The sequence below is a fragment of the Streptomyces caelestis genome, from assembly GCF_001279005.1.
Lineage (GTDB): Bacteria > Actinomycetota > Actinomycetes > Streptomycetales > Streptomycetaceae > Streptomyces > Streptomyces heliomycini.
In genome coordinates this window covers 1-112722 of sequence record NZ_LGCN01000029.1, presented here as the reverse complement: position 1 = coordinate 112722, position 112722 = coordinate 1, and the positions used below count along the sequence as shown (strand labels likewise).

Sequence of the window (112722 nt, the reverse complement as noted above, 5' to 3'; positions counted from 1 at the left end):
CCGCCAAGAACCGCCTCCACTTCGACCTCAGGCCGACCGGCCGCACCCGCGCGCAGGAGGTCGTCCGCGCCATCGAACTCGGCGCCCGCCCCCTGGCCGACCACACCCGCCCCGACGGCGGAGGCTGGGTCACCCTGCTCGACCCCGAGGGCAACGAGTTCTGCGTCGAGCGCGGCGACCTGGACTGAACCGCACACACGACGACCGAAGGGTACGTTCGTACGCTCCAGGGCGTACGATCGTGGCCATGCCGACGGACGACCACTTCGCGAACGACCCGCGCACCAACCTGGAGCGCATGCTCGCGGGCGACCTGTACATCGCCGACGACCCGGAGATCGCCCGCCGCCAGCAGCGCGCGATGCGACTCGCGGCCCGCTACCAGGCTGCCTACCCCGAGAACCCCGCCGAGGCGAGGCCGATCCTGACCGAGCTCCTCGCCTCGGTGGGCGAGGACGTCGAGGTGCGCCCGCCCCTGTACGTCGACTACGGCAGCAACATCAGCATCGGCGCCCGCACCTTCGTCAACTACCACCTGACCGCCCTGGACGTCGCCCGGATCACCATCGGCGAGGACTGCCAGATCGGCCCGAACGTCCAGCTCCTCACCCCCACCCACCCCGTGGAGCCGGGGCCCCGCCGCGACAAGCTCGAGGCCGCGCTGCCCATCACCATCGGCGACAACGTCTGGCTCGGCGGCGGCGCGATCGTCTGCCCCGGCGTGACCATCGGCGACAACTCCGTCATCGGCGCCGGCGCGGTGGTCACCAAGGACATCCCCGCGAACGTCGTGGCCGTCGGCAACCCGGCCCGCCCGGTCCGCACGATCTGACCCGCCCGTATGGCCACCGGACACACCGACCCCCACCGCCGCGAGCGCATCCTCGCGGCGGCGCTCGACCTGATCGCCGAGGAGGGCGTCGCCGGCGTCTCCCACCGCAAGATCGCCGCACGGGCCCGGGTCCCCCTGGGCTCGATGACGTACCACTTCACCGGCATCGACGACCTGCTGCTCCAGGCCTTCACCGGCTACGCCGACCACGTGGTGACCCTCTTCGAGGACCACCTCGCCGGCGCCACCACCGTCGACGAGGCCCGCGAGGCGGTCACCGACCTCATCCACACCCTCTCCGAGAACCCCCGCCGCGACCTGATCCTCACCCAGGAGCTCTACACCCTGGCCGCCCGCCACGAGCCCTACCGCGCCCTGTGCGTCCGCTGGATGCGCCGCAGCCGCACCCTCCTGGAACACCACTTCCCCGCGCCCACGGCCCGCCAACTGGACGCCCTCATCGAGGGCCTGACCCTCCACCGCGCCCTGGACGACCCCCCGTCCGACCGCGCCCTGACCCGCGAGGCGGTCGCCCGCATCACCGCCGCGCCGTGACCCGTGAAAGACCGGGGACCCTTCACAACCGGACCGCGTTGTCGCGGAATTCGGGAAATTACCTGGCTTTCAAAGCAGTTGACCACGTCATGACCCATCGACCCGCACCCCGCGCCCTGTCCGACGAAGCCCTCTCCGCCCTGCTCGGCACGCAGCGGTTCGGCACGCTCGCCACCGTCAAGCGCAGTGGCCACCCCCACCTGACCACGATGGTGTACAGCTGGGACCCCGAGGCCCGCATCGCCCGCTTCTCGACCACGGCCGACCGCGTCAAGCTCAAGCACCTGCGGCACGACCCGCGTGCGGCACTGCACGTGCAGGGCGGCGACGTGTGGTCGTTCGCCGTCGCCGAGGGCGAGGCGGAGGTCTCCGCCATCACGACGGTCCCCGGCGACGAGGTCGGCCGCGAACTCCTCGGCATGCTCCCGGAGTCCGCGAAGCCGGAGGACGAGGACGCGTTCCTGGAGCAGCTGGTCGCCGAACGCCGCGTGGTCATCCGCCTGAAGGCGGACCGGCTGTACGGAACGGCACTCGACATCGAGGGCCAGGCCCGGCCGGCCGTCCTTCCCGCGGGTGAGCGACGCGCGCCGTGAGCACGTCGCGCCCGCACTCGTCCGGGTGAACGCGCGCTCTCCGAGCCGGTGCTCGGCGCGGCTCCCCGCAGGGGCCGTGGGCAGCCCGGTCGCGGGGCCGCGGAACGTCCGGCGGGCACGCGGAGGTGCGGATGACGTGCCGGACCCTTCGTCCGGCATCACTACGATCTGCGCTGCTGTGGGCCGATGCATCCGCACTTACCGCCATGGGCGCAATTGACCTGCCGTTATGCAGCGATGCAGGCGGCGTGGAAGCCCGGCCGTTCCGCGAGACGACGGGGAGGAACGCATGGCGCACGGACCGGAGGCCCAGGAGCGCGGGCAACGGCCGGGGGAGCGGCTGGCGCGGCTGCTGCGCCGCTGGTGGGAGGAGGCCGGGAGCACCTCAGGCGGCACGCGGCCCACTCAGCAGGCACTGGCCTCGAAACTGGGCGTCGACCAGACGACGCTCTCCCGCTACCTCAACCCGGAGCACGCGTCGACCGCTCCGCCGAGGGTGGTGGAGGCGCTGCACGCCCACCTGCGCGCCCCGGCGGCGGAGCTGGAACGGGCACGGGAGCTGTGCCGGGCGGTACGGGAGAAGAACAGCGGCCACGCACCCGTCGGCGACGGCCCGCGGCCCACCGGACCGGCCGACGCCCCGGGCGGCACGGGCGCCCTGGCCGGCACGGGCGCCACGGGCGGGCGCGACGCCCCGGGCCGGCCGGGGCGGTCCCGGTGGGTGCGGCCGACGATGGTGGCCGCGGCGGTGGTACTGGCCTTCGTCGCCGGGGCGGTCGTGCGCGACCAGTACGCCCCCCCGCCCCCGGACCGCGGCCGACGGTGTGGCGGCCGACGCCGTCCCGGCGAGCGGCGCACCGCTGAAGTGGCCGCTGCTGAAGAAGCAGAAGGAGGACCAGTTCACACCCGGCCGCGCCCTGCAGCACCTGCTGCGGGCACACGGCTACGAGGTGAGGGCGGACGGGTTCTTCGGGGACGAGACCGAGGACGCCGTCATGGACTTCCAGCGCAGGAACAACCTGCCGTCCGACGGCAAGGTCGGCGAGGACACGTGGCCCGAACTGGTGGTGCCCCTCGGACGCGGAGCCGACGGGCACGCGGTCCTGGCCCTCCAGGAGCTCCTGCACAACACGGGCCAGGGCGGCACGGAGGTGTCGGGGGAGTTCACCGCGGCGACCGCCGGGGACCTGAGGTACTTCCAGAGGCGCCACGGCCTGCGGCCGAACGGCAGGGCGGACGTCGACACCTGGCTGGCCCTGCTGGTGTTCCAGCGCCCGTCGGCCGGCGCCCCCGTCCACCAGGGGCCCACGAGTCCGCAGCCCTCCACGCCGGCGTGAGCGGGCCACGTCGGCCGTCCGTACGGGAGGAACGGCCCGCATGCACGCCCTCCGCCCCGTGCCGCATGATGCGCGGCCCCCTCTCCCGGCAGGCATGACCGCAGGTCGGAGCTCCTCCCCACGGGATGCACGGAGCCTGCATGGATGCGCCTGTGCAGACCCCCCGGAACGTTTTCCCGCACCCCGCCCCCGCGGTCAGTCTGGTGGCAGCGCCCGGCGCTCCCCGGCCGACGCACCCCGCCCTCGTCGGCGGACGGCGTGCCCGGGGCGTGGCGCCGGTTCGCTTCCCGACAACTATCCACCTGAAGGGGTACCTCCATGTCCGCTGTCCGCAAGACCGTCATGTCCACGCTGTCGACGATCGTCCTCGCCGGAGGGCTGGCCTTCGGCGCCGCCGGCACGGCGAGCGCCGCCACCTGCCCGTCCACGGCGTCCCCGAAGATCGACGGCGCGATCGCCGGCTGGTCCCTGAGCTGCTCGGGCGGCGCCGTGCGGGTGTCCGGCTGGCTCGAGGACACCCGCATGGACGGCAAGTGCGCCGTGGTCCGCGTCGTCGGCGGCAACGGCGAGTACCGCACGAAGCAGGCCTGCGGCTCCGGGGTCCGCGAGCAGTTCGGCTTCACCTTCGCCGGGACGAACTCGGCCCAGGTGCGCCTGGCCATCGCCTGAACCCCGCTCCGGGGCGGGCCGCGACCGCCCGCCCCGGAACGTCCGGGTGCGTACCCGCCCGGCGGGGGAGCCCGAGCGGGTGCGCACCCCGCGCCGGCATGCCCTTCACCCGCCCAGGCGGACGGGCCTGTGCGAGCGGCCGGTCAGTCGACGAGGGCGGTGGCCTCGACTTCGACGAGGACGCCCGGCTCGAAGAGACAGACGACGCCGATGAGCGACGACGGGGGAAAGGGCTGCGGCAGCCCGATCTCGTCAGCGACGCTCTCGACGCCCGCCATGAAGGCGGCCATCTTCTCCGGCTCCCACTGGGTGACGTAGAACGTCAGCCGCACCACGTCGTCGAACGTCGCGCCGGCCCCGGCGAGACCGCGTGCGGTGTTCCGCAGCGCCTGCGCGACCTGTCCGGAGAGATCTCCTGGCGCGACGGGTGTCCCGTCCGCGAGGCTGGAAATCTGTCCACTGACGTGGACATGCTTACTTCCGGTGCCGACGGCGACGTGATGGTAGGGCGTGGGCTGCAACAAGCCTTCAGGGGTGAAACGGCGAACGGACATGATGGTCTCTCCTTCGGATGACGGACCTGGTATAGCTTTGATATCTAGGAGACGAAGGACACTTCAACGAGACCAGGTTTCATGACCGATACCGCGCCTTCCCGTGACGACGAGCTGAGCATCCCGGCGCCGCACCGCGAACTGCTCGACCAAGTGCTGGACAAGTGGTCGTTGAGCGTGCTCAGTGAGCTGTGCGAGGGGCCGCGCCGGTTCAATGAACTGCGCCGCGCGATCCCCTCGGTCACACAGAAGTCACTGACCGCCACCCTGCGCAGGCTGGAGCGCAACGGCATCGTCGAGCGCGAGGTCGTGAGCTCCAGGCCCGTCGCGGTGGAGTACCGGATCACTCCCCTGGGGAAGACCATGCGCCCTCCCGTCGACGGCCTCCTGGACTGGGCGCGGACGTACATGCCCCAGATCGAGAAGGCACGAGAGGCCTTCGACGCCGAGTGAGAAGCGGAACGGGAAACCCGCCCGCGCTCCACCCCGCGCCTCGGCCGTCACCGACAAGGCGACATGCTGCTCCGCCCCTCCCCGGGCGAACCCGCCGGGCCCGTCACCGGTTCCTCGGAACCGGCCCGGCCGGCCCGGGCGCCGAAACCCTCCCTGCCCGCCCCGCGCCACGACGTGCACACGGTCCGCGAACCGGACGCCGGGAACCAGCGAACGAAGAAGCCGGCGAACCCACGCCCCCGCCGCACCGGCCGAAGACCGAGCCGTATCCCGCCCGGCGGGTCACGGGGGGCGTACGCCGTAGGCTCCCGGCCATGCACAGCACCCTGACGGAGCACGCCCGGTGCCTGTACGGCGACGAGTACCGCCCCGCACCGGAGTGCGGCCTCGACCACGACGAGCACCACTTCCTCGAGGAGCTGACCTTCGCCGACGCGGACGCGATCCTCACCATGTTGCGCGCCCTCTGCCCCCACCTCGTCGACGGCCACCTGCCCGTCCGGATCCGCAACCTCGCCTACCGGCTGGTGCTGCTGCAACGTCCCGACGACGTACCCCTGATGCGCGAGGCCGCCGAGAGCCTGTGGCTCCACGGCCCGGACTGGGATCACATCGCGGCGGACCTGACGAGACGGGCGGACGCCCTGCAAGCGGGCTGCCCGGGCCCCGACGCGTAGGCGGGCCTCAGTGCTCGTGCCGGTCGGCGGAAACGCGTCGAGTCGGCTTCGAACCGGCCAGGGAAGGCCGAAAAGTGATGCTTGACGATTCAACATCTCTGTTGTGAGCATGCGTATGACGTCCTGAGATCGGAGCCCCCCCATGCGTCTGAAGTCCCTCGCCCTCGCGGCGATACCCGCAGCTTTCCTCGGTGTCATGGCATCCGCGCCCAGCGCGTCGGCGTGGTCCACCGGGAACTGTCAGACGGGTACGTTCTGCGTCTGGCCCGAGTACTGGTACGGCGACACGGACATGACGCCGTCGCTGGTGACCGAGGGGGAATGGTCGGGCAGGGCTCTCGGCCACATCTTCTACAACAGGACGTCCCAGGACGTCACGATGACGTACGTCATCGCCGGACACGAGGAGCAGGGCCCCGAGACGGCGTGCGTCTCCAGCAACAGCGGCAGCTACTTCACGATGCCCATGTACGTCACGGACGTCGCCTGGCGTGAGGACGACGGCAGCCCCTGCTGGTGACCGCCCCGAGGCGCCGTTCCCAGCGGCGTCGGAGCGCGTCGAGTGTTCTCAACCCCTTGATCAAGGAAGGCCGTTGAGGTCACGGGCGGTGCGCAGGTGGAGAGCGACTCCTGGCAGGGCGGGCGAGCGTCGAGCCCGAGCCGCCCTGCCAGGAGCTTCCGCGTGTCCGTCCACCTGGCCGGCGCAGACCTCCCCACCACCTCGGCCCCGTACTTCCCCGCCACCGAACCGGCGCCCCGCCGCCGTGAACAAGGCGCGCTACGTGACGATCCACCTACGCTTCACGGGCTCCGTCATCCGGTGTCACAGCGACGATCGCCACGGTCGGGGGCGGCGGAGACGGTGTGTACACATACGCCACGGCCAATCCCGGCACGCTGTCCCGGGGCTCGATCCTCGTCTTGCGCACCTCTGTACCGTCATGACGGGGAGGCCCGAGCCGCACACCGAGGCGCGGAGCCTGCTCGAGCTCCTGCCGTAGCGCTTCCAGGTCCTGCTCGGCTCCCAGTTCCTTCGCTCGCTGGGCAGCCCGTACGGTGACGGCCGCCATCACACCGCTCACGCGCGTGGATCCTCCTGCTTCAACTGTGCCGCCAGATCGAGGCCCTCCTGTATGGCGATGTCGAAGTCCGGGTCCTGGTAGAGGCGGATCCGCCCCCGGTAGTCGACGATCACCGCGGCGACCGCATTGAGGTCCGTCTCCGAGGAGGCCTCCAGCGCACGCTGGAGATCCGCTTCGAAGGTCTCCTGGTCGCCGGGGAAGCCGTGCCCGGACCGCAGAGCGGCCCGGATGTCGCCGATGGTCCTCAACGGCAACGGCGCAGGGATGGGTGTTTCTGCGTGCTCTGCGCTCACGATCTCTCGCTCCTTGATCTCCCCGCCCTACGAAGAGTGTCCTACATGTCCGCATCCTGTGCAGGCATCGCCCGGAACTGAGGGTGGGATTCTCGTCGGGGGAGGCGGCCGGCCGTCGTAGCCGTTCCGACGAGCTTGGATCCGGGCCCCGGGAGGCGGATCGGGTGCTCTCGACCCGGCGGACAGCGCACCCGCCTTCTCACGTGCCGCCGAGCTGCGCGGGCGATGATGTACAGGTGTTCTACGAGGACCTCAGCGCGTACGACTACCTGGACGACGACACCCTCACGGACCCGGAATCGGGCTTCTACGGGCTCTGGTACCGCCCCGCGTACACCCCGCCTGAACATCGGCCGGCTGGAGGCCGGTGAGCCGTACGCGACGGGCCCGGTCCCCGAGGCGTTCGTGGAGAAGCTGAAGGCTCTCCAGCGGGTCCAGTGGATGAACGTCTGCCTGGGCGTCCACGAGTGCGACCTGTGCCCGGCGGGGGACGAGCCGGCCCCGCAGGGCAACGGTGAGCTACGCATCCCGGGCGCCCCCGGCACCGCCTACGCCGCCCCGTTCCTCATCACGCACTACGTCACCGCCCACGGCTACCGCCCGCCGGACGCCTTCGTCGAGGCCGTCCTCGCGGTCGACGTCGACGCGTGGGCCTCCGTGCACTGGCCCGACGTGCCCTTCCCTTGGGTTCCGGAGGACGCGGAACGCATGGTGGAGTAGGTGGCTCGGGAGTATCAGGCGGACACGACCGGTCGCTCGCGTCTCAACCCCGCCACGAAGAAACGCCATGCATCGGCTTCGACAGAGACGACGGAACCGTCCACGTCCTTGGAGTCGCGTATGAGCACGCCGTACGGGACATGGGCGCATTCCACACACTCGGTGCCGCTGCCGCCGCTATAGGAGGACTTGAACCAGGTGGGCTGTGACGGTGCCGTCATCAGGGCTCCTTGCTGATCCGGTCGATGAGATCGCTGGAGGACTCAAAATCGAGTCCCTGTGCGCTGAGGTACTCGAACGCCAACCTATAACGCTCCAGTTCCTCCGGCTTCTCCATGAACAACCCACCGCCGAGGAGGTCTACGTACACCACATCCAGTTCGGGAGCCTGGCCGCGTAGGAAGGCGAAGCTACCGACGGCCGCTGCGTGAGCGCCGCGGGCGAACGGGAGAACCTGCACGTTGATATGTGGGCGTTGAGTCAGCGCGAGCAGGTGTCTCAGTTGCTTCCGCATGACTTCAGAACCGCCCACCTGCCGCCGGAGCGCTGCCTCGTCGATCACCGCCCAGATGCGTGGCGGCTCTTGGCGGTCCAGCAACTCCTGCCGCTTCATGCGGATGTCGACCATGTGTTGGACCTCGCGCTCCTCACACCGCACCTCCGAAGCCCGGTGTACAGCTTCGGCGTACGCACGGGTTTGGAGCAGGCCGGGGATATACATGCAGGCGTAATGGTCTTCGCGTACGACCTCGTCTTCGAGGGTGAGCATGAGGTTCATGGACTCGGGGATGGGGTCGGCGAGGGAGCGCCACCAGCCTTGGATCTTGGCGCCCTTGGCTAGCTCGACCAGTGCGAGGCGTTCCTCGTCCGTCGCGTCGTACTCGCGGCACAGGGCGTCGACGGCTGGCCACTTGACCGTGCCTTCCTTGGTTTCGTAGCGGCTGAGGGTTGCCTTCGAGATGCCGACTCGGGCACCCGCCTCCTCTAGCGTCAACCCCTTCAACTCGCGGAGTCGTCGCAGATCGGCGCCCAGTTGACGCCTTCGTGTGGTGGGTCCAACTGCCATGGTTCAGGCCCTTCTCGTCCGTCAAGTGATCATTGCCGCCTGCCGGGAAGAACGGCAAGACGGTGTGCGCCGGGGGCGTGTACGGCAGTAGCGCGCTCCAGTTGATCTCTGATGAGAGTTCCATTTTGAGAGTTTCACTGCAACTCTCAGTGTGGGACAGCTTCCATGGCGTAATCATCGTGTCCCAGGCAGGAGTAGAACCGTGGCTGAATCCGCCAACATCCCCCTGGCGTCCTGGGGGTTCCCGTTCCTTGCTGAGCCAGAGGAGGTCGCAGCCCTACGCGGTCTCGTACGGACCCGGCTAAGTGACTGGGGTCTGCAAGAGCTCAGCGACTCGGCTCAACTGTGTGTCAGCGAGCTCGTGTCCAACGTGATCACGCACGTCGGTCGCGGTACCCCCGCCAGCCTCAGCCTCTCCTTGAGAGGTGCCCGCCTCCGCATCGAGCTGCGAGACCCGGACGCTCGCGCCCTTCCCACCCTCGTAGAGGCAAGTGATGAGGCGGAAAGCGGACGAGGTATGGCGCTCGTTGACGCCCTGACGGAACGCTGGGGCGTCGAACTGCACGACGGCAGCAAGGTGACATGGTGCGAGCTCGTCGCTATCCCTGCAGCACCCGATGAGCAAGCTGGCGCACGCGCCACAAGAGCCGCCAAGGTTCTCAGTTCCTATGGTGACGGCGAGCTGTTCAGCACTTCCCGGCGCAGCCGGCTGGGTGCGATGGCGGCAGAAGCAGCCGCCATCGACATCATCGCCGACCTGCTGCACTGGCTCCAGACGCACGGCCATGACACAGACGAGATCCTGGACCGTGCCCAGATGCACTTCGAGGCAGAGTTGGAGGCGACCCGCGTCTCCCGCTGACAGTCAGCCCGCCGCTACTGCCTTGGCGTACGACAGCACATCTGCCGGAATCCCATGCTTCAGCTTCCAGGTGATGGCCATCGGCTTGCTGCCCTCATGGCTCTGGTACTCAGCAGGTCCCAGAAGCATCCAGGGCTGAGCACCACCTATATCGGTGGTCTTGTAGCGGCGGACGAAGAGCAGTACCTGACTGCCTTGGGCGGCGTGATGCTGGTACCTCAACCCGGTCGGGGACGTTTCGGAGGTCTGGTTCTGGGACTCCCAGTGGAACCGCGTCTCGCTCAGTGCGAAGTCGTGGTAGCGGGTCTGAGGGGAGAAGTCCTTCTCGTCCTTCTCCAAGGTGATGAGGAGCGCGTCTGTCGCGATTGACTCGCACCACTTCACGCCCTCGCGGAAGTCACCGGGCATGAAGCCTCCGATGTCCGCCTGGCCGAGTGCAGGAAGGATCTCTTCTCGGCTGTAGGAGGCATGCACGGTCAGTGGGATACCCCGGTCGCCAGTCACACCGAGGAGGGGAATCGGTACGTGCTCGGTATGGGCGAGGTTGTACGCCAGCACCTGGCGTAGCTCGCTACGGAAGGCTTGTTGCTTTCGAAGGGCGGCAAATCCCGCTTCGTAGCTCGCAAATCCCTTCCTGGTAACGCCACCCAGCGGCCACAGCTGGAAGAACAGCATGCGGGCGTAGGCCTTCCCCTGTTCATCGAGGTCGCTGTAGGGGGTGGCATCGTCTTCGAGTATGCGTGTGTAGGCGTCCACCCGCAGAGGGTCGTCGACATGCAGGAACGCAGGCACCCGCTTGAGGAGAGCGGCCTCCCCCTCAGGGGCCCTGCGGTCCATCAGGCCGGAGCGGCGGAGCAGCCCCGTCCAGGAGTTCTCGACCCCTCGGTACACCTCCTTGATGTCTCGGCCGCTTTCCTCCAGGTAGCGACTGAGGAAGGGCTCTCCGTAGTCGGCCACTTCACGTGCCAGCGTGGTCACATTGACGCTGAGCTGCTCCTTGATGTTGGCGATGATGGTGTGCTTCGCCTTCTCCTCCAGTACGATCTCGCAGCCGGAGGGGAGCTTCGGGAAGTCATGCTCAATGTGGTCCAGCAACCGCTTACGCGTCAGGTTCGTGAGGGCCCGGAACTGGTTCTCGAAACGGAACTCCTTGCGGTGCTGGCCGATGAAGTCCAGCACGGTCAGGACAGCTTTGTTGCCGGAGCGCCGAAGTCCGCGGCCGAGCTGCTGAAGGAACACGGTCGCGCTCGACGTCGGGCGGAGGAGAAGCAGGGTGTCCACATCCGGGACATCGACACCTTCGTTGAAGAGGTCGACCGAGAAGACCACTTGGAGCGCTCCGGACCTCAGGTCCGCGAGTGCTTGCCGTCGCTGATCAGCCGGCGTCTCCCCGGACACCGCTATGGCATTGAAACCAGCCGAGCGGAAGGACTCCGCCATGAAGTGCGCATGAGCAACAGAGACGCAGAACCCCAGGGCCCGCATACGGCTCGGGTCGGCGATCTTCTCCTTGACGGCCTTGACGACGAGGCCAGCGCGGACCTTGTTACCTGTCAGGACGTTGCTGAGCGAGCTCATGTCATACGCTCCGCGCTTCCACTCCACGGCGCTCAAGTCGGTGGTGTCACTGATGCCGAAGTAGTGGAAGGGGCACAAAAGCTTGTTGTCCAGTGCTTCCCACAGCCGCATCTCGGCGGCGATGCGACCGTCGAAGAACTCGTCCTGGATGTTCTTGCCGTCCATGCGTTCCGGCGTAGCAGTCAGGCCCAGCAGCTCCATCGGCTTGAAGTGATCGACGATCTTCCGGTAGGTCGGTGAGGTTCCGTGGTGGAACTCGTCGATCACAATGACGTCGAAGTGATCGGGGGCAAGACGGTCAAGCGCCCGTGCGTTGAGTGACTGAACGCTCGCGAAGACATGCGTCCAGCGCTCCGGAATCTCGCCGCTGTGCAGGGACTCTCCGAAGTTCGCATCGAGCAAGATGTCCTGGTAGGTCCGCAAGGACTGCTGCAAAATCTCCTTGCGGTGAGCGATGAACAGCAGGCGCAGGTCGCGATCATGTCTCTCGCGGAGCTGCTTGTAGTCAAGCGCAGCCATGACGGTCTTACCCGTACCAGTCGCCGCTACCAAGAGGTTCCGGTGCCGATCGTGGACCTCACGCTCGACGCCCAGACGCTCGAGCATGTCCCGCTGATAGGGGTACGGCCGTACTTCGAGGCCGGACAGTGTGATGGCCCTGTCCGCCGAGGGTGCACCACCAGCCATCGCCAGCGCTTTTTGCAGGTGATCACCGTCGGTGTGAGGGTCGTACGTCTCGAAGGACGGGTCATTCCAGTACGACTCGAACGTCGCTTCAAACTTCCGCATCACGTCGGGTGTGGCCACGGAGGACAAGCGGACGTTCCACTCCAAACCGTCAAGGAGGGCGGCCTTCGACAGGTTCGAGCTACCGACGTACGCGGTGTCGTAACCGCTGTTCCGTCGAAACAGCCATGCCTTGGCGTGGAGCCGCGTGGAACGGGTCTCGTAGTTGACCTTGACTTCGGCTCCGAAGTCTTCGACCAAGCGGTCCAACGCTCGCCGCTCGGTGGCGCCGATGTACGTCGTGGTCAACACCCTCACCGGCACCCCCCGCTCATGGGCTGCCCGCAAGGACCGCTCAATGACCCGTAGCCCGTGCCACTTGACGAAGGCGCACAGGAGATCCACACGATCGGCAGTGGCAAGCTCGGCGCGCAGTTCGAACCCCAGGCTGGGATCCTCGGGCGAGTTGGTCAGCAGGGCGGTGTCTGAGAGCGGGATGCCAGGACGTACGGCGAAGACCCCTGGTGCCTCCTGCCGCGTGATGGCTAGGAGTTGCTGCGGGCCGTCTGCGATGAGATCAACCCACTCTTGGGCACCCTTCAGTGTGCCGATGGACTCCAGGATGTGGTTGGCCGCGTGCACGCGGTCTTCGGCGGGCAGATTCTGCAGAACACGGCGCACGGTGCGGGAGACATGCCGCGCAAGCACGTGAGGGACCGACTCCGAGCCCACCGCTCCGCTCATCGGATGCCAGCCAAGCTGGGAGAGCTGCTGAAGCTTCTGCTCGAAACGGAGCGTAATCAGTTGCTCGTACAGACCCGCGGCGGGTTGGGAAAGATCCTCCAGCTCAGACACGCGGACTCCTTTGATCGCGCCGGATGGCTCGGGTCATGTGTAACAGAGGGCTCTGACAGTCCGAGGCGAGGTGGTCCGATGTGGCTCGCTTACTGATCTCAACTTGGCTTCAATGGAGAAAAGTTGAAAGAAATTGATCATGATCGATCCAGTATGGGTGGATGGGAATCGAACGAACCGTCGGGCACATAGAAGGCGTGCCCGTGGGCAGGGTCTTCCACAGGCGGTTGGACGTGCAGCGTGCACAACTGCACCAGACGAACCAGCGCGGCATCTCCTGGCTGTGGGACGAGGACGGCCAAAGAGTCGGGGACGCCATCGTCCTGCACGGCGGCTACGTGGACGATGAGGACCACTGGGAGTGGATCCGATACACAGGAGCTTCGGAAGGCAAGGACAAGGACTCCACGGGCAGGCTCCTTCGCAGCCAGTCGTGGTCCTACACGGACAACGCTGCGCTCCGGCTCAGCTATGAGCGTGGTTATCCCATCCGCGTGATCCGAGGCTACGAGGGGGATCCGCGGTACTCGCCTTCCAACTCCTATAGGTACGACGGCCTGTACGAGATCACGGAGGTGCGCACGGCGATCTCCAAGTATCCGGCTCCTGACGGAACGCCGATTGATGTCTGTCAGTTTGACCTGCGGCGCTTGCCTGACCAGGAGCAGGTACAAACCGCGGTCGAACGGCACGTCATCGACGTATTGGAAGAGCTCGGTGACGAGCAAGGCCACGGACAGCAAGAAGACGAGGGAACGCCTGGCGAGCAGTGGGACGTGGAGAAGTTCCCGCGTTCACGCAGCATGCAGGTGCGTCGCCTGATCAGGGACACGGCTGCCGCGCAACGGATCAAGCGCCTCTACGAGGGGGAGTGCCAGCTGTGTGGTCTACGCCTGACGGGCCCGGACGGTAGCTCATACAGCCAAGGCGCCCACATACGGCCTCTGGGGAAGCCCCACCACGGACCTGACGTCGAGCCCAACATCCTGTGCCTCTGCCCCAACTGTCATGTGCGGCTCGACATCGGGGCGATCGCAGTGGACGACGATGGGTCCGTCATCGTCCGATCAGATCTCTCAGGCGTGAGGCTCTTGCCGAAGCTCACCGTGCGGGACAGCCACCGAGTCCACCCGGAGTACCTCCGCTATCACCGTAAGTACTGGGAGCAGAAGGCTTCTGGTCAGGGTTCCTGAATTCCGGACGGCTGCGCCAGGGGGCGACTGCCTGGCCAGCAGGACGAGAAGTGCGATAGATACACCCCTCGTGGATCAGGGATTAGCGGCATTACTTGGAGCGACAGTTGGCGTGGGAGGCACTGTTCTGGCCTCGGCGATCACCGGGTGGTCGGCGCGGCAGCAGGTGCAGGCCCAGGCGAGGGCCGAGCATGCGCACTGGCGCAGACAGGTGCGTCGGGACGCCTACAGTGCCTTCCTCGCTCCGGCGACCGAGTGCCAGCACGCCCTCAAGATGGCCGGCCGCGCCTTCGTGGGGGAACGGGACACCGAGGAAGTTGATCGCAGGATGCAGCAGGCGCAAGGGCAGCTGGCGCTCGCGCAGGCCGCGTGGGCCAATCTTGCCGTCGAGGGGCCGGAGACGGTGGAGCAGGCCGCCCGGAGCGTCTACACCACCCTCAAGTCGACGCAGACGACCCTGCTCGCCTTCCGTGACTCGCCGGCGGACGCCCCGGACGGCAACGTCCGCTTCGTGGAGCGTCACGCCGTCGAAGTGGCCCGGCTCTCCGAACGCATCGGCGAGTTCACCGCGACGGCACGGTCGGCCCTGGACGACATCGGAGACTGAGTTCCTGCATCGTCGGTTCATGGGGATGACGAGGCATCCCATTGCCCCGCTGCTACGTTCTTCCCCATGACGCTCTCGGTCTCCACCGGTCAGTCCGTTGACCTACGGGTGCAGTCGGTCGACGAAATCCTTGACCGCGTCGCACGGTCCCTCCGGGTGCGCTTGCTCCTGGACACGGTGGTGCGCAAGCGCCGGTCCGTGGGGGCCCGGACGGACCGCGGTACCTGGGTCCGCATCGAGCGGCGCCCGCTCGACAAGATCACCGATCAGGGGTGGAACGGCACCGAATGCGCCGCCCGCCTGGAAGGTGTTGCCCAGCCGGTCTGGCAGGGATGTGTGGTCTGGCGGGATGCGGACGGGCCGGTGATGTGGCGGGCCGACGAAACCGGCCTCCTGTCGGCCGCCCCCGTCGGAAGCGCCGTCCTGAGTGAGGCACCGGAACTACCGGAGGCGTGGTGGGAGGATTTGAGCACCTCGCTGGACGCGCTGGCAGCTCATAGGACGAGGCGGGTCGCCACGCCGGACACCGACACCATCACCCAGGAGCTGGTCACTGAGTCCATCCGCGGTGTCTTCCCCGGCGACTTCGACACGACCGTCCGGCGATGGGTGCCGGCCCACGCGGACCTGAACTGGGCCAATGTGACCGCTCCGGTGTTCAGCCTCTTCGACTGGGAGGACTGGGGGAATGCGCCACAGGGGCTGGACTCCGCCTCACTGTGGGCGAGCTCGCTCGCCGTCCCCGCTCTGGCCGATCGCGTACGGCGGGAGCGTCGGCGCGACTTCGAGAGCCGGGACGGCAAGCTGATGACGCTGTTCGTCTGCGCGAAGATCCTCGGGCCGTACGCGCACCCGGAGGACCCCCGGCTGGAGCCCGCGCGGCGCACGGCCGAGCAGGTCGTCGAGGAACTTCAGACGGGCTGATCACGCGAGCGGTCGCGGAGGAGTCCTCGGTACTCGCGGATGGTCCGCTCTTCGAACTCGCCGACCAAGGCGTCGACGAGTTCGCCCAGGTGGGCGGGGTCGTCGGTGCCCACAGCGACAGAGTCGACCCGCGGGAGGTGGTAGGCGGTCCGGAAGGCCGCCTGTACGCGAGAGAACCGGCTGCCGTCCCGCAGGAAGACGCGCGGGTCGATCCTGGCCCACACCGGGGCACCGGCGCTGCCTCCGAAAGGGCTCATTCCCCACACCGTGCGGTTGCCGAGGTCCCATGCCTTGATGAGGGCGTCGGCGGCGTCGAGTGTTCCGATCCCGACCAGCAGGCCGGCTCGGACCATGAGAACTGACGGCCTCGGTGTGGTCGGGTCGATCAGGTCCAGCAGCGGCGACGGGTCCCAGGACGCGACGCCCCAGGCGGCGCACAGCCCTTTCGCCACTGAGTTGTCGAGGGCAGCACACGCCTGCGCCAGCATGTCCCGGCCATGTGAAGTGGTCTCGCGGAGCGAATGTTCCGGGTTGTGCAGGAATACCAGGTCGGGCTCCCGGCCGAGGTCATCGGCCGCCCGTTCCACAGCCGCGCGTAGTCGTACGGGGTTCAGGCAGTGCTCCCCGCCGTCCCGTCCCGGGAAGTATCCGACCTTCGTGGAGAGCGTGAACTTCGGCAGCAGGTCACCGGCCGTCCGTGCCAGGACCTGGTGCGAGCGGAAGCCGAGATAGTTGGTGCTGGTGTCGAGCGCGGTGACGCCGAGATCGAGCGCTCCGGTCAGGAGACGGCGTTCGTGACGAGACCGGTGTAGCCCGAGGACAATTCGGGGGTCACTACCGCGCACAGTTCCTCCTCCACCAGGATTTCGGCGAGCTCCTTCACTTCCGTCCCGGCGACGGCCGCCGCTCGTTCCAGTGGGACCGGCCGGCCGCTCAACAGCAGCCGCAGCGCGGGCAGGGCCTTAGCCGTGAGAGTCAGTTTCTTCCCCGCGGCCACGACGTCGACGGTCTCTCCGTTCTCCTCGATCCGGGGCGGGAAGTGGGTGGTGCACACGACGGCGTCGAGCGGTCCGAGAATGCCGAGGAACGGTACGTGGCGGGGTAGGGCCGTCTCCTGCTCGTACGCGATCAGGAAGTCGGCCGGGGAACGTTCGCCGATCAGGGTGGTGGCGGCCGCGGTCAGTGCCTTGTCATCGAGGTCCCGACCGCGGTCCAGGTCGTGCCGGAAGATCTCTCGCTCGCGGCACCAGTCGGCCAGCCAGGCGAGCCAGCTCGCCCCGGTGCGCTTGGTGATGCCGAACGTGACGTGGAGGCTCTTTCCCGAGCCGCTGCCGGTTCGGGTCGCCTGGTGCCAGTGCCCTCGGGGGATGTGCATGACGTCTCCGGTCTTCAAGAGGCCTGACCAGACGATCTCGTCGCTCGGCGTGTTGTTGGGGTCGGAGTCCCGGTACATGGGGACCTTGCGGGAGGTCGAGCGCACCTCCCACTCCTTCTCACCTGCGAGCTGCACGATCACGACGTCGTGATCGTCCCAGTGCAGGGGGAAGCCGGCGGCGTCGTTCGTCGTCAGGTAGGCGTTGACCTGCACGCGCTCGCGGGACCACCACTGCAGCGCCCGGCACGCGACCTCCATCGTCGGATCGAAGACGTTGGCCTGATCGAGGATGAGCGTCGCACCCTCCCGCAGGAGCCGCCCAAGGCTGCGCATGTCGACCATGGGGATGCTCTGTCCCCGAGGGCTGACGCTGTCGGTGCAGTAGACGGCCGGGTGCACTTCCACACCCTTCTGGAAACACCGGAACTGCGGGCGGTTCAGGCTCCTGCGCATCGCGATGTCGAGCAGGCGGTTCGGGGTCAGGAGGCGGGAGACGAGTGAGGGGTCCTCCAAGCTCCCCCGTGCGAAGTCCTTGCCCAGCTCCTCCGCTCCGTTCCACCCGAGTGCCGTCTCGATCGCGCTGATCAAGCGATGTTCCCTCACTGCGTCCTCCATGGGTTCGACCACGTGGTGCGGACGCGGTGGGACGGCACGGCCGGTCGCGCCGCCCCACCGCTCGGTGCCTATTCGCTGTCGTGCAGGTTGCCGTCGCCGCCCGGCCATGGCGCGTCGCCGGAACTTCCGGCGTTGTCGGACCGGAGGCTGTCGTACCGGTTGTGGACGGCGGTCAGTTCCTCCACCGCCACCAGGAGGCCGTTCCGGGCCGGAAGCGGCGTCGTAAGCTCTTCCACCTCGTACTCCCTTCTCTGTGTTTCTCCCGCCAGGGCTCTGGCAGGGGGTCGTAGCCCTCACGGCAGTGGAAGCTGTGGATCTTCCCGTGGGGCGGCGGTCGACGAGCGCGCAATGAGCCGCAGCGCTGTGCAGACGGCCGAATGCGGCAGACGCGTCGGAAGAGTTGGAGAGCGGCTCCGCCCCGACGGAGCACGGGGACGGAACCGCCGATCCGGAAGCCGTCTCGGGAACGAGCGCTCTGGGCGCTCCCCGTGGACGGCTTGTGCTCAGTCAACGGCGTCGGTGCGTACGCCGGAACGTTTCCAGGGGGTTTCTCCTGAGGGCGCCCTCCTTACGGAAACGGGCACGAGGGGTAGCCTCCCGACTACGCTGCGATGGGATGACGGGAGTGGTGACGTGCACGGTGAGCCGTTAGCGGTCCATCCGCTGAGCTTCGTCCTCCAGATGCGCGGGTGGGGGAAGGCGGAATTCGCCCGGCGCATGCAGAAGCACGGGAGGTCGCTCGGCATCTCGCTGGCGACCAATCGCACGACTGTATGGAAGTGGGAGCACGGACAGGAGCCTGACGCGGATGCACAGCTTGTCCTCGCGGACCTGCTGCACGTCCCGCATGAACAGCTGTACGCGGAAGAATGGCCCCGATGGCTGCCGGTCTGGGAGGTGACGGGGCTTACGGCCCCGTGGACCGAGGCCGGTACGGTCGCGACGTTGTCCGATCTCGTGGGGAGCGGCCGTATGGACCGCCGGGGCTTCCTCACCATTACCGGTACTGCCTTGACCGGGATCGCAGCGAGCTGGGTGGACGCGCCCTCGGCCTACGCCTCGGCGCTCAACGGCGATCGGGTCACGGACAAGATGGTCTCGACGCTTGAGCAGCGCATCAGCACCCTCCGTACACTCGACGACCAGCTCGGAGGTGCTCGGCTGCTGGAGCAGGCACGGGGCGACTTCGCTCTGGTCACCGGCCTCCTCAGCACCGGTCGGTACACCGACTCCATCCACGTTCGCCTGTACGCGCTTGCGGCCCGGGTGTCGCACCTGACTGGGTGGATGGCCTATGACGCCGGTCTGCGCTCCGCCGGCCAGCGTTACTACGTCGGTGCCTTACGCAGTGCCCGTACCGCTGGGGACGACGCCTTCGGCGCTTTCATCCTCGCGGAGATGGGAGTGCATGTCTCCGAGGCCGGCCGCACCGCCGAGCGGGTCGACCTCATCACGACCGCCATCAGCAACGCCCCCTGCTCCCTGTCGCCACGCACCCAGTCCTTCCTCTACCTGCACAAGGCCGAGGCGCTGTCGCGGGACGGTGACCACCGCACGGCAGGAACGGCACTGAACCGCGCAGCTTCGCTTTGGGAGCGTGACGTGGCGGGAGAGAACCCGGATTGGCTCGACTGGTTCGGTGAGGCGCAGTTGAAGTCGACCGAGGGCAAGGTCCTGTTGCGCTCTGGACAGGTGGAGCGCGCGACGAGTTCTCTGGAGACCTCAGTGGCGAGCGCGGCTCCCCGGGACAAGGCCGTACGGTCCAGCCGCCTGGCCGAGGCGCGGCTTGCCGGGGGTGACCTGGAGGGAGCGTTGGATGCTGCGAACCGCGGTGCCGGGCTTCTGGAGGACGCTGTCAGCTCCATACGGGCTCTGGACCGTCTGAAGGAGTTCTCCGCGCGGCTCGAACCGCACAAACACGTGTCGTCTGTCCGCGAGTTCCGCGAGCGCCTGCAGGAACTGTTCGTCACCGTCTGACGATCACCGCCTGGATGATCGGGCGGCCCGTCCCGTCGGAGAGGACGGCCGGGCTGTCAGGATGAGGGCATGACGACGATCGGCGGTGAGACGGCGTCCGGATTCGAACCGGTCCGTGAGGCGTTCGAGGCGAACTTCGCCCGGCATGGGGACATCGGGGCGGCGGTGTGCGTCTACCAGCATGGCCGCCCGGTTGTTGATCTGTGGGGAGGCATCGCCGATCCGCGAACCGGTCGTTCATGGACACGGGACACACTGCAACTGGTCTACTCGGCGACCAAGGGAGCGACAGCGACCGCAGTGCACATGCTGGTCGAGCGTGGCGCATTGGACCTGGACGCACCAGTGGCGAAGTACTGGCCGGAGTTCGCCGAGAACGGCAAGGCGGACATCCCCGTGCGGTGGCTCCTGTCGCATCAGGCCGGCCTGGTAGCGCTGGATCGACCAGTGCCGTTGAAGGACGCCCTGGCCTGGCATCCGATGGTGGCAGCACTGGCCGCCCAACGTCCTCTGTGGGAACCGGGCGCGGCGCACGGGTACCACGGCCGGACCTGGGGCTGGCTGGTCGGTGAGGTGATCCGTCGAGTCTCCGGCCGCATGCCGGGCCGTTTCTTCGCCGACGAGATCGCGGTGCCGCTCGGGCTGGACTTTTTCATCGGACTGCCGACGACAGAGCGCGATCGGGTCAGTCGTATGGCGTACCAGCCGCCGGACGTCGACCTCACCACCGTGCCCGCCGAGTCAGTACCCGTGGAACTGCGCGAGCAAGTCGCCGCCTGGCGCGACCCTGGATCATTCAGCAACAGGGCGTACGCGGTCACCGACCCGGCTGCGATCGACTTCGACTCGCCGGAAGTGCAGGCCGCGGAACTCCCGGCTTCCAACGGCATCGGCACCGCACACGCCCTTGCGCGCATGTACGCCGCGCTGATCGGCGAAGTGGACGGCGTTCGCTTGCTCACCCCGGAAACCCTGAAGTCCGCCACCGGGGAACAAGCTGCCGGCAAGGATCAAGTGATGCTGATCGCAAGCCGTTTCAGCACCGGATACATGCTGCCCACCAGGGCCGTCCCCATGACCGGTTCCGCGGCTTTCGGGCACACGGGCAGAGGCGGCTCGCTCGGCTTTGCCGATCCGGAGCACGGCATCACCTTCGGTTACGCGATGAACCACATCATCGGAGGAGCCGACGATGTGCGTGCGGTGTCGCTGGTGGATGCACTGCGAAGATCACTTGGCTTGGAACGGCTTCCGAACGCCAACTGAGTGTGCCGTGGTGTGCTCCGGCGGGAGTCGGCCAGTCCAGGGCCTGGACGCCTCAGCTCCGGAGCTGCTACAGAAACGCCCTTACCTCCATAGCGGTGGACAGGGTTCCAGTGGGCCGACGGGACTGCCGCACCCGGGCTCGGGATTTCCGCCACCGGCGCGGGTGTAGAACCGCCCCCACCGCTCACCCGGCCCCCGTACGGAACCCGCGTACGACGGAGGGAGCCGGCCGTGCGGCAGCATCCGCCCGAGGGCACCGCGGAGGTCCTCTTCATCGGCAACGCCACCCTGCTGATCCGGTACGGGGAGCTGACGCTGCTGACCGATCCGAACTTCCTGCACCGGGGGCAGTTCGCGCACCTCGGCTACGGGCTGGTCTCGCGCCGGCTGACCGAGCCCGCCCTGGACGTGGCGGACCTGCCCCACGAGGACCTGGACGCCGTCGTGCTCTCGCACCTGCACGGCGACCACTTCGACCGGGTGGCCCGGCGCGGCCTGGACCGGGGGCTGCCGTTCGTCACCACCCCGCACGCCGCCCGCCTGCTGAAGGGCCTGCACGGCTTCCGGCACGCCACCGGCCTGCGCACCTGGCAGAGCCGCACCCTGCGGCACGGGGACTCCTCCGTGCGCGTCACCTCGCTGCCCGGCCGCCACGCGCCCGGCCCGCTGCGGGTCCTGCTGCCGCCCGTGATGGGCAGCCTGCTGGAGTTCGGCGACCGCTCGGGGGAGGTCCGGCTGGTCCTCTACCTCTCCGGCGACACCCTGATGTACGACGGACTGCGCGAGATCGCCGCACGCTGTCCGGACATCCACCTGGCGGTCCTGCACCTCGGCGGCACGACCCTGCCCGGCGGCCTGGTGGTCACCATGGACGCCGGGCAGGGCGCCGACCTGCTCGACCTGCTGCGTCCGCGGCGCGCGCTGCCCGTGCACCACAGCGACTACACGGTCTTCCGCTCCCCGCTGGAGGACTTCCTCACGGAGGCGGGGCGCCGGGGCCACGGGGCGCGCCTGGTGCGGTGCGCACCCGGCGAGCGGGTGACCGTCGGGGCCCAGGCCACGGCCTGACGCCTGACCGGCACGCACGTGTCCCCGGGGAGCGTCGTCACACGTCCGCGCCGTGGCACTCCCCGTACGCCCGCCCCGAACCGCACCAGCACGCCGCCGACCGCTCCGGGGGCCACGCCACCGCCCGGCCGCGGGCCGCCAGCGTCGTGGCGTACTGGGGCAGCAGGGCCGGGTCGGCGGGGGAGGCGAGTTCCGAGGCGGCGAAGGCCTCGTACGACGGGACCGTGCCCGTGACGACGCCCAGGTTCGGCGTGCCCGACGCCGCCAGCTCCCGCAGGGCCGCCTCTATGGCCGCGAGGTGCCCCTCGTAGGAGGGGTACTCCTCCGCCAGGGGCGGGTACGCCTCCGTCAGCTCCGCCAGTTCGCCGGCCGGCCAGTGCAGCACCGCCACCGGGAACGGGCGGGACAACGCCTCCCGGTACGCGCCCACTTCGGCGCGCAGGCGGATGATCTCCGCCTCCAGCTCCACCGGGTTCTCCGAGCCCAGCGACCACACCCGCTTGGGGTCGTGGAGTTCGTCCAGGCCGATCGGGAGGGTGTGGACGGTGTCCGCCAGGGCGTCCCACTCGTCGTGGGCCGCGCCGAGCATCCTGCGCACGCGGTGGCGGCCGAAGAGGAGCGGGTGGGTGGCGCGCGGGGGCTTCTCGACGCCGGTCAGGAGGAGGAGCACCGCCTGGGTGAACGTCTCGTGCGCCTGTTCCAGCTCGTCGTGCGACTCCAGGGACTCCGCGACGATCACCCAGGGGGCGGGGTCGCGCGGGGCCGCCGTGCGGATGCCGGTGATGATCGCGCGGGCCTCCGCCTCGTGGCCGTACTCCCAGAGGTTCGACGCCTTGAGGGCCCGGACCAGGTACGGGTCGTCCAGCTCCCGGGAGGAGGTCAGCAGGCGGTCGTAGAGGGTGGTCGCGGCGGGGCGGTCGCCGGAGAGCTCCCGGTGGGCGGCGGCCCGCAGGAGCAGGGCCTCGGCGTCCTCGGGGTACAGCTCGGCGGTCCGCTCCAGGCGGTCGGCTTCGGCGGTGTGGTCGACGTTTTCGGCAGGCGTGTCGGGGCGCATGGGTGACACCGTACTGCCGGTGGGTGACAAAGGGGGGACAACCGCAGGCCGGAGCGGGGGCCCGGGCCCGCCCTCCCCGGGGGCACGCGCCGGCCGCGGTGCCGGGACCCGCCCGTACGACGGATGTCGGGTCCGCGGAACCGTGGTGCGGCGCCGGACGTTGGGGTGGTGCGGGGTGCGGGTGGAGTCGAGGACAGTGCTGAGGGAGGGGACGGGGATGAGCGGTCGGCCGGTGCGGTCCGTCGCCGTGCTCCTGCCCCTCGCTCTCCTCTTCCAGGTCCTCCTGCTCCTGCTGCCCGCCGCCGGCGGATCCTCCCTGGCCGACGTCGCCCTCGCCGCGACCGCCGCCGCCGGCAGCGCGCTCGCCGTCTGCGCGCTCGTCGCCGCCCGCTGCGCGCCCGCCGTGCCGCCCACCCGGGTGCGCACGGCGATACGCGACCGCGACCGGCGTACGGCCTTCCTGCCCCAGCGCGACCCCGACGCCAAGGGGCGCACCAGACCCCGAGCGCCCGGACACGCCCTCCTGGCGACCGCCGCGTAGGGCACTCCCTGCCGTACGTCCCTTTCGTACGTCCACCACGCCCCGCTGCGGGTCGTCATGCCGCCGTTTCCCGTACATCCGGCACGACGAGACCCCCGGAGGGCTCACCCATGTCCGTCTTCGCCAGCCTGGTCGAGCACCTGGCCGACCTGCTCCAGCCGCTGTTCGGCGCCTTCGCGGCCGCCGCGGCGATCGTCCTGTTCACCGCGCTCGTACGACTCCTCGTCCACCCCCTGTCCCGCGCCGCCGCACGCGGACAGAAGGCCCGCGCGGCGCTCCAACCGCGCATCGCCGAGCTGCGCCGCAAGCACGGCCGCGACCCCGAGAAGCTGCAGCGGGCCGTGCTGGAACTGCACACGCGGGAGAAGGTGTCGCCGCTCTCCGGGTGCCTGCCCAGCCTGCTCCAGCTGCCCGCCTTCTTCCTGCTGTACCACCTCTTCTCCAGCGAGACGATCGGCGGACGGGCCAACGAACTGCTCGGGCACCGGCTGTTCGAGGCGCCGCTCGGCGGCAGGTGGGCGGACGCGCTCGGGAACGGCGGGGTGTTCGGCGGGCCCGGACTCGTGTACGTCGGGCTGTTCGCGGTCGTCGCCGTCGTCGCCTGGTGCGGCTACCGGCTCTCCCGGCGGATGACGGCCGCGGACCCCGCGATGCCCGCGGCCGGCGAGGGGGAGCAGCTGCCGGGACTGGGGGCGGTGACCAAGGTGATGCCGTTCATGTCCTTCTTCACGCTCGTCACCGTCGCCGTCCTGCCGCTGGCCGCCGCGCTGTACATGGTGACCAGCACGACGTGGAGCGTGGCGGAGCGGGCCGTGCTGTACCGCTGAGCGCGGGGCGGGCCGGGGCGGGGGCGCCGTCGGCTGACGGTTGTGGGGCGGTGAGGGCTCGGGGGGCGCGGTTCCCCGCGCCCCCGGGGAGTCGGGGTCGCCGTTGGCCGGCAGCTGTGGGCCGCCCTCGCGGTCCAGTACGTGAACGGGGTCTTGCGGAGTGGAACGCCGGACCGGAGGATCGACCAGTCCTCCGATGACTGTGCCCCGCCGCATCCGGGCCGGGATCATCGGGCGGGCCCGCGATCGAGGGAGACGGGAAACATGAAGCTGCTGCGAGTCGGCACGGCGGGACAGGAGCGGCCCGCGCTGCTCGACGACGAGGGGACCCTGCGCGACCTGTCGGGGCTCGTCCCCGACATCGACGGGGCGCTGCTCGCCGACGAGGCCGCGCTCGGCCGGATCAGGGCCGCCGCCGGCACCGGCGAGCTGCCCGCGCTGGACGGGACCGGGCTGCGGACCGGGCCGCCGGTGGCGCGGATCGGGAAGATCGTCTGCATCGGGCTGAACTACCACGACCACGCCCGCGAGACGGGAGCCGAACCGCCCGCCGAGCCGGTCGTCTTCTTCAAGGCGGCGGACACGGTCGTCGGCCCCGACGACACGGTGCTGGTGCCGCGCGGCTCGGTGAAGACCGACTGGGAGGTCGAACTGGCGGTCGTCATCGGGCGTACGGCGCGCTACCTGGAGTCGGCGGAGGAAGGGCTCGCGCACGTCGCCGGGTACGCCGTCGCGCACGACGTCTCCGAGCGGGAGTTCCAGCTCGAGCGGGGCGGGACCTGGGACAAGGGGAAGAACTGCGAGACGTTCAACCCGCTGGGTCCCTGGCTGGTGACCGCCGACGAGGTCGGCGACCCGCAGGACCTGTCGCTGCGGCTGTGGGTCAACGGGGAGCTGAAGCAGGACGGTACGACCGCCGAGCAGATCTTCCCGGTGGGCGAGGTCGTGCGGTACGTCAGCCGGTTCATGACGCTGTACCCCGGTGACGTCATCAACACCGGGACGCCGGCGGGGGTGGCGATGGGGGAGCCGGAGCCGAAGCCGTACCTTCGCGCCGGGGACGTGGTCGAGCTGGAGATCTCCGGACTCGGCCGGCAGCGGCAGGAGTTCAAGCAGGCGTAGGGCTCCGCGGGGGAGGCGGGGGCGCGGTGTTGGGTTGCGGGCACGTCGTGGTTCGTCGCGCAGTTCCTCGCGCCCCGAGCGGTTCCGTCCGTCCGGCGGCGCTCAGCCGGACGGGAGCAGACGGCTCGGCCGGATCTCGTGCAGGTGCACCACCACGTCCGCCGACCTCAGCAGGTTGACCGGGTCCGGGTCCCGGGGCCACTGCGTGCCGATCTCCCGTTTGGGCCGGGTGACGTCCAGCCAGGCGCGGACGGAGGGTGGCGCGGTGCGCAGGTCGAGGTACCAGTCGCGGTGGCTCACCCGGGCCAGGGTCTGCTCGGCCGAACCGGCCGCGACCGGCCCCGAGCGGAACACCTTCACGTCCTCGTCACGGGGGTCGGAGACGCCCTCGTCGGTGGCGTGGAAGGAGCCGTGGTCGAAGGCCAGGCCCACGACCCGGTAGGCGTCCCCGAGCGCGCGGCGGAGCAGGCCGCCCTGGATGACCGGATAGTCCGGGGTGAAACCCTCCAGGTACACGTGGCCGTTGTGGGCGGCCAGCACCGTCCGGGTGCCCGTCTGCCGGAGCCACCAGAGGGTGTTCTCCGCCATCACGGTGTCGCGGTAGGCCAGGGCCTCGCGTTCTTCGGCCGGGTCGTCGTAGTCGAAGGCGTTCTGGCGTGCGACCTGGTGGACGGCCTCCGCGTTCCGCACCGCCCGGGCGTGGTCGTCCCCGGCCACGGTGCGCCCGGCGGAGCTCCGGGCGCGCAGCAGTTCCAGGACGCGTCCGGTGCGTTCGGCCTTCTCCCGCCGCACGGCCAGGGGCTCCTTGACAGCGGCCACCATGTGCTCGCCGGCGGGCAGGGTGGGGCGCAGCCCCCGGTACAGCTCGGTGACGGCGGGCAGCAGGTCGGGGTGGGCGCGCCGGACGTGGTCGACGACCCGGTCGTACAGCTCGGGGCCCGCGTGACTGCTGTCGTTGCCGGCGAACCTGAGCGGGTCGTCGGGGTGGGCGACGTTGTACGCGCGCATCCAGCGGATCAGGTCCAGCACCTCGCGGGTCCGCATGAACAGGTAGGCGTTCTGGAACTCCTCGGCCATGATCCGGGCGGGGTCGCCGCGCCCGGTGAGCAGGTGGTCGTCCAGCCGGAGCCCCGCGCTCCAGGGGCCTTCGAGGACGAAGGAGCGGAAGCCCTTCTCCTCGACCAGGTACCGGAACACCCGGTGCTGGAGGGCGAGGAAGTCGCGGGAGCCGTGGACGGCCTGCCCGACGCCGACCAGCCGGGCGTCACCCACCGCCTCCCCCAGGGGGCGCAGGTCATCGAGGGGACCGGTGGGTTCGACGGTGCGCAGCGGACGGGCCGCCTCCTCCAGGGCGGGCAGCAGGCCGGTGGGCGTCCCCGGCACGGGGGGCCGCCGCTCGGCCACTTCACGGGCGAGTCTCCGGCTCGGCCGGATCTCGTGCAGGTGCACCACCACGTCCGCCGACCTCAGCAGGTCGACCCGGTCACCGGGCGGCGGGTAGTCCGTGCCGATCTCCCGCTTGGGCCGGGTGACGCCCAGCAGGGCGCGGGCGGCGGGCGGCGCGGTGCGCAGGTCGGCGTACCAGTCCCGGGGGCCCGCCCGGTCCAGGACGTGCTCCGCCGAGCCGGGAGCGGCGGGCTCCACCTCGACCCGGCCGACGTCGTCGTCGGCCGGGTTCTGCAGGCCCTGTGCGGTGGCGTGCACGGCGCCCCGGTCGAAGGAGAGCCCCACCGCCAGATAGCCGTCGCCCAGCCGCCGCCGGAGCACCGCGCCCTGGGTGAGGGGGAGGGCGGGGGTGGAACCGCTGGTGTACAGGTGGCTGTTGTGCCCGCCGAGCACGAGGCGGTGGCCGGTGCGGCGGTGCCACCACAGGGTGTTCTCCGCCATGGCGGTGTCGCGGTGGGCCATGGCCTGCGACACGGCCGCGGGGTCGGTGAGGTCGAAGGCGTACAGGCGCGCCACCTGGTCGATCACGGTGGCGTGTTGGACCGCCCAGGCGTGGTCCCCGTCCGTCCCGGCGGGCTCGTGGGCGCGGAGCAGTTCCAGGACGCGTCCGGTGCGTTCGGCCCGTGCGCGGCGCTCGTCCAGGGGCTCGGTCACGGCGGCGCGCATCCACGCGTCGACGGGCAGGTCGGGGCGCAGCCCCTCGTACAGCCCGGTGACGGCGGGCAGCAGGTCGGGGTGGGTGCGCCGGACGTGGTCGACGACCCGGTCGTACAGCTCCGGGCCGGCGTAGCCGTTGTCGTCGCCGGCGAACCTGAGCGGGTCGTCGGGGTGGGCGACGTTGTACGCGCGCATCCAGCGGATCATGTCCAGGTACTCCTGGCTGTGCAGCAGCAGGAAGGCGTCCCGGAACTCCTCGGACATGATCCGGGCGGGGTCGCCGCGCCCGGTGAGCAGGTAGTCGTCGAGGCGGAGCCCCGCGCTCCAGTTGGCCTCCAGGACGAAGGAGCGGAAGCCCTTCTCCTCGACCAGGTACCGCAGGACCCGGTGCCGGAAGGCGACGAAGTCGTGGGAGCCGTGGGCGGCCTCGCCGACGCCGACCACCACGGCGTCACCGACCGCCTCCCCGAAGGGGCGCAGATCCTCGAAGGGTCCCGAGGGCTCGACGGTGCGCAACGGACGGGCCGCCTCCGCCAGCGGCGACAGCACGTCGCCGGCGGCCGTGGGAGGCCTCTTTGCGACCCCGGGGTCCCCGCCGGCCGGGGCCGCCGCGGCCGTCCCGGACACGACGGCGAGCCAGACGAGCAGCGCGGCGGCCGGCCGCCTTGGTATGAGGGGTGTCATGACGCCAGCGTCGCCGCCGCGCGGCCGGACCGCGCTCCGAGTGTCACCCGGCCGGAGCAGTGCCGCGCCGGCGGGGCGGCGGCCGGGCCGCGGTCGGGCACGAGGAACGCGTCCTCGCCTTCCGCCGTGCCGGCGGGAGCCGGAGGGACCCGGAGGGAGCGCCCCGCGCCGGCGAGGACGGCCTGGTGGCGCGGGGCGCGGGGCGCCGGGCCCGGCGTGGAGGTCGGCCCGTGAGGGGTCCGGGAGGCGGCCCGGCCGTGCCTACGAGCGGGACAGGAAGCGCTCCAGGGCCTCCACCACCATCTGGTGGTCCTGGAGCTGGGGGAGGCCCGAGACCGTCACCGCGCCGATGACGCCCACGCCCTCCACCGTGATCGGGAAGGAACCGCCGTGGGCCGCGTAGGTGTCGGGGTCCAGACGGGAGGACGCCTCGAACGTCGTGCCCTTGGCACGGTAGCGGGAGCCCACCAGATAGGAGGCGCAGCCGTAGCGCTCCACCACCCGGCGCTTGCGGGCGATCCAGGCGTCGTTGTCGGGGGCGGAGCCGGGCAGGGCGGCGTGGAAGAGCTGCTGGCCCGCCCGGTGGATGTCGATGGCGACGGGAGCCCGGCGCTCGCGCGCCATCTCCACCAGCAGGGAGCCGAGAGCCCACGCGTCGTCGTGCGTGAACCGGCGGAGGACCAGGCGGCGTTCCTGCTCCTCCAACTCCTCCACGCTCGGCGTCAGTTCGGGAGACTGCTTCACAGTGGTCACAGTGTCACCGTAACCCTTTCCAGGGCCGAACGGCGGGCGGCCTCCAGCACGTCCAGGGCGGCGGCGGCCTCCCGCGCGGTCACCGGGTTGGGGGCGCCGGCCAGCAGGGCCCGCGCCACGGCCGCGTAGTAGGCGGGGTAGTCGCCCGGGAGGGTCGGCACGGGGTGTCCGCCGCCGGTCACCGGGGACTCCCCGGCGCCGATGCGGCCCCACAGCTCCTCGGGTTCCATGCCCCAGCCGGCACCGGGACGCTGGCCGTCGCGCAGGGCGGCCTCCTGGGGGTCGAGGCCGTGCTTGACGTAACCGGACTTCGAGCCCAGGACGCGGAAACGCGGGCCGAGCTGGGCCGTGGTCGCCGAGACGTGGAGGTGGGAGCGGACGCCGTTCGCATGCGTCAGCGCGATGAACGTGTCGTCGTCGGCCTGCGCGCCGTCGCGCCGGATGTCCGCCTCGGCGTAGACGGCGGTCACCGGGCCGAAGAGGACCAGCGCCTGGTCGACGACGTGACTGCCGAGGTCGTAGAGCAGACCTCCGATCTCTGCGGGGTCCCCGGACTCCCGCCAGCCGCCCTTGAGCTGCGGGCGCCAGCGCTCGAAGCGGGACTCGAAGCGGTACACGTCGCCGAGTTCGCCCTCCTCGACCAGCTTGCGCAGGGTGAGGAAGTCGTTGTCCCAGCGGCGGTTCTGGAAGACGGAGAGGAGCAGGCCGCGCTCCTCCGCCAGCGCCGCCAGCTCGCGCGCCTCGGCCGCCGTGCCGGAGAGCGGCTTGTCGACGACGACCGGCAGACCGGCCTCGAGGGCGGTCCTGGCGAGCGGGACGTGCGTCCTGTTCGGGGACGCGACGACGATCAGGTCCAGTTCGCCGGCGCGGGCGAACAGCTCGTCCGGGGTCGCGGCGACGCGGACGTCCGGGAACCCGTCGCGGGCCTGTCGCTGCCGCTCGGGGTTCGAGGTGACCACCGTGTCGAGCGCGAGGCCCTCGGTCGCGGCGATCAGCGGGGCGTGGAACACGGAGCCCGCGAGGCCGTAGCCGACGAGTCCGACGCGCAGGGGAGTGCCAGTCATGGTCCCTACTTTCGCAACGCTGTTGCCAAAGTGCAAGCAGCGGAGAGAATGGCCGGGTGAACAGGACGAACGACGGCATCGGCGGGGCGCACGGCACGCACGGGGCCCCGCTGGGGGTGAACCTGCCCGCCCTGCGCAGCCACAACACCGCGCTCGTGCTCGACCTGCTGCGGACCGCGGGGGCGGAGGGGATCAGCCGGCTGGAACTCGCCGAGCGGACCGGGCTCACCCCGCAGGCGGTCAGCAAGATCACGGCCCGGCTGCGGGCGGACGGGCTCGCGGCCGAGGCGGGGCGCCGGGCCTCCACGGGCGGCAAGCCGCGCACGGTGCTGCGGCTGGTCCCGGAGGCGGGACACGCGGTGGGCGTCCACCTGGACCGGGACGAGGTGCGGGCGGTCCTGGTCGACCTCGACGGGGCGGTGGTGGACCGGCGACGGGCCCCGCTGGACCTGGGCGCGGGGGCGGACGCGGTCCTGGCGCGGGTGGCCGGGGTCGTCGAGGCGCTTCGGGTGCCGGCGCCGGCCGGGGCGGACCGGTCCCCGCTCGGGGTGGGGGTCGCGCTGCCCGGGCCGCTCGACCACCACAGGGGCGTACTGCACCGGGTCACCGGTTTCCCCGAGTGGGACGGCTTCCCGCTCCGGGACGCGCTGGCCCGGCGGCTCGGCGTGCCCGTGGTCGTCGACAAGGACACCAACGCGGCGGCGCTGGGCCTGGCGGTCGGCGGCGAGGGCGGCTCCTTCGCCTACCTGCACCTCGGTACGGGGCTGGGGGCGGGGCTGGTGATCGGCGGGAGCGTGCACCGGGGGACGAGGACCGGGGCGGGGGAGTTCGGGCACCAGGTGATCCAGCTGGACGGACGGCCGTGCACCTGCGGGGCTCGTGGGTGCGTCGAGGCCCTGTGCCTGGACGCCGTCGCCCGCGGCGACGTCGCCGAGGCGGCCAGGGTGCTGGGGGCGGGGGCGGCGAACCTCGTCGGGCTGCTCGACATCGACCTGGTCCTCCTCGGCGGGCGTACCGTGGCCGCCGCGCCCGAGGCGTTCGTGCGGGGGGTCGGGGCGGTTCTCGCCGCGCGGGCTCGGCGGGAGGGCGGGGGCGACGGGGCCGTACCGGGGCGGGTCGCGCCCGGGGGGGGGCAGGGGGGCGCGGAGGGGGCGGCCCAGTTGGTGCTGGCGCCGTTGTTCGGGCGGGGGGACGCCTGACCGGAGAGGGCCTCGGCCCTCTCCGGTGTCAGACCGGGTGCGGCCTTGATGCGACCGACGGGCGGGGGTTTCCCTCACCGGCGTTCGCCGGGTGCCTCCCTCACCCCCGGCTCCTCCCTCACCCCGGCTCCTCCCTCACTCTCGGCTTCGCTCGAGCGGGGGGACCCCCATGAGCGGGAGGACCCCCGTCACCCACCCGTGCCGCCCTGGAGTACCTCCCAGGCCCTCGGGGCACTGGGGGAGGCCCGACCGCCCGCAGCTGCGCAGGCCGACCGCCCGCGGTTGTGCGGGCGCGGTTGCCCGCGGCCGCGGCCGGTCGTGCGTCCCGTCCGCGGCCGGGACGATGACGGCCTGTCAGCGGCCCACCGCGCAGGCGTCGCCGTTCAGCGTGAAGCGCGGGGGCGGTGTCGTGTCGCCCGTGTGTTCCGCCAGGTAGCCCAGGGTGATGCTCGCGCCCGGCGCGATCGTGGCGTTGTGGGTGGCGTCGGATGCCTTGATCACGTTGCTCAGCTGGGTGAGGTCCGTGTTCCAGTCGGAGACGATCGTCTGGTCGAGGGTCAGGGGGAACTCCAGTGTCCAGCCGTTCACCGGGGCGTCGCCGGTGTTGGTGACGGTGAGGTCGACCGTCATGCCGGTGCCCCAGGCCCTCACCGTGCGGTCCACCCGGCAGGTGGGTTCCTCCCGCGAGAAGGACACCTTGTGCAGGCCGCCGGGCAGGTCGTTGACCATGTAGAACTCCCCGTCGACGGTCGTGCCGACCGACGTCACCTGCGTGGGCGTCCTGCCGATCTCGGCCTGCTCGTAGCCGCCCCGCCCGTCGGGCCGCAGCGCCCAGACCGTGGAGGAGCAGTAGTCGGTGGCGATGTACGTGCCGCCCACCAGGTCGGCGTACTCCCGGCCCCGGTACACGTGGCCGCCGATGACCGAACAGCCGCCGGTGTAGGGGGAGTAGGTGAAGACCGGCTCGGTGTACTCCTCGCCGGGCCCGCAGTCCCCGTCCGTGAACTTCTCCAGGCCCTCGTAGCAGGACCAGCCGAGGTTCAGCCCGCCCCGGCCGGGGGCGATGTGGTCGATCTCCTCCCAGTGGCCCTGGCCGACGTCGCCGATCCACATCGAGCCGTCGGCCCGGTCGAAGGAGAACCGCCACGGGTTGCGCAGCCCGTACAGCCAGATCTCCGCGCGGGCGCCGGGCGTGTCCACGAAGGGGTTGTCGGCGGGGACGCAGTACGCGAGCGAACCGCACGCCCGGCTCACGTCGATCCGCATGATCTTGCCCAGCAGGGTGTCCAGCCGCTGTCCGGAACGGAAGGGGTCCCCGGAGCCGCCGCCGTCGCCGATGCTCCAGTACAGGTTGCCGTCGGGGCCGAAGGCGAGCTGCCCGCCGTTGTGGTTGTTGTACTCGGCGTGCTCCTGGGAGAGCAGGGGCTCCAGGCGGGAGCCGTCGAGCCGGTAGCGGGCGAGGGTGACCGCGCCGTCGGGCGGCGCCGTGTACGCCAGGTACAGGACCCGGCTGTCGGCGAAGTCGGACGGGAGGGCGATGCCGAGCAGACCGCGCTCGTTGCCCGACTCGTCGACGGACGCGGTGATGTCGATCAGCGGGGTCCGCTCCAGGCCGGTGTCCGGGTGGTAGACGCGGACGGTGCCGGACTTCTCGGTGATGAACAGCCGGTCCGTGCCGTCGTCGGGGGCGACGATGGCGGTGGGCCGCCTCAGCCCGGAGGCGACCTGGGTGGTGGTCGCGCCGATCGACGGCAGGGGGACGGCGGACGCGTCCTCCTCCGGCGCCGCGGTGGCGGACGGGACGAGGGCCGGCACCACCGCGAGCAGGGCGCACAGGACGAACGCCAGACGGAGCCGCACCCTAAGGGCATGCATATGACAAGCCACGATCTCCTTCTTTCCGCGTGCTGTCGGCGACCGATGGACGGGGCTGTGGGGGCACGGGTGGTCATGGGAGCGCTCCCGCCACTTCAGGCTGCGACGCACACGGCACAGCGGCAACACGCGTTTGCGCCACTTTCGCGCCGCCTGGCGCGAGCGCCCCTCCCGCCCCGCCGCCACCGGACAGCCCGTCCGCCCGCGAGCCGGGGCGCATCCGGCGTTCCCTCATGATCCGGGGCTGTTTAGGCTGGGGCGCACGCAGGACCGCGTACGGCAGGAGATCCCGCAGATGGCAGACCGCAAGCCGATCGAATCGTGGCTCACCGACATGGACGGAGTGCTGATCCACGAGGGCGTACCGATCCCCGGCGCCGACGCCTTCCTCAAGAAGTTGCGCGAGTCCGGGAGGCCCTTCCTGGTCCTCACCAACAACTCCATCTACACCCCGCGCGACCTGCACGCCCGGCTGCGCCGCCTGGGCCTGGAGGTGCCGATCGAGAACATCTGGACCTCAGCCCTCGCCACCGCCAAGTTCCTGGACGACCAGCGCCCCAACGGCTCGGCGTACGTCATCGGCGAGGCCGGACTGACCACCGCGCTGCACGACATCGGCTACATCCTCACCGACCACGAGCCCGACTACGTGGTCCTCGGAGAGACCCGGACGTACTCCTTCGAGGCCATGACGAAGGCGGTCCGCCTCATCAACGACGGCGCCCGCTTCATCTGCACCAACCCCGACGAGACCGGCCCTTCCACCGAGGGCCCGCTCCCGGCGACCGGCGCGGTGGCCGCGCTCATCACCAAGGCGACCGGCAAGCAGCCGTACTTCGCGGGCAAGCCGAACCCGCTGATGATGCGCACCGGGCTCAACACCATCGGGGCCCACTCCGAGAGCAGCGCGATGATCGGCGACCGGATGGACACCGACGTCCTGGCCGGCATCGAGGCCGGGATGCAGACGTTCCTGGTGCTCACCGGCCTGACCCGGACCGAGCAGGTGGAGAACTGGCCGTACCGGCCGTCCAAGGTCGTGGACTCCATCGCGGACCTCGTCGACCTGATCTGACCCCGCTCACCCGTACGGAGCAGCCGCCCCCCTCGCGGGGATGCGGCGCCGGGACCCGCGCGGGACCCTCCAGATGTCTGGAGGTGCACGATGGGTTCCCCGCTGAACACCCTCCGTACGGGATGGCCGTCCGGCGCCGGACGGCTGCTCGCCGGTGCGGCCTGGGCGGCGCTGCTGCTCGGGCTGTGGCTGTGGGGCGGTGAGCGGAGCGACGTACCCGCCGGCACGTCCGGGACCGCCGTCGGCGACATGGCGGCGGCCGGACGGCCGCCCAGGGTCGAACTGCCGCCCGCGCACCGCCCCTTGGCCGCCGCGGAGCCGCGGCGCCTCGACATCCCGGCCCTCGGCGTCCGCGTACCGGTGGTCGCCGACGGCGACGGCCGGCCGGGCGCGGCCCGCTGGTACGCGGACGGGGTGGCGCCGGGGGAGTCCGGCACCGCGCTGGTGATGGGGTCCGCCGCCCTCCGCCCGGTGGACGCGCTCGAGCCCGGCCGGACGCTCCGGGTGACCCGCGCGGACGCCGGGGTCGCCGAGTTCACCGTGGAGGACGTCCGGGTCCTCTCCCGCGAACGGTTCGACGCCCGGCGGGCCGCCGAGCCGCGCCCCGCGGACCGGGCCGAACTCCTGCTGGTCTCCTGCGCCGAGGACCCCGGCCGGGCCGCCGGCGGCTGCACGGCCGACGCGATCGTCTCGGCGTACCTGACCGGAACCGGGGCCGGAACCGGAACCGGCTCCTGAACCCCGCACACCACCTGACCCGGTCGGCGCCCCGCTCCCCGGGGCTCGCCGGCCGGGCGGTCCTCGACCGCGGTTCCCGGACCACGGGAGCGGCCCGGAGACCGGTGCGGGAGGCCAGGGCGGCACGTGCTGCGCGGGAGCGCCGGCCGGAGCCGGCGGGCGCGTCCGCGGAACGGAGGGCGGGACGGAGGGCGGGACGGGCCCAAGGCCGATCGACGCCGGGCGCCGGGCCGGTCGCGTTCCGTGATCACCGCAGGTGGCTCCCCCTCGCCGGGCCGTACGGCGCGACCGGGCGGGTCCGTGGCGCCGGAGCGTGACAGACGGCGGACAAGGTCGGGTTCGGCCCGTGGGCGTCGTGGGACGTGTGCCAGGATTGGGGCTCGGAGCACAGGGAACAGGTGCACCCAAGGGGGGCTCGATGTACGGCAGCAGGGGGATCGGGGCGTTCGTCGGGGGGCGGACGTCCGCGGTGGTGCTGGGGGCGGCGCTGCTGGTCACGGGATGCTCGTCCTCGGACGGCGCGGGGGACGAGCCGGACGCCGGCGCGGGGATCACGCAGCAGCCGAAGGAGTCCGGACCGTTCTGGGTCAACCCGGACGGCAACGCCGCGCGGCAGGTCGCCCGACTGGTGGAGGACGGCGAGAAGGAGCAGGCCGACCAGATCCGCAAGATCGCCCAGCAGCCCGTCGGCGAGTGGATCAGCCCGGAGAACCCCGAGGAACAGGCCCGCGGCTTCACCGAGGGCGCGGACCGGGCGGGCCGCACCGCGCTGCTGGTCCTCTACAACATCCCGCACCGCGACTGCGGCCAGTACTCGCAGGGCGGCGCCGCCGACGGCGACGCCTACCGCGCCTTCGTCGACGGCGTCGCCGAGGGCATCGGGGACCGTCCGGCGACCGTGATCCTGGAACCCGACGCGGTGCTGCACCTGGTGGACGGCTGCACCCCGGACGAGTTCCACGAGGAGCGCTACGACCTCCTCAAGGGCGCCATAGCCAAGCTGAAGGGCCTGAAGAACACCAAGGTCTACCTGGACGCGGGCAACGCCGGCTGGGGCGACCCCGACCAGATCCACGAGCCGCTGAAGTGGGCGGGCGTCGAGCAGGCGGACGGCTTCTCGGTGAACGTCTCCAACTTCTACTCCACCGAGGACTCCCTCGCCTACGGCAAGCGGCTCTCCGCCAAGGTCGGCGGCAAGCCCTTCGTCATCGACACCAGCCGCAACGGCAACGGCCCCTACACCGAGGGCGCCGCGGACGAACGCTGGTGCAACCCGCCCGGCCGCGCTCTGGGCGAGACCCCGACGACCAGGACGGCCGACCCCCTGGTCGACGCCTACCTGTGGGTCAAGCGCCCGGGGGAGTCGGACGGCGAGTGCAAGGGCGGCCCGAAGGCGGGCGAGTGGTGGCCCGAGTACGCCTTGAAACTGGCGCAGGGGTCACAGACCTAGGGGCGCGGGGCCGCGGCATGTGCGGCTGCCGCCGCGTGGGCGCCCGCGCCCACTGGGCTCCCGCGCCCGGCGACGCACCCGCGGGAGCGCTAAGGCGCCCGTGCACCCACTGCGCTCCCGCGCCCGGCGACGCACCCGCGGGAGTGCTACGGCACCCGCACCCACTGCGCCTTGCTGGGCGTCCCGTCACCGTCGTTGACGAACAGCATGTACCACCCCGACTGCACCAGGTTCCTGCTCTCCGGCACCGTCACGGTGATCTTGTCCCCGTCGGTCGTGAAGTCCAGCGCGATCGACCGCTGGTCCACGTCCGTGACGTGCGTGGACGCGCTCGGCCGGATCAGCCGCACGCTCTTGACCGACGCCGCGTCCGCCGAGGTGAACGTGCCGGACCCGCCGCGCTCGATGGTCTTCGGCCCGTCCGACAGGTCGGGCTGCTCGTCGTCGCCGTACAGGTACGGCGGCGTGTAGATCTCGATGCGCTGTTCGAACTCGCCCGGCTTGGTGTTCGCCTTGTCGGCGTAGAGCGAGTCGGAGCCGAAGACCATCACGCGGCCGTCGGGCAGCAGGATGGAGCCCGAGTGGTAGTTGCGGCCCACCAGCGGGTCGGCGACCCGTCGGAACGCGTTCTTCTCCGTGTCGTAGATCCGCGCCTCGAGGATGTTGGAGTCGCCGCGGCCCCGGTAGTCCTCCGAGCCGCCCGTGACCAGCACCTCGTCGTTCGGCAGGATCGACGCCTGCGGGTAGCGGGTGCCCTTGTCCAGTGACGGTCCGTCGACGAACTCCGGGTCGTCGGCCTTGAGGTCGACGATCCGGGTCTTCTCACTGGCCTTCCGGGACTCGCCGACCCCGCCGCCGCCGATCACCATGTACTTCTCGTCCTGCGCGGGCGGCAGCAGCACCGTGCCGGACGTCTCCAGCATGTCGGGGTCGCTCAGCCCGGGGACCTTCGTGAACGTGTTGGTCTCCACGTCCCAGACGCCCGGGTCGCGGCCCACGTCGTCCGGCCCGTAGCCGGCGTTCGAACCCGAGTAGAAGACCTTGCCGTCCTGCATCAGGAACAGCGCCGGGTACGTCGGGAACTGGCGGACCTTCTCGGTGTAGGCCCACTCCTTGGTCTCCGGGTCGTAGATCTCGTTCTTGCCCGGGACCAGCTGGCCGATGTCGTCGAGGCCGGAGACGCTGAGGATCCTGCCGTCGCTCAGGGTGGTGAGCGTCGGGTACCAGCGGGCCTCCTTCATCGGGTCGACCTTGATGTACTTCTCGGCGACCGGGTCGAACTCGAAGGCGTCCCGGATGCCCTGGAAGTCCTTCTTGTCCAGGGCGAGCTTCTCGGCGATGCCGTACGTGTTGCGCGCGTCGGCGCCGCTCAGCCCCCGCACCGTGTAGTTGTCCTGGGTGCCGGTCTCGTACGCGGCGCCTTCCTTCTGCGCCTCGACGTAGATGCGGCCGACGCCCGGGGTGGTGCCCAGGAACGCGCCGGTCGCCGGGTCGAAGTCCTTCTCGGCGCGCGGGACGAGCACCGGATCCTTCGAGACGAAGGTCTTGCCGTTCTCCTTGCCGGTGAACTTCGTGCCGGCGGGCAGGGTGATCGGCTTGTCCGGGTTCTCGTTGTGGACGAGCATCAGGCCGCCGGCCTTCTTCACGTCACCCTTGAGCTTCTCGTACCGCTTGGTGCCGCCCGCGATCAGCAGGTTGCCGTTGGCGAGCTGGGTGTGGCCGGTGCAGAACAGGTCGGTGGGCGTCGGCACCTTCTTGATGGTCCCCTTGACGGGGTCCCAGATCCGGGTGTCGTACCTCTTCGCGTCGAAGTTGTCCTGGTCGTTGCCCGAACCGGCGACGAGCAGCACCTTCCCGGTGCGCAGCAGCGCCGCGTGGATGGTGTTCTGCCGGTACTCCTCGGGGAACTGGACGATCTCCCACTTGCCGTTCTCGGCCTTGTACTCGGGTTGGTTGATCTTGTACTGGTGGTATTTCCCGGTGCCGAAGCGGTACAGCCACGGTCCGTTCATTCCGGCCAGCGCAAGCACCACCGCCGTGCCCATCGCGATCCGACGGGCCCGACGGCGGCCTGCACGGTCCTTCATTCCTTACGTCCCCCAAGTCCACCAAGGGCGATCTGCATGGTCTGGTCGTTTCCGGGGGCGTCCCCGGCGCCCGCGGGCCCGCCGTGCGCGGCGGCCCAGGTGGGCCGGTCCTGCGGGGCGGGCTGCTGCTGCGGCATCTGCGGCATCTGCGGCATCTGCGGCGGCTCCGGCGCGCGGGGCGCCTCGGCGGCGCCCGGCCGCCCGCCCCCGGCGTGGGCGCCGGGCTTCTTCCGGTCCTGCCGCATGCCGTGCCGCCAGGCGAACATCGGCGCGGCGGTGATCAGCAGGGCGAAGGTCGCCCAGATCACCATCGCCGGGTGCGCGTGTCCGTAGACCAGACCCGCGGCGATGGAGCCGGCGAAGATCAGGATGAAGTACCAGTGGTAGCGGAAGGTCCCGAACCAGGTGTCCGGGCTGGCCGAGTCGCCCTTCGGGGTGACCACGAACTTGCTCTTCCTGCGCAGGACGGAGTCGATCAGCGCCTTCGCGTACAGCGGCGCCGACAGCGCGGACATCACCATGCCGGCCACACCGCCGGAGCCCTCCGGCTCGTGCGGCGAGACGTTGTGCCGGCGGTTCCAGACGTACAGGCCGATCTGCAGGGCGGAGGCGTTGCCATAGAGCATCAGCCAGACCGTGGGGTCGATGTTCACGCCCGAGGCGCCCAGGCCCAGGAACAGCGCGCAGCTCAGCGCCGCCAGGATCCAGTTCAGGGCCGACATCGGATAGAAGATGATCATCATCGTGTAGTTGAAGAGCTTGCTCGGCGGGAGCGAGTACCAGCCCTTCCAGTACTGCGTGAGGATCGTCTCGTACGTACCGCGCGACCAGCGCATCTGCTGGGTGAAGAAGTCGGTCCAGGCGTTGGGGCCCTCACCGACCGCGAGCACGTCCGGGGTGTACACCGAGCGCCACTTCCGCCCCGTCGCCGGGTTCTTGTGGCGGTGCATCTCGAAGCCGGTCGCCATGTCCTCGGTGATCGAGTCGTACAGACCGCCGATCTGCTTCAGCGCCTTGATGCGCACGGCGTTGGAGGTGCCCACGAACATCGGCGAGCCGTAGCGGTTGCCGGCGCGCTGGATCAGCGCGTGGAAGAGGAACTGCTGGGACTCGGCGGCCTTGGTGACGAAGTTGTCGTAGTTGCCGTAGACCTGCGGGCCGATGACGAAGCCGACGTCGGGGTCGCGGAAGAAGCCGAGCATCCGCTCCAGGTAGTTCGGCAGCGGCACGTGGTCGGTGTCGACCGAGGCGAAGTAGTCGTAGTCGTCGCCGTGCGCGTCCAGCCAGGCGTTGTAGTTGCCGTGCTTGGTCCTGGCGCGGTGGGCGCCCTTCTCCTGGTTCCACTTCGCGACGCCCTTGCGGGAGAAGTGGCGCACGCCGAGCCGGGCGCAGACCTCCTTCACCTCGGGGTCGTCGCCCTCGTCGAGCAGCCACACGTGCATCAGGCCCCGGTGGCGGATCCTGACGGCCGCCTCCAGGGTCTTCGTCACCATCTCCAGCGGCTCCTTGCCGGGCACGAAGGAGGTGAGGAAGGCGACCCGGGTGCCGGTCTCGGGCACCACCGGGACCGGGTCGCGGGCGACCAGCGTGGCGTGCGCGTTCGACAGCACGTTCAGGCAGCGGAAGAGCTCGATCAGGCCGATCGAGACGAGCATGACGATGTCGAGGGCCGGCAGCCACGCGAACTCCACGTAGTCCCGCTCGGTCCAGTGCGAGGGCTGCAGCAGCCACACCAGCAGCACCAGCGACAGCACCGGGGCCGCGGCCAGCATCAGCGCGATGCGGATGCGGTGCGGCTCCTGGCCGATCAGCGAGCGGTACTGCACCTTGTACGGTTTGTTCGGATCGGGCTGGGTGAGGGGACCCGCGAGCCGGCTGTAGTGCTCGTAGTCGTATCTCGGCAGCGCCTTCTTGATCCGGCGGAACGTTCCCGTGTTCCAGTTCCGATGGCCGGGCACCCTGAGCTGGGTGGTCCGGGACGGGTCGTCGTCGTCCCTCTGGGCGCCCGTCGGCGTCGACGTCATGAGTCATCCCCCCAACACACGACGGCCGCCGCGTGTTTTCGTCGCTTCCTCACATCCGGTCCGGTCCCCCTCGACCGTCGCGGACGTATCAGTGGTGGACCGCTGTCACCACGTCTCCCACACCTTATAGACACGGCACAGCGCTGTTCCGGTTGCATGATGCCCCCCTCGGCACCGCTTCGTGAAACGGGACTCCTCGTCCCGCATCGTCAGCAACCGGTTTCTTTCCCCCCCGAGCGCCGCGAATCCGCGGCAACGTGAAGAACCCAGGTTCTACGGTGCCCATCATGATCGCAAGACGCGAAACACGGTGTTCACCGGTCATACGGGTCCATGGTGAACGGTGAGGGGGTCCCGGGGGGCCGATGGTGCATACGTACGCCGAGTGGGGTGCGTTCAACGGGCGCGAGGGAGTATTCGGCCAAAAAACCGACGGGCCCCTCGTCTGCACGAGGAGCCCGTCGGGTCGGTGCGCCGCCAGGGACTCGAACCCCGGACCCGCTGATTAAGAGTCAGCTGCTCTAACCAACTGAGCTAGCGGCGCGCGCTGACGGCGTAACTCTACAGGACCCCGACGGGTGCTTTTGACCGCCGTCCACCCGGCCGTCGCCCGCGGGGGTCACACCCGCTACGGGCCCGGTCCACCGCCCGTACATCATTCGGACCGTCAACATGCGCGTGCGGGGGACAGTTGCGAAACTGGCCGTCGTGCACGGACGTGACGAAATCGACCGGGAGTGTGAGGGGAATCGCATGGAGTCTCCGGTATTCGAGGAAATCGATCCGGCGGACGACTGCGACTGCCCCGGCTGCGCGCACTGGCGGCGCGTCCTGCCGCATTCCCGGACGGGCCGTTTCCCCGGTCATCCGGCGGCGCACCGGACCGCTCTCGTCGTGGCCGCCGTGACCTCGGCCGCGGTCGCGGCGTCCGCCGTCCCCGCGGTCGCCGCCCCCTCGGCCCAGCGGCCCGCGGGTCCGGACGTTCCCGCAGGTGAGGAGCCCGCCACCCCACAGGGGAAGCGGGCTCCGCTGTACGGCCCCGGCGGTCGGGCGACCCTGCCCGCGGGCCTGGTGCGGGCGCCCGCGATCACCCGTGCGGACATCATCGAGCGGGCCCGGAACTGGGTCACCCGGAAAGTTCCGTACGACGTGGCCTCGTACGAGGCCGACGGCTACCGGCAGGACTGTTCGGGTTATGTCTCGATGGCCTGGCGGCTGCCCGCGAACGAATGGACCGGGAGCCTCGGGAAATACGCCGAGAGAATCACCAAGGACGAACTCCGGCCGGGCGACATACTGCTGTTCCACGACGCGTCCTCCCCTTATGGCGGATCCCACGTCGTCCTTTTCGGCGGCTGGGCGGACACCGCCCGCTCCCGGTACGTCGCCTACGAGCAGACCCTCCCGCACACCCGCCGGAAGACCACCCCGTACGCCTACTGGAACAACTCCGCGCGCTACGTCCCGTACCGCTACAAGGGGGTGACCGACGGCGCGGCGGGGGCGGGGACGCCCCGCCCGGCGGGCCGGACCCCGTTCCCCGGGGTGGCTCATTTCGGCCCCGGGGCGGAGAACGAGTACGTCGCCGAGCTCGGCCGGATGCTCGTCGCCCGCGGCGCCGGGCGCTTCTACCCCACGCCTCCCGGCCCGCGCTGGACGGACGCGGACCGGGCGGCGACCCGGGCGTTCCAGGAGGCCCAGGGGTGGCGGGGAGCGGCGGCGGACGGGCTGCCGGGGCCGCTGACCTGGGAGCTGCTGGTGGCCGGCGGGGGCCGGGACATCCAGAGCGGAGGTTCCGCTTCCGTTACTGCCGGGCCCTCGTCCGCCCCTTCCTCGCACGGGGTGCCGGGCTATCCGGGCCGGGCGCCGTTCCGGCCGGGCGCCGTCAGCGACCATGTCACGCGGCTCGGCGGACAACTGGTGAAGAAGGGGTTCGGCCGGTACTACACGCAGGGGCCGGGACCGCGCTGGAGCGAGGCCGACCGCCGCAACGTGGAGGCCTTCCAGCGGGCCCAGGGCTGGCGCGGCGGCGCGGCGGACGGCTATCCGGGCCCGGAGACCTGGCGGCGGCTGTTCCTCTCCTGACCCGTCCCGGGCGCGCGGCACTCCCCGGCGCCCACGTTCCTCGAAGTGACCGGTGTGACGCATCTGGCGCGGAGGCTGGAGGCAGGCATGACCACGACGACATCCCCCCTTCCCGAGAACGCCCCCGAGGATGTCCCGGAGAGCGTCCCCGAACCCGGCGGTCCGGTGGACGGCGGCACGGCGGCCGCCCGGCCGGCCCGGCTCATCCATACCGAGTCCACCACCGAGATCCCCGTCCACCTGCTGTTCCGCGACGCCCCCGGGCCGGCGCCGGTGCGGCTGCGCCCGGCGGTCGTCGCCCGCCGGGCGGACGCGGACGGGCACGGCGCGGGGGAGCGGCCCCGCCCGCGCGGTCCGGCCGACGGGCGGTCCCGGCCCGCCGTCCCGCGGATCGACCCCGAGCTGGTGGAGCGGCCCGCCCGGGTGCTGCCCGGCCTCGCGGGGGTGCTCGCCGGGGTGTGCGGGGCGGCCGGCTGCGTGGCCACCTCGTGGTGGGCGGGCGTACTGCCGCCCCCGGTGGCGGAGGCGCTCGGGCCGGCTTCGCGCTCCGGTGCGGCGGGGCTCGGCCCCGCGCAGTGGGCGGCGTACGCGGGGGCCGGGGCGCTCGGCCTGTTCGGGTTCGGCGGGCTGGCGCGCGGGCGGACCGGGCGGGCCTGGGTGCTCGGACTGTTCGGCCGTTACCGGGGGACCGTCCGGCGGACCGGGCTGATGTGGGTCAACCCGCTGCTGCTGCGCCGCCGGGTCGACGTACGGCTGCGGCACTGGCGCGGTGAGGCGATGCGGGCGGCCGACCGCAGCGGGGTCGCGCTGCGGGTGGCCGTGCTGGTGGTGTGGCGGGTGCGGGACACCGCGCGGGCGACGCTGAGCGTCGAGGACCACGAGGCGTATCTGCGCGCGTGCGTCGAGGCGGCGCTGGTGCGGGTGCCGGTGGCGGCGCCGGGCGCGAGCGAGGGCACGGTGGCGGCGGCGCAGGACGCGCTGACCCGGCTGGTGGCGGCGGACACCGCGCCGGTGGGGGTGGAGGTGTTCGCGGTGCGGCCGGTCCGGGTGGAGTACGCGCCCGAGGTGGCCGCCGCGATGCACCGGCGCAGGATCGCCGCGCTGGACGCCCAGCACCGGGCGAGCGTGCTCGGCTCGGTGGTGGACTCGGTGGAGGACACGGTGACCCGGCTGACCACGCGGGGACTGGTGGAGCTGGACGACTACGAGCGCAAGGTGCTGGTGAAGGACCTGACGGTGGCGTTCTGCGCGGGACGGGGGGAGACGGGCCCGTGAACGGCGGGGGAACGGACCCTGCGATTGGTATGGACATGCTCATTCCGCGCCCATAATCTCAGACTTGGTCTAGACCTACCTGCACGGCTCGAGGAAACTCCCCCACGTTCACCAGGAGCGGCAGCATGCGCACAAGGACCAAGATGTACGCGGCCGCGGTGGGACTGGCCACGACCGGAGCACTCGTGCTCTCCTCCGGTGGTGCCAGCGGCCACGGCTACACCGATCTGCCGGTCAGCCGGCAGAAGCTCTGCCAGAACGGCTCGGTGACCAACTGCGGATCCATCCAGTGGGAGCCGCAGAGCGTCGAGGGCCCGAAGGGCTTCCCCGCCTCGGGTCCCGCCGACGGGCGGCTCTGCTCCGCGGGCAACGCGCCGTTCGCCCAGCTCGACAGCCCGAGGACCCCCTCGGGCGGCGCCTGGCCCACGACCCGGGTGTCCGGCGGCCAGACCTACACCTTCCGGTGGCAGTTCACGGCGATGCACGCCACCACCGACTTCACGTACTACGTCACCAAGCCGGGCTGGAACCAGAACCACAACCTGGCCCGCTCCGACCTCAACCTGACGCCGTTCCTGACCGTTCCCTACAACGGTCAGCGCCCGCCGCAGACGCTGTCGCACAGCGGCCGGCTGCCGTCCGGGCTCAGCGGACACCACGTGATCCTCGCGGTGTGGACGGTCCACGACACGGGCAACGCGTTCTACGCCTGCTCCGACGTCACGTTCTGAGCGTCCCGGACCGTCCCGGCCTGTTCCGGAACAGGCCGATCCCCGTCCGGACACGCCAAAGGGCCTCTCGCTCCCACGAGAGGCCCTTCTCGGTGCGCCGCCAGGGACTCGAACCCCGGACCCGCTGATTAAGAGTCAGCTGCTCTAACCAACTGAGCTAGCGGCGCGTGACTCCCGCCGTCCGCTTTCGCGGGCGGCGACAGGGAAAATAATACCCGGTTCCCGGGGGTGGTCCGCACCACCGCCGGTCCGCCCGGATCGTCGGGGACAGCGGCACCGGGGCCGCGCCGCGGTCGAGCGCGCCGGCGGCCCGGCGCAGGCGGTGGGCGTGCACGGCCGGCAGGGACGGCGCCGGACAGCCGGCCGAGGGGCCGGCCGTGATCAAGGCGGCCGTGCGGACCGTGCCGACCGCGTACTCCCGGAGGTCCGGCACGGGCACGGTGGGCGGCCGCGCCGCCGGCCGGGAGGGCGGCGGCGCGGCCACTGACGTGGCCCCGGGCCTCGTCCCGATCACGGTCCGTGGCTAGAGCACCGCGCTGAGGAACTCCCGCGTCCGGTCGTGCTCCGGCTCGCTGAAGATCTTCTCCGGCGCGCCCGCCTCGATGATCCGGCCCTGGTCGAACATCAGCACCCGGTCGGAGATGTCCCGGGCGAAGTTCATCTCGTGGGTGACGCAGAGCATGGTGATGTCGGTGGAGCGGGCGATGTCCCGCAGCACGTCCAGCACGCCCGCGACCAGCTCCGGGTCGAGCGCCGAGGTCACCTCGTCGAGCAGCAGCACCTGCGGCCGCATCGCCAGCGCCCGCGCGATCGCCACCCGCTGCTGCTGACCGCCGGACAGCTGTCCGGGGCGCTTCGCGAGGTGCTCGGTCAGGCCGACCATCTCCAGCAGCTCCCGCGCCCGCTCCTCGGCCGCGTCCTTGGACATGCCGAGCACGGTGACCGGGGCCTCGGTGATGTTCCGCAGCACCGTCATGTTCGGGAACAGGTTGAACTGCTGGAACACCATCCCGATCTTCTTGCGGATCTCGCGGACCTGCTTCTCGGACGCCGGGAACAACTGCTCCCCGTCGACGGTGATCGTGCCCTCGTCGGGCTTCAGCAGCGTCATCAGCAGCCGCAGGATCGTGGTCTTGCCGGAACCGGACGGGCCGATCAGCGTGACGTGCTTGCCGGCGTCCACGGAGAAGTCCAGGTGGTCCAGGACCGTGTGGTCCCCGAACCGCTTGGTGACCTGCTCCAGCCGGATCAGCTCGCCGGTGCTCCGCGGCGTCCCGGGCGTCCCGGGCTTCTTCTCGAACGGGGCGTGGGTGTCAGTGGACAAGGCGTCGCTCCAGGGCTCGCAGGGCAAGGGAGGCCAGGTAGGAGATGACGATGAAGGCCACGCCGATCACCGTCAGGGGCTCGGTGAACTGGAAGTTCTGCTGGGCGAACAGCCGTGCCTCGCCCAGCATCTCCAGCACCGTGATCGCCATCAGCAGAGGCGTGTCCTTCAGCATCGAGATGACGTAGTTGCCGAGCGCGGGCACGACCCGGCGCACGGCCTGCGGCAGGATCACCGCGGTCCACGTCCGGCGCAGCGGCAGGTTCAGCGCCGTCGCCGCCTCCCACTGGCCCACCGGCACGGCCTCGATGCCGGCCCGGTAGACCTGCATCGTGTACGTCGAGTAGTGCAGCCCGATGGCGAAGACACCGGTGGTCAGCGCCGAGAAGGTGACCCCCCACTCGGGCAGCACGTAGAAGAGGAAGAACAGCTGCACCAGCAGCGGGGTGTTGCGGACGAACTCCGTGATCGCCCCGACCGGCCAGGTCACCCAGCGCGAGGGCACCCGCATCAGCAGCGCCCACGCCAGTCCCAGGACGAATGAGATCAGCGAACCGAGGGCCAGGATCTGCAGGGTGACCAGCAGACCGTCCCAGAAGTACGGCATGAAGTCGGAGACGGCGCTCCAGTCCCACTTCACGAGACACCACTTCCCTCGGGCACGCGCACGGCGGCCGTCTTCTCCTTCGGCGCCTTGCCGACCCCGGCCTTCAGCTTCTTCTCCAGACCGCGCATCAGACGGGTCAGCGCGAAGGCGATCACGAAGTAGATCAGCAGGATGTACGTGTAGATCTCCGCGCTCTCCTGCAGCGCCAGGCGCACCAGGTTGCCGCTGAACGCCAGGTCGCCCATGCCCATGATCGACACCAGGGCGGTGCCCTTGAGCAGCTCGATCAGCAGGTTGGAGAACGGCGGGATCATCTCCGGCACCGCCTGCGGCAGCAGGATCAGCTTCATCCGCTGCCAGGGCGTGAAGCTGAGCGCGATACCGCCCTCACGCTGGGCCGGGTCGACCGCGGCGAGGGCGCCGCGCACGATCTCCGAGCCGTACGCGCCGTAGGTGAGACCGAGTGCCAGCGTGCCCGCCCACAGCGGCACCAGCTGCCAGCCGAAGGCCGGGGGCAGCACGAAGAACACCCAGAAGATCATCACCAGCGCCGAGGTCCCGCGGAACACCTCGGTGTAGAGGCCCGCCAGGAAGCGGACGAACTTCAGCCGGTGGGTGCGCGCCACGCCGACCACGAAGGAGACGGCCGTCGCCAGCAGCGCGCTGAGCACGAGCAACTGGATCGTGACCCAGACGCCCTCGAGCACGAGTTCCCAGAGTCCCGATGTCATCCGCCGCAGAGCTCCTTCGCGGTCAGATCCGTCATCTCGTCCTCGGTGAAACCGAAGGGCTTGAGGATGCGGAGCAGCTCGCCGCTCTTCTTGAGCTCGGCCAGCTCGCGGTTGAAGGCGTCCCGGAGCCTGGTCTCGGTGGGCCGGAAGGCGAACGCGCCGCCGTCGACGTGGGGCTTCCCGCCGACGATCGGCTTGAAGGCCTCCGTGACCTCCGCCTTCCTCGACTTCTTCACCACCTCGCGGGTGGTCAGCGCGGTCCCGGCGAAGACGTCGACGCGTCCGGCCTCGACGGCGTTCAGGCCGGCGACCTGGTCGGGGACGATCAGGATGTCGCTCTTCTTGTACCCGGCTTCGACGGCGTACGCGATCTCCGCGTACCCGGTGCCGGTGGCGAACCTCGCCTTCTTCTCCACGACGTCCCGGTAGTCGTGCAGCCCCTTCGGGTTGCCCTTGCGGACGATGAAGGAGTCGAGCATCTGGTAGTCGGGGTCGGAGAAGATGACCTGCTCACAGCGCTCGGCGTTGACGTACATCCCGGCCGCCACGACGTCGAACTGCTGCGAGTTCAGCCCGGGTATCAGCGAGCCGAACTCGGTGGGCACGGGCTGCACCCGGTCCACGCCGAGCCGCTTGAAGATGACCCTGGCCAGCTCCGGCGCCTCGCCGGTCAGCTCGCCGCTCCTGTCGATGTAGCCGAACGGGATCTCGCCGGCGATGCCCAGACGGACGACGCCCGCGGCCCTCAGCCGGTCCAGCAGGTCGCCGCCGCCCGTGGCCGCCGCCGTCGGTACCCGGGAACAGCCCGCGGCCCCCAGTGCGCCGAGCGCCGCGACCCCCGCGAGCAGCGATCGGCGTGTGGGTCCGGGCGCTTCCCGGAATCGTCTCAGTGGTTGCAGTGGTGGAGCCATGGCGGCGCGGCTACCCGAACCGATGCGAGTTATTCCGGCCAGTTTCGGCCCCGCCCGGCGGCCGGGTGGTCATGACCAGGGTGGGACGACGGGGGACACGGCAGCCCGATTCCCCGGGATCTCCCTGGTCGAGCGAGGGTCGGCCGCACGGCCCGGCTGCTCGACGACCGGGCGCCGCCCGCCTGCGGAGCCGTCCGGAAATCCCTCCCGCTGTCCGGCCACGTCCACCACGCCGCGTACGCGCACGACCACGCCGCGTACGCGCGCGACGGGGGTCACGCCCTCTTCCCGACCTTCGCGCAGACGGGGCCGCCCCTGGAGAACCCGACCGTCCCCCCGGCCCCGGGCGACCGGCGCATACCGGTCATCTCGGCCAACCAGGTGATCATGTGGGCGGCGTTGCGCCGATTGGGTACCCGAGCGGTGGGACCGTATCAGGCGCTGATCGACGCGTCGGCACGCTCCGGTCCCGTACCGCCGGGCCGCGTGCCCGGTCCCGTACCGCCGGGCGTACCGGAAGAGAGACGGCAGAAAGGCTGGACATGACCGCACTGGGATTCCTCTATCCGGGCCACTCCGCGGAGGACGACTATCCGCGCATCGAGCAGTTGCTGGGCAGCGACGTCCGGGTGGACCTGGTGCACACCGACCTCGGTGAGGACGCGCACCGGGTGGACGCGCTGCTCCAGATGGGAGCGCCCGAGCGGCTGGCGGCCGGCCTCCAGCAGCTGCGCCTCTCGGGCGCCGAGGCGGTGGTGTGGGCCTGCACCAGCGGCGGCTTCGTGCACGGCTGGGACGGCGCCCAGGAGCAGGTGCGCGGCCTCGCCCGGGCGGCGGGCATGCCGGCGTCGTCGACGTCGTTCGCCTTCGTGCACGCGGTGCGGGAGATCGGGGCGCGGCGGGTCGCCGTCGGCGCGGCCTACCCGGACGACGTGTCCCTGCTCTTCGCCGAGTTCCTGCGGGCCGGCGGGGTGGAGGTGACCGGGGTGCGCGGCTCCGGGATCGTCACGGCGGCGGAGGTCGGCGCCTGGGGCGAGGAGGAGCTGTTCGCGCTGGCCCGCGCGGCCGACACCCCGGACGCGGACACCCTGCTCCTGCCGCACACGGCCCTGCACACGATCGCCCACCTCCCCGCCCTGGAGAAGGAGCTGGGCAAGCCGGTCCTCACCGCCAACCAGGTCACCGCCTGGGAGTGCCTGCGCCTGGCCGACCGCCGGGTCAACGCCCCCGGACTCGGCGCCCTGTTCACCCGGGAGCCGATCGTCCAGGTCTGATCGTCCAGGTCCGAGGACGGCCCGGCGCGCCCCCGGTCGACTCTCGGCGGCCGGCCGGGAGGAGGCGTTCGGGCGGCCGACCGCCGTCATCGCGGCACGGGAGGCCGGGCGCGGAGGCGGCGCCGTGAGGCGCACACGGAAGAACCCCGGTCCCGCTGGAGCGGGGCCGGGGTTCTGTTCGAGCGCCGGGCAGGCCTTGCACCTGCATTTCCCCGCAGGAAGCGGGGCGTCTTTCCTTGGACCACCAACGCGTGATCACTGTCGGGGGGCGACCCCCTCAGCGAGCAAGATGATCGTATCGCATGATCGTCGTGCGCGCACACCGCCGGGTGCCAGGGGGCGGCCGACGGTGTGCGGGAGTACGCGGGGAATAACCGGGGACCGTCTCCTGTTACGTCGCGCAGCGACCGTCACACCCCACAGCAGGAGGCACCCCACCATGGCCGCAGACGCCGCAGAGGAGATCCGGGGCACCGCCCACGGCACCGCACCCGTCCCGCTCTCCGTGCTGGACCTGGTGACCGTCGGCGCGGGCCGGACCGCGAGCGACGCCCTGCGCACCAGCGTGGACATCGCCCGCCTCGCCGAGTCCCGCGGCTTCCACCGCTACTGGGTCGCCGAGCACCACTCCATGCCCGGCGTGGCCTCCTCCTCGCCCGCCGTGATCCTGGCGCACCTCGCCGCCCACACCGGGCGCATCCGCCTCGGCTCCGGCGGGGTGATGCTGCCCAACCACGCGCCGCTGGTCATCGCCGAGCAGTTCGGCACCCTGGAGGCCATGGCGCCGGGCCGGATCGACCTCGGGCTCGGCCGCGCCCCCGGCACCGACGGGGCCACGGCGGCGGCCCTGCGCCGCTCCGACCGGCTGAACGAGGGCGCCGACGACTTCCCCCAGCAGCTCGCCGAGCTCACCCGCTTCCTCGACGACGACTTCCCCGACGGCCACCCCTACCGCCGCATCCACGCCGTCCCCGGCCCGGTGCAGGCGACCTCGCCCGGCGGCGTGCAGTCCCCGCACCGGCCGCCGATCTGGCTGCTCGGCTCCTCCGGCTTCAGCGCCCGGCTGGCCGGCGTGCTGGGCCTGCCCTTCGCCTTCGCCCACCACTTCTCGGCCCAGAACACCGTCCCCGCGCTGGACCTGTACCGCGAGTCCTTCCGCCCGAGCGGGGTCCTCGACGCGCCCTACGCCCTCATCGGCGTCTCCGCGCTCGCCGCGGACGACGAGAAGGAGGCCCGCCGCCAGGTGCTGGCCGCCGCGCTCAACATGGTCCGGCTGCGCACCGGCCGTCCCGGCCTCGTGCCCACCCCCCAGGAGGCGGAGGCGTACGACTTCTCCCCGATGGAGCGGGAGTTCGTCGACTCCTGGAACGCCAACGTCGTCCACGGCACCCCCGACGAGGTCCGCGCCGGCCTGGACGAGCTGCAGAAGCGCACCGGCGCCGACGAGTTGATGCTCACCGCCAACGCCCACGGCGGCGACGTACGCCTGCGCTCCTACGAACTGATAGCCGACGCCTACGGGTTGCCCACGCCCGCCTGAACCCCGGGCGCCCCCAGCAGCTCGGAGATGCGATCCGGCGACACCGGGCGGGAGTACAGCCAGCCCTGACCGGTGTCGCACCCGATCCGGCGCAGCCTCGTCGCCTGCGCCGAGGTCTCCACGCACTCCGCGGTGACCGTCAGACCGAGCCGGTGGGCGAGTTGCACCATCGCCTCGACGATGACCTCGTCCGCCGGGTTCGGCGGGGCGGCGGCGCGCTCCTCGTACTGGAAGCCCCGGACGAAGGAGCCGTCCAGCTTCAGCACCGACACCGGCAGCCGGCTGAGGTAGGCCAGGTTCGAGTAGCCGGTGCCGAAGTCGTCGATGGCGATGCGCACGCCCATGTCGCTGAGCGCCTTCAGGACCTGGATCGGCCGGCCGGACGAGCCCATCACCGCCGACTCGGTCAGCTCCAGCTGGAGCAGCCCCGGTTCGAGGCCCGTCTCCTCCAGGGTGCCGGCGACGTCGGCCACCAGGTCGGAGTCCCACACCTGGCGGACCGCCACGTTCACGCTGACGAAGATCGGCGGCTCGTCCGGGTGCTCCACCTGCCAGTCGCGGGCCTGCCGGCACGCGGTGCGCAGCACCCAGCGGCCGAGCGGCACGATCGAGCCGTCCTCCTCCGCGAGCGAGATGAACCGATTCGGCGTCAGCGTGCCGAACCGCGGGTGGTGCCAGCGGATCAGCGCCTCCACGCCGTGCACCCGGTCGTCCTCCATGCCCACCAGCGGCTGGTACTCCAGCGCGAACTCGCCCCGCTCGATGGCCGGACGGAGCGTGGAGGCGAGGGCCTGGCGGGTCACGCGGGAGGCGTTGCGCTCCGGGTCGAACAGCGTCCAGCGGGCCTTGCCGTCGGCCTTCGCCCAGTACAGCGTGGTGTCGGCGGCCTGCATCAGCGCGGTGGGCGTGGTCCCGGCGGCGTGCCGTTCCACCACCCCGATCGACGCGGACACCGACAGCCGGCGCCCGGAGAGGTCGAAGGGGGCCTGGATCGTGTCGAGCAGCGACTCGGCGAGGTCGGCGAGCTGTTCGGTGCCGGTGGAGTCCTCGACCAGCAGCGCGAACTCGTCCCCGCCGAGCCGGGCGACCAGCGGGGCGCCGGTCCTGGTCCGGCCCGCCTCCTGCGCGCAGTGCGTCAGCCGCTCGGCGACGGCGGCCAGCAACTGGTCGCCGACGCGGTGGCCCAGGGTGTCGTTGACGGCCTTGAACCCGTCCAGGTCGAGGTAGCACAGCCCGATCCGGCCGGTGCCGCCCTCCTCGTCCGACTCCGCGTCCAGCGCGGCCGTCAGCCGCTCGAAGAACTGGGTGCGGTTGGGCAGCCGGGTCACCGGATCGTGCGACCGCACGTGCCGCAGCTGCGCCTGGAGTTCGTGGTGGTCGCTGATGTCGGCCACCGACAGCAGCACGTCCCCGTCGTCGGCGGGCAGCGGGGAGACCGTCACCCGCACCCACAGCGCGTGCCCCTCCGGGTGCTTCAGCCGGCGCGTGCAGCGCAGTCTGGTCCGTTCTCCGCGCAGCAGCTCCCGGTAGGCGTGCCAGGTACGGGAGTCGGAGGCCAGGTCCACCAGATCGGCGGCGACGGCGCCGGCCAGGGACTCCGGGGCGCGGCCCAGCAGGGTGGCGAGGGCCGCGTTGGCGCCGGTCACCGTGCCCCCGCGGTCGACCACGGCCATGGCGAGCGGCGCGGCCGTGAAGACGGAGCGGTACGACGGGGGCGAGGGGGACAGGAGGGGTGGGGGCTCCGCACGCGGAGACGTAGCGATCTCACTCTCCGTGACGCTCGGCCGGTTGAGTTCCGTGGCGGGCGCCGGCCCTTCGGACGTTCCGCTCACCGCTCGCTCCCGCAGTGCACTCGATCGCTGTCCGTGCAGAAAGTCTCTGAGTCTCAGGAAAGTGTGCCGATCATAGAGGCCCGCGTGGGGCCCTTCCAGTCACTCTCCGGCCTCCAGGGCGGATCCGCATCCCTGCCAGATCGTTTCTGCCCGCGGGGGGACGGCTTATGCGGTCCTCCGACCAGTTGTGACGTTCCGTGAGTGCGCGGGGTGTCGCTCCCGACCGGTCCCGCCCGGATGGTCGCGTTTCTCACTCGTCCGGTGCAGCCGAACGCGGCGCAATATGACAAATCAGCACACTCTGGGTGCGGTGTCCCGTGAACCGTCTCCCGGAGGTCCCCGTGCCGCGTCAGCTCACCCCGAGAGGACTCGGCCGTGAGGTTCTCCGGCGACGACCGGGGCGGCTGGGCCGATCGGGTGCACCGGGCGTACGGCCCCGGCTGCGCAGCACCACCGCGATGTGCGCCACGATGTCGGCGCTCGCGGCGACCTCGATGGTGAGCGTCCCCTCCGTCGCCGAACCCTTCTCGGCGGCGCCCTGCGCCCTCACCCGCACCACCGCCCACCACTCCGAGGGCCTGGACACCTGGAACACCGCCTACCCCCGCCCCGCCCGCGGCCTGGACGCGGTGACGGTGTTCCTGTCCTTCCCCGACTCCCGCCCCCTGACCACGCCCGCCGAACTCGCCGCCGACCACTTCCCCGCCACCACCCGCTTCTTCGAGCAGGCCTCCTACGGCAGGTTCACCCTCCGCCCGCACGCCCTGCGGCAGTGGCTCCGGATGCCGCGCCCCTCCACGGCGTACGGCATACGGCGCGACTGGACCGTCGCCCACCGGTCCGCCTACCTGCGGGACGCGCTCTCCGTGGCCGACCGGCACGTCGACTTCTCGCGCTACGACATCGTGTACTTCGTCGCCGACCCGGACGCGCCGGGCGTGGACTCCGACGCCACCAAGGTCGTCAACCTGGACCGTCCGTTGCGCGCCGACGGCACCGACATCCGCCGGGTCGTCACCGTGTTCGAGGACCATCCCCCGGACCGGCTCGTCCTCGCCCACGAGACCGGGCACGTCTTCGACCTGCCCGACCTCTACCACCGGCCCGTGGACGGCAAGGGCGACTGGGACACCCACGTCGGCGACTGGGACCTGATGGGCAGCCAGTTCGCCCTCGCGCCGGACCTCTTCGGCTGGCACAAGTGGAAGCTGGGCTGGCTGGAACCCCGGCAGGTGCGCTGCGTGCAGGAGGCGGGGCCGGTACGGCTGACGCTGGAGCCGCTCGGGGCGGGGCCGGGCACGCCGGTGACGGGCGCCGCCGGGGCGCCGTCCTTCGGTCTCGGCCGGGGCACCAAGCTCGCGGTGGTGCGCACCGGGCCCGACAGCGTGCTCGCCTTCGAGGCCCGCGGGCCGGTCGGCAACGACACGAGGGCCTGCCGGCAGGGGGTGCTGGTGTACAAGGTGCGCAGCGGCACCCGGTCGGGGCGCGGCCCCATCGAGGTCGTCGACGCCCACCCGCGCACCGAGGCGTGCTGGGCGGACTCGGTCTACCCGGCGCTCGCCGACGCCCCGGTCGCCCTCGGCGAGAGCTTCACGGTGCCCGGGGAGTCCGTACGGGTGGAGGTGGAGGGACGTACGGCGTCGGGGGCGTGGACGGTGCGGATCAGCACGCGGTAGACACGACGGAGGCCCCTCGCTCGCGCGAGGGGCCTCCGTCGTGTCGTGCGCCGCCAGGGACTCGAACCCCGGACCCGCTGATTAAGAGTCAGCTGCTCTAACCAACTGAGCTAGCGGCGCCTGCTGACGTCGTAGACATTAGCACCCTGATCGGCGGGAGGAAAAATCGAAATCCGCACGGCCGCGCGGGCGGCCCGCACGGCCGCCCACAGCAGCACCTCCGGGCCCGGCAGCCAGGGGCGACGGGTGTCGGGGGCGACGAGCCAGCGGGAGCCGGAGCGGGCGGCGGGCGAGGGGACGGTCACCGCGTCGCCGGCGCCGTGGCACAGCAGCGGAGGGACGCCGTCCGTGCGTGAGCCGTGCGCGCCCCACTCCTCCCACTCCAGGAGCGCCGGGAGCCGCTGCGCCGTGCCGGGCGCGGCGAACAGCAGCATCCGCCCCCGGAACTCCGCGACCGGACCCGAGCCCGGCCCCTCCTCCCACATCCGGTCCAGCATCCGCCGCCCGAAGACCGCGGGCACGCTCACCACGTCGAAGACCGCGCCGCAGGGCAGCACGACCGGCGCGTCCGGCCGCTCCTCCCAGTACGAGAGCGTGCTGCGCGGATACGCGCCCGCCGAGGCGAGCCAGGTGGCGCCGTCCGGCGTGACGCCGCCGGCGTCGGAGGTGTTCCATGTGCTGCTCATGACGGACAGGTCTACCCGGCGTGAGGGGACGCCTCCGCAGAGTCGCGGAAATCGGGGACACGGAGGTGGAGAACGGGGTATCTTGCCCGCCCGGCATATGCCCGCCTCATACGGGGTCGGCGTGCACCGGTCCTTCTCCGCCCCGCATCAGGTCCCGGCCGAACTCGACCATCTTCTTCGCGTAGTCCTCGGTCCACTCGGCGCGCTCGGCGATGTCCGCCGGCGTCAGCCGGTCGAAGCGCCGGGGATCGGAGAGCTGGGCCGCCGCCACCGCCTGGAACTCCGTCGCCCGGTCGGCGGCGGCACGGAACGCGAGCGTCAGCTCGGTCGCCCGCTCCAGCAGTGCGCGCGGATCCTCGATCGACTCCAGGTCGAAGAAGTGCTCGGGATCCGAGGCCGCCTCCGCGGGCTCGAACAGCAGGGGCGCGGGGCGTAGCCGCGGCTGCTCCCGGCGCGGCGTGTGCTCCGCCATGACTTCTCCTTCGTACGTCGCGGTCGACCCCCCTGGAGGGCGGGCCACCGTCCATTGTCCCGCGCCCCCGCAAGAGGGCCGGAGGAGTGCGCCCTCGGGCGCCGCGTGAATGGCTTCCCAGCCGTCCGGGGCATATGCATGCGCCCGCGCTGTCCCTTGCCGGGGCTTCGAGGGCGCCGAGGCGGGCGGTGAACGCGGGTGATCCAGCCGCAGGGGCTCGTCGCCGTCACCCGCGGCTGCCGGGCCCCGGGATACACTGCTCCGCTCCACCACGACCGGAGGTCACCCGGGTGTTCCCCGCACGAGTACGTGCCGGTGTTCCGTTGGGTCTGGCGATGCTCGCCCTGTCCGGGTGCTCCTCCCTGTGGAACTGCACCGACACGGCCGCGGAGCGCGGTGAGGCCGGTGTCAGGGTGCAGGTCGAGGACGTGTCCGGGCGGCCTCTCGGCGTCACCGCCGAGGTCGTCGACTGGCGCCTCGAGCCCCACCCGCAGGTGCCCTCCGAAGGCGACCACGTCTCCTTCCGCTACCGCTTCGACGGCGCGGACGAGGGCTTCGGCCCTGCGGTGGACGCCTGTGCGGTCGATGAGGAGCGCGTGGCGCTGGGGTGTCAGACGGTCCATTCGTCCGAGGCGTTCGAGCGGGGCGGTGTCCTCACGGGCGACAGCCGGCTCGCCGTCGAGCACCCCGAGCGGGTCGCCGGAGTGCTCCTGGTCCCCAACGACCAGTCCTACGTCGGACGAACCTGCGAGGAGGACTTGAAGGACGGCGGCGGTCCGCACCCCCCGGAACCGGCCACCCTGGGGGACCAGCTGTAGGCCGTCCTTGCTCGGCCGAAACCGCTCGGGCCGGGGCTCGTCGCGTCGACGATCGCCCGCGCTTCTCGTCGACTTCCACGAGTCCGTTGATCACCGACTGACTTCCGGACACGTCGGCCATCACTGTTCCGGAGACCCCGGAGACGAACGAAGCCGGCCCCGGGGCACCGTCGAAACGTCACGTCACCGCACCTCGGGCCGCCAGGCCACCCGGTGTTCCGCCAGGTGTGCCAGGACCGCGTGGTTCGCCTCCCAGCCGTCCGGGAACTTCACCAGCGTGCCCAACTGGACGGGTTCCGTGGACGGGTAGTCGTCCAGGAGGTCGGTCACCCCCTCGCGGCAGACCACGATGCAGGCGTGGCGGTGGCGGGAGGCGAGGACGCACAGGCGGCCCGTCTCCAGGTGGAAGGCGGTGGCGTCGGGGCGGCCGGAGAGGGGGTGCAGGACGACCGTGACGTCGTACTCGCGGCCCTGGAGCCGGTTCGCGGTGTCGACGGTGACGTCCGGCACGCCCAGTTCCGTGAGGGCCGCCCGGATCGCCGCCGCCTGGTCGCGGTGGGCGGTGCCCACGGCGATGCGGTCGGCGGTGAGGGGAGTGGGGTCCGGGGAGCGTTCGGAGGTCGCCGCTCCGCCCCGGTCCAGCAGACGGCGGACCACCAGCGCGACCGCGCGCACCGCCTCCGGGTCCGTGCGCGGGGTGTGCCGGGCGGGGAGCTCCAGGAGGCCCCAACCGGACTCCGCCGCCTCGTCGATCACCCGGTCCGGGGCCGAACCGTCCGGCGGGACGGAGAAGGCGAGCCCGCGGTCGCCGTGGTCCGTGCCGCTGCGGAACGGGGTGTACGGGTAGAAGGCGTCGGAGACCAGGGGGGCCGCCGACGCCGGGAGCCGCCAGGACACCGGCAGGCGGTGCTGCGGCAGTTCGGGGTTGTGGGCGAGCAGGGTGGTCACCGCCGACGCCGACGGGTCGTACGACAGGCCCGCCCACTGCTCGCCGCCCACGATGGAGAACGGGTCCAACTGGCCCGGGTCGCCCACGAACAGGGCCCGCTCGAACAGGTTGGCCACCGCGAGCAGCGCGTCCGAGCGCATCTGGTACGCCTCGTCGACGATCGCGTGCTCCCACGGCTCGACGCCCTTGACGTGCGCCCACTTCGCCGCCGTGGAGATCACCACGGCCAGACCGGCGAGATCGGCGGCCTTCGCCGACGTGCGGACGTTCTCCAGCGAGTCCAGCGCCTTGTCGTACGGGTCGGTGTCGCTGCTGTGCAGCCGTCCCACCGGCAGGTCGGGGTTCTTCTCGGCGAGGCGGAGGACCAGGTCGTCGACCTGTGCGTTGGTCTGCGCCACCACCATCAGGGGGCGGCCCGCCTCCGCCAGCTCCAGCGCCGCCCGCACCACCAGCGTGGACTTGCCGGCGCCGGGCGGGGAGTCGACGACGACACCGCGCGCGGCGCCCCGCAGGGTGTCGCGGAGGATCGCGTCGGTGGCGCGGGCGGCCGCCGCGCCGGGGTCGAACACGGCCTGCCGGGCAGGGGCGGTCACAGCACGTCCTCCTCGGTCACCGGGTCGGCGGGCTCCGGTACGGCCTCCTCGCCGGGCGGACCGCCGTGGGTCCACGGGGTCTCCTCCGGGTCGGGCAGCTTCGCGCCGCCGCGCGGTTCGTGCTCGAACAGCGTGAAGCACACGCGGTCGCCCTTCTCCGGCACGGAGCCTTCCTCCGGCTCCTTGCCGCGGCCCATCCTGTCCATGACGCGCAGGACGAGGAGACCGTCCTCCGGCCCCTCCTCGTAGCCCACGAACTCCGCCGTCTGCGGCTTCCCGCCCAGCGAGCGGTACGCCCGCACCCGCTCGCCGAGGTGCGGGCGGTCGTCGGTGCGCACGGTGACCAGCGGGCGCGGGCTCGGGCGCCTGCTCTCGCTGTACGCCATCACCACGTCGACCACCTCGCCCGCGAACGCCTCCCCGGACAGCCGCCGGGCCGCCATCACCAGCGGGTCGTCGAGCGCCTCCTGCGCCTCGAGACGGGCCTGCTCCCGCTCGCGCACGGCGAGCTTGTTCGCCGCGGTCACCGCGTCGTCGCGGCGCGGCTGCGGCGGCTCACCGGCCAGGACGCGGTCCCGGTGACCGGTGAACGACCAGCGGTCGCGCGTCCACCGCTCCTCGACGCGCGCGCCCTCCGGGAGTTTCCGCAGCAGGTCGAGCCCTCGCCACACCGCGTCCCAGGTGGGCCGCGTACGGCTCTCCACCAGTGCGCGGATCTCCCGTTCGGCCGCGGTCAGCGCGCCGAGGCGCTCGTCGGCCTCCAGGCCGTCCTCCGCCGCCGCGAGCGCGCCGCGGGCCCGGTCGTAGCGCTCGATCGCGGGGGCGAGCAGCTTGTTGTCGAACGCCGGGTCGGTCGCCGGGCCCGCGGGCGGGCACACCAACTGGCCGTCGGCGTCCCGCGCCAGCTCGGCCTCCTGCGCGGCCTTTGCCCCCGAGCGCCCCTCCGGCGGGTCGATCCAGGCGAGCAGCGCCCCCAGGTGCTGGTCCTCCAGCGTGGACTGCCCGGTCGCCCAGTGCCGCGCCAGTACGTCGGTCATGGCCAGCAGCAGCGAGGAGCCGGGCACCCGGGCCCGCTCCCCGAAGTGCGTCAGCCACCGCCCCAGCAGCGGCACCCGGGGCGGCGCCGGGAACGGGGCCTCCGGGTCCTGCTCCGCCGTGCGCCGGAACCGCATGGACCGCCCGAGCAGCCGTACCAGGTCGACGCCGGCCCGGGACGGCACGATCAGCTGGGGCGCGTCCGCGCACAGTTCGACCTCGACCTTGACCCGCTTGCCGGTCTCCGGGTCGGTCTCGGAGCGCTCGGCGGCCTCCACGACGTCCGCGAAACCGTCGACGTACGGCAGCACCACGTCGGCCAGCTCGGCCAGGAACGCGAACCGCAGATCGCGGTCGCGCGGCTGCGGCACCACCAGCAGCCGCGGCGCGTCCCGGTCGGTGCCCACCAGCGCGCCGAGCGGGGCCCCCGCCTCACCGGCGGTGATGAGCGGGACGAGGACCAGGGGGCGTTCGGAGAGGTGCCGGTGCCGAACGGTGGCGGCCGGCTGGGCGCGGCCGGTGCTGACGGCCTCGAGGCGGGCGAGGGTGGCGATCAGCGACAAGGGGCCACCTCCGGGGCGGCCGTTCCCAGCGCCTCCGCGCGCAGGGCCGCCGCCCTGCGCAGTGCCGCCACCGCCGGGTCGTCGGGGTCGCCGGCCTCCCCGCGGGCCGCCGCCAGCACCTCCCCGATCGTCGTCAGACCGCCCAGCTCCGCCCGTACCGGACGGCCCAGACGGGTCACCACGTCCTGCGCGCGGGCACGGTCCCGGCAGTGGAAGGCCAGCTCGCACGCGGACAGGCACTCCGGCGCGTAGGTCGCCGGGACCGACTCCACGGCCTCGGTCAGCCGCTCGGCGGGCAGCTTCGGCGAGAAGCACGTGCCCTCGGGGAGCGCGTCGGCGATCTCCTCGATGCGGGTGAGCCGCTCCAGCTGACGGGCGGTCACCGCACGCTGCCTGCGCACGTCCACGGCGGACGCGGTGGGCAGGTTGGAGAAGTCCTTCGGGCACACCAGCAGGATCCGGTGGCGCACGCGCGGGGCCGAATCCAGCCGCGCGGCGACCTGCTCCAGGGCCAGCACGTACACCGCCGACTGGCGCGCCGCCGCGCCGACCTTCGCCGGGTCCGCGGCGCCGTCCAGCATCGGGAAGGACTTGATCTCCACGACCGTCCAACTGCCGTCCGGGTGCACCACCACCGCGTCCGGCTCCAGGAAGGCGGGGGAGCCCGCGACGTCGAGCGCGAGCATGGGGTGGTCGAGCAGCGTCCAGGCGCCGGGCGCCTCGGCGGCCTCGCGCAGCGCCAGTTCCGTGCGGGCCGTGCGGCCCCGCGGGCCCTGGGCGGTGAGGTCGGGAACGCGCGCGCCGGCGGGCGGTTCGGCTCCGCGGTCCAGCTTCTCGTGGGCGAGGCGCAGCAGTTCCGTACCGCCGTCCGCCTTGACCTTCGCCTCGAACGCGTTGCCCCGCACGAACGCGAACTGGGACTGGCCGAAGACCGACGGCGAACCCAACGCGTCCGCCAGCACCGCCTTGTCCACCCCGGCGCCGTCGAGGATCGCGCGCCGTCTGCAGCCCGGGTTGGCGGCGAGGGCGGCCAGGGCGCGCGCGTCCAGCGCCTTGGCCTCGACCTCCGGCCCGCGCAGCTCAGCGAGCCGGTGCCGGAGCGCCTTCTCCCGCGTCCGAGGGGGAGGCACCCGGTTCGGTTCCTGGTCCGTACCCCGGCTCGGGGTGCCGCTGCCGTGGAATTCGCTCACCCGCGGAAGTCTGGCATCCGGCACTGACAATCGGGGAACCGGTGGCGGAGGAGTCCGCCGGGACGACCGAGGAGCGGGGCGGGAAACGGGTCTTCGCGCGGTCCGCCAACCGCATCACGGCGGGGGCCAGCAGCAGGCCGGCGCCCATGACGGCGGCGCCCGCCGCCGCGTCGAGGAAGTAGTGGTTCGCGGTGCCCATCACCACGATCGTGGTCACCAGCGGGTAGACGACGGCGGCCGTCCTCGTCAGGCGCGTGCGCCCGTACCGCCAGAGGATCACTCCGCACCACAGCGCCCAGCCCACGTGCAGGCTCGGCATCGCCGCGTACTGGTTGGTCATCCCGCCGAGCCCGCGCGGGGCGCTCGCCTCGCCGCCCCACCAGCCGTACGCGCTGTAGTGCGCCATCGTGTCCACGAAGCCGTGGCTCGCGTCGAGCAGCCGGGGCGGGCAGGTGGGCAGCAGGGTGAAGCCGATCAGGCCGATGAAGGTGGACGTCATCAGCCAGGTGCGGGCGGCGCGGTAGTGCACCGCGCGGGAGCGGAACAGCCAGACCAGGATCGCCGGGGTCACCAGGTAGTGCAGCGACGCGTACCAGAAGTCGGCGGGTATGCCGAGCCACGGCTCACGGGTGAAGAGACGGTTCAGCGGGTGCTCTGCGTTGAGGTACAGCGCCTTCTCGATGCGCAGGATCGCCAGCCCGTGGTCGACGGCGTCGGAGACGTCGCCCCGGACGACCAGCCGGCCCGCCGAGTAGCAGGCGTACACCAGGAGGATGAGCGGCAGCTCCGTCCACCAGCGCAGCCGGGTCGCCGGGGCAGCCTCGGTCCCCGGTGTCTCGGTGTGCGGCATCCGATCGCTCCCCCTTTGTTTTCGCGCGGTGCTCCGTTCAGCGGCCAGCCACTCTACGGTGTGCGCGCGTACCCCGTGACATGCCCTCGGCCCTGAGAGACGTCGGGACCGCCCGTCGGGTTGCCCGCGGCCGGGGTGCGCGATGATGGGGGAGTCCCGCCTGCGAATTCTCACCCGGAAGGTCTCCCATGGCACCGCGCATCCTGCTGGCCCGGCACGGACAGACCGAGTGGTCGTTGTCCGGCAAGCACACCGGCAGGACCGATGTGCCTCTCCTGGAGGAGGGCCGACGGGGCGCCAAGCTGCTCGGCGAGCGCCTGCACCGGGCGCCGTACGAGGGGCTGCCCGGCGTCGAGGTGCGCACCAGCCCGCTGGTGCGCGCGCGGGAGACCTGCGAGCTGGCCGGGTTCGGTGAGCGGGCGGAGGTCTGGGACACGCTCATGGAGTGGGACTACGGGGCGTACGAGGGCATGACGCCGGCCGAGATACAGGCGGTCCGGCCCGGGTGGCTGATCTGGCGGGACGGGGTCCCCGAGGGGGAGTCCCTGGCCGAGGTGACGGCCCGCGCGGACGAGGTGGTGGCCTGGGCCCGGTCCGCCGACCGTGACGTGCTGGTCTTCGCGCACGGGCATGTGCTGCGCTCGATCGGTGCGCGGTGGCTGGGGCTGCCGATCGATTTCGCCGCCCGTATCCGGTTGAACCCGACGTCCCTGTCGGTGCTGGGGTGGGCGTACGGCGAGCCGGCCATGGAGTCGTGGAACGAGACGGGGCATCTGGCGGCCTGATGTTCGGGCGCCGGGCGCCGGGCGCGCGGCCCGGTGTTCGTGGTGCGCCGCGCGTGGGTGCGGGCCGGGGGTGGGTCGCGCGGCCCGGCGCTTGCGGGGTGCCGGCCGCGCCCACCCGTGCCGCCCTGCGGCACGACTGCCCGCGGTTGTGCGGTCTTCAGACCGTGCGGGGCAGGGAGTCGTGGCGGTCCAGGAAGGCTGATACGCCGGAGGCGCGCCGGTGGGGGAGGAGGACGCGGGACGTGCCCGCCAGCATCGTCCGGACCCGGGACGACTGGACCTCGTTCAGCAGGTCCAGTACCCGCATCCCGGCCTCGGCCGCCTCGTCGGGCAGGCCCCCGCGGGCCAGGTCGTCCGCCAGCTCCGCCGTGTACAGCGCGATGTTCCGGGTGAAGTGCGGGTGCTGGAGCTCCGCCGCCCGCCGTGCGTGCCGCGCCGCCCGCGGCCAGTCGCCCAGCGTCGACCAGCACTGCGCCTCCAGGCCCTCCAGTTCGGCCTCCCCGTAGAAGCTCATCCACTCCGGATCCGCCTCCGAGGTCCCGCGCTCGAAGTAGGTCCCCGCCCGGACCAGCGCCTGCTCGCAGCCCGTGCGGTCGGCGAGCCCCGCCCAGCCGCCCGCCTCCCGCAGCGCCAGCAGCGACATCAGCCGCGCGGAGCCGAGCGGCCGCGCGGCCCGCTGCGCGGCCTGGGCCGCCCGCACCGCCTCCCGGGGCCGGCCCGCGTCCCGCGCGAGGAACGCCGTGTTGCAGAAGGCGTGCGCCTCCACCCCCGGATCCCCGGCCATCCGCGCGGTCGCCAGCGCCTCCGCGTAGTGGGAGCGCGCGTCGTCGAAACGGCCCGAGTCGTGCGCCAGCCAGCCCACCGAGATGGCCAGCTCACCGGCGCCCGAGTACAACCGGTCCGCGGTCCGCTGCCGGGTCGTCCCCGCGTCCAGCAGCGCGTAGGCGGCGCGCAGGGGGGCCGCCGCGCGGCGGTACAGCCCGTCCGCCCCGTGCCGGTCGTCCAGCAGCCGGATGTGGCGGACGGCATCCTCCAGGGCGCCCGCGTCGCTCGCCCCCGCGCGGCGCACGGCGCGCTGCGCCGCCGACGCGTCCGGGGCGAACCCGTACGGGCTCAGCGAGGCGGTGGCCACCGTGGCGCCCCCGCCGGTCATGAATGCGCGACGCAGCACGTCGCTCTCCTCGTGGTCGTGCGTGTCGTACGTGTCGTACCGGTCGTGCGTCTCATACGGCTCGTACGCCCCGCTGTTCTCAGTCGTGGCGTTCGCCGGGTTCCCGGTGGGGGCCGGGGACGTGTCCCCGGCGGCCCGGGTTCCGCGCCCGCGCACCGCCGAGCGGGGCGCGAAGCCCAGGTCGGTCAGCGTGCGGCCGGGGAACATGTGCAGGAACACCCGTTCATAGGCGTAGTTCGGGCAGCGGATCTCGCCCGCCTCCACTCGGTGCACGTACCGCGCGTCACAGCTGACCCGCTCGCCGATCTCGCGGGCGGCCCGCCGGACCGCCGCGGCGAACTCGGCCGGCGAGCGCGGTCCGCGCAGATGCCGGAAGGCGAGGTTCGGCCGCGGGGGCCGGGGGGGCTGTGACGAGGGCACCGTTGACGACGCCATGGCCGGGTCCTCTCTGCGAACCGTCGAACCATGCCGGAATCAGGGACGTTTGTCCGTGTGGCGCCCTGTTTCCGGCGGGCTAGAACGTACCTGTTGTGACGGAGTCACTACGCGGAGTTTGGCAACAATCCGGATATGTCATCCGCGATCTGCCATGAACTGCCATCCTTTGCGGCGGACTTTCGGCGTAGCCGTTGACGTCCCGGGTCGTTGAGCCCTGTGGACCGGGGGCCCGATGTGCGCGTTGGAGGCCGGGATGACGACCAGGCGGAGCAGGGATCCGTTGGAGCTGCCGAACACGGAGTGCGACGTGGTCACGGTTCCGGCGCGGCAGGGGCTGGAGGCGGTCGACATCCTGCGGCGCGGCGGCGCGGACGCGGTGGGGCCGGTGCTGCACGACCACGGGTGCGACACCCTCGGCTTCCTGGTGCCGCCGGGGACCGCCGCGGCCTGGGACGTGCCGGGCAGCGTCTGTACGGAGACGGACGGCCGCGGGCTGAGACCGGTGCCGGAGCTTCCCGCGGAGGGGGCGGACTGGCTGCTGCCGCCGGGGGAGGCGGAGCCGGCGACGGATCCCGCGGTGCTGCGGGAGGCGCTGGACGAGGCCCAGCGGATGATCGAGGCCGCGGACGGGTGTGCGTGAGATCCGGGTACGGGGACGGGGCGCGCCCCCGCCGCCCTCGCCCGTCCCCCTCCCTCGGGGACTCCGCCCCCGGACCCCCGCTCCTCGAACGCCGGAGGGGCTGAGAGCGGGGCCGGAGGGTCTGGAAACATGGGGGAATGGGAAGGACCAGGAACAGCGGGCGTCACCAGGCAGCCGTCGAGGCCGTCGTCGAGCCGGTCGACGGAGGGCTCGCCCGGCTCGTTCCGGACCGGGAGCGGGCGCGGGCCTGGACGCTGCTGATCGACGACGCGCCGCAGTCGCACGTCGACCTCGACGACCCGGCACACCTCTCCTTCGAGTACCAGCGCCGGTTCGGCCATGTCGTCGACCTCGTCGCCCCGCCCGGCAAGCCCCTGCGGGCCGTGCACCTCGGCGGCGGCGCCCTCACCCTCGCCCGGTACGTCGCCGCCACCCGCCCCCGCTCCACCCAGCAGGTCGTCGAACGGGACGCGGCGCTGGTGCGACTGGTCCGGCGGGAGCTGCCGCTGGACGCCGGGGCCCGCATCCGGGTGCGTTCGGTGGACGCCCGTGAAGGGCTCGCCAAGGTGCCGGACGGCTGGGCCGGACTCGTCGTCGCCGACGTCTTCAGCGGGGCCCGCACCCCCGCCCACCTCACCTCGACCGAGTTCCTCGACGACGTCCGCAGGGCCCTCGCCCCCGGCGGGGTCTACGCCGCCAACCTCGCCGACGGGCCGCCGCTGGCGCACCTGCGGGGCCAGATCGCCACCGCCGCCGCCCGGTTCGGCGAACTCGCGCTGATCGCCGACCCCGCGGTGCTGCGCGGCAAACGCTTCGGCAACGCCGTCCTGGTCGCCTCCGACGCGCCCCTGCCGATCGCCGAGCTGACCCGCCGGGCCGCCTCCGACCCGCACCCGGGCCGCGTCCAGCACGGCAGGGAACTCCTCGACTTCACCGGCGGGGCCGCCCCCGTGACGGACCGTTCGGCGGTCGCCTCGCCGGCGCCGCCCGCCTCCGTCTTCCAGTGACCGGCGGCCGGCCGACACGTACGGATCCCGGGGCGGTCGCGTGACCGGCGCCTCTCGCGCCGGTGAATCCGCTGACGGGGCAGACGCGGAGCACGGATCGGGGACCGTCCGGCCACGGCGCCCGTGCCGGAACCCTCAGTACGTCCCGATCTCCACCCGCGGCGGACCGTCGTGCCAGGTGCAGAAGACCGTCACCCGGTCCGCGCCCGAGGAGAACTCCACCCGGATCCACGTCTCCGTCTTCCACACCTGCATCGACCAGCCCGCCCCCGGCGTCGCCGAGACCAGCGACGCGGACCTCTCGCCGAGGTCGAACACCGCACGGCCGCCCTTGGTGTCGTAGCTCTTCACCTCGCCGGAGGCGGCCGGAGCGGCGAGGGAGGGGGAGGGGGAAGGCGAGGGCGTGGTGGGCCGGGACGGCTCCGGCTCCGGATCCGGATCCGGCTCGGAGGACGGCGACCCGTCGGGCTCCGCCGACGGTCTCCGCGTCTCCCCGGTCTCCTTCGGACCCGCCGTCCCGGAAGGCCGACGCGTCGACGACGACACCGGATCCGACTGCTCGGTGGCCGCGTCGGCCGCCGCGACGGGCAGGGCGCGGGGCGGGTCGTAGGCGGTGCCCGTCAGCACCGTGCTGACACCCCACCACGACAGCGTGACCGCCGCGCCCGTGGCGAGCAGCCAGGCCAGCACGTGTACGAGTCCTCTGCGCATCGTCGGCCCATACTGCCCCATCCACCTCAGGAGTGTCGCCCCTGCGGAGGCGTCCGGAGTTGTCCACAGGCCCGTACTCCGCCCACCCGGGATGGCGTACGGTGCCGCCCATGGCAAGTGTTCTCGTGGTCGAGGACGACCAGTTCGTACGCTCGGCGCTCATCCGGCAGCTCACCGACGCCTCGCACACCGTGCGCAGCGTGGGCACGGCGCTGGAGGCGCTGCGCGAGGTCGCCCACCACCGTTTCGACGTGGTCGTCCTGGACCTCGGACTGCCCGATCTCGACGGCTCCGAGGCCCTGAAGATGCTGCGCGGCATCACCGACGTACCGGTGATCGTCGCCACCGCCCGGGACGACGAGACCGAGGTCGTACGGCTGTTGAACGCCGGCGCGGACGACTACCTGACCAAGCCCTTCTCGGTGGAGCACCTCTCGGCCCGGATGGCGGCCGTGCTGCGCCGGGCCCGGTCCGGCGGAGGGGAGGCGGCGCCCTCCCCGGTCATCCGGGTCGGCGGCCTGACCGTCGACCCGCTGCGCCGCCAGGCCGAACTGGACGGCGTACGACTCGACCTGACCCGGCGCGAGTTCGACCTGCTCGCCTTCCTCGCCGGACGCCCCGGCGTGGTCGTCCCCCGCAAGGAGCTGCTCGCCGAGGTGTGGCAGCAGTCCTACGGCGACGACCAGACCATCGACGTCCATCTGTCCTGGCTGCGCCGGAAGCTGGGGGAGACCGCCGCCCGGCCCCGCTACCTGCACACCCTGCGGGGCGTCGGCGTGAAGCTGGAGCCCCCGGCCGCGCACGCGCCCGGAACGGAGCCGCCGCGATGAGATGGGCCCTGGTGAAGGTGGCGCTGGCGGTGACCGCGATGGTCGTGGTCGCCTTCGCGGTGCCGCTCGGTCTGGTCGTCCGGGAGACGGCCCGCGACCGCGCCTTCTCCAACGCCGAGCGGGAGGCGGCGGCCGTCGCCCCCGCGCTGTCCATCACCACCGACCGCGACCAGCTCGAACGCGTCGTCGCCTCCGCCGGTTCGAACGCCGCGATGGCCGTGCACATCCCGGCCGGTGACGGCGGCGAAGCCCTCGACATAGGGCGGCGGCGGGCCGCCGGGAAGGACATCGCGGCCGTGCGGAGACTGGGCCGCGCCTCCACCTCCACCGTGTCCGGAGGCTCGGCCCTGCTCCAGCCGGTGGCGCTGAGCAGCGGCGAGATCGCCGTCGTCGAGGTGTTCGTCCCCGAGTCCGAGGTCACCAACGGCGTCGGCACGGCCTGGGCGGTGCTCGCCGCGGTCGGAGCCGCCCTGATCCTCGGCTCGGTCGCGGTCGCCGACCGGCTGGGCGTACGGATGGTGCGGCCCGCGCGGCGGCTGGTCGAGGGGGCGCACGAGCTGGGCGAGGGGAAGCTGGGAGCCCGGGTGCCCGAGGAGGGGCCGACCGAACTGCGGCTGGCGGCCGTGGCGTTCAACTCCATGGCCGACCAGGTCGTCCACCTGCTCGCCAACGAGCGGGAGCTGGCCGCCGACCTGTCCCACCGGCTGCGCACCCCGCTGACGGTGCTGCGGCTCAACGCCGCCTCCCTCGGCGAGGGCCCGGCCGCCGAGCAGACCCGGGCGGCGGTCGAGCAGCTGGAGCGGGAGGTGGACACCATCATCCGCACCGCCCGCGACGCCAAGCCGCAGACGGCCGCCGCCGGACCCGGCGCCGGCTGCGACGCGGCCGAAGTGGTGCGGGAACGGATGGCGTTCTGGTCGGCGCTCGCCGAGGACGAGGGCCGCAAGTGGCGGGTGGCCGGCGCCGACCGGCCGGTGCGCATACCCGTGGCCCGCACCGACCTGGCCGCCGCCCTCGACGCGCTGCTCGGCAACGTCTTCCGGCACACCGCCGAGGGCACCGCGTTCGCGGTCGACGTGCACAACGGCGAGGACGCGGTGATCGTGCTGGTCTCCGACGCGGGCCCCGGCATACCCGACCCCGAGGCGGCGATGGCCCGCGGCCGGGGCTCCGGCAGCGACGGCTCCACCGGGCTCGGCCTGGACATCGTGCGCCGGCTCGCCGAGTCGACCGGCGGGGACGTGCGGATCGGCTCGTCCGTGCTCGGCGGGACCGAGGTGCGGATCTGGATCCAGCTCGACGGACGCGAACGGGCGCCCCGGCGGCGCGGACACCGGGGGTCCGTGCGCCGCCGTCGCGGACCGGGCCGCCTGGCCGCCTCCTTTAACCGGTCCCGATCCCTTCCTTAAGCGCACCCTAAGATCCCCGACGACCTTCCGGATCAGGGCATTTGTCCGGATCCGGCTCGCTAGCGTGCTGCCGCACCCCCCTCGAACGGCAACGAAGGCAGGCACGCGATGAGCACGCACCGGCGCAGGGTCAGCGGCAGGAACAAGGCGATCGGCGCGGCGACCGCCGCGGCCGTGGCCGGCGGCGGCGCGTTCCTGTTCACCGGCACCGCCCAGGCGGCCGGCGTCGGCGCGGCGTACACCAGGACCAGCGAGTGGTCGACCGGCTACACCGCCCAGTACGTGGTGACCAACGACAGCGGCGAGCGCGACCGGGACTGGAAGCTGGAGTTCGACCTGCCCGCCGGCACCGAGCTCGGCTCGCTGTGGAACGCCGAGGCCGGTGTCAGCGGCCGGCACGTCACCGTCCGGCCGGCGGCGTGGGACACCGACGGCCTGGCCGCCGGCGAGTCCGTCACCGTCGGCTTCGTCGCCAAGGGCGACGGCGACCCGACCGGCTGCCTGGCCGACGGCGCCGCGTGCGGCACGGACACCGCCCCCACCCCCGAACCCAGCGGCCGTCCCACCGACGCCCCCGCCCCCACCACCCGGCCGACCCCCACCGAGGAGCCGACCGCCGGGCCCACCGGGAGCACCGGCACCGGCACCACCGCCGGTTTCGCGCCCTACGTCGACACCTCCCTCTTCCCCGCCTTCGACCTGGTCGCGAGCGCCGAGGCGACCGGCGTGAAGGAGTACAACCTCGCCTTCGTCACCGACGGCGGCGGCTGCACCCCCAGGTGGGGCGGCGTCAGCGGCCTCGGCGACAACGCGGTGGCGGGGCAGATCGGCGCGCTGCGCGCCAAGGGCGGCGACGTCCGGGTCTCCTTCGGCGGCGCGGCCGGCTCCGAACTGGGCACCACCTGCGCCTCGGCGGACGCGCTGGCCGCGGCGTACGAGAAGGTCGTGAACGCCTACGACCTCACCAAGGTCGACTTCGACGTCGAGGGCGGCGCCCTGCCGAACGCGGCGGCCAACACCCGCCGCGCCCGGGCGATCGCGAAGCTCCAGAAGGCCCACCCGGACCTCGACGTCTCCTTCACCCTCCCGGTGATGCCGGAGGGCCTCACCCAGGACGGCGTGAACCTCCTCGCCGACGCGAAGGAGAACGGCGTACGGATCGACGCCGTCAACATCATGGCGATGGACTACGGCCCCGCCTACAGCGACGACATGGGCGCCTACGCCGAGCAGGCCGCCACCGCCACCCAGGCCCAGCTCAAGGGCGTCCTCGCACTGAGCGACGCCGACGCCTGGAAGACGGTCGCCGTCACCCCGATGATCGGCGTCAACGACGTCGTCACCGAGGTCTTCGAGGTCGACGACGCCACCCAGCTGGTGGACTTCGCCCGGTCCAAGGGCCTGGGCCGGCTGTCCATGTGGTCCGGCGCCCGCGACCGGCAGTGCCCCGGCGGCGCCAAGCCCGCCGCCGACCCCACCTGCAGCTCGATCCTCCAGGACGGGTTCGCCTTCACGAAGGCGTTCGCCGCCTACGAGTGAGGCGCTCGCGGAGAGCTCGTGGAAAAACGGGGCGCGGCACTCCCCCGGAGTGCCGCGCCCCGCCCCCGTCCCCCGCTCCCCCGTCCTCCGGAGCCGGAGTCGGTCAGATGTTCTCCGGCTCCGGAAGCGTCCCCGACTTCGCGGCCCGCGCGTACCACAGGGCGCTGGACTTCGGGGTCCGCTGCTGGGTCACGTAGTCGACGTACACCGCGCCGAAGCGCTTGTCGTAGCCGTACGCCCACTCGAAGTTGTCCAGCAGGGACCACAGGAAGTAGCCGCGCACGTCCGCGCCGTCGGCGATGGCCCGCCGCACCGCCGAGAGGTGCCCGTGCAGGTAGGCGACGCGCTCCGGGTCGTGCACCGTGCCGTCGGCGTCCGGCTTGTCGTCGAAGGCCGCGCCGTTCTCGGTGATGTAGATCGGCAGTCCGGGCGCCTCACGGTTGTAGCGCATGATCAGCTCGTGCAGGCCCGTCGGGTCGACGGACCAGCCCATCTCGGTCTGCTCGCCCGGCGACTGGTGGAAGGCGACGTCGTCCGCGGCGGGCCACGGCGAGTGCTCGCTCGCCCCGTGACCGTCGGCCCGCGGGCCCTTCGCGTCCGGGTCCGCCGCCGACACCAGGGTGGGCGTGTAGTAGTTGAGGCCGAGCGCGTCCAGCGGCTGGTGGATCAGGTCCAGGTCGCCGTCGAGGACGAACGACCAGTCGGTGAGCGACGAGGTCGCCTCCAGCAGCGTCTCCGGGTAGGCGCCGTGCATGATCGGGCCGTGGAAGATGCCGCCGGACAGGTCGTCGATCTTGCGCGCCGCCGCCACGTCCGCCGGGTCGCTCGGCGAGAGGGGCCGGACCACGGAGGAGTTGAGGCTGATCGCGATCGAGTTGCGGGCCGGCATCACCGAGCGCAGCGCCTTGGCGCCCAGGCCGTGCGCCAGGTTCAGGTGGTGGGCGGCCTTCAGCGCGGCCGCCGGGTCGGTGCGGCCGGGGGCGTGCACCCCGGAGGCGTACCCCAGGAAGGCGCTGCACCAGGGCTCGTTGAGCGTGATCCAGTTCTCCACGCGGTCGCCGAGCGCCTCGCCGACGATCTGCGCGTACTCCGCGAAGCGGTACGCGGTGTCGCGCTCCGGCCAGCCGCCCGCGTCCTCCAGCTCCTGCGGCAGGTCCCAGTGGTAGAGGGTGACGGCCGGCTTGATGCCCTTCGCCAGCAGCTCGTCGACCAGCTTGCGGTAGAAGTCCAGACCGCGCTGCACGGCGGGGCCGCGGCCGGTCGGCTGCACCCGCGACCAGGAGACGGAGAAGCGGTAGGCGTTCAGGTTCAGGTCCGCCATCAGCGCCACGTCGTCGCGGTAGCGGTGGTAGTGGTCGACAGCGATGTCACCGGTGTCGCCGCCGATGGTCTTGCCGGGCGTGTGGCTGAAGGTGTCCCAGATGGAAGGCGTGCGCCCGTCCTCCCGCACCGCCCCCTCGATCTGGTACGCGGAGGTCGCGGCGCCCCAGAGGAAGGCGGGAGGAAAGGTCACCGGGGTCGCCGGCGTTGCGGAGTCAGACATGGAAGCGCTCCCATAGGAGGTCGTGGAAGACCGACGAGTACGAAAAGGAGGGGGAGGGGCCGAGGCGGCGGTGACCCGGCCCCCGCAGGGGTACGAAGGCGAAGCGGGCGTCAGCCCTTGACGGCGCCCTGCATGATGCCGCCCACGATCTGCTTGCCGAAGATCGTGAAGACCAGCAGCAGGGGCAGCGTACCCAGCAGCGCACCCGCCATGATCAGGGACTGGTCCGGGGTGTACCCGCGACCGAGGCCCGCCACCGCCACCTGCACGGTCGGGTTGCCGGTCTGGGTCAGCACCAGGAACGGCCACAGGAAGTCGTTCCAGGTCTGCACGAACATCAGCATGCCCAGCACGGCCATCGCCGGCCGCGCGGCCGGGAACACCACGTGCCACACCACGCGCCAGCTGCTCGCGCCGTCCACCCGGGCGGCCTCGATCACCTCGTCCGGCAGCGCCTGGAGCAGGTACTGCCGCATGAAGAACACGCCGAAGGCGCTCACCAGCGACGGGAAGATGACCGCCTGCAGCTGGTCGGACCAGTCGAGCTTGGCGACCATCATGTACAGCGGGATGATGCTGAGCTGCGGCGGCACCATCATCGTGCCGATCACGATCAGCATCAGCGCGTTGCGGCCCTTGAAGCGCAGCTTGGCGAAGGCGAACCCGGCGATCGTCGACAGCACGACGATGGTCACCGCCGAAATGCCCGCCACGATCGTGGTGTTGAGGAAGGCCTCACCGAGGTTGGCGTCCTTCCAGGCGATCTCCAGGTTCTTGAACAGGTTGGAGCCGAACCAGAACGGCGGCGGGTTCTGCGCCAGCCGCTGGTTGTCCCGGGAGGCGGCGATCGCGGTCCACACCAGCGGGAACAGCGACACGATCGTGAACACGATCAGGATCGCGTACGCGAGCGGACCGCCGTGCAGCGTTCCGCCGGCCCGCGCCGACTTCGGCAGGCGCGGACGCTTCGCCATCTTGGCGGGGGCGGTCTCGGGGGGCGTCACAGTCGTCGTCACGGCCACAACTCCTTAACTGCTGGCGCGCAGCCGGCGCGAGATGAGCTGGTTGATGATGCCGATGACGATCAGGATGATGAACATCGTCCAGGCGATCGCCGAGGCGCGGCCCAGGTGCTGGTTCACCCAGCCCTGCTCGTACAGGTACAGGCCGAGCGTCTGGAACTGGTGCTCCGCGCCGCCGGACGCGCCCTTGTTGGCGTCGAACAGCAGCGGTTCGCCGAAGACCTGGCTGGCGCCGATGGTGGAGACCACCACCGTGAACAGGATGGTCGGACGCAGCGCCGGCAGGGTCACGTGAAGGAACTGCTGCCAGCGGTTGGCGCCGTCCAGCGCCGCCGACTCGTACAGGTCCTGCGGGATCGCCTGCATCGCGGCCAGGTAGATCAGCGCGTTGTAGCCGGTCCAGCGCCAGATGATGATCGACGACACGGCGAACTGCGAGGGCCACTTCTCGCCCTGCCAGTCGACCGGGTCGATCCCGACGAAGTCCAGCGCCCAGTTGATCATGCCGTAGTCACGGCCGAACAGCAGCACGAACACCAGGGAGGCGGCGGCGATCGAGGTGGCGTACGGGGCGAGCATCGCGACCCGGTAGAAGGTCGAGGCGCGCAGCTTGTAGTTGAGGATGTGGGCGATGCCCATCGCCATCAGCAGCTGCGGGACGGTCGCGATGATGCCGATGGTCAGGGTGTTCTTCGCGGCGTTCCAGAAGAACTCGTCGTCGAAGATCCGGGTGTAGTTCTTCAGCCCGACCCAGCTCATGTCGGTCGGGGCGGTCAGCTCCACCTGGTGCAGCGAGGCCCAGCCCGTGTAGATCAGCGGGAACAGGCCGAAGGCGATGAACAGCAGGAAGAACGGCGAGACGAAGGCGTACGGGCTCCAGCGCATGTCGCGCTGCCAGCGCCGGGACAGCTTGGCCCGGCGTCGCTGGTCCTTGTCCGTGGGCGCGGGGCCCTTGGACGGACGGCCCGGGGCCGCGCCCCCCTTGACGGGGAGCGCGGCGGTGTCGGGGCGGGTGGCCATCTCGGTCACTTGTCCAGGTTGTTGTCGATGGTCTTGGTGGCCGTCTCCCAGGCCTCCTTGGCGGACTTGCCCTTGGTCACCAGGATGACGCCGTTGTCCGTCAGACCCTGCTGGATGATCTGGTCCTTCGGGCCGATGACCTGGACCGGGATCTGCTTGGCGGCCTCGGAGAAGATCTCGCCGATCGGGGAGTCACCGGTCATCTCGTTCTTCGCGCCGGTCACCTCCGGGCTGTCGTACGCGCCCGGGGTGCTCGGGAAGCTGCCCTGCACCTTGAACAGCTTCGCCTGCTGCTCGGGCGCGGTCAGCCAGGCCACCAGCTTCTGCGCCTCCTCGACGTTCTTGCCGCTCTTCGGCACGCCCAGGAAGGAGCCGCCCCAGTTGCCGGACTTGGGCGCCACGGCCACGTCCCACTTGCCGGCGGCGTCCGGCTTGGACTTGCCCTTGATGGTGCCGAGCATCCACGGCGGGCAGGCGACGGTGGCGAACTTGCTGTTGGCGATGGTCGTGTCCCAGGCCGGCTGGAACTGCGTCTGCGACTGGACCAGGCCCTTCTCGGCGGCCTCGGCGGTCAGGTCGAAGGCGTCCTTGACGGCCGGGTTGGTCTTGTAGATGACCTCGCCGGACTCGTCGTAGAACTTCTTCTCCTCACTGCTGAGGATGGCGTTGATCAGACCACCGGGGGAGTCCATGAAGAAGGTGTCCCCGCCGGCGCCCTTCTTGTACTTCTCACCGGCCTCGATGAACTTCTTCCAGTCACCGGCCCACAGCTTGCCGACCTCCTCGCGGTCGGTCGGCAGGCCGGCCTTCTCGAAGAGGTCCTTGCGGTAACAGATGGCCATCGGGCCGACGTCGGTGCCGAGACCGATGGTCTGGCCGTCCTTGCTGGTGGCCTGCTCCCACTTCCAGGGCAGCCAGCCGTCCTTCTTCACGCCCTCGGCCTTGGACATGTCCGCGAACTTGTCCGCCTGGGTGTTGACGACCTCGGCGATGTTGGCGACCTCGATGGCCTGGACGTCCATCAGGCCGCTGTTGGTGGTGAGGTGGTTGAGCAGCGCGGGGTAGTAGTTCTCGTTCCGCTCGATGACGGTCTGCTCGATCTTGATGTCCGGGTTCAGCTTCTCGTACTCGGCGTAGAGACCGGCCTCCTGGAAGCCCATGGTGCCGAACAGACCAAGCGTGATCTTGGTCTTGCCCTCGCTGTCGGACGAGGATCCGTCACCGCCGCTACCGCCGTCGTCGGCACAGCCGGCCAGCAGCCCGGTGCCCAGCGACACCACGGCCGCGATGGCCAGCGCCTTACGGGCGATGGGCTTCCCCCCGCCCGACCGCTGACGGGAGAGGGGGAGGGTACGTGCTCGCATTGCGTCCTCCTGTTGCCCTGACGTGCCGACCCCCCGGCCAACGGCTTTGTTGGACCCGTATCTTGCGCGTTGCGGCTCGGGCGGGGAACGTGCGGGTTGTGTATGTGTCAGGTACTGTGGGAGCGCTCCCACAAGTGATGTGTTGAAGAGTCGCGGGTCCGGGCGGGGGTGTCAAGGGAACAGACGAGGCAAAGTGCCTTCAGTTATCTGCCTGTTAACTTGACGCCGAAGATCCGCCCCCCAAAAGCCCGTGGTCCGCACGCCGCCCTCCCGGCGGTGGCCGCCGTCACCGGCGGGGCTGTTACATTCCAGGCCAGCGTGACACACGACGGAAGGCGGAGCCGATGGCAAGCCACGGAGCGCGGGGCCGGAGCGGCGGCCGGCCCACCCTCGAAGAGGTGGCCGCGCGCGCCGGCGTCGGCCGCGGCACGGTCTCCCGGGTGATCAACGGTTCGCCCCGGGTGAGCGACGCCACCCGCGCCGCCGTGGAGGCCGCGGTCGCCGAGCTCGGTTACGTCCCGAACACGGCCGCCCGCGCCCTGGCCGCCAACCGCACCGACGCCATCGCCCTCGTCGTGCCCGAGCCGGAGACCCGGTTCTTCGCCGAACCGTACTTCTCCGACATGCTCCGGGGCGTCGGCGCGGCGCTCTCCGACACCCAGATGCAGCTGCTGCTGATCTTCGCGGGCAGCGACCGGGAACGGCAGCGGCTCGCCGAGTACCTCGCCGCCCACCGGGTGGACGGGGTGCTGCTGGTCTCGGTGCACGCCGACGACCCGCTGCCCGACATGCTGTCCCAGCTGGAGATCCCGGCCGTGATCAGCGGCCCCCGCTCGGCCGCCGAGACGCTCGCCTCCGTGGACTCGGACAACTACGGCGGCGCCCGCCAGGCCGTCGAGCACCTCATCGGCCGGGGCCGGCGCACCATCGCCCACATCACCGGCCGCCTCGACGTGTACGGCGCCCAGCGGCGCGTCGACGGCTACCGCGACGCCCTGCGCGACGCGGGCCACGAGGTGGACGACCTGCTGGTCGAACCGGGCGACTTCTCCGAGGACGGCGGCCGCCGCGCGATGGCGGCCCTGCTGGAGCGCCGCCCCGACCTGGACGCCGTCTTCGCCGCCTCGGACGTCACCGCGGCCGGCGCCCGGCACGCCCTGCGCGACGCGGGCCGCCGCATCCCCGACGACGTGGCCCTGGTCGGTTACGACGACTCCGCCATCGCCCGCCACATGGACCCGCCGCTGACCAGCGTGCGCCAGCCGATAGAGGAGATGGGCCGCGCGATGATCGACCTCCTCCTCGCGGAGGTCGCCGACCGCCGTCCGTCGGTGTCCCGGGAGCTGGAGCGGCGTCAGATGGTGCTGGCCACGGAACTGGTGGGCCGCGCCTCCTCGTGACGCCTCAGTGTTCCGTACCGGGGCCCGGGGCCTTCAGGACCGCCTCGGCGCGCAAGGTGGGGGCGGCGACGCGGTGGTGTGCCCCGCGCTCCCGCCACCGGGGGGCGGTGGCCCGCTCGTAGTCCCTGCGCAGGCCGGCCGGGATCAGGCCCAGGCGCCGGTCCGGCAGTGGTCTGCCGTCGGCCCCGGCCCAGGAGCTGATCTCCTCGAAGTCGTCCGCCGGTGAACCCGCGACCGCGTACACGGGGAGGCGGTCCTCGGTGAGCACGGTGCGGGGCAGGGAGAGGCCGAGGCGTTCCTCGAAGACGGCGAGGCCGAGGCGCTTGCGTTCGATGCGGTCGTAGTCGCCGGTCTCGCGGTACGTGTCCCCGTCGGGGTTCAGGATTCCGGCGGCCACCAGGTCCGGCAGGAACCGGTCGCGTTCCTCGCCCCAGCGGACGCGCTCCTCGCCCAGCCCGTATCCGCAGACGGTGCGGCCGTCGCGCGCGTACAGGACGGTGGTGGGCGGGTGCTCCGAGTTGTGGTGGTAGTGGACGGCCTCGACGCCGTCGCGCGAGACCTCCCCCAGCCGGTCGTGGTAGCGGCCGTAGAGGACGGCGAACGCCCAGCCGGCGTGCTCGCCGACGCGGACCACGGCGCTGCCCGGCCCGCGCCCGGGGTAGCCGTCGACGTCGAGGTCCTCCGTCTCGGCGTCGGTCATCGGCCCGGCGGCCGCTTCGCGCCGCGCCCCCATGCGGACCGCCAGCTCCTCGGCGTCGATGCCGCGGGCGAAGTGCACGTCCAGCATCCACCCGGAACTCGTCACCGCGCCGACCATCCACTGCACACCGTCGCCCACGTGCCCTCCCCTTGTGCCGGCGGACGGCCCTGCGCCCGTCCGCCGACGACCGTAGGGCGGTCCGCCGACGTCCCGGTGGCGGGAACGAGTACAGCCGGTGACCTTGTAACAAGGTCACCGGCTGTACGGTGAGGGTGAGTGACGGGACTCGAACCCGCGGCATCCTGGACCACAACCAGGTGCTCTACCAGCTGAGCTACACCCACCATGGCCTTGTCGGTTGAGGTCAGTGACTTCCCCGACCGGCCGAGAAAAAGTGTACAGGGTCCGAAGGGGTGCTCGCGCACGGCTTTCCGGGGCGCCCCCGCACGGCCTCCCGATCCGCCTACTGAGCAGGCAGGACGTGCTTCGCGGCGATCTTCTTCGCGGTGTCCGAGTCGGGCCCGGGCTCCGGTACGAAGACGGCCTCGCGGTAGTAGCGCAGCTCCGCGATGGACTCGCGGATGTCGGCGAGGGCGCGGTGGTTGCCGTTCTTCTCGGGGCTGTTGTAGTACGCCCTCGGGTACCAGCGGCGGGCCAGCTCCTTGATGCTGGACACGTCCACGATGCGGTAGTGGAGGTAGTCCTCCAGGGTCGGCATGTCCCGCAGCAGGAAGCCGCGGTCGGTGCCGACGGAGTTGCCGCACAGGGGCGCCTTGCCGGGCTCCTTGACGTGTTCCCTCACATAGTCGAGGACCTGCCGCTCGGCCTCCTGGAGCGTCGTGCCGCCCTCCAGCTCGGCGAGCAGTCCGGACGCGGTGTGCATCTCCCGCACCACCTCCGGCATCGTCTCCAGGGCCCGCTCAGGCGGGCGGATAACGATGTCCACGCCCTCGCCGAGCACGTTCAGTTCGGAGTCGGTGACGAGGGCGGCCACCTCGATGAGCGCGTCGTCCGACAGCGAGAGGCCGGTCATCTCGCAGTCGATCCACACCATGCGATCGTTCATGTGTCTCACCTTACGGGGCGCCGTGCCGTGCGGAACCGGGCGGTGAAGCGCGCGTTCCCGTGATGTCCCGGCATGGGGGTGAACGTCACGGGGCCGCCGCCCCGGGCCCCCGCTCCGGCCCTGAACGGGCCTCGCCCCGGATCGCCGGACGGGCCGGAGGCCATGGCCTCCGGCCCGTCGTTCGCCGTCGTCGGCTCACGGCGCGCTGCGCTGGCCCGGGAAGGCCGAGGCCGTCACGGGCGGGCCCACGGCGCCGGCCGCCGCCGTGCGGCGGGACTGGTGCGGGAGCGGGCTGTCCGGGTGCAGGGCGGGCGGCGCCTGGGGTCCCGCGTGGCCCGGCTGGCCCGGCGGGAGGGATCCCGCGGCGCCCGGAGCGCTCTCGGCGTCCTGGTTCCGGTCGGCCTGCGGGCGCCGCGCGCGGTACGCGGCCCGGTAGGCGGCCGGGGACGAACCCAGCTGGCGCCGGAAGTGGCCGCGCAGCGCGACCGGCGAGCGGAAGCCGCAGCGGCCGGCGACCTCGTCCACCGAGTAGTCCGACGTCTCCAGCAGGCGCTGCGCCTGGAGCACCCGCTGCGTGATCAGCCACTGCAGCGGCGCGCTGCCGGTCAGCGAGCGGAAGCGGCGGTCGAACGTACGACGGCTCATGTACGCGCGTGCCGCCAGCGTCTCCACGTCGAACTGCTCGTGGAGGTGCTCCAGCGCCCAGGCGACGACCTCGGCGAGCGGGTCGGCGCCGATCTCCTCCGGTAAAGACCGGTCGAGGTAGCGCTCCTGGCCTCCGCTGCGGCGCGGCGGCACCACCAGGCGGCGGGCCAGCGCGCCGGCCGCCTCGTTGCCGTGGTCCGTGCGCACGATGTGCAGGCACAGATCGATTCCGGCCGCCGTGCCCGCGGAGGTCAGCACGTCGCCGTCGTCCACGAAGAGCTCCCGTGGATCGACGTGCACCGACGGATAGCGTTTCGCCAGCGTCGGCGCGTACATCCAGTGCGTGGTCGCTGGACGGCCGTCCAGCAGGCCCGCCGCCGCGAGGACGAAGGCGCCGGTGCACAGCCCGACGATGCGGGCGCCCTCCTCATGGGCCCGGCGCAGTGCGTCCAGGGCCTCCTCCGGTGGTGGCGAGGTGATCGAACGCCAGGCCGGCACCACGACGGTGCCCGCCCGGGATATCGCCTCCAGGCCATGCGGCGCGGTGAGTTCCAGGCCCCCCGTGGTCCGCAGCGGGCCCTCCTCACCCCCGCAGACGAGCAAGCGGTAGCGCGGTACGCCGGCGTCCTGGCGGTCAACCCCGAACACCGACAGCGGTATGGAACTCTCGAAGATGGGGCCGCCGCTGAACAGCAGCACCGCGACGATCTCCTTGCGGCGGCGCCCGGAGAGTTTCCGGGCCGTCGTCTCCGGCGCGGCAGTGGAGTCGTGGCTCATGACTGCTAAGCCCCCCTCGGTGGTCGCGGCTCCTCGGTTGTGTCGCTCCTGCACGTTTCCCCTCGGTCCTGCACGAGTCCCCCGCCGTAAGACATCAAGATCGAATCTACTGTGTCCCGTCGCGCGCCGGTGGCCGGTTCGCCACCCGGCGCATTGTCGACTTGGCAACTTGGCGTGAAGCATTCGATCACGAAGCGTTGCACTCGTGGGCCGTGTGGGGAAGTGCGCCTTGTCGCAGTGGCCAATCCGCGTAGGGTGCGCAGGGCTCGGCGGACCCTTTTCGTGCAGGTCGAACGGGGGTTGGGGGGTGGCTGCGGCGGAGGGCTCACACAAGCCAGAAGTTGGCTGAAAAGATACGGACGGGGGCGCGGAAACCGGTCAGTTGACCGGTGTCTCCCCGCCGCCGTGCCACCGGCGCCGCCGCACCCCGGTTCCGGCCCGCCCGCGCCGGCCCCGCGAGGGCTCCGGCCTCCCGGACGGCAGCGGGCCCGAAGTGCCCCGGAGCACGGCTCGCGGGGCCGGCGCGCGGCCGGGCCGTCGGTCACCGCGGGGCCGCGGCGGACCCCTCGCGGCGGCTCGCTCCCACCGGCAGGTGAACCCCGCGCAAACCACTTGTACGGGACAGCAACCATTGCGTGACGGGTGGGCCCTCGTGCATGCTCCGGTGAACCCGCCTGCCGGCACGCGCGGGACCTGGGCTCAGGAGGCGTGCCGCCGTACCCTTGAGGGTATGGGATCGGGAAGGTAATTCCCGGACACAGCTCCGCCGCACACTGTCGTCCCCACAAAGGATCACACCCCCGAGACAGCCATGGCCGGTCACGAATTCTTCGAACCCGCGGACCGCAAGCGGTCGGTCGCCGATCCCACGGCGGCCGAACCCCTGGCGGCGGAGGAGTCGCGCCATCCCTGCGACCCCGCGTTCCGGCACGGTGTGGTCGTCGGCTTCGACGGTTCCACCTCCAGTGAACGGGCCCTCGCGTACGCCATCGGCATGGCGCGGCGCTCCGGTTCGGGCCTGATCATCGTCCACGTCGCCAACCGGCTGCCCACCACGGTGTGGGCGGGGTGCGAACCGCCGGTCTTCGTGGACGTCCCCGACCACCGCACGGAGGTGCTCGGACTCGAGCTCGCCTGTGCGGACTATCTGGCCGAGGTGCCGTGGATCCTCGTCGAGCGTGGGGGGGACATCTGCCACGAACTCGAAGAGGTGGGGCGGGAGTATGCCGCCGACGCGATCGTCGTGGGTTCCACCCACGGGCTCGTGGGGCGGCTTTTCGGGTCCGTCGCCGGGAGGCTGGCGAAGCGGGCGCAGCGGCCGGTCGTCGTCATTCCGTAAGGGGGTACGGGCCCCGGGTGTTGGCCGGCAGCACGTGGGGGCCCGTCCTGTGATGCGGCCTGTGCGGGCGCGTGAGAGGGCTGGTCGCGCCCCTGCGGCGGAGCCGCGTGTCGGTGTGCAGCCCCGCGCCCCTGGAAGCGGGTGTTGCTCCGGCGTTGCCGGCTTGGCCGGGTTCCCCGGTTCGGTGTGCCCGTGCGGCGGAGCCGCGTGGTGGTACGGCTCCGCGCGCCTGGAAGCGGGTGTTGCTTCGGCGTTGCCGGCTTGGCGGGGGTCCTGGGTTTGGTGTGTCCGTGCGGCGGAGCCGCGTGGTGGTGCGGCTCCGCGCGCCTGGGGGACCTACTCGACCGTGACCGACTTGGCGAGGTTGCGGGGCTTGTCGATGTCCCGGCCGAGGGCCAGGGCGGTGTGGTAGGCGAGGAGTTGGAGGGGGATGCCCATGAGGATGGGGTCGAGTTCGTCCTCGTTCTTGGGGACGAGGACCGTGTGGTCGGCCTTCTCCTGGTCCTGGTGGGCGACCGCCACGATCCGGCCGCTGCGGGCCTTGATCTCCTCCATGGCCGCGCGGTTCTTCTCCAGCAGGTCGTCGTCGGGGACGATCGCGACCGTGGGGAGGGCCGGCTCGATCAGGGCCAGCGGGCCGTGCTTCAGCTCGGAGGCCGGGTACGCCTCGGCGTGGATGTAGGAGACCTCCTTGAGCTTCAGGGAGGCCTCGCGGGCCACCGGGTAGCCCCGGACGCGGCCGATGAAGAGCATCGAGCGGGCCTCGGCGTACTCCAGGGCCAGCTTCTTGATCTCCTCCTCCTGCTCCATGATCTCGGAGATCTGCCCCGGGAGCCGGCGCAGGCCCTCGATGATCCGCTTGCCGTCGCGCACCGACAGGTCGCGGGTGCGGCCCAGGTGCAGGGCGAGCAGGGCGAAGGCGACCGTGGTGTTGGTGAAGCACTTGGTGGACACCACGCAGACCTCGGGCCCGGCGTGCACGTAGACGCCGCCGTCCGCCTCGCGGGCGATCGCGGAGCCGACGACGTTGACCACGCCCAGCACCCGCGCGCCCTTGCGCTTCAGCTCCTGCACGGCCGCCAGCACGTCGTACGTCTCACCGGACTGGGAGACCGCGACGTACAGGGTGTCGGGGTCCACGACCGCGTTGCGGTAGCGGAACTCGGAGGCCGGCTCGGCGTCGGCGGGGATCCGGGCCAGCTCCTCGATCATCTGCGCGCCGATCATGCCGGCGTGGTACGAGGTGCCGCAGCCGAGGATCTTCACGCGGCGGATCCGGCGCGCCTCGCGGGCGTCCAGGTTGAGGCCGCCCAGGTGCACGGTGGAGAAGCGGTCGTCGATCCGGCCGCGCAGCACGCGGTCCACGGCCTCGGCCTGCTCGTGGATCTCCTTGTGCATGTAGGTGTCGTGGCCGCCCATGTCGTACGAGGCCGCCTCCCACTCCACGGTGGTCGGCTCGGCGGTCGTACGGGTGCCCTCGGTGGTGTAGGTGCGGAAGTCGTCGGCCTTCAGCGTCGCCATCTCGCCGTCGTCCAGCGTGACGATCTGACGGGTGTGGGCGACCAGCGCGGCGATGTCGGAGGCGACGAACATCTCCTTCTCGCCGATGCCGAGCACGACCGGCGAGCCGTTGCGGGCCACCACGATGCGGTCCGGGAAGTCGGCGTGCAGCACGGCGATGCCGTAGGTGCCCTCGATGAGGCGCACGGTCTCGCGGACCTTGTCCTCCAGCTTCTCGGCCGTGGAGCGGGCGATCAGGTGGGTGAGGACCTCGGTGTCCGTCTCGGAGAGGAACACGACGCCGTCCGCCTCCAGCTTGCGGCGCAGGTCGGAGGCGTTGTCGATGATGCCGTTGTGGACGACGGCGACCTTGCCCTCGGCGTCCAGGTGCGGGTGGGCGTTCACGTCGGAGGGGGCGCCGTGGGTGGCCCAGCGGGTGTGGGCGATGCCGGTGGTGCCCTTGAAGCGCGCCGGGACCTTGGCCTCCAGGTCGCGCACCCGGCCCTTGGCCTTGACCGTCTTCAGGCCGGACGCCTTCGGCGACGTGACGGCGATGCCCGCCGAGTCGTAGCCGCGGTACTCCAGGCGCTGCAGGCCCTCGAGCAGCAGGGGAGTGACCTCACGCCTGCCGATGTATCCGACGATTCCGCACATATGTGTAGTTCCTAGCCGTAGACGATGCGGCGCAGTTGCCGGAGCGAGAGCTCGGGCGGGGCCACCGCGCGGTATCTGAGGTCCGCCTCGATCCGTTCGAAGATCGTCGCGTTCACCAGGCCCTGGGCCTGGAGCTCGCGGTGGCGGCGACGGACGTACTCCTCGGTCGTCTCGTCGAAGTAGGCGAGCACGTCCTGGACCACGCGCAGCGCCTCGCCCCGGCTGAGGGGCGTGGACCGCGTCAGATGATCAACGAGTTCGTCGTGCACCCGATGATCCTGAGGTACCGGTGGCCGTTTCGCAAGAAACCTGCCCGATTTCGGGCAGGACTCACCGGCAGGGCTCAGGATCGGCTCACATGCGCTTGAGGATCGCCTGTTTGGCGAGGGTGAACTCCTCGTCCGTCAGCACCCCGGACCGGTGCAGCTCGCCCAGCTCCCGCAGCCGGCGCAGCAGGGCGTCGTGGCCGTCCTCGGCCGGGGCGGGGGCCTTCTGCACCGGTGCCGCCCCGAGCTCCCGCGGGCGCTCGTCGGCGGGAGCGGCCGGGTGCGGCAGACGGGCCTGGACGGCGGCGGCGACGAGCGCCATCAGCGGGTCCTTCCTGAAGCCCCACAGCTCCACGGCGTGGGGGTCGTACTTGGCGGGCGCCTTGGTGGGGGAGTGCCGCACGAGAAAGCGGAGGTGGCCGTTCTCCAGGCCGGCGGCCGGCTGCCACTCCACGCCGGTCAGGTCCGTCAGCGCGAGGGTGCGGGCGCCGGCGGCGGCCTTGGCGTCCTCCGTCTTCCAGTTCCACTCCAGCCGGACGCGCTCGCCGTCGAAGCCGACCGTGCCGTCCCCGGCGGAGACGGACAGCGGCACGGACGGGCCGGGCAGCAGGTACGCGGTGACCGGGTCGGCGGGGACCTGGTCCAGCAGCAGGGCGGTGCGGACCTCCTCCGTGAAGTACTCGGCGACGCCGTAGCGGTCGGCGTCGACGATCAGCTGGTAGGGGTCGTGCGGCTCGGTGAGCCGGCCGCCGGTCGCGTGCAGCAGGGGATCGGCGCCGTCGCGCAGCCGCAGTCTGAGCCGTCCGGTCCGCTTGCCCTGCTCCAGCGATATGCCCGCCAACGCCCTGAGCGGCACCACCAGTTCACCCAGGGTCCTGCGGAGCAGTCCGACGCCCTTGTCCCGTCCGGGGGTCAGCCGCAGGGCGTCCCCGTCGAAGGTCCAGGTGCCGTCCTTCTGGATGATTTCCGCCATGGGGGGATTGTTCCACCGGAGCCGCGGGAGAGTGGTCCGGATCGATCCGGCTTCCCTTGCGGGGCAACGGAGTTCACGTGGCCCCGTGCCGACGGTGCGCCCCGGGGGACCGTACTCCGGGGCGCTCGCCTGTTGTGCGGGTCAGAACCCCGCGATCGGGTTCCTCAGCGTCCCCACCAGCTGGAGCGCGCCCGACGGGTCCGTGAGGTCCACCATCTGCCGGTTGTTACGCAGCTGGAGGCGGTTGAGGCAGGAGAGGGCGAACTCGGGGGCGAACATGTCGTACCGGGCGAACTTGTCGGCCAGCTCGGGCACCGACGCCTGGTACTCGCGGGTGATCTCCGCGACCGTGCCCCAGAAGCCGTCCTCGTCCAGGACGCCCTCCTCGGCGAGGTTCGCCGCGAGGAAGCGGAAGAAGCAGTCGAAGACGTCCGTGAAGACCGACAGCAGCTTCGTGTCGTCCGGGACCTCCACCCGGATGCGGGAGACCTCCGGCGGCAGCACCGCGTCCGGGTCCATCACCGCGATCTCCTCGGCGATGTCCTTGTAGACCGCCCGCCGCACCACCCCGTCCTCCAGCACGAGGATCACGTTCTCGCCGTGCGGCATGTACACCAGGTCGTAGGCGTAGAAGCTGTGCAGCAGCGGGACGTAGTACGCCCGCAGGTAGCGCCGCAGCCACTCGGCCGGAGCGAGCCCCGAGCGCTCGATCAGCGCGCCCGCGAAGGACTTCCCCTCGTGGTCGACGTGGACCAGCGACGCCATCGTGGCGAGCGACTCGCCGTCCTCCAGCGACGGTACCGGGCTCTCCCGCCACAGCGCGGCCAGCATCTTCCGGTACGGCGAGGAGCGGTCCGTGGCCCGCTCGTACTCCAGGTGCCGGTAGCCCACTGCGGCCCGCTCGCGGATGATCGACAGCCCCGTGGCCCGCAGCACCGGGTCGCCGTCGATCAGCCGGGCCAGCCAGTCGTTGATCGCCGGGGTCGCCTCCATGTAGGCGGCGGACAGTCCGCGCATGAACCCCATGTTGAGGACGGACAGGGCCGTCTTCACGTAGTGCTTCTCGGGGTGCGAGGTGTTGAAGAAGGTGCGGATGGACTGCTGGGCCAGGTACTCGTCGTCGCCCTCGCCCAGGCAGACCAGGTGTCCGCGCGCCACCTCGGCGGCGAAGGTGACGGACAGCTTGTTCCACCACTGCCAGGGGTGGACGGGGACGAGGAGGTAGTCGCCGGGGTCGAGGTCCCGCTCGCGCAGGACGTCGTGGAAGCCCTCGACGGTCTCCTCGCCCAGCTCCTGCCGGATGAACGACTCGTACGCGATCCCGGCGCCGGCCGTGAACGCGGCCCGCGAGCGGTGCGCGGCCAGCCACACCAGCCTCACCGGGTGCGCGGTCTCCGGCGCGTACGCCAGGTACTCGTGGACGCCGAAGCCGAGCCGCCCGTTGTTGGCGACGAAGCAGGGGTGGCCCTCGGTCATCCCGGTCTCGATCGCCTGGAAGCCGGCGTCGACCAGCTCGGCGACCGGGACCTGCGGCTTGGTGAGCTTGTAGCAGGTGCCGGAGAGGGTGGAGGAGATCTCCTCCAGGTACACCGGCAGGATCTCCTCGCTCAGGCCCAGCGACTTCCGCAGCTCGATGAAGAAGTCCAGTGCCGCGAGCTCGAGTTCGGTGTCGCCGCGGTGGCGGGTGATCGAGTCGGCGTCGACCTGCCAGTGGTCCAGCGCGCGGAGCGTGGCCGTGAAGGCGTACCGGGTCAGGCCGTCGTCGCTGCGGACGACGTACCCGCCGTCGCCGGTGGCCTCCGGCGTGAGGAGCCGCTCGTGCGCGAACTCGGCGAGCGCCTTGCGGATCAGGAGGCGGTTGGCCCGTGCCCAGCGGTGGGGGGACAGGTGCGCCACGGCGTCGGACGGGATCATGCGGATGCTCCTCGGGCGGCCTCGCTGTGCTTGTCGAAGAAGCGTTCGCGCGTGCAGAAGCTCAGCAGCGCGCGCTTCTCCGGCTTGTCGATCTCACGCTCGGGGACGAAGCCCACGGCCTCGTTCAGGGCGTGCACGGCCTTGTTGGCCACGTCCGGCTCGACCACGACCCGTCGGGTGCCCGGGTCGGCGAACAGCTCCGTCATCACGGCGGTGATGACGGCCCGGGTGAAGCCGTGGACGGGCCGGTCGGTGGGGGCGACCAGGAAGTGCATGCCGACGTCGCCGGGCTCGGGGGCGTACAGGCCGACGAGGTCGACGTACCGGGGGTCGTACTTCTCCATCAGGAAGGCCGGTTCGCCGTCGTGCAGGCCCAGGTAGGCGTGGTGGTGCTCGTGGGCGGCGATGCGCAGGTACTCGCGCTCGACGTCCTGGAGCGTCGCATTCTGCATCATCCAGAAGGCCGCCTTGGGATCGGTGACCCAGCGGTGCAGCAGCCCGGCGTCCCGCGGCGGGTCCAGGGGGCGGACGGTGAACCTGCCGATGCTCGTACTGCTCATATGGCGAACTCCTGGAACGCGATGGTCTTCTCGACCGGGTAGTACTCGGCGCCCAGCAGCTCGCGGATGATGGTCGCGTTCCGGTACGGGCCCATGCCCAGGTCGGGGCTGGTGACGCTGTGCGTGTGGACGCCGGCGTTCTGCAGGAAGACGCCGCGGCCGGTGACGTCGATGGCGTAGTCGCGGCTCACGTCGAAGCGGCCGTGGGCGTCGAAGCGGAGCCGGTCGCGCACCGGGTCGAGGAAGGCCGGCGGCGCGTAGTGGTAGCCGGTGGCCAGCACCAGGCCCTCGGTGCGGATCTCGAAGTCCTTGTCCTGCTCGTCCTGGTGGAAGCCGAGCGTGTAGCCGCCGTCCTCGTACCGGGCGGTGGTGAGCGAGGAGTTGGTGAGCAGCCGGGTGGCCACCGGCCGGTCGCCGCTCTCGACGTTCTTCTGGTACAGCAGGTCGAAGATGGCGTCGATCAGTTCCGAGTTGATGCCCTTGAACAGGCCCTTCTGCTGCTTCTCCAGCCGGTAGCGGGTCTCCTCGGGCAGTGCGCGGAAGTAGTCGATGTAGTCCGGGGAGGTCATCTCCAGGGTCAGCTTGGTGTACTCCAGCGGGAAGAACCGAGGGGAGCGGGTGACCCAGTTGAGCTGGTAGCCGTGGACGTCGATCCCGGAGAGCAGCTCGTGGTAGATCTCGGCGGCGCTCTGCCCGCTGCCGACGATCGTGATCGACTCCTTCTCCAGCAGTTCCGCCTTGCGGTGCACGTAGTGCGCGGTGTGGAAGAGGCCGCCGTCGAGGCCGCGGCAGGGCTCCGGGACGAACGGCACGGTCCCGGTGCCGAGCACCAGGCGCCGGGCGCGGTACGTCTCGCCGGCCGCCGTCGCCACGGCGTACAGCCCGTCGCCCTCGTCGTACGTCACCTCGGTGACCGTGGTGCCGAAGCGGATGCTGCTCAGCTGGGCGGCGGCCCAGCGGCAGTAGTCGTCGTACTCGACCCGCAGCGGGTAGAAGTTCTCGCGTATGTAGAACGAGTACAGCCGCCCCTTCTCCTTCAGGTAGTTGAGGAAGGAGTACGGGGACGTCGGGTCGGCCAGGGTGACCAGGTCCGACATGAACGGCGTCTGGAGGTGGGCGCCGTCGAGGAACATCCCGGCGTGCCACTCGAAGTCCGGCTTGGACTCCAGGAAGACGCCGTTCAGTTCGGCGATGGGCTCGGTGAGGCAGGCGAGGCCGAGGTTGAAGGGGCCCAGTCCGATCCCCACGAAGTCGTGGGTCGTGTGCGTGGGGCCCGTCGGGTCAGGAAGCGCGGTCAAGGGACTCTCCCAGGTACTGCTCGGCGTGGCCGGCGATCAGATCGAGGACGGCGGCGATGTCGGACGTGGTGGTCTCGGGGTTGAGCAGGGTGAACTTCAGGTAGTGGCGTCCCGCCACCTTGGTGCCCGCGACCACCGCGTCGCCGGAGGCGAACAGGGCCTTGCGGGCGTGGAGGTTGGCCCGGTCGATCTCGGCGGGGTCGGTGACGGCGGCCGGGACGTAGCGGAAGACCAGGGTGGACAGGCTCGGCTCGACCACGACGTCGAAGCGGGGGTCGGCGGCCAGCAGGCTCCAGCCCTCGGCGGCCAGGTCGCACACCTCGTCGAAGAGCTGCCCGATGCCGTCGGCGCCCATCACGCGCAGCGTCATCCACAGCTTGAGCGCGTCGAAGCGGCGGGTGGTCTGCAGGGACTTGTCCACCTGGTTGGGGATGCGTTCCCGCACCATGCGGCGCGGGTTGAGGTACTCGGCGTGGTAGGTGGCGTGCCGCAGCGTGGCCGCGTCGCGGACCAGCACGGCCGAGGAACTGACCGGCTGGAAGAAGGACTTGTGGTAGTCGACGGTGACGGAGTCGGCGCGCTCGATGCCGTCGAGGCGGTCGCGGTACTTCAGCGAGGCGAGCAGACCGCAGCCGTAGGCGGCGTCGACGTGCATCCAGGCGCCGTACCGCCCGCACAGTTCGGCGATCTCGGGCAGCGGGTCGATGGAGCCGAAGTCGGTGGTGCCGGCGGTGGCGACGACGGCCATGGGGACCAGGCCGGCCTCGGCGCAGCGCTCCAGCTCGCGGGCGAGGGCGACGGTCCGCAGGCGCTTGTCGTGGTCGACGGGCACCGCCACCACGGCGTCCGGGCCGAGACCGAGCAGTTTCGCGGACTTCTGCACGCTGAAGTGGCTGACCTCGGAGGCGAGGACGCGCAGTCTCGCCAGGTCGTCGGCCTTGGCCTCCTCGCGGGCCAGCAGCAGCGCCTGGAGGTTGGACTGGGTGCCGCCGGAGGTGAACACGCCGTCGGCGGCCGGGCCCAGACCGATGCGGCCCGCCGTCCAGTCGATGAGTTTCCGCTCGATGAGGGTGCCGCCGGCCGACTGGTCCCAGGTGTCCAGGGAGGAGTTGACGGCGGAGAGCACGGCCTCGCCGAGCAGGGCCGGGATGACGACCGGGCAGTTGAGGTGGGCGAGGTAGCGGGGGTGGTGGAAGTAGACGGCGTCCCGGAGGTAGACGTCCTCCAGTTCGTCCAGTGCGGCGGTGGTGTCGTGGAGCGGCCGGTCGAGGTCGATGCCGTCGACGCGGGGGGAGAGCGCGTCGGCGGTGACGCCGGTGAACGGCCTTTCGGTGGTGGCGAGTTTGGCCGCCACCCGCTCGACTCCTTCGGTCACGGAGCGGCGGTAGTGCTCCGCGGTGGTGTCGTTGAGCAGGTGCGAGCGCATGTGGGGGTCCTCCGGTGGGGACGATCCGGTGCGGGGAAAGCCGGCGGCGTGTTGCTTAGGTTAGCCTAACCTAAGCAACACGCCGCGAAACCCCCTCCGTCGTGACGGTGATCACTCCTGTGCCGTGAGTGATCGGGGGCCGAGTCCGTTTCTCGCTAACCCTGTTGGTGCAGCTGCTCCTCCGTCAGCCCGCGGCGCCAGTAGCCCACGAACGTCACCCGCCTGCGGTCGATCCCCCGCTCGCCCACGAAGTGCCGCCGCAGTCGCTTCACGCGGTCCGCCTCCCCGGCGATCCAGACGTACGGCCGCTCGGCGGGCGGGAGTCCGGCGGTGCGGAGCTCGTCCAGGGCCATGGGGGAGCCCTGGTCGTGCGCGCCCCTGACGCACCACGTGATCTCGGCGTCGGCCCCGGTCGCCAGGTCCTGGACGTCCCCGGGGTGCGGCACCTCCAGCCACACCCGGGCACGGGCGCCGGCCGGGAGGGCCTCCAGGACGGCGGCGGCGGCCGGCAGGGCGGTCTCGTCGGCCCAGAGCAGCACCAGGTCGGTGTCCTCCGGCGGGCGGAAGCGGATCGCGCGGTTGTCGGCGATCGCGGGGCCGAGCAGCAGCACCCGGTCGCCGGCGGCGGCCCGGGCGGCCCAGCGGGAGGCCGGGCCCGCCGCGGCGGACGCGCCGTCCTCCCCGGCGACGCCGTGCAGCACGAAGTCGACGTCGATCTCGGCGGTGTCTCCCCCGGCGTCCGCGCGCAGCGCCCGGAGCGTGTACGAGCGCATCACGGCCCGCACGTCGTCGGGGAGTTCGCGCCACCCCTGCCACCAGCCGTCGCCGAGTTCGACCGGCACCACCGGCTCGCTCTGCCCCGGATGCGGCAGGAACAGCGACAGGGACTGGTCGCGCCCGTCGGAGCGGAAGTCGCGCAGGTCGGGGCCGGCGAAGGTGACCCGGACCAGGGACGGGCCGAGTCGCCTCACCGCTGCGACCTGGAGGGAGAAGAAGCGGAACGGGGCGGCTACGGCGGTGGTCACGTGTGACTCCGGGGGGTCTCGAAGGGTGGGGTCAGCCGACCTTCCGGGCCTTCTCGATGGCCTCGGCGAGGTTGTCGAGCAGCGGCGTGCACTTGTCGTAGGACAGGATCGGCTCGGGGGAACGGGCGATGACCTGCCCGGCCTTGACCGCGGGCAGCTTCTTCCAGGTCGCCTCGGTGATGTCGGCGGGCTGGATGGTCGAGGCGCGGTCGTCCATGATGATGACGTCGGCCGGGTACTTGTCGACGTTCTCCCAGCTCAGCGTCTCGAACCAGCCGCCGGTCGCCTTCTTGGCCTCCTCCGGGGGCTCCACCAGGTTCACGCCGAGGGCCTTGAAGTACTCCAGGTCGATGGAGTAGTTGGAGCCGGAGACGTAGAAGACGTCCTGCGCGGCGGAACCGGCCAGCACCCTGATCTCCGGGCGGGCCTTCGCGGCCTTGCGCAGCCGCTCGGCGGCGGCCTCGAACCTCTTCTTCGCCTCGACGACCTTCGCGGCCTTCATGTCGGCGCCCAGCGACTCGGCCAGCTCGGCCATGCGCCGCAGCGGCTGGGGCATCTGGAGGTCGTAGACGGAGACGGCCACGCTCGGGGCGAGCTTGGCGATCTTGTCCTTGGAGGCCTCCGGGACGTACCAGAGCGACCCGGCCTCGTCGAACGTCGTGCTGATCAGCACCTCGGGCCGGAAGGCCGCGTACTGCTCGACGTTGAAGCTGTCGAACTTGTTGCCGAAGATCGTCAGCTTGCTGACGTCCATGTCGCCGGCCTGGACGTCGGCCTTGCCGTCCGTCGTCTTCGTCGGCCCGAAGACGCCCTTCACCTCGATGCCGTAGTCGTACAGCGCGGCGGCGACACCGGTGAACGCGACGATGTTCGTCGGCACCTTGTCGAGCTTCACGGTGGTGCCGCGGTCGTCCTTGAAGGACCACGGTCCGGACGTCGACCCACCGGCCCCCGTCGCGTCCGAGCCGCCGCTCTTCGCGTCGTCGCCCCCGCAGGCGGTGAGCACGGCGCCGAGTCCGAGGGCGCCACCGGCGGCGAGCAGTCCCCGACGGGAGAAGCGGGCGGTTGCGGCGTTCGACATGGGTGCGTCTGCTTTCGTGCGTGCGGAGCCGACCTGGGCTGGAAACAGGATTAGGTTAGCCTAACCTCATGATCTGTCCAGGGGGCGCCCCGTGTGCATCCCCTCACGCTCGGTCGACCTGCCCGTGCCGAATCGTGGGGCGAGCCGCGCGAAGGGACGGGCCTATGACGGGGAGGACCCGTCCCGGTCCCTGCCGTAGCGACGGAACGCGGAGGTGTCCACCGTCCAGGGGCCGAACGGGACCGTGTCCCCGAAGATGTACGGGTCCTTGTCGCCGTAGTGGCTCCCGCACGGGGAGGAGTGCACCTCGATGGTGCCGGTCCGGGGATCGACGATCATGTAGTGCGGGATGCCCATGGCGGGGTACTCGGCGAGTTTCTCGCCGTAGTCGTTGTTCGGGTTGGACGGAGAGACGATCTCGACGACCGCCAGGACCTGCGTGGCGTCGACGGCGAGACCCTCCTCGTCGAGCACGGCCTCGGGGATGACGACGGCGTCCGGGCGCCGCATGCGGCCGATCGCGGGGTGTTCGATCCCGGGCCCGTTCACGCAGACGTAGCCGGGACGAGTCAGGGAGAGCTGCTCGTCGAGTTGGTCGCGGACACGGCGAATCATGCCCTGACGGCGCTTCGACGGGTACACCATGGCCAGCACCGGACCCGACGGGCCGATCTCCACGCTCCAGGCGCCCTCCCACCGCTCCGCGCAGGCCTCGAGCTGCTCGGCGATCACACGCATCCTCGCGTAGTCCACGGCCTCAGGGTACCGACGACTCCGCGACGCGGTCGTACCGTGGCGGGCAGTGACGGTGCCGCCCTCTCCGAGGAGGAACGCCGGCCCGCGTCCACCTTGGACGCGGGCCGGAACCCGAGGCTCAGCCCGCCAGCCCCAACTCCCGTGCGATCAGCATCCGCTGGACCTCGCTCGTGCCCTCGCCGATCTCCAGGATCTTGGAGTCGCGCCACATGCGGGCCACCGGGTACTCGTTCATGAAGCCGTAGCCGCCGTGGATCTGGGTGGCGTCGCGGGCGTTGTCCACGGCGACCGTGGACGAGTACAGCTTGGCCAGCGCCGCCTCCTTCTTGAACGGCTCGCCGGCCACCAGCCGGCTCGCCGCGTCGCGCCAGGCGAGGCGGGCCGTGTGGGCCTTCATCTCCATGTCGGCGATCTTGAACTGGATCGCCTGGTTGGCGCCGATCGGCCGGCCGAACGCGTGCCGCTCCTTGGCGTACTTCACCGACTCGTCCACACAGCCCTGCGCGAGCCCCGTGCCCAGCGCGGCGATGGCGATGCGGCCCTCGTCCAGGATGCGCAGGAACTGGGCGTAGCCGCGGCCCTCCTCGCCGAGGAGGTTGGCGGCCGGGACCCGGACGTCGGCGAAGGACAGCTCCCGTGTGTCCGAGGCGTTCCAGCCGACCTTCGAGTACGGGGCCGCCACCGTGAAGCCCGGGGTGCCCGACGGGACGATGATCGCCGAGATCAGCGGCCTGCCGTCCGGCTTGCGGCCGGTGACCGCGGTGACCGTGACCAGGCCCGTGACGTCGGTGCCCGAGTTGGTGATGAAGCACTTCGTGCCGTTGATGACCCACTCGTTCGTCGCCTCGTCCAGCCGGGCCGTCGTACGGGTCGCGCCCGCGTCGCTGCCGCCGTCCGGCTCGGTCAGGCCGAACGCTCCGAGGATCTCGCCCGCGCACAGGCGGGGGAGCCACTCGCGCTTCTGCGCCTCGGTGCCGAAGAGGTGGAGCGGCATCGCGCCCAGGGAGACGCCCGCCTCCAGGGTGATGGCCACCGAGGAGTCGACCCGCGCCAGCTCCTCCAGGGCCACGCCGAGCGCGAAGTAGTCGCCGCCCATGCCGCCGTACTCCTCCGGGAACGGCAGCCCGAACAGGCCCATCCGGCCCATCTCCCGCACGATCTCGTACGGGAACTCGTGCCGCTCGTAGAGGTCGCCTATCTTCGGCGCCACCACGTCGTGCGCGAACTCCTCGACCGTACGGCGGAGTTCTTCCAGCTCGGGGGAGAGCTTGTGGTCCATGTCGTTCACTGCTCCTGGTGGGAGAGGGCTCGGACGGTGCGGGACGGGCTGGGCCGGCCCAGGTGGGCGGCCATCCAGACGCTCGTGGCGACCAGACGGCCGAGGTCGACGCCGGTGTCGATGCCGAGGCCCCGCAGCATCCACACGAGGTCCTCGGTGGCGAGGTTGCCGGTGGCGGACTTCGCGTACGGGCAGCCGCCGAGACCGCCGGCGGAGGCGTCGACCGTGCCGACGCCCTGCCGGAGCGCGGCCAGCGTGTTGGCCAGGGCCTGGCCGTAGGTGTCGTGGAAGTGCACGGCCAGCGCGGACACGGGCACGCCCGCCCCGGTGAGCGCGGTGAGCAGGGCCGTGACGTGGCCCGGGGTCGCCACGCCGATGGTGTCGCCCAGGCTCAGCTCGTCGCAGCCCATGTCCCGCAGGGCCCGGCAGACCTTCACCACCTGCGGGACGGGGACCGCGCCCTCCCACGGGTCGCCGAAGCACATGGACAGGTAGCCGCGGACGTGGACGTCCTCTGCCTTCGCCCGCCGCACCACCGGTTCGAACATCGCCAGCGCCTCGTCCACCGTGCGGTTGAGGTTGGCCTTGGCGAAGGACTCCGTGGCGCTGGCGAAGACCGCCACCCGCCGGACGCCCAGCGCCAGCGCGCGGTCCAGGCCGCGCTCGTTCGGCACCAGGACCGGCAGCTCCACCGGCAGGTCGGCGACCGCCGGGTACAGCTCCTCGGCGTCCGCCAACTGGGGCACCCACGCGGGGTGCACGAAGCTCGTCGCCTCGATGGTGGTCAGACCGGTGCCGGCCAGGCGGCGGACGAACTCCGCCTTGACGGCCGTCGGCACGGTCGCCCTCTCGTTCTGCAGGCCGTCGCGCGCGCCGACCTCGTGGATGCGCACCCGCGCGGGCAGGCCCTCGGCCGGTACGACCATGGGCAGGTCCGGTGCCGGAGTGTTCACGCCGTCTCCTCCTCCACGGGGGCGATGACCGCCAGCACCTGGTCCATCGCGACCGTGGTGCCCGGGGCCACGTCCAGTTCGGTGACCGTGCCCGCGTGCGGGGCGGAGACGACGTGCTCCATCTTCATCGCCTCCACCACCAGCAGGCTCTGGCCCGCGGCCACCTCGTCGCCGACGGCGACCTTCACCACCGTCACCGTGCCCGGCATCGGCGCGGTCAGCGAGTCGGCGCCCGCCCGGCCGGCGAGGGTCAGGGACGCGGCGACCGGGTCGTGGTCGCGCACCTGCCAGGCGTCGCCGTCCCGGCCCAGCCAGGTGCCGTCCGCCACGGCGGCGAAGGTGTGGGTGACACCGTCGAGCGCGCAGGTGAACCGGTGCCCGCCCACCGGGCCCGCGGACGCCCGCAGCGGGGTGTCGGAGCCGGGAAGCAGCAGCTCCGTACCGCCGTCCGGTGTGCTGCGCACGCGCACGGTCACCGGGTCGTGGCCCGCCACCCGCAGGTGGTGGGCCGTCCACGCCCGCGCGCCGCCCAGGCGCCATCCGTCGGCCGCGTCGAAGGGGTCCCTCCAGCCGGACGCGCCGGCGGGCGCGAGGGAGGCCTGCCGCAGCAGCGCCGCCGCCGCGTACGCCTCCGGCGGCACCCCGTCCGGTACGAGCCCGTCCACCTCACGCTCGACCAGCCCGGTGTCCAGGTCGCCGCCGGCCACCGCCGGATGCGCCAGCAGTCGCCGCAGGAACCCGGCGTTGGTCTGCACGCCCAGGGTGACCGTCTCCGCCAGCGCCGCCCGGAGCCTGCGCAGCGCGGTCGCGCGGTCGGGGCCGTACGCGATCACCTTGGACAGCATCGGGTCGTAGAGGCTGCCGACCTCCGTGCCCTCGCTCAGCCCGGAGTCGGTGCGCACCCCGTCGCCCTGCGGTTCGCGCAGCCTCAGCACCGTGCCGCCGGAGGGCAGGAAGCCGCGGGAGGGGTCCTCGGCGCAGACACGGGCCTCGACCGCGTGACCGGTGAGCCGGACGTCGTCCTGGCCGAAGGCCAGCGGCTCGCCCGCCGCCACCCGCAGCTGCCACTCCACCAGGTCCAGCCCCGTGATCAGCTCGGTGACCGGGTGCTCCACCTGGAGACGGGTGTTCATCTCCATGAAGTAGTACGACGAGGGGTCGTTGCCCGGCACGATGAACTCCACCGTGCCCGCGCCCCGGTAGCCGCACGAGCGGGCCGCCTGGACCGCCGCCTTGCCCATCGCGGCCCGGGTCTCCTCGTCGAGGAGCACGCTGGGCGCCTCCTCGATGATCTTCTGGTGGCGGCGCTGCAGCGAGCACTCGCGCTCACCGAGGTGGACGACGCCTCCGTGGCCGTCGGCCAGCACCTGGATCTCGATGTGCCGGGGACGGTCGATCCACCGCTCGACCAGCAGCGTGTCGTCGCCGAAGGAGGCGCGGGCCTCACGGCGGGCGGCGGCGATCTCGTCGGCCAGCGCCGAGGCGTCCCGCACCAGGCGCATGCCCTTGCCGCCACCGCCCGCGGACGGCTTCAGCAGCACCGGCATCCCGATCTCCCGGGCGGCTCCGGCGAGCTGCTCGTCCGTCAGCCCGCTGCCGCTGGAGCCGGGCACCACCGGCACCCCGGCCGCCTTCACCGTCTCCTTCGCGCGGATCTTGTCGCCCATCAGGGCGATCGCGTCCGCCGGGGGACCGATGAACACCAGCCCCGCCCGGGCGCACGCCCGCGCGAACCCCGCGTTCTCGGCGAGGAAGCCGTACCCGGGGTGGACCGCCTGCGCGCCGGTGCGGGCGGCCGCCTCCAGCAGCCGCTCCACCGACAGATAACTCTCCGAGGCCGCCGCCGGCCCGATCCGCACCGCCGTGTCGGCCTCCCGGACGTGCCGGGCGTCGGCGTCCGCGTCGGAGTACACGGCCACCGAGCGCACGCCCATCGACCGCAGGGTGCGGATGACGCGGACCGCGATCTCGCCCCGGTTGGCCACCAGCACGGTCTCGAACATCTGCTCTCTCATCGTCAGGGGTCCCCTCACATCCGGAAGACGCCGAACTGGGGGTCACCCAGGGGCGCGTTGGCGCACGCGGTCAGGGCCAGGCCCAGCACCCGCCGGGTGTCCATCGGGTCGATCACGCCGTCGTCCCAGAGGCGGGCCGTCGCGTAGTAGGCGTTCCCCTGACGCTCGTACTGAGCGCGGATCGGGGCCTTGAAGGCGTCCTCGTCCTCGGCCGGCCACTCCTCGCCGCGCGCCTGGAGCTGGTCCCGCTTGACGGTCGCGAGGACGGAGGCGGCCTGCTCGCCGCCCATCACCGAGATCTTGGCGTTGGGCCACATCCACAGGAACCGGGGCGAGTACGCCCGCCCGCACATCGAGTAGTTGCCCGCCCCGTACGACCCGCCGACCACCACCGTCAGCTTCGGCACGCGCGTGCAGGCGACCGCGGTGACCATCTTGGCGCCGTGCTTGGCGATGCCGCCCGCCTCGTAGTCCCGGCCCACCATGAAGCCCGAGATGTTCTGCAGGAACACCAGCGGGATGCCGCGCTGGTCGCACAGCTCGATGAAGTGGGCGCCCTTCTGGGCGGACTCGGAGAACAGGATGCCGTTGTTGGCGACGATGCCCACCGGGTGGCCGTGGATCCGGGCGAAGCCGGTGACCAGGGTCTGCCCGAACTCCGACTTGAACTCGGCGAAGCGGGAGCCGTCGGTGACGCGCGCGATGATCTCGCGTACGTCGTAGGGGGTGCGGGAGTCGACCGGCACCGCCCCGTACAGCCCCGCCGGGTCCACCTTGGGCTCGACGGCCTGCTCCACCCGCCAGGGGAGCCGCCCCCGCGTGGGGAGCGTGGAGACGATGTTCCGCACGATCCGCAGCGCGTGCGCGTCGTCCTCCGCGAGGTGGTCGGTGACGCCCGAGACCCGTGAGTGGACCTCGCCGCCGCCCAGCTCCTCCGCCGTGACCACCTCACCGGTGGCCGCCTTCACCAGCGGCGGACCGCCCAGGAAGATCGTGCCCTGGTTCCGGACGATCACCGCCTCGTCGCTCATCGCCGGGACGTACGCGCCGCCCGCCGTGCACGAGCCGAGCACCGCCGCGATCTGCGGGATGCCGGCACCGGACATCCGGGCCTGGTTGTAGAAGATCCGCCCGAAGTGGTCCCGGTCCGGGAACACCTCGTCCTGCATCGGCAGGAACGCGCCGCCCGAGTCCACCAGGTAGACGCAGGGGAGCCGGTTGTCGAGGGCCACCTCCTGCGCGCGCAGGTGCTTCTTCACCGTCATCGGGTAGTACGTGCCGCCCTTGACGGTGGCGTCGTTGGCCACGACCACGCACTCCCGGCCGGCCACCCGCCCGATCCCGGCGATCACGCCGGCCGCCGGGGCCTGCCCCTCGTACATCCCGTCGGCCGCCAGCGGGGCCAGCTCCAGGAAGGGCGATCCGGGGTCGAGGAGCGTGTCCACGCGGTCGCGCGGGAGCAGCTTCCCGCGCGCGGTGTGCCGTGCCCGTGCCCGCTCGCCGCCGCCGAGCGCCGCCGCGGCCAGCTTGCCGCGCAGCTCCTCGACGAGGGCGCGGTGCGCCTCCTCGTTGGCCCGAAAGGCCTCCGACGCGGGATCGGCCGCGCTGTGAAGCTCCGGTGCCTCATGCATCCTGCGGGTCCCCTCACCTTGTTAATGAGCGTTAACGCATTTCCTCCAGGTTAACGACCGCTAACCTCCCTGTCTAGAATCGTCTCCATGGCCACCAGAACCGACGCCCCCACCCGCCGCGAGCAGATCCTCAAGGAGGCCGCGCGGCTCTTCGCCGAGCGCGGCTTCCACGGCGTCGGGGTCGACGAGATAGGCGCCGCGGTCGGCATCAGCGGACCCGGGCTCTACCGGCACTTCGCGGGCAAGGACGCGATGCTCGCGGAACTGCTGGTGGGGATCAGCGGCCGGCTGCTGACCGGTGCGAGGCGGCGTCTGGAGGAGGCCGGGGGGGTGTCGGCCCCCGAGGCGGTCCTCGATTCGCTGATCGAGGGGCACATCGACTTCGCGCTCGACGACCGCCCCCTCATCACCCTGCACGACCGTGAGCTGGACCGCCTCCGGGACACCGACCGCAAGCTGGTCCGCCAGCTGCAGCGGCAGTACGTGGAGCTGTGGGTGGGAGTGGTCCGCGAGCTGTACCCGGAGCTGGCCGAACCGGCCGCCCGCTCGGCGGTCCACTCGGTGTTCGGCCTGCTCAACTCCACCCCGCACCTGACCCGCCCCGGCTCCCTGCCCGGCCGCGCGGGCACGGCGGAACTCCTGCACCGGATGGCGCGAGGGGCGTTCGCGGCGGCGGGCTCGCGGTGACCCTGGGCGAGTGACGAGCGTTACGGGGGCTCCGCTCTGGACGGCTGTGGATACTCGCCGGTACCTTTGGTCTGAGCAAGCGCTTAGCCATACGGGTCGCAGCCATCAATTGAGGAACCCCGACGGCGAGCAACCAGGTACGCGAGAGCGGCGCCGGTTTAGGCGCAGGGATTGGGGTGGCGGACAGTGCGCCGTACGGTTTTCAACGAGGATCACGAGGCGTTCCGGGAGACCATCCGCGCCTTCATCGAGGCCGAGGTCGTCCCCGTCTACGACGAGTGGTTCGCGGCGGGCCAGGCGCCCCGCGACTTCTACTACAAGCTCGGTGAGCTGGGCATCTTCGGCATCAGCGTGCCCGAGGAGTTCGGCGGCGCGGGCATGGACACCCACAAGTTCGAGGCCGTCCTCTACGAGGAGACCGCCCGCGCGGGCGTCCAGTTCGGCGGCTCCGGCGTGCACGTGCTGCTCGCCCTGCCGTACCTCAAGATGCTCGCCACCGACGAGCAGAAGAAGCGCTTCCTGCCGAAGTTCGTCACCGGCGAGGAGATGTGGGCCATCGCGATGACCGAGCCGGGCACCGGCTCCGACCTCGCGGGCATGAAGACCACCGCCAAGCTCAGCGAGGACGGCACGCACTACGTCCTCAACGGCGCCAAGACCTTCATCACCGGCGGCGTCCACGCCGACAAGGTGATCGTCTGCGCCCGCACCGCCGCCCCGACGGCCGAGGACCGCCGCCACGGCATCTCCCTGTTCGCCGTGGACACCAAGTCCGAGGGCTACTCCGTCGGCCGCAAGCTCGACAAGCTCGGCCTGAAGACCTCCGACACCGCCGAGCTGGCGTTCGTCGACGTCAAGGTGCCCGTCGAGGACCTGCTCGGCGAGGAGAACAAGGGCTTCTCCTACCTCGGCCACAACCTGGCCTCCGAGCGCTGGGGCATCGCCTTCGGCGCCTACGCGCAGGCCAAGGCCGCCGTCCGGTTCGCCAAGCAGTACGTGCAGGAGCGCACCGTCTTCGGCAAGCCGGTCGCCCACTTCCAGAACACCAAGTTCGAGCTGGCCGCCTGCCAGGCCGAGGTGGACGCCGCCGAGGCCGTCGCCGACCGCGCCACCGAGGCCCTGGACGCCGGCGAGCTCACCCCCGCCGAGGCCGCCAGCGCCAAGCTGTTCTGCACCGAGGTCGCCCACCGCGTCATCGACCGCTGCCTCCAGCTGCACGGCGGCTACGGCTACATGAACGAGTACCCGATCGCCCGCCTGTACGCGGACAACCGCGTCAACCGCATCTACGGCGGCACCAGCGAGATCATGAAGTCGATCATCGCCAAGGACATGGGCCTGTAAGGCCCCGGAAATCCCTGCCGTATACAACTGACCCCATGAGTCAGGCACTACAGGACCTCCTCGATCTGCTCGACCTCGAGCAGATCGAGGAGAACATCTTCCGCGGCCACTCCCGCCCCGCCGTCGTCCCCCGCGTCTTCGGCGGGCAGGTCGCGGCGCAGGCGCTGGTCGCCGCCGGACGGACCGTCCCGAAGGACCGGCCCGCCCACTCCCTGCACGCGTACTTCCTGCGCCCCGGCGACCCCGGCGCCCCGATCGTCTACACCGTCGACCGGATCCGCGACGGCCGCTCCTTCACCACCCGGCGGGTGGTCGCGGTCCAGCACGGAAAGCCGATCTTCCACCTCTCGGCGTCCTTCCAGACGTACGAGGAGGGACTGGACCACCAGGACCCGATGCCGCCGTCCCCCGACCCGGCCGCGCTGCCCACCTCGGAGGAACGCCTGCGCGGGTACGCCCACCTCGCGCCCGAGGTCGTGGAGCGCTTCCTGGAGGCCCGCGCCGCCGTCGACCTGCGCTACGTCGACGAGCCGCCCTACGGCCGCTTCGGCGAACCCCGCGAACCCCACTCCCAGGTGTGGTTCCGCACCAACGGCAAGCTCGCGGACGACCCCCTGCTGCACGTCGTCCTCGCCACGTACGTCTCCGACATGACGCTCCTGGACTCCGTCCTCCTCGCCCACGGCCGCGGCGGCTGGGCCGTCGGCGACGTCGTCGGCGCCTCCCTGGACCACGCCATGTGGTTCCACCGCCCGTTCCGCGCCGACGAGTGGCTCCTGTACGACCAGCAGTCCCCGTCGGCCCACGGCGGCCGGGGCCTGGGCCAGGGCCGCATCTACACCCAGGACGGCCGGCTCGCGGTCTCCGTCATCCAGGAGGGCGTGGTCCGGGTCCCGCGCTCCTGAGCCGGCTCCGGACGTCCCCGTTCTTTCCGTCCTCTTCCACGCGACGCGTGGAACCGGCCCCCGCACATGTCCCGCGCGGGGGCCGGACGGCTGTCCGCGTCCCAGGGGACCGTTCCAGGCGGTCGTCATCCTTGCCGGTCAGAGGCCGTTCCAGCGTTCCGGCGTCCCGTGCTGGGCGTTCGGTGTGGCGGGTGGGACGGATCACGGCACAAGCTGCGGTCATCCCGGCAGCCCGCCGGCCGATCCACCACGTCACACCAGGGAGACCACCATGCGCTCACGCTTCGCCGGCCGCTCCGCCCGCTTCGCCCTGGCCGCCGTCGCCGCGCTCGCCCTCGGCGGCGCCGCCACCGCCACGGCCACCGCCGACAGCGGCCGCTCCACCACCCGGCCCTGCGCGACCGGTGACCTGAGCTTCAAGGTCACGGCCGAGACGCAGGCGGGCGGCTACTACCTGATCACCGCCAAGGCCAAGCCCGGCATCGCCTGCCACCTGGAGGGCGTGTTCCCCTCCGCCTCCTTCGGCTCCCACCCCGACACCGCGGTCTCGCCCGCCGAGCAGAGCGTCAGCGACGACGTCGTCCTCGGCGGCTCCACCGCCGCCTACGCCGGCATCAGCCCCAAGTCCACCAACAACGACAACGGCATCCAGTTCGACCGGCTCCACCTCTCGGTCGCCGGCGACGAGGAGAACTCCGTCACGCTCCGCCTCCCCGACACCGCCACGGTCGACCGGCCGATCGCCACCAACTGGCACGCCGACCGCGCCGACGCCGTCCCGTTCGTCGACTGACCCCCGCGTCCACCGGCCGCCCCGTCGGCCGGGCGCGTTCCCCGCGCCCGGCCGACGGGGCGTCTCACTGCGCCAGACCGGCCTCCGCCAGCAGGTACGCCGTCATCGGGTCGTAGTGGCGGGGGCTGGTGACGTGGTCGTCGAGGGGGACCGTGACCTGGACGGTGCCCTCGGACTCGGCGACGAAGAGGGCCGGGTCGTTGCAGTCGGCGTAGCCGACGCTGTCCACGCCGTACTGCCCCGCCGCACCCGCCCAGCCGTGGTCGGCGACGACCAGGTCGGGCAGCGGGCGGCCCTCGCGCTCCAGGGCGGTCAGGACGGCCTTCATCGGCGCACCGGAGTGGGTGTGCCACAGCGTGGCGCCGTGCTCCAGCACCGCCACGTCCGCGAACTGCATCACATACCCCTCGTCCGTGACCAGCCCGTCCGGGATGACCACGATCTCGCAGCCGGCGGCCCGCAGCGCGGCGGCCGTCGCCCGGTGCACGTCCAGCAGCCCGCCCGGGTGACCGGTCGCGAACAGCACCCGCTGCCGCCCGTCCGCCGCCTTGCGCAGCCGCCCGGCCATGCGCTCCAGCCCGGCCACGGTCAGCTCCGGGTCGATGGTGTCCTGCCCGTACCGGTACTCCGGGTCGTCGTTGACGCCGACCCGCTCCGCCATCACCGCCAGCACGTCCTGCTCGTCGGTCCAGCGGTCGCCGAGCTCCAGGCCGAGCCAGAAGTGACGGTCGCCGTTCGCCAGTTTGCGGTAGTGCGAGAGGTTGTTCTCGCGCGGCGTGGCGACATCGCCCGCGATGCGCGTGGCGACCAGGTGTTCGACGAGTTCGGCGCGGCTGGGTGTCCCGGGTATCGGCATGCTCCCCATTGTGGAGCAGCGGCCTGCGGGCGTCCCCGGCGTATCGCGCGCTGGGACGTGCGTCACCTGCTCGGCCGGCTCCGTACGGCTGCTCGGGCCGTCACGTCCGGCGCAGCGCGAACCACAGCTCCATCCGCACGTCCGGGTCGTCCAGGTCCGCCTCCAGCAGCGCCGCGCACCGCGCGATGCGCTGCCGCACGGTGTTGCGGTGCACCGACAGCGCCACCGCCGTACGGTCCCAGCTGCCGTGCAGGGAGAGCCAGGTGCGCAGGGTGTCCGTGAGGGCGGGGGCGGCCGCTATCGGCGCGAGCAGCGAACGCGCGTGGGCGTCCGCGTCGTGCGGCGGGACGAGGTCGGCGAGGGCGGGACGGTCGCCGTGCCGGAGCAGCGGGACGCGGGTGGCGCGGGCCCGGGCCAGGGCGCGGGCGGCCCGGGTGTCGGCGTCCGCCCAGTCGGGCGGGGAGGCGGCCGTGCTGACGCCGAGGGTCCAGCCCGGCAGCGGTTCCACGGGCCGGTCGGCCGGCACCAGCACGCGGACGACCTCGCCCGCCGGGTCGACCAGCGCCGAGCCGAGCGCGGTGCCGAGTGCGGAGGCGGCCAGGGGGTCGGGTGCGGTGCGGCCGTCCGGCCGGGCGTGTACGACGTGCCACCGCTCTCCGCCGAGGAGGGGGGTGACGTCCTCAGGCGGGGCGCCCAGCAGCAGGCGTACGAGCGCGGAGGCGTGGGCCGTGGCGGTGCCGGTCTGCCGCCGGCCGGTGAGGAGGGAGAGCAGGGCGGCTGCGACGGAGGCGATGGTGTGGTCGCCGGGGGTGCGGTGGGGGGAGGCGATGCCGAGTACGAAGCCGGTGTTGGTGCCGGTGCCGGTGCCGGTGCCGGTGCCGAGGGCGTAGGCGGCGAGGTGGGTGCCGTTGACCGTGTCGCTGGCGGTGGTGGGGGTGGGTGCCGCTTGTCGGTGCTCGCCGGGGGTGGGTTCCGCTTGCCGGTGCTTGCCGGGTGCCGCCGCGCCCACCCGTGCCGCCCCAGCGGCACGACTGCCCGCGGCTGGGGCGGCGGTGCGACTGCCCGCGGATACGTCGTGAGGGCGTACCACCTCGGCCAGGTTCGTCAGGGACTGTCTCGCCTCGGGGGGTGGGGTGGTTCCCGCGGTGGCGAGTTCGGTGGTGTCCGGGGCGAACAGGACGGCCCAGCCGCCGATCCGCTGGGCCAGTTGGTGCAGTACCGGGCGGAGCGGGTCCGGGCGGGCGGCGGCGGTGGCGAGGCTCTGCTGGGCCTCCGTGACCCGGCGCAGCTCCGCCGTGCGGGCCTGCGCCATCAACTGCCAGACCGCCCGCGCCACCCCCGAGAACGTGGTCCGCGGCGGCACCTCCAGCAACGGCAGCCCGTGCATCTCGCACGCCTCCACCAGCGCCGCCGGCACCGCCTTGTGGACCGGCGCCAGACCGAAGCCGAGCGCCGCCCCGCCCGCCGCCACGATCCGCGAGACGTACGCGTCGAAGTACCCCGCGCCCGCGCCCTCCGGGATGTGCACCCCCGCCGAGAGCAGCAGCTCCCCGCCCAGCAGATACGGGTACGGGTCCGCCATCTCCGAGGTGTGCGCCCCGTGCACGACGGTGCCGGGGTCGTCGGGTCCCGCGATCCGGCGCAGACCGAGGTCCGCGCGGGCCAGCAGGGCCTCCAGGGACACCGGAGGCGTGGGCGGAACCATGGGGTCCGGCATGGTGGACACTTCTTCCATTCCGTGCGGCGGGAATGGAGGAAACGTACACTTCGCAGAGGCTTTCCGCCCCCTTATGGTCGGGACGGACCGGCAGCCCGCGGGTGCGGGCGGACGCATGAGCCAAGGCGAAGAGCAGGAAAGAAGGCAGTCCCATGAGCAGCAGCGAGACGCCCCGCGGCCCCGTCGACTCCTCCCGCGTCCCCCGGTACGCCGGGCCCGCGACCTTCGCCCGGCTGCCCCGGCTCGACGAGGTCGGCCGCGCCGACGTCGCCGTGGTGGGCGTGCCCTTCGACTCGGGCGTCTCCTACCGGCCGGGCGCCCGCTTCGGCGGCAACGCCATCCGCGAGGCGTCCCGGCTGCTGCGCCCCTACAACCCCGCGCAGGACGCCTCCCCCTTCGCCCTCGCCCAGGTCGCGGACGGCGGCGACATCGCCGTGAACCCGTTCGACATCAACGAGGCCGTGGAGACGATCGAGGCCGCCGCCGACGACTTCCTCGGCACCGGCGCCCGCCTGATGACCCTGGGCGGCGACCACACCATCGCCCTGCCGCTGCTCCGCTCGGTCGCCAAGAGGCACGGCCCCGTCGCCCTGCTCCACTTCGACGCCCACCTCGACACCTGGGACACCTACTTCGGCGCCGAGTACACCCATGGCACCCCGTTCCGCCGCGCGGTGGAAGAGGGCGTCCTCGACACCTCCGCCCTCTCCCACGTCGGCACCCGCGGCCCCCTCTACGGCAAGCAGGACCTCACCGACGACGAGAAGATGGGCTTCGGCATCGTCACCTCCGCCGACGTCTACCGCCGGGGCGCCGACGAGGTCGCCGACCAGCTCCGCCAGCGCATCGGCGACCGCCCGCTGTACATCTCCATCGACATCGACTGCCTGGACCCGGCCCACGCCCCCGGCACCGGCACCCCCGAGGCGGGCGGCATGACCTCCCGCGAGCTCCTGGAGATCCTGCGCGGACTGGCCTCCTGCAACCTGGTCTCGGCGGACGTCGTCGAGGTGGCGCCCGCGTACGATCACGCGGAGATCACCTCGGTCGCCGCGTCCCACACGGCGTACGAGCTGACCACGATCATGTCCCGTCGGATTGCGGAGGCCCGCGCGCAGTGACCCACGACCACGACCTGGTGCTCCGCCCGACCGCCGCGCAGACGGAGGCCGCACTGAATCCTCCCCCCGGCCGCAACGGCGGGGACCTGGTCGTGGAGACCCTGGCCGGGCTCGGCGCGACCACCGTCTTCGGCCTGCCCGGCCAGCACGCCCTCGGCGTGTTCGACGCCCTGCGCCGCTCCGACCTGCGTTACGTCGGCCTGCGCGTGGAGAACAACGCCGCCTTCGCGGCGGACGCGTACGGCCGGATCACCGGCGAGGCCGCCCCGCTGCTGCTGTCGACCGGGCCGGGCGCCCTCACCTCCCTGGCCGCGCTCCAGGAGGCGGCGGCGGCCTCGGCGCCGGTGCTGGCGATCTGCAGCCAGGTCCCGACGGCCGGCCTGGGCGGTGGCCGCCACGGCTACCTGCACGAACTCCCCGACCAGTCGGCCTCGTTCCGCGGCGTGGTCAAGTCCGTGCACACGGCCCGTACGCAGTCCCAGATCCCGTCCGCGATCGCGGAGGCCTGGAAGTCGGCGCTGACCGTCCCGCACGGCCCCGTATGGGTGGAGATCCCGCAGGACGTGCTGCTCGCGGAGACGGTCCTGCCCGTGGTGACGGCGATGGACGCCACCCCGGAGGAACTGCCCCCGCGCCCCGAACTCACCGCGCTCGCCGCCCACCTGCTGGCGAACGCCGCCCGTCCCGCGATCATCGCGGGCGGGGGAGTGGTCCGCTCCGACGCCTCGGGCAAGCTGCGGCAGCTCGCCGAGCGCGTCCAGGCCCCGGTGGTCACCACCCCAGGCGGCAAGGGCGCCTTCCCCTGGACGCACCCGCTGTCGCTGCAGTCCTGGCTGGAGGACCGCCACATCACCGACTTCCTCCAGGACGCGGACGTCCTGCTGGTCGTCGGCTCCGGCCTCGGCGAACTCTCCTCCAACTACCACACGTTCAAGCCGCGCGGCCGGGTGATCCAGATCGAGGCCGACCTCGGCAAACTGGAGTCCAACCACCCGGGCCTCGGCATCCACGCCGACGCCCGCCTCGCGCTCCAGGCACTGCTGGAGACGGTGGAGCCGCGCGAGGACGCGACGGCCCCCGAGCGGGTGCGGGAGGTCCTGGACCGGGTCCGTGCGCGCATCGCCGCCCAGGAACTCACCCTGGAACAGCAGGTGCTGACGGCGGTCCGCCGCGCCCTGCCCACCGGCTCGCCGTCCTTCTGGGACATGACGATCCTGGCGTACTGGGCCTGGTCCGCCTTCGACGCGATGGGCCCCAACCACCTGCACTCCGCGCAGGGCGCCGGCGGCCTCGGCTACGGCTTCCCGGCCGCCCTCGGCGCGGCCGTCGCCGACCCCACCCGCCCGGTCCTCGCGGTCTCCGGCGACGGCGGCGCCCTGTACTCCGTCGCCGAACTGGCCACCGCCCGCCAGCACGACCTGGACGTCACCTGGCTGATCGTCGACGACGGCGGCTACGGCATCCTGCGCGAGTACATGACCGACGCCTTCGGCGAGCCCACGGCGACGGAACTCACCCGCCCCGACTACGCGGCCCTGGCGGAGTCCTTCGGCGTACCCGGTCTGCGGACGACCCCCGAAACCCTGGAACAGGACCTCGCGAAGGCCCTGGCGACCCCGGGCCCGTCGGTGGTCGTCCTCCCCGCCGTGCTGCGGATGTTCGCCCCGACCCACAGGGAGTGACCCCCGCACGGAGTGGTCGGCGGGGGTCCGCACCGGGCGTGGACGTGCGTCGAGTCCCTGTGCCTACCAGGGGTACATGACCACGTAGTGGCCTTCCTGCACGCAGCTGAAGCCCGTCAGCTCCCCCCTCTGCGCAGCCTGGTTGCCGAGGGTCTGGCACTCCAGGAAGGAACCGGTGTAGTGCGGGAGCAGCCTCGTCTCGGCGGCGGCCGAACCGGCCAGCGGAAGCGCGATCGCCGCGGAAGCCATGATCCCCACGAGTGCGGTCCTGGTGGTGCGCAGTTTCCTCACGGTCCTACCCCTTCGACGTGTCCGATGGCGAGGGAAGCCCTCTGGTGGCCATTACAACGGCGCCGTCACCGGGAAGGATCACGAACCACTGATCATTAAGGGTTCCGCCGTTCGAGCGTCACCGACGCGTCATACGGTGACGCCCGGATGTCCACGACCCCTCATCGCCACCGCCACCCCTCGGACCGGCGACGGACCGCGGTCGTCGGCAGCGGGACCGGCCGGCGGAGGCGCACGGTGATCCCGGCGTACGGCCGCCGGACCGCCGGCACCGGGCCGGGGCCGTCGGTCAGCAGGCGCCGGGGCCCACCCCGTCGATGCGTCCGCCGAAGTCGCCGAGGTAGCGGGAGCGCCAGTCGCCGTTGAAGACGTCCCGCTTCTCGACCGGCTGCCAGTTCACGAAGCAGGCCCGGGTGCTCGCGACGAACGAGCCGACGTGGTCGTGGAGACGGGGCGGCATGTCGCGGTAGCCGCTGCGAGCGGTCCACTCCCAGTAGTCGCCGCCGAAGCCCTCCTTGCTCCAGAAGCACACGGACCCGTCGGGGCAGGACGGGGGCGCGGCCGGGGCGGCGGACGCCGCGTGGGCCGGCAGCAGGAGCGCGGTCAGGGCGAGGACGGCGGCGAGGGACCAGGAACGGGTCTTCACGGCACTCTCCAGTAAGGCGTCGTGGGGGGACGGAACGGCCCCGGCGGACGTGCCGGGGCCCTCCCATGGTCACGGTGGATCGGGGCCGACTGACCCTGGCCACCGCCCACACCACCGGATGGAGCGAACCGGAGGCTCGGCGGCGTGGCCACGGCGAACGCCTGGCCCGGACGCGCGGGGCGTGCGCGCCCGGCGTCGCCGGAGCCCGGACCCTTGCGCCGGGAACGGTCCGGGGCCCTAGGATCGGGAGTCGGCCGTAGGGGGGACCGTGGATCCGGAGATCGCCGCGCTGGCGGGGACGGCGGGCACGACCGTCGTCACGTTGATGGTGACGAACGCCTGGGAATCGGCGAGGGACGGCATGGTCGCCCTGTGGCGCCGTTTCCAGCCTGCCAGGGCCGAGGGCATCGGTGAGGAACTGGAGGCGGGCCGTGCGGACCTGCTCCTCGCGCGCCGGGCCGGCGACACCGAGTCCGAGGCCGAGCTGACCGCCGAATGGCAGGGCCGCGTACGGCGGTTCCTGCTGGCGCAGCCGGAGGCCGCCGACGAACTGCGGCGCATCCTGGACGAGTTGAACCCGCCGCTTCCGGAGGATCCGGGGGCGGGGCAGATCCGCCTGCAGGCCCGGGCGTCGGGCAGCGCCCGGGTCTACCAGGCCGGACGCGACCAGCACATCACCGAACGATGAGCGTGCCGACGCCGATGGAGGGACGCGCCTCGGGCAGCGCCCGGGTCTACCAGACCGGTGGAGACCAGTACGTCGAGGAACACGTCCACCACTACGCCCCGGGCTCGGCCCCGCTGTTCGGACGCCACGTGGTGGCCCCGGCCGAACCCCGGCCGGCCGCTCCCGACTCCGTCCGCCTGCCCCTGGTCGGCCGCGCACCCGGCGTCCTGCGGGACCGCACCGACGTCATGGAACGCTTACGGGCGGCCGTGGCCGGACCCGGCGGCGACGTCCAGGTCCTGCACGGCATGGGCGGCTGCGGCAAGACGGCCGTCGCGCACGCCCTGTTCACCGAGGCCGTGCGGGACCACGGCCGCGTCGGCCTGTGGGTCAACGCCTCCGAACGGGTCTCGCTGCGCGCCGGCATGCTCGCCGTCGCCGGCGACCGCGGCGCCACCGGCGGCGAACTGGCCGCCGCGGCCGGCGGCCGGCGCGCCGCGGCCGACCTGGTCTGGCACCACCTGGACCACTCCGCGGAGCCCTGGCTGCTGGTCCTCGACAACGCCGACGACCCCGCCGTCCTGGAGGAAGGCGCCTGGCTGCGCCCGAGCCCCTCGGGGACGGTGCTGGTGACCACCCGGCACGCGACCTCCCCGCTGTGGCGCATCCCGGGGGCGAGCAGCCACCGGATCGGCGTGCTCCCCCTGGAGGACGCCACCCTGGTCCTGCGTGACCTGGCCCCGGAGGCGGGTACGCGGGAGTCCGCACGGAAGGTCGCCCGGCGCCTGGGCTGCCTGCCCCTGGCGCTGACCCTGGCCGGGGCGCACCTGGCCCACCAGCTGCTGGAGTCGTGGACCATGGACGAGTACGACCGCAGGCTGGGCGAGGAGTCGACGGCCCTGGTGGACCGGGGAGCACCGGCGACCGGCGGCGGACAGTCCCGCCGCCTGGTGGGCCGCACGTGGCAGCTGTCGCTGGACACCCTGGCGGAGGGCGGCCTTCCGGAGGCGACGGCCCTGCTGCGGCTGCTGTCCTTCTGGGCGGCGGACCCCGTCCCGCTGTCGCTGCTGATGCCGGCGGCACAGGGCGGGGTCGACGGCCTCGAACACCTCGATCCGCCGCTGACCGCCGACCGGGTCGAACCGGCCCTGCGCGCGCTCCTCGACCACTCGCTGGCCGACCTGGTCGAGACGGACGGGCACCGCTGCGTGAAGGCCCACGGGGTCCTGCTGGACAGCGTCGCCGCGGGCGTGTCCGACGCGCAGCGCGCGCTCCTCGCCGGAGTGGCGGGCCGGCTGCTGCGGGCGGCGCTGCCGCCGGAGGGCGCCGCGTCACCGCGGGCCCGCTCCCAGGTACGGCTCCTGGCGCCGCACGTGACCGGTCTGCTGCACCGGTCCCACCGCCACGGCCTGGTGACGGCGGACTCCGTACGGATCGCGGCGCGCGTCGCACGACTGGTGTACGAGGCGGGGGACTGGACCGCCGCGCTGGCCCTGGCCGCCACCGCCGCGAGGACGGCCGCGGAGCACCTGGGGGACGAGCACCCGGCGACCATCGAGGCCCGGTCGGGCCAGGGCCCCGTCCTGTTCCGGCTCGGCCGGTACGCCGAAGCCGCCGACCTCCTGCGGCCGGTCCACCGGGACGCGCTGCGCACGCTCGGCCCCCATGACGCGCGCACCCTGGACGCGGCCTACGAACTGCAGCGGGTGCTGCACCGCCTCGGGGACCTGGACGAGGCCCGGACGCTCCTGGAGGCGGTTCTGGACGGCCGTCGCGACGCACTCGGCGACGACCACGTCACCACCCTCAAGACCCGCTGCGAGATGCTGGAACTACGGCTGGCACAGGACCAGTTCGACCACTACCTGTCGGCCGCCGAGGAACTGGTGGCCGACTGCGAGCGCCACCTCGGCCCCGACCACCTGGTGACCGTGTGGGCGCGCGACGCATGGGCGCGGGGGCTGCTGCGCTCCGGCCGGGGCGCCGAGGCGGAGGACCTCTTCCGCCGGGTGCTCGCCGGGCAGAGAGCCGGGTACGGGGACGACCATCCGCTGGTCCTCGGGGTGCTCATCCAGCTCAGCCGCGCCCAGCACGCGCAGGGCAAGCGGCCGGAGGCCGCCGAGAGCGCGCGGGAGGTGGCCGAGCAGCGGGCCGCGATCCTGGGCGAGGACCACCCCGAGACCGCCGCGGCCCGCGCCTGGTACGCCGAGGTCCGCGCGGAGCCGCCCGCACCGGGATGACACCGCGCCCGAGCGGCGCCGACCACTCGACCGACCGCGAAGGCGGCCCCTCCGAGGCGGCGAGGAGCCGTGGCGTCCGGAGTGCGGCGAGCGGTCGTCCCGAGAGGGTGTGACCGCCCGGTGCCGCGTCGGCCATGAGGAGGTCTGCCCCGGTTCCGGCACCGGCCACCGTGGCGGCCGGTGCCGTCGTCCTGTCTACCAGATCGACTCGACCCACTCCGGGTGGTCGATGAACGGGTTGCGGTTGTGCTGGTAGGAGTCGTGGATGACCTGGTTGCGGCGCTTCTCGAAGGCGTCCGGCGGGTCCTCGTCGTTCCACGTCTTGAGCACGGCGAGCTTGCCGATGTACGGGTTGCTGCCGTTGTCGACGCTGCTGTTGACCTCCAGGTCGGCCCAGCCGTCGCCGCCTTCGTAGCGCACCGCCATGTAGAAGATCATGCGGGCCACGTCGCCCTTGACCGCGTCGCGGGGCTCGAAGGAGTTCGAGTCGGTCAGGCTGCCGCCGCTGTTGCTGAACGAGCTGCCGCCGTTGTCGAAGTCCTTGTTGCCGCGGACGGAGTTGACCTGGACGTCCTCGGGGCGCAGGTGGTGCAGGTCGGTGCCGGGGCCGGTGGCGGTGCCGAAGTCGCCGTGGGACTTGGCCCACACGTGCTCGCGGTTCCAGTCGCCCGTGTCACCGCCGTTGAGGGACTTGCCGCGGGAGATGCCCGAGTACAGCAGGATCACGTTGTTGCTGTTGTTCGGGTCCTGGTCGGTGACCTTCAGGGCGTTCCAGACGGCCGAGTACGAGATCTTCGTCTGGTCGCTGATGATCGTGTGCAGGGAGTCCTTGAGCGCCGTGCCGGACTTGCCGATCGCGGCGGCGTAATAGGTGTCGTCGTACGCGGTGGTCGCGGCGGTGGTCGCGGCGCCGGCGGTGGGCGCGTTCAGCGCGGGGGCGACGAGGCCGGCGAGGACGGCGGCCGTGGCGAGCGCCAGCGCTCTCCGGCGCCGGCCTGCGGATATGCGGATCACGGGCATGGGGGCATCCGATCTACGCGGGTTGACGTCTGAGTGATACCGCAGAGAGTGACATGAACATGCGGTCCAGGGCGTGAAGAGAAGGTGGCGGTTGCGTGACGAGGCACCGCCCTCCCCGCCGGCTCCCGCGGACGGGACGTCGGGTGCGCCGCCGGCATAGTGATCGCCGCCCGCGCACCCGGGCGGCCGGAGGGAGTGAGGACACCGCCCCGTACTCGGCTCCGGAGCTCGCGCTCCGGCTGGGCGCGACGGATCCCTTCGCCCTGGGCCCGGGGACCGTCGTCCGCGGCCGGGGCGTCGTGGCGCTCACCGCGCTCACCGCGCTCACCGCGCTCACCGCGCTCACCGCGCTCACCGCGCTCACCGCGCTCACCGCGCTCACCGCGCTCACCGCGCTCACC

General features: G+C 71.9%; 104 protein-coding genes and 4 tRNA genes (1 of these 108 only partly in view). 50 read left to right on the top strand and 58 right to left on the bottom strand.

What is annotated here, in order from left to right:
- From ADK41_RS04030 to ADK41_RS04005, 6 genes are all read left to right on the top strand, one after another.
- On the top strand, nt 1–188 hold the 3' portion of the coding sequence (locus tag ADK41_RS04030; protein ID WP_030825341.1) for a VOC family protein. It extends 187 nt beyond the left edge of the window; only the last 188 of its 375 coding nucleotides appear in the window; the start codon falls outside the window, past its left edge; its stop codon occupies nt 186–188.
- Between the two features lie 59 nt (nt 189–247).
- A complete protein-coding gene (locus tag ADK41_RS04025) occupies nt 248–832 on the top strand; it encodes a sugar O-acetyltransferase (RefSeq protein ID WP_030825338.1) in 585 nt (194 codons plus the stop codon).
- A gap of 9 nt (nt 833–841) precedes the next feature.
- Entirely contained in the window at nt 842–1387 is a 546-nt protein-coding gene (locus ADK41_RS04020) for a TetR/AcrR family transcriptional regulator (RefSeq protein ID WP_030825335.1), read from the top strand.
- Between the two features lie 89 nt (nt 1388–1476).
- Nucleotides 1477–1980, top strand: a complete 504-nt coding sequence (locus ADK41_RS04015) for a TIGR03618 family F420-dependent PPOX class oxidoreductase (protein ID WP_030825332.1) — start codon at nt 1477–1479, stop codon at nt 1978–1980.
- 824 nt (nt 1981–2804) lie between these two features.
- Nucleotides 2805–3317, top strand: a complete 513-nt coding sequence (locus ADK41_RS42770) for a peptidoglycan-binding domain-containing protein (RefSeq protein ID WP_234318730.1) — start codon at nt 2805–2807, stop codon at nt 3315–3317.
- Between the two features lie 318 nt (nt 3318–3635).
- On the top strand, nt 3636–3986 hold the full coding sequence (locus ADK41_RS04005; protein WP_030825330.1) for a hypothetical protein: 351 nt from the start codon (nt 3636–3638) through the stop codon (nt 3984–3986).
- Nucleotides 3987–4129: 143 nt separating this feature from the next.
- On the opposite strand, the gene ADK41_RS04000 is transcribed toward ADK41_RS04005, so the two are convergent.
- Nucleotides 4130–4540: a RidA family protein gene (locus tag ADK41_RS04000; protein ID WP_030825327.1), complete on the bottom strand. Its 411-nt coding sequence runs from the start codon at nt 4538–4540 to the stop codon at nt 4130–4132.
- 81 nt (nt 4541–4621) lie between these two features.
- Here ADK41_RS04000 and ADK41_RS03995 point away from each other — a divergent pair, with 81 nt between their 5' ends.
- From ADK41_RS03995 to ADK41_RS03985, 3 genes are all read left to right on the top strand, one after another.
- Nucleotides 4622–4993, top strand: coding sequence for a winged helix-turn-helix transcriptional regulator (locus ADK41_RS03995; RefSeq protein ID WP_030825324.1), 372 nt, complete (start codon nt 4622–4624; stop codon nt 4991–4993).
- 314 nt (nt 4994–5307) lie between these two features.
- Nucleotides 5308–5670, top strand: a complete 363-nt coding sequence (locus ADK41_RS03990) for a hypothetical protein (protein ID WP_030825321.1) — start codon at nt 5308–5310, stop codon at nt 5668–5670.
- A 142-nt stretch (nt 5671–5812) separates the two neighbouring features.
- Nucleotides 5813–6190: a hypothetical protein gene (locus ADK41_RS03985; protein WP_051843135.1), complete on the top strand. Its 378-nt coding sequence runs from the start codon at nt 5813–5815 to the stop codon at nt 6188–6190.
- Between the two features lie 558 nt (nt 6191–6748).
- On the opposite strand, the gene ADK41_RS03975 is transcribed toward ADK41_RS03985, so the two are convergent.
- Nucleotides 6749–7045, bottom strand: a complete 297-nt coding sequence (locus ADK41_RS03975) for a DUF6247 family protein (RefSeq protein ID WP_051843134.1) — start codon at nt 7043–7045, stop codon at nt 6749–6751.
- A 236-nt stretch (nt 7046–7281) separates the two neighbouring features.
- On the opposite strand from ADK41_RS03975, the gene ADK41_RS43835 reads away from it, so the two are divergent.
- Both ADK41_RS43835 and ADK41_RS03970 read left to right on the top strand, forming a co-directional pair.
- Nucleotides 7282–7416 carry a hypothetical protein gene (locus ADK41_RS43835; RefSeq protein ID WP_267883143.1) on the top strand — a complete coding sequence of 45 codons (135 nt, stop codon included), beginning with the start codon at nt 7282–7284 and terminating at the stop codon, nt 7414–7416.
- Nucleotides 7417–7450: 34 nt separating this feature from the next.
- Nucleotides 7451–7765, top strand: a complete 315-nt coding sequence (locus tag ADK41_RS03970) for a hypothetical protein (RefSeq protein ID WP_234318728.1) — start codon at nt 7451–7453, stop codon at nt 7763–7765.
- 14 nt (nt 7766–7779) lie between these two features.
- On the opposite strand, the gene ADK41_RS03965 is transcribed toward ADK41_RS03970, so the two are convergent.
- Nucleotides 7780–7986, bottom strand: coding sequence for a DUF397 domain-containing protein (locus tag ADK41_RS03965; protein WP_030825309.1), 207 nt, complete (start codon nt 7984–7986; stop codon nt 7780–7782).
- The gene (locus ADK41_RS03960; protein ID WP_030825306.1) at nt 7986–8831 is read right to left on the bottom strand and encodes a helix-turn-helix domain-containing protein; all 846 of its coding nucleotides are present in this window, start codon (nt 8829–8831) and stop codon (nt 7986–7988) included. The genes ADK41_RS03965 and ADK41_RS03960 overlap by 1 nt, the downstream gene beginning before the upstream one ends.
- A 151-nt stretch (nt 8832–8982) precedes the next feature.
- On the opposite strand from ADK41_RS03960, the gene ADK41_RS03955 reads away from it, so the two are divergent.
- Complete coding sequence (locus ADK41_RS03955) at nt 8983–9693, top strand: ATP-binding protein (protein ID WP_324604886.1); 711 nt, start codon at nt 8983–8985, stop codon at nt 9691–9693.
- Nucleotides 9694–9696: 3 nt separating this feature from the next.
- On the opposite strand, the gene ADK41_RS03950 is transcribed toward ADK41_RS03955, so the two are convergent.
- A complete protein-coding gene (locus ADK41_RS03950; RefSeq protein WP_030825301.1) occupies nt 9697–12852 on the bottom strand; it encodes a DUF3427 domain-containing protein in 3156 nt (1051 codons plus the stop codon).
- Nucleotides 12853–13013: 161 nt separating this feature from the next.
- Between ADK41_RS03950 and ADK41_RS03945 the strand changes: the two genes are divergently transcribed.
- The 3 genes from ADK41_RS03945 (at nt 13014) to ADK41_RS03935 (ending at nt 15576) form a co-directional block, all read left to right on the top strand.
- Nucleotides 13014–14045, top strand: coding sequence for a YDG/SRA domain-containing protein (locus ADK41_RS03945; RefSeq protein WP_078661919.1), 1032 nt, complete (start codon nt 13014–13016; stop codon nt 14043–14045).
- Between the two features lie 112 nt (nt 14046–14157).
- Nucleotides 14158–14652 carry a hypothetical protein gene (locus ADK41_RS03940; RefSeq protein WP_030825293.1) on the top strand — a complete coding sequence of 165 codons (495 nt, stop codon included), beginning with the start codon at nt 14158–14160 and terminating at the stop codon, nt 14650–14652.
- Between the two features lie 66 nt (nt 14653–14718).
- Nucleotides 14719–15576 (top strand): hypothetical protein, encoded by an 858-nt coding sequence (locus ADK41_RS03935; protein WP_030825289.1) that lies wholly within the window; start codon nt 14719–14721, stop codon nt 15574–15576.
- Here the strand turns inward: ADK41_RS03935 and ADK41_RS03930 are convergent.
- The 3 genes from ADK41_RS03930 to ADK41_RS41980 all read right to left on the bottom strand — a co-directional run bounded on the left by ADK41_RS03930 (nt 15564) and on the right by ADK41_RS41980 (nt 17802).
- The gene (locus tag ADK41_RS03930) at nt 15564–16421 is read right to left on the bottom strand and encodes an aldo/keto reductase (protein WP_030825286.1); all 858 of its coding nucleotides are present in this window, start codon (nt 16419–16421) and stop codon (nt 15564–15566) included. The genes ADK41_RS03935 and ADK41_RS03930 overlap by 13 nt on opposite strands.
- Complete coding sequence (locus tag ADK41_RS03925; RefSeq protein ID WP_030825283.1) at nt 16355–17566, bottom strand: JmjC domain-containing protein; 1212 nt, start codon at nt 17564–17566, stop codon at nt 16355–16357. The genes ADK41_RS03930 and ADK41_RS03925 overlap by 67 nt, the downstream gene beginning before the upstream one ends.
- A 68-nt stretch (nt 17567–17634) precedes the next feature.
- Nucleotides 17635–17802 (bottom strand): hypothetical protein, encoded by a 168-nt coding sequence (locus tag ADK41_RS41980; protein WP_167353446.1) that lies wholly within the window; start codon nt 17800–17802, stop codon nt 17635–17637.
- Between the two features lie 445 nt (nt 17803–18247).
- Between ADK41_RS41980 and ADK41_RS03920 the strand changes: the two genes are divergently transcribed.
- The 3 genes from ADK41_RS03920 to ADK41_RS03910 all read left to right on the top strand — a co-directional run bounded on the left by ADK41_RS03920 (nt 18248) and on the right by ADK41_RS03910 (nt 21877).
- Nucleotides 18248–19543: a transcriptional regulator gene (locus ADK41_RS03920; protein ID WP_420706758.1), complete on the top strand. Its 1296-nt coding sequence runs from the start codon at nt 18248–18250 to the stop codon at nt 19541–19543.
- A gap of 69 nt (nt 19544–19612) precedes the next feature.
- On the top strand, nt 19613–20809 hold the full coding sequence (locus tag ADK41_RS03915) for a serine hydrolase domain-containing protein (RefSeq protein WP_030825279.1): 1197 nt from the start codon (nt 19613–19615) through the stop codon (nt 20807–20809).
- A 231-nt stretch (nt 20810–21040) separates the two neighbouring features.
- Complete coding sequence (locus ADK41_RS03910) at nt 21041–21877, top strand: MBL fold metallo-hydrolase (protein WP_030825276.1); 837 nt, start codon at nt 21041–21043, stop codon at nt 21875–21877.
- Between the two features lie 37 nt (nt 21878–21914).
- On the opposite strand, the gene ADK41_RS03905 is transcribed toward ADK41_RS03910, so the two are convergent.
- On the bottom strand, nt 21915–22931 hold the full coding sequence (locus ADK41_RS03905; RefSeq protein WP_030825273.1) for an SEC-C domain-containing protein: 1017 nt from the start codon (nt 22929–22931) through the stop codon (nt 21915–21917).
- 217 nt (nt 22932–23148) lie between these two features.
- Between ADK41_RS03905 and ADK41_RS03900 the strand changes: the two genes are divergently transcribed.
- The 3 genes from ADK41_RS03900 (at nt 23149) to ADK41_RS03890 (ending at nt 25421) form a co-directional block, all read left to right on the top strand.
- The gene (locus tag ADK41_RS03900; protein ID WP_030825271.1) at nt 23149–23472 is read left to right on the top strand and encodes a DUF6412 domain-containing protein; all 324 of its coding nucleotides are present in this window, start codon (nt 23149–23151) and stop codon (nt 23470–23472) included.
- Between the two features lie 110 nt (nt 23473–23582).
- Complete coding sequence (locus ADK41_RS03895) at nt 23583–24299, top strand: YidC/Oxa1 family membrane protein insertase (protein ID WP_030825268.1); 717 nt, start codon at nt 23583–23585, stop codon at nt 24297–24299.
- 264 nt (nt 24300–24563) lie between these two features.
- On the top strand, nt 24564–25421 hold the full coding sequence (locus ADK41_RS03890) for a fumarylacetoacetate hydrolase family protein (RefSeq protein WP_030825265.1): 858 nt from the start codon (nt 24564–24566) through the stop codon (nt 25419–25421).
- Between the two features lie 102 nt (nt 25422–25523).
- Here ADK41_RS03890 and ADK41_RS42765 read toward each other — a convergent pair whose 3' ends face one another.
- The 3 genes from ADK41_RS42765 to ADK41_RS03875 form a co-directional block, all read right to left on the bottom strand.
- Nucleotides 25524–28208 carry an erythromycin esterase family protein gene (locus tag ADK41_RS42765; RefSeq protein WP_234318727.1) on the bottom strand — a complete coding sequence of 895 codons (2685 nt, stop codon included), beginning with the start codon at nt 28206–28208 and terminating at the stop codon, nt 25524–25526.
- A 261-nt stretch (nt 28209–28469) separates the two neighbouring features.
- The gene (locus ADK41_RS03880) at nt 28470–28961 is read right to left on the bottom strand and encodes a heme-degrading domain-containing protein (RefSeq protein ID WP_030825262.1); all 492 of its coding nucleotides are present in this window, start codon (nt 28959–28961) and stop codon (nt 28470–28472) included.
- Nucleotides 28958–30025 carry a Gfo/Idh/MocA family protein gene (locus tag ADK41_RS03875; RefSeq protein ID WP_030825259.1) on the bottom strand — a complete coding sequence of 356 codons (1068 nt, stop codon included), beginning with the start codon at nt 30023–30025 and terminating at the stop codon, nt 28958–28960. Before ADK41_RS03875 ends, ADK41_RS03880 begins: the two co-directional genes overlap by 4 nt.
- A gap of 56 nt (nt 30026–30081) precedes the next feature.
- Here ADK41_RS03875 and ADK41_RS03870 point away from each other — a divergent pair, with 56 nt between their 5' ends.
- The gene (locus ADK41_RS03870; RefSeq protein ID WP_053670201.1) at nt 30082–31224 is read left to right on the top strand and encodes an ROK family transcriptional regulator; all 1143 of its coding nucleotides are present in this window, start codon (nt 30082–30084) and stop codon (nt 31222–31224) included.
- 354 nt (nt 31225–31578) lie between these two features.
- On the opposite strand, the gene ADK41_RS03865 is transcribed toward ADK41_RS03870, so the two are convergent.
- Nucleotides 31579–33084, bottom strand: a complete 1506-nt coding sequence (locus tag ADK41_RS03865) for a PQQ-dependent sugar dehydrogenase (RefSeq protein WP_234318725.1) — start codon at nt 33082–33084, stop codon at nt 31579–31581.
- A gap of 310 nt (nt 33085–33394) precedes the next feature.
- Between ADK41_RS03865 and ADK41_RS03860 the strand changes: the two genes are divergently transcribed.
- The 3 genes from ADK41_RS03860 (at nt 33395) to ADK41_RS03850 (ending at nt 36362) form a co-directional block, all read left to right on the top strand.
- Nucleotides 33395–34174 (top strand): HAD-IIA family hydrolase, encoded by a 780-nt coding sequence (locus ADK41_RS03860; protein WP_030825251.1) that lies wholly within the window; start codon nt 33395–33397, stop codon nt 34172–34174.
- A 90-nt stretch (nt 34175–34264) separates the two neighbouring features.
- Nucleotides 34265–34912 (top strand): sortase domain-containing protein, encoded by a 648-nt coding sequence (locus ADK41_RS03855; protein WP_051843132.1) that lies wholly within the window; start codon nt 34265–34267, stop codon nt 34910–34912.
- A 418-nt stretch (nt 34913–35330) separates the two neighbouring features.
- Nucleotides 35331–36362, top strand: a complete 1032-nt coding sequence (locus ADK41_RS03850; protein ID WP_030825244.1) for a glycoside hydrolase family 6 protein — start codon at nt 35331–35333, stop codon at nt 36360–36362.
- Nucleotides 36363–36508: 146 nt separating this feature from the next.
- Here the strand turns inward: ADK41_RS03850 and ADK41_RS03845 are convergent, their stop codons facing one another.
- The 3 genes from ADK41_RS03845 to ADK41_RS03835 form a co-directional block, all read right to left on the bottom strand.
- Nucleotides 36509–38449 (bottom strand): galactose oxidase-like domain-containing protein, encoded by a 1941-nt coding sequence (locus tag ADK41_RS03845; RefSeq protein WP_030825242.1) that lies wholly within the window; start codon nt 38447–38449, stop codon nt 36509–36511.
- The gene (locus ADK41_RS03840; RefSeq protein ID WP_030825239.1) at nt 38446–40473 is read right to left on the bottom strand and encodes a glycosyltransferase family 2 protein; all 2028 of its coding nucleotides are present in this window, start codon (nt 40471–40473) and stop codon (nt 38446–38448) included. Before ADK41_RS03840 ends, ADK41_RS03845 begins: the two co-directional genes overlap by 4 nt.
- A gap of 470 nt (nt 40474–40943) precedes the next feature.
- A tRNA-Lys gene (locus ADK41_RS03835) sits at nt 40944–41017 on the bottom strand.
- A 209-nt stretch (nt 41018–41226) separates the two neighbouring features.
- Between ADK41_RS03835 and ADK41_RS03830 the strand changes: the two genes are divergently transcribed.
- The 3 genes from ADK41_RS03830 (at nt 41227) to ADK41_RS03820 (ending at nt 44564) form a co-directional block, all read left to right on the top strand.
- Nucleotides 41227–42558 carry a peptidoglycan-binding protein gene (locus ADK41_RS03830; RefSeq protein ID WP_030825236.1) on the top strand — a complete coding sequence of 444 codons (1332 nt, stop codon included), beginning with the start codon at nt 41227–41229 and terminating at the stop codon, nt 42556–42558.
- A gap of 87 nt (nt 42559–42645) precedes the next feature.
- The gene (locus ADK41_RS03825; protein WP_030825233.1) at nt 42646–43833 is read left to right on the top strand and encodes an SPFH domain-containing protein; all 1188 of its coding nucleotides are present in this window, start codon (nt 42646–42648) and stop codon (nt 43831–43833) included.
- Nucleotides 43834–43958: 125 nt separating this feature from the next.
- Complete coding sequence (locus tag ADK41_RS03820; protein WP_030825230.1) at nt 43959–44564, top strand: lytic polysaccharide monooxygenase auxiliary activity family 9 protein; 606 nt, start codon at nt 43959–43961, stop codon at nt 44562–44564.
- 93 nt (nt 44565–44657) lie between these two features.
- Here ADK41_RS03820 and ADK41_RS03815 read toward each other — a convergent pair.
- The 5 genes from ADK41_RS03815 to ehuB all read right to left on the bottom strand — a co-directional run bounded on the left by ADK41_RS03815 (nt 44658) and on the right by ehuB (nt 48137).
- Nucleotides 44658–44731 (bottom strand) — tRNA-Lys (locus ADK41_RS03815).
- A gap of 356 nt (nt 44732–45087) precedes the next feature.
- Nucleotides 45088–45888: an ectoine/hydroxyectoine ABC transporter ATP-binding protein EhuA gene (gene ehuA / locus ADK41_RS03810; protein ID WP_030825227.1), complete on the bottom strand. Its 801-nt coding sequence runs from the start codon at nt 45886–45888 to the stop codon at nt 45088–45090.
- A complete protein-coding gene (gene ehuD, locus ADK41_RS03805) occupies nt 45878–46528 on the bottom strand; it encodes an ectoine/hydroxyectoine ABC transporter permease subunit EhuD (protein WP_030825225.1) in 651 nt (216 codons plus the stop codon). The genes ehuA and ehuD overlap by 11 nt, the downstream gene beginning before the upstream one ends.
- Nucleotides 46525–47226 (bottom strand): ectoine/hydroxyectoine ABC transporter permease subunit EhuC, encoded by a 702-nt coding sequence (gene ehuC, locus ADK41_RS03800; RefSeq protein ID WP_030825223.1) that lies wholly within the window; start codon nt 47224–47226, stop codon nt 46525–46527. Before ehuC ends, ehuD begins: the two co-directional genes overlap by 4 nt.
- Nucleotides 47223–48137, bottom strand: coding sequence for an ectoine/hydroxyectoine ABC transporter substrate-binding protein EhuB (gene ehuB, locus ADK41_RS03795; RefSeq protein WP_030825221.1), 915 nt, complete (start codon nt 48135–48137; stop codon nt 47223–47225). Before ehuB ends, ehuC begins: the two co-directional genes overlap by 4 nt.
- 108 nt (nt 48138–48245) lie before the next feature.
- Here ehuB and ADK41_RS44180 point away from each other — a divergent pair, with 108 nt between their 5' ends.
- From ADK41_RS44180 to ADK41_RS03785, 3 genes are all read left to right on the top strand, one after another.
- Nucleotides 48246–48683: a DUF3830 family protein gene (locus ADK41_RS44180; RefSeq protein WP_078661920.1), complete on the top strand. Its 438-nt coding sequence runs from the start codon at nt 48246–48248 to the stop codon at nt 48681–48683.
- The gene (locus ADK41_RS03790) at nt 48680–49411 is read left to right on the top strand and encodes a maleate cis-trans isomerase family protein (protein ID WP_030825219.1); all 732 of its coding nucleotides are present in this window, start codon (nt 48680–48682) and stop codon (nt 49409–49411) included. Before ADK41_RS44180 ends, ADK41_RS03790 begins: the two co-directional genes overlap by 4 nt.
- Nucleotides 49412–49850: 439 nt before the next feature.
- On the top strand, nt 49851–50951 hold the full coding sequence (locus tag ADK41_RS03785; protein WP_030825217.1) for an LLM class flavin-dependent oxidoreductase: 1101 nt from the start codon (nt 49851–49853) through the stop codon (nt 50949–50951).
- Here the strand turns inward: ADK41_RS03785 and ADK41_RS03780 are convergent.
- Nucleotides 50927–52783, bottom strand: a complete 1857-nt coding sequence (locus tag ADK41_RS03780) for a putative bifunctional diguanylate cyclase/phosphodiesterase (RefSeq protein ID WP_030825215.1) — start codon at nt 52781–52783, stop codon at nt 50927–50929. The two genes, ADK41_RS03785 and ADK41_RS03780, sit on opposite strands and share 25 nt — an antisense overlap.
- Nucleotides 52784–53241: 458 nt before the next feature.
- Between ADK41_RS03780 and ADK41_RS03775 the strand changes: the two genes are divergently transcribed.
- Complete coding sequence (locus tag ADK41_RS03775; RefSeq protein ID WP_051843131.1) at nt 53242–54459, top strand: M6 family metalloprotease domain-containing protein; 1218 nt, start codon at nt 53242–53244, stop codon at nt 54457–54459.
- Between the two features lie 46 nt (nt 54460–54505).
- On the opposite strand, the gene ADK41_RS03770 is transcribed toward ADK41_RS03775, so the two are convergent.
- The 3 genes from ADK41_RS03770 to ADK41_RS03765 all read right to left on the bottom strand — a co-directional run bounded on the left by ADK41_RS03770 (nt 54506) and on the right by ADK41_RS03765 (nt 55617).
- Nucleotides 54506–54579: transfer RNA gene (locus ADK41_RS03770), tRNA-Lys, on the bottom strand.
- Nucleotides 54570–55145, bottom strand: coding sequence for a bifunctional DNA primase/polymerase (locus tag ADK41_RS38270; RefSeq protein ID WP_030825202.1), 576 nt, complete (start codon nt 55143–55145; stop codon nt 54570–54572). The genes ADK41_RS03770 and ADK41_RS38270 overlap by 10 nt, the downstream gene beginning before the upstream one ends.
- A gap of 106 nt (nt 55146–55251) precedes the next feature.
- Entirely contained in the window at nt 55252–55617 is a 366-nt protein-coding gene (locus tag ADK41_RS03765) for a hypothetical protein (RefSeq protein ID WP_030825199.1), read from the bottom strand.
- Nucleotides 55618–55952: 335 nt separating this feature from the next.
- Here ADK41_RS03765 and ADK41_RS03760 point away from each other — a divergent pair, with 335 nt between their 5' ends.
- Nucleotides 55953–56435 carry a hypothetical protein gene (locus tag ADK41_RS03760; RefSeq protein ID WP_037804038.1) on the top strand — a complete coding sequence of 161 codons (483 nt, stop codon included), beginning with the start codon at nt 55953–55955 and terminating at the stop codon, nt 56433–56435.
- Between the two features lie 183 nt (nt 56436–56618).
- Here the strand turns inward: ADK41_RS03760 and ADK41_RS03755 are convergent, their stop codons facing one another.
- Genes ADK41_RS03755 through ADK41_RS03740 form a run of 4 tightly spaced genes read right to left on the bottom strand, consistent with a single transcriptional unit; the run spans nt 56619 to nt 61615 of the window.
- On the bottom strand, nt 56619–57977 hold the full coding sequence (locus tag ADK41_RS03755) for an AAA domain-containing protein (RefSeq protein WP_030825187.1): 1359 nt from the start codon (nt 57975–57977) through the stop codon (nt 56619–56621).
- Nucleotides 57974–59575 carry a hypothetical protein gene (locus tag ADK41_RS03750; RefSeq protein WP_030825183.1) on the bottom strand — a complete coding sequence of 534 codons (1602 nt, stop codon included), beginning with the start codon at nt 59573–59575 and terminating at the stop codon, nt 57974–57976. Before ADK41_RS03750 ends, ADK41_RS03755 begins: the two co-directional genes overlap by 4 nt.
- Nucleotides 59566–60705, bottom strand: coding sequence for a hypothetical protein (locus ADK41_RS03745; RefSeq protein ID WP_030825180.1), 1140 nt, complete (start codon nt 60703–60705; stop codon nt 59566–59568). The genes ADK41_RS03750 and ADK41_RS03745 overlap by 10 nt, the downstream gene beginning before the upstream one ends.
- A complete protein-coding gene (locus ADK41_RS03740; protein ID WP_030825177.1) occupies nt 60656–61615 on the bottom strand; it encodes a phosphatase PAP2 family protein in 960 nt (319 codons plus the stop codon). Before ADK41_RS03740 ends, ADK41_RS03745 begins: the two co-directional genes overlap by 50 nt.
- Nucleotides 61616–61803: 188 nt before the next feature.
- Here ADK41_RS03740 and ADK41_RS03735 point away from each other — a divergent pair, with 188 nt between their 5' ends.
- Entirely contained in the window at nt 61804–62400 is a 597-nt protein-coding gene (locus ADK41_RS03735; RefSeq protein WP_030825174.1) for a histidine phosphatase family protein, read from the top strand.
- 157 nt (nt 62401–62557) lie between these two features.
- On the opposite strand, the gene ADK41_RS03730 is transcribed toward ADK41_RS03735, so the two are convergent.
- On the bottom strand, nt 62558–64006 hold the full coding sequence (locus ADK41_RS03730; RefSeq protein ID WP_030825171.1) for a hypothetical protein: 1449 nt from the start codon (nt 64004–64006) through the stop codon (nt 62558–62560).
- A gap of 256 nt (nt 64007–64262) precedes the next feature.
- On the opposite strand from ADK41_RS03730, the gene ADK41_RS03725 reads away from it, so the two are divergent.
- Nucleotides 64263–64649 (top strand): hypothetical protein, encoded by a 387-nt coding sequence (locus ADK41_RS03725; protein ID WP_030825168.1) that lies wholly within the window; start codon nt 64263–64265, stop codon nt 64647–64649.
- 137 nt (nt 64650–64786) lie between these two features.
- Nucleotides 64787–65656 carry a spermidine synthase gene (locus ADK41_RS03720; RefSeq protein ID WP_030825165.1) on the top strand — a complete coding sequence of 290 codons (870 nt, stop codon included), beginning with the start codon at nt 64787–64789 and terminating at the stop codon, nt 65654–65656.
- A 135-nt stretch (nt 65657–65791) separates the two neighbouring features.
- Here the strand turns inward: ADK41_RS03720 and ADK41_RS03715 are convergent, their stop codons facing one another.
- Complete coding sequence (locus ADK41_RS03715; RefSeq protein ID WP_030825160.1) at nt 65792–66367, bottom strand: hypothetical protein; 576 nt, start codon at nt 66365–66367, stop codon at nt 65792–65794.
- Between the two features lie 110 nt (nt 66368–66477).
- Here ADK41_RS03715 and ADK41_RS03710 point away from each other — a divergent pair, with 110 nt between their 5' ends.
- The 3 genes from ADK41_RS03710 (at nt 66478) to ADK41_RS03700 (ending at nt 70145) form a co-directional block, all read left to right on the top strand.
- Nucleotides 66478–67197, top strand: coding sequence for a response regulator transcription factor (locus tag ADK41_RS03710; protein WP_030825157.1), 720 nt, complete (start codon nt 66478–66480; stop codon nt 67195–67197).
- Nucleotides 67194–68606 carry a sensor histidine kinase gene (locus ADK41_RS03705; RefSeq protein WP_030825154.1) on the top strand — a complete coding sequence of 471 codons (1413 nt, stop codon included), beginning with the start codon at nt 67194–67196 and terminating at the stop codon, nt 68604–68606. Before ADK41_RS03710 ends, ADK41_RS03705 begins: the two co-directional genes overlap by 4 nt.
- A gap of 108 nt (nt 68607–68714) precedes the next feature.
- Nucleotides 68715–70145, top strand: a complete 1431-nt coding sequence (locus ADK41_RS03700) for a glycoside hydrolase family 18 protein (protein WP_030825152.1) — start codon at nt 68715–68717, stop codon at nt 70143–70145.
- A gap of 103 nt (nt 70146–70248) precedes the next feature.
- Here the strand turns inward: ADK41_RS03700 and ADK41_RS03695 are convergent, their stop codons facing one another.
- From ADK41_RS03695 to ADK41_RS03680, 4 genes are all read right to left on the bottom strand, one after another.
- A complete protein-coding gene (locus tag ADK41_RS03695) occupies nt 70249–71688 on the bottom strand; it encodes a GH1 family beta-glucosidase (RefSeq protein ID WP_030825149.1) in 1440 nt (479 codons plus the stop codon).
- Nucleotides 71689–71798: 110 nt separating this feature from the next.
- Entirely contained in the window at nt 71799–72704 is a 906-nt protein-coding gene (locus ADK41_RS03690) for a carbohydrate ABC transporter permease (RefSeq protein ID WP_030825145.1), read from the bottom strand.
- A 12-nt stretch (nt 72705–72716) separates the two neighbouring features.
- Nucleotides 72717–73730 (bottom strand): carbohydrate ABC transporter permease, encoded by a 1014-nt coding sequence (locus ADK41_RS03685; RefSeq protein WP_030825142.1) that lies wholly within the window; start codon nt 73728–73730, stop codon nt 72717–72719.
- A 5-nt stretch (nt 73731–73735) separates the two neighbouring features.
- Nucleotides 73736–75094: an ABC transporter substrate-binding protein gene (locus ADK41_RS03680; protein ID WP_030825140.1), complete on the bottom strand. Its 1359-nt coding sequence runs from the start codon at nt 75092–75094 to the stop codon at nt 73736–73738.
- 344 nt (nt 75095–75438) lie between these two features.
- Between ADK41_RS03680 and ADK41_RS03675 the strand changes: the two genes are divergently transcribed.
- The gene (locus tag ADK41_RS03675; RefSeq protein ID WP_030825137.1) at nt 75439–76494 is read left to right on the top strand and encodes a LacI family DNA-binding transcriptional regulator; all 1056 of its coding nucleotides are present in this window, start codon (nt 75439–75441) and stop codon (nt 76492–76494) included.
- Nucleotides 76495–76498: 4 nt separating this feature from the next.
- Here the strand turns inward: ADK41_RS03675 and ADK41_RS03670 are convergent, their stop codons facing one another.
- The 4 genes from ADK41_RS03670 to ADK41_RS03655 all read right to left on the bottom strand — a co-directional run bounded on the left by ADK41_RS03670 (nt 76499) and on the right by ADK41_RS03655 (nt 79682).
- Nucleotides 76499–77332, bottom strand: coding sequence for a hypothetical protein (locus ADK41_RS03670; protein WP_234318723.1), 834 nt, complete (start codon nt 77330–77332; stop codon nt 76499–76501).
- 133 nt (nt 77333–77465) lie between these two features.
- A tRNA-His gene (locus ADK41_RS03665) sits at nt 77466–77538 on the bottom strand.
- 119 nt (nt 77539–77657) lie between these two features.
- Nucleotides 77658–78260, bottom strand: a complete 603-nt coding sequence (gene orn, locus ADK41_RS03660; RefSeq protein ID WP_030825133.1) for an oligoribonuclease — start codon at nt 78258–78260, stop codon at nt 77658–77660.
- A gap of 195 nt (nt 78261–78455) precedes the next feature.
- Complete coding sequence (locus ADK41_RS03655) at nt 78456–79682, bottom strand: helix-turn-helix domain-containing protein (RefSeq protein WP_030825129.1); 1227 nt, start codon at nt 79680–79682, stop codon at nt 78456–78458.
- An 811-nt stretch (nt 79683–80493) separates the two neighbouring features.
- Between ADK41_RS03655 and ADK41_RS03650 the strand changes: the two genes are divergently transcribed.
- Entirely contained in the window at nt 80494–81021 is a 528-nt protein-coding gene (locus ADK41_RS03650) for a universal stress protein (RefSeq protein WP_030825127.1), read from the top strand.
- 336 nt (nt 81022–81357) lie between these two features.
- On the opposite strand, the gene glmS is transcribed toward ADK41_RS03650, so the two are convergent.
- The 14 genes from glmS to ADK41_RS03580 all read right to left on the bottom strand — a co-directional run bounded on the left by glmS (nt 81358) and on the right by ADK41_RS03580 (nt 98352).
- A complete protein-coding gene (glmS, locus tag ADK41_RS03645; RefSeq protein ID WP_030825124.1) occupies nt 81358–83175 on the bottom strand; it encodes a glutamine--fructose-6-phosphate transaminase (isomerizing) in 1818 nt (605 codons plus the stop codon).
- An 11-nt stretch (nt 83176–83186) separates the two neighbouring features.
- Nucleotides 83187–83444: a hypothetical protein gene (locus ADK41_RS03640; protein ID WP_030217181.1), complete on the bottom strand. Its 258-nt coding sequence runs from the start codon at nt 83442–83444 to the stop codon at nt 83187–83189.
- A gap of 85 nt (nt 83445–83529) precedes the next feature.
- Nucleotides 83530–84414, bottom strand: a complete 885-nt coding sequence (locus tag ADK41_RS03635; protein ID WP_030825121.1) for a DUF4429 domain-containing protein — start codon at nt 84412–84414, stop codon at nt 83530–83532.
- Nucleotides 84415–84555: 141 nt separating this feature from the next.
- Nucleotides 84556–86328 carry an IucA/IucC family protein gene (locus ADK41_RS03630; protein WP_030825118.1) on the bottom strand — a complete coding sequence of 591 codons (1773 nt, stop codon included), beginning with the start codon at nt 86326–86328 and terminating at the stop codon, nt 84556–84558.
- Nucleotides 86325–86888 (bottom strand): GNAT family N-acetyltransferase, encoded by a 564-nt coding sequence (locus tag ADK41_RS03625; RefSeq protein WP_030825115.1) that lies wholly within the window; start codon nt 86886–86888, stop codon nt 86325–86327. The genes ADK41_RS03630 and ADK41_RS03625 overlap by 4 nt, the downstream gene beginning before the upstream one ends.
- Nucleotides 86885–88186, bottom strand: a complete 1302-nt coding sequence (locus ADK41_RS03620; RefSeq protein WP_030825112.1) for a lysine N(6)-hydroxylase/L-ornithine N(5)-oxygenase family protein — start codon at nt 88184–88186, stop codon at nt 86885–86887. Before ADK41_RS03620 ends, ADK41_RS03625 begins: the two co-directional genes overlap by 4 nt.
- Complete coding sequence (gene desA, locus ADK41_RS03615; RefSeq protein ID WP_030825109.1) at nt 88170–89612, bottom strand: lysine decarboxylase DesA; 1443 nt, start codon at nt 89610–89612, stop codon at nt 88170–88172. Before desA ends, ADK41_RS03620 begins: the two co-directional genes overlap by 17 nt.
- A 155-nt stretch (nt 89613–89767) precedes the next feature.
- Complete coding sequence (locus ADK41_RS03610) at nt 89768–90637, bottom strand: siderophore-interacting protein (RefSeq protein WP_030825105.1); 870 nt, start codon at nt 90635–90637, stop codon at nt 89768–89770.
- Nucleotides 90638–90668: 31 nt separating this feature from the next.
- Nucleotides 90669–91718, bottom strand: a complete 1050-nt coding sequence (locus tag ADK41_RS03605; RefSeq protein ID WP_030825102.1) for an ABC transporter substrate-binding protein — start codon at nt 91716–91718, stop codon at nt 90669–90671.
- A 162-nt stretch (nt 91719–91880) separates the two neighbouring features.
- The gene (locus ADK41_RS03600) at nt 91881–92471 is read right to left on the bottom strand and encodes a Uma2 family endonuclease (RefSeq protein ID WP_030825099.1); all 591 of its coding nucleotides are present in this window, start codon (nt 92469–92471) and stop codon (nt 91881–91883) included.
- Between the two features lie 121 nt (nt 92472–92592).
- Nucleotides 92593–93753 (bottom strand): acyl-CoA dehydrogenase family protein, encoded by a 1161-nt coding sequence (locus ADK41_RS03595; protein ID WP_030825095.1) that lies wholly within the window; start codon nt 93751–93753, stop codon nt 92593–92595.
- 5 nt (nt 93754–93758) lie between these two features.
- Complete coding sequence (locus tag ADK41_RS03590) at nt 93759–94706, bottom strand: hydroxymethylglutaryl-CoA lyase (RefSeq protein WP_030825092.1); 948 nt, start codon at nt 94704–94706, stop codon at nt 93759–93761.
- On the bottom strand, nt 94703–96709 hold the full coding sequence (locus ADK41_RS03585) for an acetyl/propionyl/methylcrotonyl-CoA carboxylase subunit alpha (RefSeq protein WP_030825089.1): 2007 nt from the start codon (nt 96707–96709) through the stop codon (nt 94703–94705). The genes ADK41_RS03590 and ADK41_RS03585 overlap by 4 nt, the downstream gene beginning before the upstream one ends.
- Nucleotides 96710–96735: 26 nt before the next feature.
- Nucleotides 96736–98352: a carboxyl transferase domain-containing protein gene (locus tag ADK41_RS03580; RefSeq protein ID WP_030825087.1), complete on the bottom strand. Its 1617-nt coding sequence runs from the start codon at nt 98350–98352 to the stop codon at nt 96736–96738.
- A gap of 87 nt (nt 98353–98439) precedes the next feature.
- On the opposite strand from ADK41_RS03580, the gene ADK41_RS03575 reads away from it, so the two are divergent.
- From ADK41_RS03575 to ADK41_RS03560, 4 genes are all read left to right on the top strand, one after another.
- The gene (locus ADK41_RS03575; RefSeq protein WP_030825085.1) at nt 98440–99039 is read left to right on the top strand and encodes an SACE_7040 family transcriptional regulator; all 600 of its coding nucleotides are present in this window, start codon (nt 98440–98442) and stop codon (nt 99037–99039) included.
- A 186-nt stretch (nt 99040–99225) separates the two neighbouring features.
- The gene (locus tag ADK41_RS03570) at nt 99226–100383 is read left to right on the top strand and encodes an acyl-CoA dehydrogenase family protein (protein ID WP_024885501.1); all 1158 of its coding nucleotides are present in this window, start codon (nt 99226–99228) and stop codon (nt 100381–100383) included.
- 35 nt (nt 100384–100418) lie between these two features.
- Nucleotides 100419–101288: an acyl-CoA thioesterase II gene (gene tesB / locus ADK41_RS03565; protein WP_030825077.1), complete on the top strand. Its 870-nt coding sequence runs from the start codon at nt 100419–100421 to the stop codon at nt 101286–101288.
- A gap of 271 nt (nt 101289–101559) precedes the next feature.
- On the top strand, nt 101560–102081 hold the full coding sequence (locus ADK41_RS03560) for a DUF4232 domain-containing protein (protein WP_030825072.1): 522 nt from the start codon (nt 101560–101562) through the stop codon (nt 102079–102081).
- A gap of 64 nt (nt 102082–102145) precedes the next feature.
- Here ADK41_RS03560 and ADK41_RS03555 read toward each other — a convergent pair whose 3' ends face one another.
- Nucleotides 102146–102937: a phosphatase gene (locus tag ADK41_RS03555; protein ID WP_030825069.1), complete on the bottom strand. Its 792-nt coding sequence runs from the start codon at nt 102935–102937 to the stop codon at nt 102146–102148.
- Nucleotides 102938–103037: 100 nt separating this feature from the next.
- Entirely contained in the window at nt 103038–104654 is a 1617-nt protein-coding gene (locus ADK41_RS03550; RefSeq protein WP_030825066.1) for a PucR family transcriptional regulator, read from the bottom strand.
- A 152-nt stretch (nt 104655–104806) separates the two neighbouring features.
- On the opposite strand from ADK41_RS03550, the gene speB reads away from it, so the two are divergent.
- Both speB and ADK41_RS03540 read left to right on the top strand, forming a co-directional pair.
- Nucleotides 104807–105775, top strand: a complete 969-nt coding sequence (gene speB, locus ADK41_RS03545; RefSeq protein ID WP_030825063.1) for an agmatinase — start codon at nt 104807–104809, stop codon at nt 105773–105775.
- Complete coding sequence (locus ADK41_RS03540) at nt 105772–107457, top strand: thiamine pyrophosphate-binding protein (protein ID WP_030825060.1); 1686 nt, start codon at nt 105772–105774, stop codon at nt 107455–107457. The genes speB and ADK41_RS03540 overlap by 4 nt, the downstream gene beginning before the upstream one ends.
- 63 nt (nt 107458–107520) lie before the next feature.
- Here ADK41_RS03540 and ADK41_RS03535 read toward each other — a convergent pair whose 3' ends face one another.
- Nucleotides 107521–107748, bottom strand: coding sequence for a hypothetical protein (locus ADK41_RS03535; RefSeq protein ID WP_234318721.1), 228 nt, complete (start codon nt 107746–107748; stop codon nt 107521–107523).
- Between the two features lie 289 nt (nt 107749–108037).
- Nucleotides 108038–108394: a peptidase inhibitor family I36 protein gene (locus ADK41_RS03530; RefSeq protein ID WP_030825054.1), complete on the bottom strand. Its 357-nt coding sequence runs from the start codon at nt 108392–108394 to the stop codon at nt 108038–108040.
- 268 nt (nt 108395–108662) lie between these two features.
- On the opposite strand from ADK41_RS03530, the gene ADK41_RS03525 reads away from it, so the two are divergent.
- Nucleotides 108663–109082, top strand: coding sequence for a hypothetical protein (locus ADK41_RS03525; protein WP_030825051.1), 420 nt, complete (start codon nt 108663–108665; stop codon nt 109080–109082).
- On the top strand, nt 109079–111301 hold the full coding sequence (locus ADK41_RS03520) for a tetratricopeptide repeat protein (protein ID WP_030825048.1): 2223 nt from the start codon (nt 109079–109081) through the stop codon (nt 111299–111301). Before ADK41_RS03525 ends, ADK41_RS03520 begins: the two co-directional genes overlap by 4 nt.
- A gap of 195 nt (nt 111302–111496) precedes the next feature.
- Here the strand turns inward: ADK41_RS03520 and ADK41_RS03515 are convergent, their stop codons facing one another.
- Nucleotides 111497–112321, bottom strand: a complete 825-nt coding sequence (locus ADK41_RS03515) for an endonuclease I family protein (RefSeq protein WP_030825045.1) — start codon at nt 112319–112321, stop codon at nt 111497–111499.
- Between the two features lie 143 nt (nt 112322–112464).
- On the opposite strand from ADK41_RS03515, the gene ADK41_RS41545 reads away from it, so the two are divergent.
- The coding region (locus tag ADK41_RS41545) for a hypothetical protein (RefSeq protein ID WP_432422507.1) at nt 112465–112722 on the top strand (258 nt) is incomplete at its 3' end.

Excerpts from the sequence above, each read along its gene's own strand:
- ADK41_RS03675 (WP_030825137.1), top strand. The coding sequence starts at position 75,439 with ATGGCAAGCCACGGAGCGCGGGGCCGGAGCGGCGGCCGGCCCACCCTC.
- ADK41_RS03520 (WP_030825048.1), top strand. The coding sequence starts at position 109,079 with ATGAGCGTGCCGACGCCGATGGAGGGACGCGCCTCGGGCAGCGCCCGG.
- ADK41_RS03960 (WP_030825306.1), bottom strand. The coding sequence starts at position 8,831 with ATGGCAGTTGGACCCACCACACGAAGGCGTCAACTGGGCGCCGATCTG.
- ADK41_RS03945 (WP_078661919.1), top strand. The coding sequence starts at position 13,014 with ATGGGAATCGAACGAACCGTCGGGCACATAGAAGGCGTGCCCGTGGGC.
- ADK41_RS04005 (WP_030825330.1), top strand. The coding sequence starts at position 3,636 with ATGTCCGCTGTCCGCAAGACCGTCATGTCCACGCTGTCGACGATCGTC.
- ADK41_RS03905 (WP_030825273.1), bottom strand. The coding sequence starts at position 22,931 with ATGCGCCCCGACACGCCTGCCGAAAACGTCGACCACACCGCCGAAGCC.
- ADK41_RS04020 (WP_030825335.1), top strand. The coding sequence starts at position 842 with ATGGCCACCGGACACACCGACCCCCACCGCCGCGAGCGCATCCTCGCG.
- ADK41_RS03760 (WP_037804038.1), top strand. The coding sequence starts at position 55,953 with ATGCTCGCCCTGTCCGGGTGCTCCTCCCTGTGGAACTGCACCGACACG.
- ADK41_RS03740 (WP_030825177.1), bottom strand. The coding sequence starts at position 61,615 with ATGCCGCACACCGAGACACCGGGGACCGAGGCTGCCCCGGCGACCCGG.
- speB (WP_030825063.1), top strand. The coding sequence starts at position 104,807 with ATGAGCAGCAGCGAGACGCCCCGCGGCCCCGTCGACTCCTCCCGCGTC.
- ADK41_RS42765 (WP_234318727.1), bottom strand. The coding sequence starts at position 28,208 with ATGACACCCCTCATACCAAGGCGGCCGGCCGCCGCGCTGCTCGTCTGG.
- ADK41_RS03625 (WP_030825115.1), bottom strand. The coding sequence starts at position 86,888 with ATGAGCAGTACGAGCATCGGCAGGTTCACCGTCCGCCCCCTGGACCCG.
- ADK41_RS03730 (WP_030825171.1), bottom strand. The coding sequence starts at position 64,006 with ATGGCGTCGTCAACGGTGCCCTCGTCACAGCCCCCCCGGCCCCCGCGG.
- ADK41_RS03845 (WP_030825242.1), bottom strand. The coding sequence starts at position 38,449 with ATGAAGGACCGTGCAGGCCGCCGTCGGGCCCGTCGGATCGCGATGGGC.
- ADK41_RS03990 (WP_030825321.1), top strand. The coding sequence starts at position 5,308 with ATGCACAGCACCCTGACGGAGCACGCCCGGTGCCTGTACGGCGACGAG.
- ADK41_RS03765 (WP_030825199.1), bottom strand. The coding sequence starts at position 55,617 with ATGGCGGAGCACACGCCGCGCCGGGAGCAGCCGCGGCTACGCCCCGCG.
- ADK41_RS03915 (WP_030825279.1), top strand. The coding sequence starts at position 19,613 with ATGACGACGATCGGCGGTGAGACGGCGTCCGGATTCGAACCGGTCCGT.
- ADK41_RS03700 (WP_030825152.1), top strand. The coding sequence starts at position 68,715 with ATGAGCACGCACCGGCGCAGGGTCAGCGGCAGGAACAAGGCGATCGGC.
- ADK41_RS03695 (WP_030825149.1), bottom strand. The coding sequence starts at position 71,688 with ATGTCTGACTCCGCAACGCCGGCGACCCCGGTGACCTTTCCTCCCGCC.
- ADK41_RS03840 (WP_030825239.1), bottom strand. The coding sequence starts at position 40,473 with ATGACGTCGACGCCGACGGGCGCCCAGAGGGACGACGACGACCCGTCC.
- glmS (WP_030825124.1), bottom strand. The coding sequence starts at position 83,175 with ATGTGCGGAATCGTCGGATACATCGGCAGGCGTGAGGTCACTCCCCTG.
- ADK41_RS03900 (WP_030825271.1), top strand. The coding sequence starts at position 23,149 with ATGAGCGGTCGGCCGGTGCGGTCCGTCGCCGTGCTCCTGCCCCTCGCT.
- ADK41_RS03715 (WP_030825160.1), bottom strand. The coding sequence starts at position 66,367 with ATGCGCAGAGGACTCGTACACGTGCTGGCCTGGCTGCTCGCCACGGGC.
- ehuB (WP_030825221.1), bottom strand. The coding sequence starts at position 48,137 with ATGGCTCCACCACTGCAACCACTGAGACGATTCCGGGAAGCGCCCGGA.
- ADK41_RS03515 (WP_030825045.1), bottom strand. The coding sequence starts at position 112,321 with ATGCCCGTGATCCGCATATCCGCAGGCCGGCGCCGGAGAGCGCTGGCG.
- ADK41_RS03965 (WP_030825309.1), bottom strand. The coding sequence starts at position 7,986 with ATGACGGCACCGTCACAGCCCACCTGGTTCAAGTCCTCCTATAGCGGC.
- tesB (WP_030825077.1), top strand. The coding sequence starts at position 100,419 with ATGAGTCAGGCACTACAGGACCTCCTCGATCTGCTCGACCTCGAGCAG.
- ADK41_RS03630 (WP_030825118.1), bottom strand. The coding sequence starts at position 86,328 with ATGATCCCGTCCGACGCCGTGGCGCACCTGTCCCCCCACCGCTGGGCA.
- ADK41_RS03555 (WP_030825069.1), bottom strand. The coding sequence starts at position 102,937 with ATGCCGATACCCGGGACACCCAGCCGCGCCGAACTCGTCGAACACCTG.
- ADK41_RS03595 (WP_030825095.1), bottom strand. The coding sequence starts at position 93,753 with ATGGACCACAAGCTCTCCCCCGAGCTGGAAGAACTCCGCCGTACGGTC.
- ADK41_RS03655 (WP_030825129.1), bottom strand. The coding sequence starts at position 79,682 with ATGAGCCACGACTCCACTGCCGCGCCGGAGACGACGGCCCGGAAACTC.
- ADK41_RS03710 (WP_030825157.1), top strand. The coding sequence starts at position 66,478 with ATGGCAAGTGTTCTCGTGGTCGAGGACGACCAGTTCGTACGCTCGGCG.
- ADK41_RS03585 (WP_030825089.1), bottom strand. The coding sequence starts at position 96,709 with ATGTTCGAGACCGTGCTGGTGGCCAACCGGGGCGAGATCGCGGTCCGC.
- orn (WP_030825133.1), bottom strand. The coding sequence starts at position 78,260 with ATGAACGATCGCATGGTGTGGATCGACTGCGAGATGACCGGCCTCTCG.
- ADK41_RS03650 (WP_030825127.1), top strand. The coding sequence starts at position 80,494 with ATGGCCGGTCACGAATTCTTCGAACCCGCGGACCGCAAGCGGTCGGTC.
- ADK41_RS03855 (WP_051843132.1), top strand. The coding sequence starts at position 34,265 with ATGGGTTCCCCGCTGAACACCCTCCGTACGGGATGGCCGTCCGGCGCC.
- ADK41_RS04015 (WP_030825332.1), top strand. The coding sequence starts at position 1,477 with ATGACCCATCGACCCGCACCCCGCGCCCTGTCCGACGAAGCCCTCTCC.
- ADK41_RS03920 (WP_420706758.1), top strand. The coding sequence starts at position 18,248 with ATGCGCGGGTGGGGGAAGGCGGAATTCGCCCGGCGCATGCAGAAGCAC.
- ADK41_RS03680 (WP_030825140.1), bottom strand. The coding sequence starts at position 75,094 with ATGCGAGCACGTACCCTCCCCCTCTCCCGTCAGCGGTCGGGCGGGGGG.
- ADK41_RS03890 (WP_030825265.1), top strand. The coding sequence starts at position 24,564 with ATGAAGCTGCTGCGAGTCGGCACGGCGGGACAGGAGCGGCCCGCGCTG.
- ADK41_RS03790 (WP_030825219.1), top strand. The coding sequence starts at position 48,680 with ATGACCGCACTGGGATTCCTCTATCCGGGCCACTCCGCGGAGGACGAC.
- ADK41_RS03830 (WP_030825236.1), top strand. The coding sequence starts at position 41,227 with ATGGAGTCTCCGGTATTCGAGGAAATCGATCCGGCGGACGACTGCGAC.
- ADK41_RS03895 (WP_030825268.1), top strand. The coding sequence starts at position 23,583 with ATGTCCGTCTTCGCCAGCCTGGTCGAGCACCTGGCCGACCTGCTCCAG.
- ADK41_RS04025 (WP_030825338.1), top strand. The coding sequence starts at position 248 with ATGCCGACGGACGACCACTTCGCGAACGACCCGCGCACCAACCTGGAG.
- ADK41_RS03825 (WP_030825233.1), top strand. The coding sequence starts at position 42,646 with ATGACCACGACGACATCCCCCCTTCCCGAGAACGCCCCCGAGGATGTC.
- ADK41_RS03935 (WP_030825289.1), top strand. The coding sequence starts at position 14,719 with ATGACGCTCTCGGTCTCCACCGGTCAGTCCGTTGACCTACGGGTGCAG.
- ADK41_RS03705 (WP_030825154.1), top strand. The coding sequence starts at position 67,194 with ATGAGATGGGCCCTGGTGAAGGTGGCGCTGGCGGTGACCGCGATGGTC.
- ADK41_RS38270 (WP_030825202.1), bottom strand. The coding sequence starts at position 55,145 with ATGAGCAGCACATGGAACACCTCCGACGCCGGCGGCGTCACGCCGGAC.
- ADK41_RS03850 (WP_030825244.1), top strand. The coding sequence starts at position 35,331 with ATGTACGGCAGCAGGGGGATCGGGGCGTTCGTCGGGGGGCGGACGTCC.
- ADK41_RS03560 (WP_030825072.1), top strand. The coding sequence starts at position 101,560 with ATGCGCTCACGCTTCGCCGGCCGCTCCGCCCGCTTCGCCCTGGCCGCC.
- ADK41_RS03725 (WP_030825168.1), top strand. The coding sequence starts at position 64,263 with ATGACGACCAGGCGGAGCAGGGATCCGTTGGAGCTGCCGAACACGGAG.
- ADK41_RS03575 (WP_030825085.1), top strand. The coding sequence starts at position 98,440 with ATGGCCACCAGAACCGACGCCCCCACCCGCCGCGAGCAGATCCTCAAG.
- ADK41_RS03985 (WP_051843135.1), top strand. The coding sequence starts at position 5,813 with ATGCGTCTGAAGTCCCTCGCCCTCGCGGCGATACCCGCAGCTTTCCTC.
- ADK41_RS03775 (WP_051843131.1), top strand. The coding sequence starts at position 53,242 with ATGTGCGCCACGATGTCGGCGCTCGCGGCGACCTCGATGGTGAGCGTC.
- ADK41_RS03635 (WP_030825121.1), bottom strand. The coding sequence starts at position 84,414 with ATGGCGGAAATCATCCAGAAGGACGGCACCTGGACCTTCGACGGGGAC.
- ADK41_RS03720 (WP_030825165.1), top strand. The coding sequence starts at position 64,787 with ATGGGAAGGACCAGGAACAGCGGGCGTCACCAGGCAGCCGTCGAGGCC.
- ADK41_RS03875 (WP_030825259.1), bottom strand. The coding sequence starts at position 30,025 with ATGACTGGCACTCCCCTGCGCGTCGGACTCGTCGGCTACGGCCTCGCG.
- ADK41_RS03735 (WP_030825174.1), top strand. The coding sequence starts at position 61,804 with ATGGCACCGCGCATCCTGCTGGCCCGGCACGGACAGACCGAGTGGTCG.
- ADK41_RS03995 (WP_030825324.1), top strand. The coding sequence starts at position 4,622 with ATGACCGATACCGCGCCTTCCCGTGACGACGAGCTGAGCATCCCGGCG.
- ADK41_RS03785 (WP_030825217.1), top strand. The coding sequence starts at position 49,851 with ATGGCCGCAGACGCCGCAGAGGAGATCCGGGGCACCGCCCACGGCACC.
- ADK41_RS03605 (WP_030825102.1), bottom strand. The coding sequence starts at position 91,718 with ATGTCGAACGCCGCAACCGCCCGCTTCTCCCGTCGGGGACTGCTCGCC.
- ADK41_RS03550 (WP_030825066.1), bottom strand. The coding sequence starts at position 104,654 with ATGCCGGACCCCATGGTTCCGCCCACGCCTCCGGTGTCCCTGGAGGCC.
- ADK41_RS03860 (WP_030825251.1), top strand. The coding sequence starts at position 33,395 with ATGGCAGACCGCAAGCCGATCGAATCGTGGCTCACCGACATGGACGGA.
- ADK41_RS03580 (WP_030825087.1), bottom strand. The coding sequence starts at position 98,352 with ATGCATGAGGCACCGGAGCTTCACAGCGCGGCCGATCCCGCGTCGGAG.
- ADK41_RS03685 (WP_030825142.1), bottom strand. The coding sequence starts at position 73,730 with ATGGCCACCCGCCCCGACACCGCCGCGCTCCCCGTCAAGGGGGGCGCG.
- ADK41_RS03820 (WP_030825230.1), top strand. The coding sequence starts at position 43,959 with ATGCGCACAAGGACCAAGATGTACGCGGCCGCGGTGGGACTGGCCACG.
- ADK41_RS04000 (WP_030825327.1), bottom strand. The coding sequence starts at position 4,540 with ATGTCCGTTCGCCGTTTCACCCCTGAAGGCTTGTTGCAGCCCACGCCC.
- desA (WP_030825109.1), bottom strand. The coding sequence starts at position 89,612 with ATGCGCTCGCACCTGCTCAACGACACCACCGCGGAGCACTACCGCCGC.
- ehuC (WP_030825223.1), bottom strand. The coding sequence starts at position 47,226 with ATGACATCGGGACTCTGGGAACTCGTGCTCGAGGGCGTCTGGGTCACG.
- ADK41_RS03925 (WP_030825283.1), bottom strand. The coding sequence starts at position 17,566 with ATGGAGGACGCAGTGAGGGAACATCGCTTGATCAGCGCGATCGAGACG.